General features: G+C 64.8%; 92 protein-coding genes, 1 rRNA gene and 3 pseudogenes (2 of these 96 cut by a window edge). 47 read left to right on the top strand and 49 right to left on the bottom strand.

Features of this window, described 5'->3' with window-relative positions:
• A protein-coding gene (locus tag QFZ91_RS33750; RefSeq protein ID WP_429569855.1) for a LysR family transcriptional regulator crosses the window boundary here: on the bottom strand, positions 1–166 show its 5' portion. 710 nt of this gene lie to the left of the window's left edge; only the first 166 of its 876 coding nucleotides appear in the window; the start codon lies at positions 164–166; the stop codon falls past the left edge of the window.
• 160 nt (positions 167–326) lie between these two features.
• Here QFZ91_RS33750 and QFZ91_RS33745 point away from each other — a divergent pair.
• From QFZ91_RS33745 to QFZ91_RS33720, 6 genes and pseudogenes are all read left to right on the top strand, one after another.
• Positions 327–763, top strand: a pseudogene (locus QFZ91_RS33745) (VOC family protein).
• A 411-nt stretch (positions 764–1,174) separates the two neighbouring features.
• Positions 1,175–4,453 (top strand): efflux RND transporter permease subunit, encoded by a 3,279-nt coding sequence (locus QFZ91_RS33740; RefSeq protein ID WP_429569854.1) that lies wholly within the window; start codon positions 1,175–1,177, stop codon positions 4,451–4,453.
• 23 nt (positions 4,454–4,476) lie between these two features.
• Complete coding sequence (locus QFZ91_RS33735; RefSeq protein WP_429569853.1) at positions 4,477–5,703, top strand: efflux RND transporter periplasmic adaptor subunit; 1,227 nt, start codon at positions 4,477–4,479, stop codon at positions 5,701–5,703.
• Positions 5,703–7,268 carry an efflux transporter outer membrane subunit gene (locus QFZ91_RS33730; RefSeq protein ID WP_429569852.1) on the top strand — a complete coding sequence of 522 codons (1,566 nt, stop codon included), beginning with the start codon at positions 5,703–5,705 and terminating at the stop codon, positions 7,266–7,268. Before QFZ91_RS33735 ends, QFZ91_RS33730 begins: the two co-directional genes overlap by 1 nt.
• Positions 7,269–7,370: 102 nt before the next feature.
• Complete coding sequence (locus QFZ91_RS33725) at positions 7,371–8,057, top strand: heavy metal response regulator transcription factor (protein WP_013091374.1); 687 nt, start codon at positions 7,371–7,373, stop codon at positions 8,055–8,057.
• Positions 8,054–9,544, top strand: coding sequence for a heavy metal sensor histidine kinase (locus QFZ91_RS33720; protein ID WP_368596719.1), 1,491 nt, complete (start codon positions 8,054–8,056; stop codon positions 9,542–9,544). The genes QFZ91_RS33725 and QFZ91_RS33720 overlap by 4 nt, the downstream gene beginning before the upstream one ends.
• Here QFZ91_RS33720 and dinB read toward each other — a convergent pair.
• Positions 9,511–10,677 (bottom strand): DNA polymerase IV, encoded by a 1,167-nt coding sequence (gene dinB, locus QFZ91_RS33715; protein WP_176366699.1) that lies wholly within the window; start codon positions 10,675–10,677, stop codon positions 9,511–9,513. The genes QFZ91_RS33720 and dinB overlap by 34 nt on opposite strands.
• Before the next feature lie 278 nt (positions 10,678–10,955).
• On the opposite strand from dinB, the gene QFZ91_RS33710 reads away from it, so the two are divergent.
• Positions 10,956–12,536, top strand: a complete 1,581-nt coding sequence (locus QFZ91_RS33710; protein ID WP_429569851.1) for an EAL domain-containing protein — start codon at positions 10,956–10,958, stop codon at positions 12,534–12,536.
• 31 nt (positions 12,537–12,567) lie between these two features.
• Here the strand turns inward: QFZ91_RS33710 and QFZ91_RS33705 are convergent, their stop codons facing one another.
• From QFZ91_RS33705 to QFZ91_RS33695, 3 genes are all read right to left on the bottom strand, one after another.
• A complete protein-coding gene (locus tag QFZ91_RS33705) occupies positions 12,568–13,149 on the bottom strand; it encodes a YceI family protein (RefSeq protein WP_176107812.1) in 582 nt (193 codons plus the stop codon).
• Between the two features lie 48 nt (positions 13,150–13,197).
• Entirely contained in the window at positions 13,198–13,773 is a 576-nt protein-coding gene (locus QFZ91_RS33700; protein WP_429569850.1) for a YceI family protein, read from the bottom strand.
• Between the two features lie 100 nt (positions 13,774–13,873).
• Positions 13,874–14,452 carry a cytochrome b gene (locus QFZ91_RS33695; RefSeq protein WP_429569849.1) on the bottom strand — a complete coding sequence of 193 codons (579 nt, stop codon included), beginning with the start codon at positions 14,450–14,452 and terminating at the stop codon, positions 13,874–13,876.
• Positions 14,453–14,714: 262 nt separating this feature from the next.
• Between QFZ91_RS33695 and QFZ91_RS33690 the strand changes: the two genes are divergently transcribed.
• Positions 14,715–15,965 carry an arsenic transporter gene (locus QFZ91_RS33690; protein ID WP_176380996.1) on the top strand — a complete coding sequence of 417 codons (1,251 nt, stop codon included), beginning with the start codon at positions 14,715–14,717 and terminating at the stop codon, positions 15,963–15,965.
• On the opposite strand, the gene QFZ91_RS33685 is transcribed toward QFZ91_RS33690, so the two are convergent.
• Together QFZ91_RS33685 and QFZ91_RS33680 are read right to left on the bottom strand one after the other, a co-directional pair.
• Positions 15,954–16,232, bottom strand: a complete 279-nt coding sequence (locus QFZ91_RS33685) for a hypothetical protein (RefSeq protein WP_176124858.1) — start codon at positions 16,230–16,232, stop codon at positions 15,954–15,956. The two genes, QFZ91_RS33690 and QFZ91_RS33685, sit on opposite strands and share 12 nt — an antisense overlap.
• Before the next feature lie 337 nt (positions 16,233–16,569).
• Entirely contained in the window at positions 16,570–16,908 is a 339-nt protein-coding gene (locus QFZ91_RS33680) for a hypothetical protein (RefSeq protein WP_429569848.1), read from the bottom strand.
• Between the two features lie 247 nt (positions 16,909–17,155).
• On the opposite strand from QFZ91_RS33680, the gene QFZ91_RS33675 reads away from it, so the two are divergent.
• From QFZ91_RS33675 to QFZ91_RS33665, 3 genes are read left to right on the top strand one after another with little or no spacing between them, the layout of a single operon-like run.
• Positions 17,156–17,449 (top strand): EF-hand domain-containing protein, encoded by a 294-nt coding sequence (locus QFZ91_RS33675; protein WP_176107818.1) that lies wholly within the window; start codon positions 17,156–17,158, stop codon positions 17,447–17,449.
• A 27-nt stretch (positions 17,450–17,476) separates the two neighbouring features.
• Positions 17,477–18,190 carry a response regulator gene (locus QFZ91_RS33670; RefSeq protein ID WP_176124814.1) on the top strand — a complete coding sequence of 238 codons (714 nt, stop codon included), beginning with the start codon at positions 17,477–17,479 and terminating at the stop codon, positions 18,188–18,190.
• The gene (locus tag QFZ91_RS33665) at positions 18,187–19,557 is read left to right on the top strand and encodes an ATP-binding protein (RefSeq protein WP_429569847.1); all 1,371 of its coding nucleotides are present in this window, start codon (positions 18,187–18,189) and stop codon (positions 19,555–19,557) included. Before QFZ91_RS33670 ends, QFZ91_RS33665 begins: the two co-directional genes overlap by 4 nt.
• Before the next feature lie 36 nt (positions 19,558–19,593).
• On the opposite strand, the gene QFZ91_RS33660 is transcribed toward QFZ91_RS33665, so the two are convergent.
• Positions 19,594–19,860, bottom strand: coding sequence for a hypothetical protein (locus QFZ91_RS33660; RefSeq protein WP_176124817.1), 267 nt, complete (start codon positions 19,858–19,860; stop codon positions 19,594–19,596).
• On the opposite strand from QFZ91_RS33660, the gene QFZ91_RS33655 reads away from it, so the two are divergent.
• On the top strand, positions 19,859–20,062 hold the full coding sequence (locus QFZ91_RS33655; protein ID WP_429569846.1) for a hypothetical protein: 204 nt from the start codon (positions 19,859–19,861) through the stop codon (positions 20,060–20,062). The two genes, QFZ91_RS33660 and QFZ91_RS33655, sit on opposite strands and share 2 nt — an antisense overlap.
• 63 nt (positions 20,063–20,125) lie before the next feature.
• On the opposite strand, the gene QFZ91_RS33650 is transcribed toward QFZ91_RS33655, so the two are convergent.
• From QFZ91_RS33650 to bcsD, 8 genes are all read right to left on the bottom strand, one after another.
• Entirely contained in the window at positions 20,126–22,786 is a 2,661-nt protein-coding gene (locus tag QFZ91_RS33650) for a response regulator (protein WP_429569845.1), read from the bottom strand.
• A gap of 320 nt (positions 22,787–23,106) precedes the next feature.
• The gene (locus tag QFZ91_RS33645; protein WP_429569844.1) at positions 23,107–27,762 is read right to left on the bottom strand and encodes a cellulose synthase subunit BcsC-related outer membrane protein; all 4,656 of its coding nucleotides are present in this window, start codon (positions 27,760–27,762) and stop codon (positions 23,107–23,109) included.
• Positions 27,753–28,940 carry a cellulose synthase complex periplasmic endoglucanase BcsZ gene (gene bcsZ, locus QFZ91_RS33640; protein WP_429570942.1) on the bottom strand — a complete coding sequence of 396 codons (1,188 nt, stop codon included), beginning with the start codon at positions 28,938–28,940 and terminating at the stop codon, positions 27,753–27,755. The genes QFZ91_RS33645 and bcsZ overlap by 10 nt, the downstream gene beginning before the upstream one ends.
• 20 nt (positions 28,941–28,960) lie before the next feature.
• Positions 28,961–31,489: a cellulose biosynthesis cyclic di-GMP-binding regulatory protein BcsB gene (gene bcsB / locus QFZ91_RS33635; protein WP_429569843.1), complete on the bottom strand. Its 2,529-nt coding sequence runs from the start codon at positions 31,487–31,489 to the stop codon at positions 28,961–28,963.
• Positions 31,490–31,504: 15 nt separating this feature from the next.
• On the bottom strand, positions 31,505–33,712 hold the full coding sequence (gene bcsA, locus QFZ91_RS33630; RefSeq protein ID WP_429569842.1) for a UDP-forming cellulose synthase catalytic subunit: 2,208 nt from the start codon (positions 33,710–33,712) through the stop codon (positions 31,505–31,507).
• A complete protein-coding gene (gene bcsQ, locus QFZ91_RS33625; RefSeq protein WP_176380988.1) occupies positions 33,709–34,497 on the bottom strand; it encodes a cellulose biosynthesis protein BcsQ in 789 nt (262 codons plus the stop codon). Before bcsQ ends, bcsA begins: the two co-directional genes overlap by 4 nt.
• A complete protein-coding gene (bcsP, locus tag QFZ91_RS33620) occupies positions 34,494–35,360 on the bottom strand; it encodes a cellulose biosynthesis protein BcsP (protein WP_429569841.1) in 867 nt (288 codons plus the stop codon). Before bcsP ends, bcsQ begins: the two co-directional genes overlap by 4 nt.
• A gap of 174 nt (positions 35,361–35,534) precedes the next feature.
• A complete protein-coding gene (gene bcsD / locus QFZ91_RS33615) occupies positions 35,535–35,990 on the bottom strand; it encodes a cellulose biosynthesis protein BcsD (protein WP_176366713.1) in 456 nt (151 codons plus the stop codon).
• A 498-nt stretch (positions 35,991–36,488) separates the two neighbouring features.
• Here bcsD and QFZ91_RS33610 point away from each other — a divergent pair, with 498 nt between their 5' ends.
• Positions 36,489–38,804, top strand: coding sequence for an EAL domain-containing protein (locus QFZ91_RS33610; protein WP_429569840.1), 2,316 nt, complete (start codon positions 36,489–36,491; stop codon positions 38,802–38,804).
• Between the two features lie 58 nt (positions 38,805–38,862).
• Here QFZ91_RS33610 and hpaI read toward each other — a convergent pair whose 3' ends face one another.
• The 7 genes from hpaI to QFZ91_RS33575 are packed head-to-tail and all read right to left on the bottom strand — an operon-like array spanning position 38,863 to position 44,826.
• On the bottom strand, positions 38,863–39,666 hold the full coding sequence (gene hpaI / locus QFZ91_RS33605) for a 4-hydroxy-2-oxoheptanedioate aldolase (RefSeq protein WP_429569839.1): 804 nt from the start codon (positions 39,664–39,666) through the stop codon (positions 38,863–38,865).
• 10 nt (positions 39,667–39,676) lie between these two features.
• Positions 39,677–40,480 (bottom strand): 2-oxo-hept-4-ene-1,7-dioate hydratase, encoded by an 804-nt coding sequence (gene hpaH / locus QFZ91_RS33600; protein WP_429569838.1) that lies wholly within the window; start codon positions 40,478–40,480, stop codon positions 39,677–39,679.
• Between the two features lie 6 nt (positions 40,481–40,486).
• Positions 40,487–40,885, bottom strand: coding sequence for a 5-carboxymethyl-2-hydroxymuconate Delta-isomerase (locus QFZ91_RS33595; RefSeq protein WP_176366717.1), 399 nt, complete (start codon positions 40,883–40,885; stop codon positions 40,487–40,489).
• A 19-nt stretch (positions 40,886–40,904) separates the two neighbouring features.
• Positions 40,905–41,768 (bottom strand): 3,4-dihydroxyphenylacetate 2,3-dioxygenase, encoded by an 864-nt coding sequence (gene hpaD / locus QFZ91_RS33590; RefSeq protein WP_013091402.1) that lies wholly within the window; start codon positions 41,766–41,768, stop codon positions 40,905–40,907.
• A gap of 31 nt (positions 41,769–41,799) precedes the next feature.
• Positions 41,800–43,257 carry a 5-carboxymethyl-2-hydroxymuconate semialdehyde dehydrogenase gene (gene hpaE / locus QFZ91_RS33585; protein ID WP_429569837.1) on the bottom strand — a complete coding sequence of 486 codons (1,458 nt, stop codon included), beginning with the start codon at positions 43,255–43,257 and terminating at the stop codon, positions 41,800–41,802.
• Between the two features lie 40 nt (positions 43,258–43,297).
• Positions 43,298–44,056 (bottom strand): fumarylacetoacetate hydrolase family protein, encoded by a 759-nt coding sequence (locus QFZ91_RS33580; protein ID WP_429569836.1) that lies wholly within the window; start codon positions 44,054–44,056, stop codon positions 43,298–43,300.
• Positions 44,053–44,826: a fumarylacetoacetate hydrolase family protein gene (locus QFZ91_RS33575; protein ID WP_429569835.1), complete on the bottom strand. Its 774-nt coding sequence runs from the start codon at positions 44,824–44,826 to the stop codon at positions 44,053–44,055. The genes QFZ91_RS33580 and QFZ91_RS33575 overlap by 4 nt, the downstream gene beginning before the upstream one ends.
• A 190-nt stretch (positions 44,827–45,016) precedes the next feature.
• Here QFZ91_RS33575 and hpaR point away from each other — a divergent pair, with 190 nt between their 5' ends.
• Positions 45,017–45,424 (top strand): homoprotocatechuate degradation operon regulator HpaR, encoded by a 408-nt coding sequence (hpaR, locus tag QFZ91_RS33570; protein WP_429569834.1) that lies wholly within the window; start codon positions 45,017–45,019, stop codon positions 45,422–45,424.
• A gap of 9 nt (positions 45,425–45,433) precedes the next feature.
• Here hpaR and QFZ91_RS33565 read toward each other — a convergent pair whose 3' ends face one another.
• The 3 genes from QFZ91_RS33565 to QFZ91_RS33555 all read right to left on the bottom strand — a co-directional run bounded on the left by QFZ91_RS33565 (position 45,434) and on the right by QFZ91_RS33555 (position 48,297).
• On the bottom strand, positions 45,434–46,582 hold the full coding sequence (locus QFZ91_RS33565) for a DSD1 family PLP-dependent enzyme (protein ID WP_429569833.1): 1,149 nt from the start codon (positions 46,580–46,582) through the stop codon (positions 45,434–45,436).
• Between the two features lie 34 nt (positions 46,583–46,616).
• Complete coding sequence (locus tag QFZ91_RS33560; RefSeq protein WP_429569832.1) at positions 46,617–47,291, bottom strand: HAD-IA family hydrolase; 675 nt, start codon at positions 47,289–47,291, stop codon at positions 46,617–46,619.
• A gap of 100 nt (positions 47,292–47,391) precedes the next feature.
• Positions 47,392–48,297, bottom strand: a complete 906-nt coding sequence (locus tag QFZ91_RS33555; RefSeq protein ID WP_429569831.1) for a LysR family transcriptional regulator — start codon at positions 48,295–48,297, stop codon at positions 47,392–47,394.
• A gap of 117 nt (positions 48,298–48,414) precedes the next feature.
• Between QFZ91_RS33555 and QFZ91_RS33550 the strand changes: the two genes are divergently transcribed.
• Positions 48,415–49,494: a hypothetical protein gene (locus QFZ91_RS33550; protein ID WP_429569830.1), complete on the top strand. Its 1,080-nt coding sequence runs from the start codon at positions 48,415–48,417 to the stop codon at positions 49,492–49,494.
• Here the strand turns inward: QFZ91_RS33550 and aroQ are convergent.
• Genes aroQ through QFZ91_RS33535 form a run of 3 tightly spaced genes read right to left on the bottom strand, consistent with a single transcriptional unit; the run spans position 49,491 to position 52,505 of the window.
• A complete protein-coding gene (aroQ, locus tag QFZ91_RS33545) occupies positions 49,491–49,928 on the bottom strand; it encodes a type II 3-dehydroquinate dehydratase (RefSeq protein ID WP_013091411.1) in 438 nt (145 codons plus the stop codon). The two genes, QFZ91_RS33550 and aroQ, sit on opposite strands and share 4 nt — an antisense overlap.
• 52 nt (positions 49,929–49,980) lie before the next feature.
• Complete coding sequence (locus QFZ91_RS33540; protein ID WP_429569829.1) at positions 49,981–51,051, bottom strand: Gfo/Idh/MocA family protein; 1,071 nt, start codon at positions 51,049–51,051, stop codon at positions 49,981–49,983.
• A 50-nt stretch (positions 51,052–51,101) separates the two neighbouring features.
• Positions 51,102–52,505, bottom strand: a complete 1,404-nt coding sequence (locus tag QFZ91_RS33535; protein WP_368622104.1) for an MFS transporter — start codon at positions 52,503–52,505, stop codon at positions 51,102–51,104.
• Positions 52,506–52,787: 282 nt separating this feature from the next.
• Here QFZ91_RS33535 and QFZ91_RS33530 point away from each other — a divergent pair, with 282 nt between their 5' ends.
• On the top strand, positions 52,788–53,744 hold the full coding sequence (locus tag QFZ91_RS33530; protein WP_429569828.1) for a LysR family transcriptional regulator: 957 nt from the start codon (positions 52,788–52,790) through the stop codon (positions 53,742–53,744).
• 39 nt (positions 53,745–53,783) lie between these two features.
• Here QFZ91_RS33530 and QFZ91_RS33525 read toward each other — a convergent pair whose 3' ends face one another.
• The 4 genes from QFZ91_RS33525 to QFZ91_RS33510 form a co-directional block, all read right to left on the bottom strand.
• Positions 53,784–55,133, bottom strand: coding sequence for an MFS transporter (locus QFZ91_RS33525; RefSeq protein WP_429569827.1), 1,350 nt, complete (start codon positions 55,131–55,133; stop codon positions 53,784–53,786).
• Positions 55,134–55,196: 63 nt separating this feature from the next.
• On the bottom strand, positions 55,197–55,763 hold the full coding sequence (locus tag QFZ91_RS33520) for an isochorismatase family protein (protein ID WP_429569826.1): 567 nt from the start codon (positions 55,761–55,763) through the stop codon (positions 55,197–55,199).
• Between the two features lie 23 nt (positions 55,764–55,786).
• A complete protein-coding gene (locus QFZ91_RS33515; protein ID WP_176380971.1) occupies positions 55,787–56,239 on the bottom strand; it encodes a MarR family winged helix-turn-helix transcriptional regulator in 453 nt (150 codons plus the stop codon).
• A gap of 120 nt (positions 56,240–56,359) precedes the next feature.
• Positions 56,360–57,007, bottom strand: coding sequence for a VTT domain-containing protein (locus tag QFZ91_RS33510; protein WP_429569825.1), 648 nt, complete (start codon positions 57,005–57,007; stop codon positions 56,360–56,362).
• A gap of 151 nt (positions 57,008–57,158) precedes the next feature.
• Here QFZ91_RS33510 and QFZ91_RS33505 point away from each other — a divergent pair, with 151 nt between their 5' ends.
• Positions 57,159–57,686 carry a GNAT family N-acetyltransferase gene (locus QFZ91_RS33505; protein ID WP_429569824.1) on the top strand — a complete coding sequence of 176 codons (528 nt, stop codon included), beginning with the start codon at positions 57,159–57,161 and terminating at the stop codon, positions 57,684–57,686.
• Positions 57,687–57,778: 92 nt separating this feature from the next.
• Here the strand turns inward: QFZ91_RS33505 and QFZ91_RS33500 are convergent, their stop codons facing one another.
• The gene (locus QFZ91_RS33500) at positions 57,779–58,837 is read right to left on the bottom strand and encodes an alkene reductase (RefSeq protein WP_429569823.1); all 1,059 of its coding nucleotides are present in this window, start codon (positions 58,835–58,837) and stop codon (positions 57,779–57,781) included.
• Between the two features lie 83 nt (positions 58,838–58,920).
• A complete protein-coding gene (locus tag QFZ91_RS33495) occupies positions 58,921–59,223 on the bottom strand; it encodes an ArsR/SmtB family transcription factor (protein ID WP_176107853.1) in 303 nt (100 codons plus the stop codon).
• 1,209 nt (positions 59,224–60,432) lie between these two features.
• Here QFZ91_RS33495 and QFZ91_RS33490 point away from each other — a divergent pair.
• From QFZ91_RS33490 to QFZ91_RS33475, 4 genes and pseudogenes are all read left to right on the top strand, one after another.
• A pseudogene (locus QFZ91_RS33490) lies at positions 60,433–61,290 on the top strand (ESPR-type extended signal peptide-containing protein); the annotation flags it as partial.
• A gap of 96 nt (positions 61,291–61,386) precedes the next feature.
• On the top strand, positions 61,387–67,956 hold the full coding sequence (locus QFZ91_RS33485) for a YadA-like family protein (protein ID WP_429570941.1): 6,570 nt from the start codon (positions 61,387–61,389) through the stop codon (positions 67,954–67,956).
• Between the two features lie 88 nt (positions 67,957–68,044).
• On the top strand, positions 68,045–68,797 hold the full coding sequence (locus tag QFZ91_RS33480; protein WP_429569822.1) for an OmpA family protein: 753 nt from the start codon (positions 68,045–68,047) through the stop codon (positions 68,795–68,797).
• Positions 68,798–69,045: 248 nt separating this feature from the next.
• A complete protein-coding gene (locus QFZ91_RS33475; protein WP_429569821.1) occupies positions 69,046–72,060 on the top strand; it encodes a response regulator in 3,015 nt (1,004 codons plus the stop codon).
• A 95-nt stretch (positions 72,061–72,155) separates the two neighbouring features.
• Here QFZ91_RS33475 and QFZ91_RS33470 read toward each other — a convergent pair whose 3' ends face one another.
• On the bottom strand, positions 72,156–72,944 hold the full coding sequence (locus QFZ91_RS33470; protein WP_429569820.1) for an IclR family transcriptional regulator: 789 nt from the start codon (positions 72,942–72,944) through the stop codon (positions 72,156–72,158).
• A gap of 141 nt (positions 72,945–73,085) precedes the next feature.
• Between QFZ91_RS33470 and QFZ91_RS33465 the strand changes: the two genes are divergently transcribed.
• The 5 genes from QFZ91_RS33465 (at position 73,086) to QFZ91_RS33445 (ending at position 78,674) form a co-directional block, all read left to right on the top strand.
• Positions 73,086–74,360: a Rieske 2Fe-2S domain-containing protein gene (locus tag QFZ91_RS33465; protein ID WP_429569819.1), complete on the top strand. Its 1,275-nt coding sequence runs from the start codon at positions 73,086–73,088 to the stop codon at positions 74,358–74,360.
• 105 nt (positions 74,361–74,465) lie between these two features.
• Positions 74,466–75,248 (top strand): SDR family NAD(P)-dependent oxidoreductase, encoded by a 783-nt coding sequence (locus QFZ91_RS33460; protein WP_429569818.1) that lies wholly within the window; start codon positions 74,466–74,468, stop codon positions 75,246–75,248.
• A 16-nt stretch (positions 75,249–75,264) separates the two neighbouring features.
• Positions 75,265–76,224, top strand: a complete 960-nt coding sequence (locus QFZ91_RS33455) for a PDR/VanB family oxidoreductase (protein ID WP_429569817.1) — start codon at positions 75,265–75,267, stop codon at positions 76,222–76,224.
• 99 nt (positions 76,225–76,323) lie between these two features.
• Positions 76,324–77,583: an MFS transporter gene (locus QFZ91_RS33450; RefSeq protein ID WP_429569816.1), complete on the top strand. Its 1,260-nt coding sequence runs from the start codon at positions 76,324–76,326 to the stop codon at positions 77,581–77,583.
• A 107-nt stretch (positions 77,584–77,690) separates the two neighbouring features.
• Positions 77,691–78,674, top strand: coding sequence for a porin (locus tag QFZ91_RS33445; protein ID WP_429569815.1), 984 nt, complete (start codon positions 77,691–77,693; stop codon positions 78,672–78,674).
• 36 nt (positions 78,675–78,710) lie between these two features.
• On the opposite strand, the gene QFZ91_RS33440 is transcribed toward QFZ91_RS33445, so the two are convergent.
• Positions 78,711–80,033 carry an IS5 family transposase gene (locus tag QFZ91_RS33440; RefSeq protein ID WP_429522490.1) on the bottom strand — a complete coding sequence of 441 codons (1,323 nt, stop codon included), beginning with the start codon at positions 80,031–80,033 and terminating at the stop codon, positions 78,711–78,713.
• 129 nt (positions 80,034–80,162) lie between these two features.
• On the opposite strand from QFZ91_RS33440, the gene QFZ91_RS33435 reads away from it, so the two are divergent.
• On the top strand, positions 80,163–80,285 hold the full coding sequence (locus QFZ91_RS33435; RefSeq protein WP_429569814.1) for a hypothetical protein: 123 nt from the start codon (positions 80,163–80,165) through the stop codon (positions 80,283–80,285).
• Positions 80,286–80,303: 18 nt separating this feature from the next.
• Here the strand turns inward: QFZ91_RS33435 and QFZ91_RS33430 are convergent, their stop codons facing one another.
• The 6 genes from QFZ91_RS33430 to QFZ91_RS33405 all read right to left on the bottom strand — a co-directional run bounded on the left by QFZ91_RS33430 (position 80,304) and on the right by QFZ91_RS33405 (position 89,342).
• On the bottom strand, positions 80,304–82,907 hold the full coding sequence (locus QFZ91_RS33430) for an ATP-binding response regulator (RefSeq protein WP_429569813.1): 2,604 nt from the start codon (positions 82,905–82,907) through the stop codon (positions 80,304–80,306).
• A 16-nt stretch (positions 82,908–82,923) separates the two neighbouring features.
• Positions 82,924–84,156 (bottom strand): hypothetical protein, encoded by a 1,233-nt coding sequence (locus QFZ91_RS33425; protein WP_429569812.1) that lies wholly within the window; start codon positions 84,154–84,156, stop codon positions 82,924–82,926.
• Between the two features lie 300 nt (positions 84,157–84,456).
• Positions 84,457–84,624: a hypothetical protein gene (locus QFZ91_RS33420; RefSeq protein WP_255209074.1), complete on the bottom strand. Its 168-nt coding sequence runs from the start codon at positions 84,622–84,624 to the stop codon at positions 84,457–84,459.
• Between the two features lie 34 nt (positions 84,625–84,658).
• Positions 84,659–86,188 (bottom strand): phospholipase A, encoded by a 1,530-nt coding sequence (locus QFZ91_RS33415; protein ID WP_429569811.1) that lies wholly within the window; start codon positions 86,186–86,188, stop codon positions 84,659–84,661.
• A gap of 298 nt (positions 86,189–86,486) precedes the next feature.
• Positions 86,487–87,278 carry a phytanoyl-CoA dioxygenase family protein gene (locus QFZ91_RS33410; protein ID WP_176385155.1) on the bottom strand — a complete coding sequence of 264 codons (792 nt, stop codon included), beginning with the start codon at positions 87,276–87,278 and terminating at the stop codon, positions 86,487–86,489.
• 60 nt (positions 87,279–87,338) lie between these two features.
• Positions 87,339–89,342 (bottom strand): VTT domain-containing protein, encoded by a 2,004-nt coding sequence (locus QFZ91_RS33405; RefSeq protein WP_429569810.1) that lies wholly within the window; start codon positions 89,340–89,342, stop codon positions 87,339–87,341.
• Between the two features lie 152 nt (positions 89,343–89,494).
• On the opposite strand from QFZ91_RS33405, the gene QFZ91_RS33400 reads away from it, so the two are divergent.
• On the top strand, positions 89,495–89,878 hold the full coding sequence (locus QFZ91_RS33400) for a hypothetical protein (protein WP_368718727.1): 384 nt from the start codon (positions 89,495–89,497) through the stop codon (positions 89,876–89,878).
• A gap of 45 nt (positions 89,879–89,923) precedes the next feature.
• Entirely contained in the window at positions 89,924–90,400 is a 477-nt protein-coding gene (locus QFZ91_RS33395; RefSeq protein ID WP_368599447.1) for an OsmC family protein, read from the top strand.
• A gap of 70 nt (positions 90,401–90,470) precedes the next feature.
• Here QFZ91_RS33395 and QFZ91_RS33390 read toward each other — a convergent pair whose 3' ends face one another.
• Complete coding sequence (locus tag QFZ91_RS33390; RefSeq protein ID WP_013091435.1) at positions 90,471–90,704, bottom strand: hypothetical protein; 234 nt, start codon at positions 90,702–90,704, stop codon at positions 90,471–90,473.
• 76 nt (positions 90,705–90,780) lie between these two features.
• The gene (locus QFZ91_RS33385; RefSeq protein WP_429569809.1) at positions 90,781–91,251 is read right to left on the bottom strand and encodes an Lrp/AsnC family transcriptional regulator; all 471 of its coding nucleotides are present in this window, start codon (positions 91,249–91,251) and stop codon (positions 90,781–90,783) included.
• Positions 91,252–91,407: 156 nt separating this feature from the next.
• Between QFZ91_RS33385 and QFZ91_RS33380 the strand changes: the two genes are divergently transcribed.
• Positions 91,408–92,088 (top strand): LysE family translocator, encoded by a 681-nt coding sequence (locus tag QFZ91_RS33380; protein WP_429569808.1) that lies wholly within the window; start codon positions 91,408–91,410, stop codon positions 92,086–92,088.
• Positions 92,089–92,320: 232 nt separating this feature from the next.
• Positions 92,321–92,647: a YnfA family protein gene (locus QFZ91_RS33375; protein ID WP_429569807.1), complete on the top strand. Its 327-nt coding sequence runs from the start codon at positions 92,321–92,323 to the stop codon at positions 92,645–92,647.
• Positions 92,648–92,682: 35 nt separating this feature from the next.
• Here QFZ91_RS33375 and QFZ91_RS33370 read toward each other — a convergent pair whose 3' ends face one another.
• Positions 92,683–93,195, bottom strand: a complete 513-nt coding sequence (locus tag QFZ91_RS33370; protein ID WP_176126064.1) for a DUF1993 domain-containing protein — start codon at positions 93,193–93,195, stop codon at positions 92,683–92,685.
• Positions 93,196–93,468: 273 nt separating this feature from the next.
• On the opposite strand from QFZ91_RS33370, the gene QFZ91_RS33365 reads away from it, so the two are divergent.
• From QFZ91_RS33365 to QFZ91_RS33345, 5 genes and pseudogenes are all read left to right on the top strand, one after another.
• Positions 93,469–95,028: a S53 family peptidase gene (locus QFZ91_RS33365; RefSeq protein WP_429569806.1), complete on the top strand. Its 1,560-nt coding sequence runs from the start codon at positions 93,469–93,471 to the stop codon at positions 95,026–95,028.
• A 78-nt stretch (positions 95,029–95,106) separates the two neighbouring features.
• Positions 95,107–96,771 (top strand): S10 family peptidase, encoded by a 1,665-nt coding sequence (locus QFZ91_RS33360; protein ID WP_429569805.1) that lies wholly within the window; start codon positions 95,107–95,109, stop codon positions 96,769–96,771.
• Positions 96,772–96,955: 184 nt separating this feature from the next.
• Positions 96,956–97,628 (top strand): annotated as a pseudogene (locus QFZ91_RS33355) (hypothetical protein).
• 72 nt (positions 97,629–97,700) lie between these two features.
• Complete coding sequence (locus tag QFZ91_RS33350; RefSeq protein WP_429569804.1) at positions 97,701–98,051, top strand: hypothetical protein; 351 nt, start codon at positions 97,701–97,703, stop codon at positions 98,049–98,051.
• 410 nt (positions 98,052–98,461) lie between these two features.
• The gene (locus QFZ91_RS33345) at positions 98,462–98,737 is read left to right on the top strand and encodes an RNA-binding protein (RefSeq protein WP_429569803.1); all 276 of its coding nucleotides are present in this window, start codon (positions 98,462–98,464) and stop codon (positions 98,735–98,737) included.
• A gap of 107 nt (positions 98,738–98,844) precedes the next feature.
• On the opposite strand, the gene nadE is transcribed toward QFZ91_RS33345, so the two are convergent.
• On the bottom strand, positions 98,845–99,705 hold the full coding sequence (gene nadE / locus QFZ91_RS33340; RefSeq protein ID WP_429569802.1) for an ammonia-dependent NAD(+) synthetase: 861 nt from the start codon (positions 99,703–99,705) through the stop codon (positions 98,845–98,847).
• A 419-nt stretch (positions 99,706–100,124) separates the two neighbouring features.
• Between nadE and QFZ91_RS33335 the strand changes: the two genes are divergently transcribed.
• Positions 100,125–101,072, top strand: a complete 948-nt coding sequence (locus QFZ91_RS33335) for a L,D-transpeptidase (RefSeq protein ID WP_429570940.1) — start codon at positions 100,125–100,127, stop codon at positions 101,070–101,072.
• Between the two features lie 42 nt (positions 101,073–101,114).
• Here QFZ91_RS33335 and QFZ91_RS33330 read toward each other — a convergent pair whose 3' ends face one another.
• Positions 101,115–101,984: a DMT family transporter gene (locus QFZ91_RS33330; protein WP_368718722.1), complete on the bottom strand. Its 870-nt coding sequence runs from the start codon at positions 101,982–101,984 to the stop codon at positions 101,115–101,117.
• Between the two features lie 86 nt (positions 101,985–102,070).
• Complete coding sequence (locus QFZ91_RS33325) at positions 102,071–103,627, bottom strand: ABC1 kinase family protein (protein WP_429569801.1); 1,557 nt, start codon at positions 103,625–103,627, stop codon at positions 102,071–102,073.
• Between the two features lie 267 nt (positions 103,628–103,894).
• On the opposite strand from QFZ91_RS33325, the gene QFZ91_RS33320 reads away from it, so the two are divergent.
• From QFZ91_RS33320 to QFZ91_RS33275, 10 genes are all read left to right on the top strand, one after another.
• On the top strand, positions 103,895–104,650 hold the full coding sequence (locus QFZ91_RS33320) for a DeoR/GlpR family DNA-binding transcription regulator (RefSeq protein WP_176126073.1): 756 nt from the start codon (positions 103,895–103,897) through the stop codon (positions 104,648–104,650).
• A 479-nt stretch (positions 104,651–105,129) separates the two neighbouring features.
• Complete coding sequence (gene phnS / locus QFZ91_RS33315) at positions 105,130–106,221, top strand: 2-aminoethylphosphonate ABC transporter substrate-binding protein (RefSeq protein WP_429569800.1); 1,092 nt, start codon at positions 105,130–105,132, stop codon at positions 106,219–106,221.
• A 101-nt stretch (positions 106,222–106,322) separates the two neighbouring features.
• The gene (gene phnT, locus QFZ91_RS33310) at positions 106,323–107,438 is read left to right on the top strand and encodes a 2-aminoethylphosphonate ABC transport system ATP-binding subunit PhnT (RefSeq protein WP_429559571.1); all 1,116 of its coding nucleotides are present in this window, start codon (positions 106,323–106,325) and stop codon (positions 107,436–107,438) included.
• Positions 107,416–108,378, top strand: a complete 963-nt coding sequence (locus QFZ91_RS33305; RefSeq protein WP_429486401.1) for a 2-aminoethylphosphonate ABC transporter permease subunit — start codon at positions 107,416–107,418, stop codon at positions 108,376–108,378. Before phnT ends, QFZ91_RS33305 begins: the two co-directional genes overlap by 23 nt.
• A complete protein-coding gene (phnV, locus tag QFZ91_RS33300) occupies positions 108,368–109,231 on the top strand; it encodes a 2-aminoethylphosphonate ABC transport system, membrane component PhnV (RefSeq protein WP_176126077.1) in 864 nt (287 codons plus the stop codon). The genes QFZ91_RS33305 and phnV overlap by 11 nt, the downstream gene beginning before the upstream one ends.
• A gap of 108 nt (positions 109,232–109,339) precedes the next feature.
• Complete coding sequence (locus QFZ91_RS33295; RefSeq protein ID WP_429569799.1) at positions 109,340–110,083, top strand: phosphonate utilization associated transcriptional regulator; 744 nt, start codon at positions 109,340–109,342, stop codon at positions 110,081–110,083.
• A gap of 25 nt (positions 110,084–110,108) precedes the next feature.
• Positions 110,109–111,389, top strand: coding sequence for a phosphonoacetate hydrolase (phnA, locus tag QFZ91_RS33290; RefSeq protein WP_429570939.1), 1,281 nt, complete (start codon positions 110,109–110,111; stop codon positions 111,387–111,389).
• Positions 111,386–112,837 (top strand): phosphonoacetaldehyde dehydrogenase, encoded by a 1,452-nt coding sequence (phnY, locus tag QFZ91_RS33285; RefSeq protein WP_429569798.1) that lies wholly within the window; start codon positions 111,386–111,388, stop codon positions 112,835–112,837. Before phnA ends, phnY begins: the two co-directional genes overlap by 4 nt.
• A gap of 3 nt (positions 112,838–112,840) precedes the next feature.
• Complete coding sequence (locus tag QFZ91_RS33280) at positions 112,841–113,401, top strand: phosphonate degradation HD-domain oxygenase (RefSeq protein ID WP_429569797.1); 561 nt, start codon at positions 112,841–112,843, stop codon at positions 113,399–113,401.
• Positions 113,402–113,914: 513 nt separating this feature from the next.
• Positions 113,915–115,343: ribosomal RNA gene (locus QFZ91_RS33275) — 16S ribosomal RNA — on the top strand; it runs 104 nt beyond the window's last position.

Genomic DNA, 115,343 nt, shown 5'->3' with positions numbered 1-115,343 from the left:
GCGTCGCCGAGCGGCCGGTGCGGTCGAACAGCGGGAAGCCGAGTTCCTGCTCGAGCCGCTGCATCTGCGCGCTGACCGCCGATTGCGTGAGACCGATGCGCGCGCCCGCACCGGAAAACGTGCCGTACTGGCTGACGGCGATGAAGGTTTTCAACTCGCTGAGCATGATCGATTAATCGATTTTGGTGATGGTCAGGTCAAATATATATCGTTTCTCAACATTTTTATTCATGGTTAGACTTGGCTTTATCTGAGCCGATTCCCTGCCGTGCGAGTCGTGCCAGTCGTAACCCAATCCTCACACCCACCCAGCGAGTCTTCCTATCATGAGCGTTGCCGAAACCGCTTTGCCGCCGTTCCATCTGGCGTTTCCTGTTCATAGCCTCGCCGCCGCGCGCGAGTTTTAAACGGCGAATTGCTCGGCTGCCCGGAAGGGCGCAGCTCGGACGCGTGGGTCGATTTCAATTTCTACGGCCATCAGATCGTCGCGCATCTGGCGCCGGATGAAGTCGGTCACCGTCATACCAGTGCCGTGGATGGCGACGCGGTGCCGGTGCGCCACTTCGGCGCGGTGCTGTCGATGGAGCAATGGCAGGCCGCCGCGGATAAACTGCAGAAGGCCGGCGTCGAATTCATCATCGAACCGCATGTGCGCTTCAAGGGCGAGGTCGGCGAGCAGGCGACGATGTTCTTCCTCGATCCGTCGGGCAATGCGCTCGAGTTCAAGGCGTTCGCCGATATGTCGTCACTGTTCGCCAAATAAGCGTCGCTGGCGTTGACGCCGGCACACGGATAGCTGCAAATGAGAAGGCCGGTCGACCATTCAGGTTGACCGGCCTTTTTCGTTGAAGGGGAATGACCGCGCGAAGCAAAATCGACTCGTGTCGCGAATAAAACTGAAAGCATGTTTCACAATATTTCGAACAACGGCCCTGTTGTGAATCAGCAAACGTTCCATTAACTGCGCGTAAATTTACTCAACAAACGTTTGCCTGGCCCCTAATTCGCTGCAAATCCGGCAATTGCTTTTCGCCTCCAAAAATGGCGCATTTGCTTTCAACAAGCTTCCTGACAATTTCGCCATTCTCGCGCCATGCAGGCGTTGGTGCTACCGATCTAGCATAAGCGGAGATTCAATCCCTCCCTCCACCCGCATTTTCTCTGGCCCGTTTCAATGTGGATCGTCAACGTAGCGCTTAAGCGGCCATACACGTTCATCGTGATGGCGATTCTGATCGTGCTGGCGACGCCCTTCGTGCTGTTCACCACGCCCGTCGACGTGCTGCCGGAAATCAACATTCCGGTCGTCAGCATCATCTGGACGTACACCGGGCTGTCGGCCGAGGACATGGCCACCCGCATCACGTCGGTCAACGAGCGCAGTCTGACCACGACGGTCAACGACATCGAACATATCGAATCGCAGTCGCTGCCAGGCATCGCGATCCTGAAGGTGTTTTTGCAGCCGAACGCGAACATCCAGACGGCCATCGCGCAGACGGTCGCCGTCGAGCAGGCGCAGTTGAAGCAGATGCCGCCGGGCGCCACCGCGCCGCTCGTCATCAGCTACTCGGCTTCCAGTATTCCGGTGATCCAACTCGGTCTGTCGAGTCCGAAGCTCTCGGAGCAGGACCTGAACGACACCGCGCTGAACTTCCTGCGTCCGCAACTCGTGACGATTCCGGGCGCGGCCGTGCCGTACCCGTATGGCGGCAAATCGCGGCTGATCTCGGTCGACCTCGATACGCGCGCGATGCTGGCCAAGGGCCTGACGCCGGCCGATGTGGTCAACGCGTTCAACGCGCAAAACCTGATTCTGCCCACCGGCACGGCCAAGATCGGGCCGAAGGAATACACGATCGACATGAACGGTTCGCCGCCGACGCTGGAAGGCCTCAACGATATTCCGGTGCGTACCGTCAACGGCGCGACGACCTATCTGCGTGAAGTCGCGCATGTGCGCGACGGCTACTCGCCGCAGACCAACATCGTGCGGCAGAACGGCCATCGCGGCGTGCTGATGTCGGTGCTGAAGAACGGCAACGCGTCGACGCTGTCGATCGTCGATACGTTGAAAGGCCTGTTACCGGCCGCGCGGGCCGCGCTGCCGCCGGATCTGCAGATCACCGCGCTGTTCGACCAGTCGGTGTTCGTGAAGGCGGCGGTGCAGGGCGTGGTGCGCGAGGCGCTGGTCGCGGCCGCGCTGACCGCCGCGATGATCCTGCTGTTCCTCGGCAATTGGCGCAGCACCTGCATCATCGCGATCTCGATTCCGCTGTCCATCCTGTCGTCGCTGATCGTGCTGCACGCGCTCGGGCAGACCATCAACATCATGACGCTGGGCGGCCTCGCGCTCGCGGTCGGTATCCTGGTGGACGACGCGACCGTGACGATCGAGAACATCGAGCGGCACCTGCACATGGGCACCAATCTGCACGACGCGATTCTCGATGGCGCCGGCGAAATCGCGGTGCCGGCGCTGGTGTCGACGCTGTGCATCTGTATCGTGTTCGTGCCGATGTTCTTCCTGACCGGCGTCGCACGCTATCTGTTCGTGCCGCTCGCGGAAGCGGTGGTGTTCGCGATGCTCGCGTCGTACATCCTGTCGCGTACGCTGGTGCCGACGCTCGCGATGCTGCTGATGGGCCACGCGCACAAGCCGAAGGCGGGCGCGAAGCCGGGTCTGTTCATGCGTCTGTATCACCGCTTCGACGCCGGCTTCGAGCGCATGCGCGCGGCCTACATCATGATCCTGAGCAGCCTGCTCGTGCGCCGCAGGATGTTCGGCACGCTGTTCCTCGGTTTCTGCGTGCTGTCGATGGGCCTGTTCTTTGCGCTCGGCGAAGACTTCTTCCCGAGCGTCGACGCGGGCGACATCCGTCTGCACATGCGCGCGCCGACCGGCACGCGGATCGAGGAAACCGCGCGGCTCGCCGACGAGGTCGAGAAGGTGATCCGCGAAGTCGTGCCGCAGAAGGAGTTGGGCACGATTCTCGACAACCTCGGCGTGCCGTATAGCGGCATCAACCTGTCGTATAGCAATGCGGGCACGATGGGTACGCTCGACGGCGAGATCCAGATCGCGCTGAACGAAGGCCACGAGCCGTCGCAGATCTACATGGACAAGCTGCGCACGATCCTGCCGCAGCGTTTCCCGGGCGTCGAGTTCTTTTTTCAGCCCGCCGATATCGTCACGCAGATCCTGAACTTCGGCCTGCCCGCCGCGGTTGACGTGCAGATTGCCGGCGCGAATCAGCAGGGCAACCTCGATGTCGCGCGCAAGCTGTTGAAGCAGGTGCGCCTGATTCCCGGCACCGTCGATACGCATATCCAGCAAAAGCTCGACGAACCGGTACTCGGTCTGAACATGGACCGTACCCGCCTGCAACAACTGAACCTGACCGCGAACGACGTCGCGCAGAACGTGCTCGTTTCGCTATCGGGCAGCTCGCAGACGTCGCCGGGCTTCTGGGTCAACAACAGGAACGGCGTCGAATACAGGGTCCAGGTGCAAACGCCGCAGTACCAGGTGTCGTCGATCGACGAACTGCTGCGCACCCCGGTGTCTGCCACGATGAACGGGCCGACGCAGCTGCTCGGCAACCTCGTGCAGGTGTCGCCGAAGAGCCAGTTCGCGGAAGTCACGCATTACAACATCCGGCCGGTGATCGATCTTTTTGTGAGCGTTGAAAAGCGCGATCTGGGCAGCGTGGCGAATCAGGTGGACAGGATCGTCAACGAGGTGCGCGGTACGCTGCCGCGCGGCAGCACGATCACCGTGCGCGGCCAGGTACAGACCATGCGCAGTTCGTTCTTTGGGCTCGGCATCGGCGTCGCGATGGCGATCGTGCTCGTGTATCTGCTGATCGTCGTGAACTTCCAGTCGTGGGTCGATCCGCTGATCATCGTCAGCGCGTTGCCGGCGGCGCTCGCGGGCATCATGTGGATGCTGTTCCTGACCGGCACCCACTTGAGCGTGCCGGCGCTGACCGGCGCGATCATGACGATGGGCGTCGCGACCGCGAACAGTATTCTGATGGTCGCGTTCGCGCGCCAGCGGCTGTCGGCCGGCGCGCCGCCGCTCACGGCCGCGCTCGAAGCCGGCGCGAGCCGGATCCGTCCGGTGCTGATGACCGCGTTCGCGATGATCATCGGCATGATTCCGATGGCGCTCGGTCTCGGCGAGGGCGCCGAGCAGAATGCGCCGCTCGGCCGCGCGGTGATCGGCGGCTTGCTGTTCGCGACCGTATCGACGCTGTTTTTCGTGCCGCTCGTGTTCGCTGGCATTCACTCGTGGCTTGCGCGCCGTCATCGCAACGGCGGCGGCGACAACGGCGGCGATGGCGGTGGAACAGGCGGCAATGGCGGTGGAACAGGCGGTGATGGCGGTCGAAGCAGCGGCCATAGCGACAGCCCCGCGCCGGAACACAGCAGTGCGGCGACGCCCGCGTAAAAGTTAAACGATGGTTGACTGAGATGACCGAAAAAACTCATGCATCGCTAGCGATCCCCACGCGGGAAACCGAACAGGGGGAACACCTGCTGCCGCCGCGCCAACGCGAATGGAAGCGCGCGAAGATCGCGATCCTGATCGTGTTCGTGCTGCTCGCGATCGGCACGCTGCGCACGGTGATCGCGAACGTGATGCAAAACCGCGAAGTCACGGCGACCTCTCAGCAAAACGCCACGCAGTACGTGAACGTCGTCACGCCACAGCAGACCGACGGCGGCGGCAACACGCTGCTGCCGGGCACGTTGCGCGGCTATGTCGAATCGCCGATCTATGCGCGCGCGACCGGCTATCTGCTGCACTGGTACGTCGATATCGGCGCCCGCGTGAAGCAGGGGCAATTGCTCGCCGAGCTCGATACGCCGGAAATCGACCAGGAACTCGCGCAGGCGCTGGCGCAGCGTCAGCAGATCAATTCGAGCCTCGCGCTCGCGAAGAGCTCGCTGGAGCGCTGGCAGCAGCTTCGTCAGCGCGATGCGGTGTCGCAACAGGAACTCGACGAACGGCAAAGCACCTACACGCAGGACCTCGCGAATCTCGCCGCTGCCGATGCGAACGTCAAGCGTCTGCAGCAGCTCGAATCGTTCAAGCGGATCGTCGCGCCGTTTGCCGGCGTGGTCACGCAGCGCAACGTCGACGTCGGCGATCTGATCGACGCGGGCAGCGGCACGAGCCGGGCCCTGTTTGCGCTCGCGCAGTCGGACCCGTTGCGCGTCTATGTGCAGTTGCCGCAGGCCTATGCGCAGAACGTCGCGGTCGGGCAGAAGGTCGTGGTCACGCAGGCCGAGCTGCCGGGCCAGCAGTTCAACGGCACGATCACGCATATGTCCGGCGCGATCGATGTGCCCACGCGCTCGTTGCAGATCGAAGTGACGCTGCCGAATCCCGACGCCAGGCTGCGCCCCGGCGCCTACGTGCAGGTCGAGGTGCCAGCCGCCGCGCACGAGCGCCTGACGGTACCGGGCAACGCATTGCTGTTTCGCGCGGAGGGTCCGCGCCTCGCGGTCGTCGATGTGAAGGGCAACGTGAGCCTGCACAAGGTCGTGATCGCGGTGGACCTCGGACAGCAGCTCGAAATCGAAAGCGGTATCTCGCCGACCGATCGCATCATCATCAATCCGAGCGACTCGATTGCCGACGGCGATCACGTTCAGGTGCAGCCGCTGCCGAAGAACGGCAAGGAGGCGTCTTGATGTTCGCGGCTTCCCGCCGGGCGCGCCTCCGCTGCACCGCGTTCACCGTGCTGGGCGCTTGCGCCGGCGCGGCCTTGCTCGCCGCCTGCACGGTGGGTCCCGACTATCAGCGTCCGCAGGCCGAGGTGCCGCCCGAATGGCACACCGATTCGTTCTGGCGCGTCGCCGCGCCGTCGCATGCGCCGATTGCGCCGGACTGGTGGACGGGCTTCGCCGACCCGACGCTCGCGACGCTCGAAACCCAGGCGCTCGCGCAGAACCAGACGCTCGCCGCGGCGAGCGCGCACTATGAGCAGGCCAAGGCGACACTCGCGAACACCAGCGCGCAGCGCGTGCCGGAAGTCAATTTCTCGGCCCAGGCCTCGCGCTTTCGCATTTCGCACGACCGGCCGCTGACCAACTACGCGACGCCGACTCAATCGACGGTACAGAACAACATCCAGCTCGGACCGACGCTCAGCTACGACACCGATCTGTTCGGCCGCATCCGTCGTGAGGTCGAGGGCGCGCAGGCGTCGGCCGAACAGTCGGCGGACGATCTCGCGAACGCACGCCTCGTGCTGACGACCGATCTCGCCACCGACTACTTCTCGCTGCGCGAGCTCGACAACGAGATCGACGTGCTGAACCAGTCGGTGAAGCTGCAGCAGAAGGCGCTCGATTATGTGAACACCGAGCACGACCTCGGTTCGGTATCGGGCCTCGACGTGCTGCAGCAGAAATCGCAACTCGATGCGACGCGCGTGCAGGCGCAACTGCTGCTGAATCAGCGCGCGCAATTCGAGCATGCGATCGCCGCGCTGGTCGGGGTGCCGGCGCCGCAGTTCGCGATCGAGCCGAAGGTGCTCGACATCAAGCCGCCGACGGTGCCGCTCGGCGTGCCGAGCGACGTGCTGCAGCGGCGGCCCGACGTCGCATCGGCGGAACGCGCGATGGCGGCCGCCAACGCGCAGATCGGCGTGGCCAAGGCCGCGTTCTTCCCGAGCCTGACGCTGACGCCGGGCATCGGCTGGGAGAGCACCGAGTTCGCCAATCTGCTGAGCGCGCCGACGCTGATGTGGACGCTCGGCGCGGCGGTCGGCCAGGTGATCTTCGACGGCGGGCGGCGCGCGGCCAACGTCAAGTTCGCGAGCGAGGGCTACAAGGCGACCGAGGCGAATTATCGGCAGACGGTGCTAAGCGCGTTCCAGCAGGTGCAGGACGGCATCACCGGACTGTCCGTGCTCGATGGCGCGGCGAAGCAGTCGCGCGAGGCGGTCGAGGATGCGCAGCGGCTGCTGTCGCTCGCGAACGATCGCTATTCGGGCGGGCTCGTGGCGTATCTGAACGTGATCGACGCGCAGGAGTCGCTGCTGACGAGCGAGCGCACGGATGTGCAGATTCATGGGCAGCAGTTGACGCTGTCGGTGGCGCTGGTGAAGGCGCTCGGCGGCGGTTGGGATGGCGGCGCGCAAGGCAGTGCGATGGCCGCGAATGACGCACGTACAAGCAACGCTGCGGCGATGCCGCAGCAGGCGCCCGCCGGCGACGCGCAGCAGAAAGACATGCCGGCTCCTGCACGCTGATCGCCGCGGCCGAGCTTCCATGCCGACGCAGTGGGATCGGCGCGAAGAATCGAGGGCGTTCGTATAATGCAAGGTTGACAGCCACTAGTGGCGGGGACACGGATGAAATTGCTGATTGTTGAAGACGAGCACAAGGTAGTGGACTACCTGCGCTCCGGTTTGACAGAGCAGGGCTGGGTCGTCGACGTCGCGCTCGACGGCGAAGAGGGCACGCATCTGGCCACCGAATTCGATTACGACGTGATCGTCCTCGACGTGATGCTGCCCAAGCGCGACGGCTTCAGCGTGCTGAAGGCGCTGCGCATGCGCAAGTCGACGCCGGTCATCATGCTGACTGCGCGCGACCACGTGAACGACCGCGTGCGCGGCCTTCGTGAAGGCGCCGACGACTACCTGACCAAACCGTTCTCGTTCCTCGAACTCGTCGAGCGTCTGCATGCGCTCGCGCGCCGCACGCGTTCGCAGGAGTCCACGCTGATTTCGGTCGGCGATCTGTTCGTCGATCTGATCGGCCGCCGCGCGACCCGCGACGGCGTGCGCCTCGACCTGACCGCGAAAGAGTTTCAACTGCTCAGCGTGCTCGCGCGCCGCCAGGGCGATATTCTGTCGAAGACCGCGATCACCGAGCTCGTATGGGACGTCAATTTCGACAGCCACACGAACGTCGTCGAAACCGCGATCAAGCGGCTGCGCGCGAAACTCGACGGCCCATTCCCGTCGAAGCTGCTGCACACGGTGCGTGGCATGGGCTACGTGCTCGAAGTGCGCGAAGAGGCCGAGTCATCATGAACCGCTCGATTGCCCGCCGCCTTGCGTCGATGTTCGCGCTGGTGGCGCTGTTCGTGTTTACGCTCGTCGGCAGCGGGCTCTTTCTGGTGCTGCGCTCGCAGCTCGAACATCATCTGCGCGAGTCGCTCGACGATCGCACGCAAATCGCGCGCATCATCGTCTCTCACGCGGTAACGCCAGAAAAATGGCGGATGGCCCGCGAAAAACTCACCGACATGACGCCGCACGACCGCAGCACTATGTACTCGGTGACGAGCGCGGAGCCGAACTTCCACTTCGGCACGCCGGTGCAGGGGACGGTTACGAAGAGCTGGCCCGGCGGCTACGCGCGCATCGCGCCGGAGGGCGGCGGCCCCGACATGCTGACCTCGACGGTCATCTTGCCGGCCAATGGCGCGCGGCCTGCGGTGCAGTTGCAGGTCGCGGCGAGCTATTCGCCGAACCTGCGCACGATGCGCGTGTTCGGCTCGGCACTCGCGGCGCTGTCCGCGCTCGGCAGTCTCGCGGTGCTGCTGCTCAGCTACTCGGTCACGCGCATCGGCCTCGCACCGCTCACCCGTCTGACGCGCGACGCATCCGCAGTCAGCCCGAACAACCGCTCGCAGCGGCTCAATACCGCGTCCTTGCCGCTCGAACTGAACGATCTCGCCAACTCGTTCAATGGTGCGCTCGAACGGCTCGACGGCGCCTACGGCCGCCTCGAATCGTTCAATGCGGACGTCGCGCATGAACTGCGCACGCCGGTCACGATCCTGATCGGCCAGACGGAGGTCGCGCTGACGCGCAACCGCTCGGTCGACGATCTGCGTCACACGCTGCAATCGAACCTCGAAGAATTCGAGCGGATGCGCGCGATCATCAACGACATGCTGTTCCTCGCGCGTGCCGACCAGGGCGAACGCGCGACGGGGTTGATCGAGGTGTCGCTCGCGGCCGAAGTCGCGCATACGCTGGAATTTCTGGAGATTCCGCTCGAAGAGGCGCGCGTGCATGCGAAGTTGCAGGGCGATGCGTTCGCGCGCGTGAACCGCTCGCTGTTCGGCCGCGCGTGCACGAACCTGCTGATGAACGCGATCCAGCACTGCGAGCCGGGCGCGACGATCAGCGTGACGATCGCGCGCGGGGAAGGTGCGATGCGCGACCAGGTGCGCGTCGCGGTGGCGAATCCGGGCGAGCCGATCGCGCCGGACGTCCTCGAACATCTGTTCGACCGTTTCTATCGCGCGGAAGTCTCGCGTACCAATAGCCGCGAAAACCACGGGCTCGGACTCGCGATCGTGAAGGCGATCGCCGAGATGCATCGTGGCACCGTATCCGCGCACAGTGCGAACGGCATCAACACGTTTTCGTTTTCGATGGCGGCGTCGGTGATGTCCACTTCGGGCGATATACCGGCCGCGCGTGCGAGCGCGAATGCCAACGCGAATGCGGCCGGCGTCGCCGCCGATACATCCTATTCGTCGCTCGCGAAAGGCAAGTCGGCCTGAACCGGCAGGCGCGGCTTCAGCGCTTGTTCGCTGGCCGAGCTCAGCGTGCTGATGCGCACGCCCAATAGCCGCAGCTTGCGGTTCAACTGCACGCGTCGCAAACATTCGGTCGCCGCGCGGCGGATTTCGGTCGCGTCGGCGGTCGGTTCGTCGAGCGTCAGATCGCGCGTGACGGTCCGGAAATCGTCGTAACGCAGCTTGATGCCGATCGTGCGGCCCACGTAGCCTTTGCGCACGAGATCGTCGGCGACTCGCACGCACAGCCCCGTAAACGCGCTAGATAACGCCGGCCGATCGTGACGCGGATGCAGATCGCGTTCGAACGTGGTCTCGCGGCTGATCGATTTCGGCTCCGATTCGACCACCACCGGCCGCTCGTCGTGACCCTGCGCAACTTCCATCAGCCACGCGGAATAACTGCGCCCGAAATTGTCCTGCAACAGCCCGGCGTCGGCGGCGGCCAGATCGCCGACCGTCGCGAGGCCGAGCGCGCTCAGCTTCTCCGCCGCCTTCGGGCCGATGCCGTTGACCTTGCGCACCGGCAGCGGCCACACGCGCAGCGGTATGTCGGCTGGCGTGAGGATCGTCAGGCCGTCGGGCTTGTCGAGTTCGGAGCCGATCTTCGCGAGCAGCTTGTTCGGCGCGACGCAGATCGAACACGTGAGACCGGTGGCCTGATGAACGGCATCCTTGATGCGCCGCCCGATATCGGCCGGTTCGCCCGGCAGCTCGGTCAGGTCGATATAGATCTCGTCGATGCCGCGATCCTCGATGCGGTCCGTGAACGTCCTGACGGCCGCCTTGAAGAGGCGCGAGTAGTGGCGATACGAATCGAAGTCGGTCGGCAGCAGGATCGCGTCGGGCGCGAGCGCGGCGGCCTTCATCATGCCCATCGCCGAAAACACGCCGAGCGCGCGCGCCTCGTACGTCGAGGTGGTGACGACGCCGCGGCCCGCGTAATCGCGCAGCTTCGCGAAGCGCTTGCTGCCGTCTTCGAGCAGTTGCGGCGCGCTGTTGCGGCCGCCGCCGATCACCACCGCGCGGCCGCGCAGTTCCGGATAGCGCAGCAGTTCGACGGACGCGTAAAACGCGTCCATATCGAGGTGCGCGATGCGGCGGGATGGCGAATTCATGGAAATTGAAGCGGGCGATGGGAATGAACGAAAGCGGTGACGGCGCGCGTCGCGACGCCGGTAGGCCGTAATGGTACCTTGCCGGGCGCGCCACCGGTCAGGGTCGCCGCGGCTGGCCGCATGCGTGGCATTCAACGCAATGTTGAAAAAGCGGCTCCAGTAACTATTCTTCACACTGAAAATCCGCAGGTTGCGTGGCGGGTCCAGGCGGGGCCGCAACCGCTGCAGCCGAATTCGCCGCGACCGTCCACCACCGGGCTCGACAGATGATCAAGCGCATGTCGCTGATTTCGGCGTATATCGCACTCGGCTGCGCCGCAACGGTGCTGCCGGTCCTGATCAGCATCTATATCGCGAACGAAGACGTCGCCCGTCGCGAGCAGCGAGATCTGAGCCTTTACGCGGAGAAGGCCATGATGCGCACGGAACTGGTCACATATCAGGGCTTTGCCGCGATCGCGGACCTGCAGGCCGAGCACGCCGAGCCGTGCTCGCCGGAATACCTGAAACGGGCTGCCCACGTGATCTTCAACTACCGCTACGTGCGGGACGCGGGCGCGTACGGCGACGGGCGCTATCTTTGCTCGCCGCTTCTGGGCGACGTTCGGACCCAGGATGTCGAACTGCCGCCGCCGCGCTGGCGCAGCAACGACGGCTACCTGGTCTGGTTTCAGCAAAAGAATCCGCTCAGCGACTTGCGCGAGGATATCCAGATCGGGCGCAACGGCGAATACGTGTCGATCGATCCCCAGTCATATGTCGATGTGATGGATCCAGCGGGAAGGGCGATCGCTACGATCGACACGGAGATCAATTCGATCGTTGCACTGTCGTCCGGCGCGGACCCCGACGAGATGCTCCATGCATGGAAGCAGGCGGGGCGCGTCGATAGCGATGAATGGAACTACGCGGTGGCACGCTCGGAGACGCGCGCCCTCGGTGTCGTCGTCAAAGGCCGGCGCACCAGCCTGCTCAGGGACTGGCCCGGGCTGCTGGCGACGTGGCTATCGTTCGGCGTCGCGATGGGCGCCGCGTTCGGCTGGTTCGCGTTCAAACGGATCTCGCGGCAGGTGTCGTTCCAGGCCTCGCTCGAATGGGCGATCTCCCACAAAACCATCGACGTCGTCTATCAACCGATCGTGAATCTCGCGACCAGCGAATGCGTCGGCGTCGAAGCGCTGGCCAGATGGAATCTGAACGGACGCGATATCTCGCCGAATATCTTCATCGCATTGGCCGAGCAGCATGGCCTGATCCAGTCGTTGACCGACCTCGTGTTCGATGAAGCGCTGCAAGATCTGGCAGAGCTATTGCGTTCGCGGCCGTCGTTCTACGTGTCGGTCAACGTCAGCGGCGAGGATTTGCGCACGCCGCGCTTTCTGAACCTGATCAACGCGAGGCTCGCCGGAACCGGCCTGCGTCCCGCGCAGATCAGGATCGAAGCGACGGAGCGCAGTTTTCTGAACGCCGATGTGACCCGGCAGACGATCGCGGCCTTCAGAAGCGCCGGCCACCCGGTCTATATCGACGATTTCGGCACCGGCTATTCGAGCCTCGCCTATTTGCAAACCTTCATGATCGACGTGCTGAAGATCGACAAATCGTTCGTGGACACGATCGCCCAGGACGCGGCGTCGAGCATCGTCGCGCCGCATATCATCGAGATGGCGCACGAATTGGGGGTGGAAATCGTCGCGGAGGGGATCGAGCGCAGCGAGCAGGTCGAGTATCTGGTGCGCCGGGGTGTTCAGTACGGGCAGGGGTGGCTGTTCGCGAAGGCGATGCGGCGCGAGGAACTGCTCGCGTGGCTCGAGGCGCGCCGCGCGTCGCATGCGCCGGCGCAGCCCGCGATCCAGTAGTTCAGCGCCCGGCCGGCCGGGCGCGATGCGCTTACTGCTTGATGCCTTCGGCCTGGATATGCAGCGTGGTCTTCATGTTGAAGCCGTACGCCTTGCCGAAGTCGATGCCGAAATCGTCGCGATTGAACGTCGCGACCGATTCCGTGCCGCACACTTCGCGCTTGAGCATCGGGTGCTGGATGCACTTGAACGATTCGATCTTCAGGTTGACCGGCTTGGTCACGCCGTGCAGCGTCAGCGTGCCGATCACTTCGACCGGCTTGTCGCCGTCGAAGCGGATCTGCGTGCCCTTGTAGGTCGCGGTCGGGAACTTCGCGGTGTCGAAGAACTTGTCGCCGACCAGTTCCTCGTTGAGCTTGTCGTTGCCGATGCCGACCGAGCTCAGATCGATCGTCGCCTCGACCGTGCCGGTCTTCGCCGCGCGATCGAGCACGACGGTGCCGTTGGCTTTCTGGAACTTGCCGCGCCAGATCGACAGGCCGCCGAAGTGGTCGGTCTCGAAGCTCGGCGATGTGTGCGTCGGATCGAGCAGATAGGTCTCGGCGGCAGCCATCGCGTTGAACGAGCATGCGGCGGCGAGCGCGCCGGCGGCGAGCAGGAAGGATTTCTTCAAGTTGGACTCCAGGGGTCTAAAGGTAATGCAGTGCTGCTGTGTTGAACGTTATTTGTTTGCCGCGACCAGATGAAATTTGATGATGACTTCGTCGGCGACCACCGACGTGTCTTTCCATTCGCCGGTGCCGACGTCGAACTGCGTGCGCTTGATCGGCAGCGAGCCGTCGAAGGTTTGCGTGGCGCCCTGGCTCGCGATCACGACCGGCACGACGACCGTTTGCGATTTGCCCTTGATCGTCAGCTTGCCGGTCACCTTGTACTGGTTGCCGCCGGCCGGCGCGATCGAGCTCGACACGAAGGTCGCGCTCGGGAAGGCGCCGCTGTCGAACCATTCCTTGCCTTGCGCCTGCTTGTTGTAGTCGTCCGCGCCGAGGTCGTAGCTCGCGGTGTCGATCGACACGTTCGCGCTGCCCGCGGCCGGCTTCGCCGGATCGAAGTTCAGCTGCGCGGAGAACTTCCTGAACTTGCCGTCGACGGGCACGTTCATCTGTTTGGTCGTCGCGATCACGCTGCTTTTCGCGAGGTCGACGTCGGCGTGCGCGAGGTTCGCGCCGATGAGCGCTAGCGCCGCGAAAGAAGCGAGCGCCGCGCGATGAGCGGAGAGATAAAAGGGTGTCTTCATGATGGTACGCATCCTATCCGAGCTTCGCGGCGTGATTGCACACCGCGAGGAATTTGATTGCCAACCAGTCGTAACCAATCGACAGGCGTTGTGCTTTTCTTCAAGCTGTCATGTCGTTATGCTGGGTCTTCAGAAACGGCACCATGCGCGCGAGCAGGCCGTCACGATCGACGAACTGATGCTTGAGCGCCGCGAGCACGTGCATCAGCACCAGTGCGAGCAGCGTGTAATTGAGCAGCACGTGCACAGTGCGCAGCGTGGCCTTCAGCGCCTGATCTGGACCGATGATGGTCGGCAGCGGCACGACGCCCAGATACACGACCTGAATGCCGGCCGCCGAGCTGTAGAAGTAACCGGACAGCGGAATCGCGAGCATCAGCAGATACAGCAGGCCGTGCACCAGATGCGCGGCGGCCTTCTGCCATGCGGGCGTTGCGGCATCGAGCGCGGGCGCGCGGTGCGTCGCGCGCCACAGCACGCGCAGCAGCGCGAGCGCGAACACGGTCACGCCGATCCATTTGTGCCACGAGAAGTATTTGAGCTTCGTCGGCGTGAAGCCTGGGATATCGGTCATGATCCAGCCGATGTAGAAGCCGCCGATCATTAGCGCGGCGATCAGCCAGTGCAGCGCGATTGCGGCGCCGTGGTAGCGCGTGGGAGCGTGAGCGTGGGTTCGCATCGGGTTTTATCTGTTGCTCGCGAGTAGCCGTGTGGGAATGCGGATGGTAGGGAGGTCAATAGAAACTGAATAGGGGGTGCGCGGGAACAGATTGTTTCCTCGTTGATGTTAATTGTGTTGAAAGACATGCGCGTGGCAACGCATGCCGGGTGCCGTGGAACGGTTGCTGCGACAACCGCTGTGGTAACTTGTTGCGCCGAAATAACGAGGTTGCGCGCGCTTTGCGCGGCCATCGACCTAACCCATTGTCCGGGCTCAAGCTGTGAATCCTGTTTTTCTTTCCTGGGGCATCGCCGCGCTCGCGACCGCCGGTGTGATCACCCGGCCGTTCAAATGGCCCGAAGCCGTGTGGGCCGTCGCCGGCGCGGTGCTGCTCGTCGTGCTCGGCCTGTTGCCCTTGCACCTGGCGATCGAAGCGATCGGCAAGGGCACCGACGTCTATCTGTTCCTGATCGGCATGATGCTGCTATCCGAAGTCGGCCGCCGCGAAGGGCTGTTCGACTGGGTCGCGGTGCTCGCGGTCAATCATGCGCGCAGTTCACCGCGCAAGCTGTTCGTGCTCGTGTATCTGTTCGGCGTGGTGATCACCGCGTTTCTTTCCAACGACGCCACCGCCGTCGTGCTGACGCCCGCCGTGTTCGCGGCGGCGAAGAAAGCGAAGACGCCGCCGCTGCCGCTGCTGTTCGTCTGCGCGTTCGTCGCCAATGCGGCGAGCTTCGTGCTGCCGATTTCGAATCCGGCCAACATCGTGCTGTACGGCAATCACACGCCGCCGCTGGGACCGTGGATGCTGCGCTTCGCGCTGCCGTCGGTGCTGTCGATCGGCGCGACCTTCGTGATGCTGCGCTGGACGCAACGCGACGCGCTGGCTGGCGTCTGCGAGGCGAATCTCGACGCGGTCGAGCTGTCGGCAAGCGGCAAGGTGGCACTCGCGGGCATCGCGGTTACGGCCGGCGCGCTGCTGACGGTCTCCGCGTACGACATCCAGCTCGGCATGCCGACCGCGATCCTCGGCGCGCTGACCGCGCTCGTCGTGCTGATCAAGGAACGCAAATCACCGCTGCCGATGATCCGCGAAATTTCGTGGAATGTATTGCCGCTCGTCGCCGGGCTGTTCGTGCTGGTCGAGATGCTCGATCACACCGGCGTGATCAGCACGTTCGCGGGTGCGCTGCGGCGCGCGACCGAGCACAACGAAATGGAAGCGGCCGCGTGGGCCGGCACGAGCATCGCGGCGCTCAGCAATCTGATCAACAACCTGCCGTCCGGACTGATCGCGAGTTCGACCGTGATGCAGGCGCAGAGCCCCGAGCGCGTGATCGACGCGTTCCTGATCGGCGTCGACCTGGGGCCGAACCTGTCGATCAGCGGCTCCCTCGCGACCATCCTTTGGCTCAACGCGATTCGCCGCGAGGGTGAAGACGTCGGCTTCATGAAATTCCTGAAGGTCGGTGTGCTGGTGATGGTGCCCGCGCTCGTGCTGGCGCTTGGGGCACGGATTCTAACGGGCTGAACGGACGGCTGACCGGTCCTTCCTCCGCGGGCTTGCGCGGGACCCGCGACGTGCGGCGCCGGCGAGCTGGTCCAGTTGCGCGCCGACCGAGCGCAGCCTCGCTTCGAGGTGAGCGACGCGCTGACGTTGCGCGGGCACCATCGACGACCGGTTCAACGCATGCAGCCGGCGATGCCAGTACGACAGCGGAAAACGGTCGCGCGCTGAAAGTGCATTGAAAACGACTTCGAGGTGGGCAATTTCCCTGTCGATATCTTGGTAACTCATCACAAAAGTCCAGGAAAGATGTGGGGATAGGGGCGCGCGAACCTGAAAGGGACAGCAAGCTCCGTTCCATCCCGCCTTTATGTAGTCAAAATCAGCCGTGACGGCGCAAAGCGCCAAATGGGAGCGCGCCTGGCGCGCTGCGCGATGGTAAGAAGCGGCAAGTCCATGCAAGCTTTACTGGCGGCGCCCCCGCGCGCCGCGGCGGCGCTCCACCTTTCAACCAGACAACGGGAATTCACCAGGCGTGCGCGCCAGGCGCGTGTCCTATGCTGAGTCAACGGCGTGGCCCGGCCGTGTGCGATCGAAAGCCGCCCGCTCGAGGGTCCGGAACGCGCTTTCAATGCGGCACGGTCACCAGCGGTTGCGCATAGCTGACGGTCGGCGCGGGCACCACCGCATAGTTGGGCGCGGGCGGCGCGACCGCGGCGGCGGTGGCGGAAGAGTTCGCCGGCTGTACGGGCGGCGCCGCGACGATGGTCGCGGCCGCCACTGGAACGGCGACAGGCGGCGCCGACACGTACACGGGATCGACCGGCACCGGGTAGTAGACCGGCCGTGGCGGCGGCGCGTAGACCACGGCGGCGGGCAGATACACGACGACTCTCGCGTAGGCAGCGGAAGAACAGGCGAGACCGATGACGGTGAAAGTCGAAGCACAGGCGAGACGGATACTCATTTGGGACTCCTGATGCGTGAAAGCCGACAGACGGCAGACGGAACGATACGCAGCAGGTCCGCGAAGCGAAACCGCAAACTCATTTCATTCGATGTCACGCAGCACCGGGGACTGGGCGCCGTGACATGATTCGACATGATTCTTGAATTGCGGTCGCGCGGCGTCTGACCAAGAATTCGGCCTGTCATCGAAACGGATCGCGGCACCCAGCCAGGCGACGGTCGATGTTCAACCGAAGGAGTCAGTCATGAAGAAGTTGCTCGCCACCGTGCTGCTGTGCTGCGCGTCCACCGTCACGTTCGCTCAGGCCGCCGCGCCGCAAGGTATCAGCCAGCAGCGCATGGAGCGCATGGAGCAGCAGTTGCAGACGCGCTTTTCAACCGCGAACACCACGCACGACGGCAAGCTGACCCGTGACCAGGCGGCGGCCGGCATGCCGATGCTCGCGCGTCATTTCGATGAGATCGACACGCAGAAGGCCGGCTACATCACGCTGCCGCAGATCGAGGCGTTCATGCAGGAACGCGGCGCCGCACACTGAGCGGCTCGGACATCGAGGAGCTTTCGGATGGAACGCCCCGCCAGGATCATCGTGCTCGACGACGAAGCCGAGTTGCGCAACATGCTGCTGCGCTTCCTGCGCGGCCACGGTTTCGACGTGCGCGCGGCCGAGGACGGCAAGCGTTTGAACCGCTACCTGGAGCGCGAGCCGTTCGATCTGCTGATACTCGATCTGATGATCGGCGAAGAGGACGGCCTCGAGATTTGCGCGAAGCTGCGCGCGCAGGGGCAGACCTTGCCGATCCTGATGCTGACCGCGAAGGGCGATCCGCTCGATCGGGTGACCGGCCTCGAAACCGGCGCCGACGACTACCTCGCGAAGCCGTTCCTGCCGCGCGAGCTGGTGGCGCGAATCAATGCGCTGCTGCGCCGCCAGAAGATGGCCGCCGGCGACGTCACGGTGACGTCGCAGCGCGTGCGTTTCGGCAACTTCACGCTCGACGTCGGCAAGCAGGAACTGTCGCGCGCGGGCGAGCCGCTCGAGATTCATTCCGCGCAGATGCTGCTGCTGGTCGCGCTTGCGTCGTCGCCGAATCGCGCGGTGAGCCGCGACAACCTGCTCGCGCGTGCGCGAGGGCGCGATCATGATGCGCTCGATCGCAGCATCGACGTGCAGGTGCTGCGGCTGCGGCAGATCGTCGAGGACGACCCGTCGAAGCCGCGTTTCATTCGTACCGTCTGGGGCGTCGGCTATATGCTCGTCGCCGATGTCGAATCATGATGCGCTCGCTGTCACGCAGGCTGCTGCCGCGCACGCTGCTCGCGCGCAACATCGCGCTATTGATCGCGCTCGTGATGCTGAGCCAGATCTGCTCGATCGTCGTGCTGCTGCATTACGTGCAGCGGCCACGGGTCGAGCGCGCGGCGGCCGTGTTCGCGACCTACGTGACGACGCTCGACAACCTGCTCGCCGCCACTCCGCCCGCCTCGCGCGCGGCGCTGACCGCACGACTCGACGCGCGCGAGCAATTGCCCCCCGAAGCGACCGACACGCCGCCGCACGATCTGTTGCACGCGTATCGCACCTATCAGCGCGGCGTGTTCATCGACAGCCTGCAAAAGCATTTGCCCGCCGATATGCCCGCGCGCTGGCAGACCGAGGGCGCACAGCGGCTGTGGATTCGCATGCATGGGTCGCTTGCTGGCGCCGGCAACGCGGCGGGCCTGGCGAGCGCGCCATACTGGATTGCGCTGCCGGTTCCCGAGGACGCGCAGGGCAGCGGCCTCGAAGTGGCGATCTTCCTGTCGTTGGGTCTCGGCGTGCTTGCCGCGCTCGCCGGCTACGCGATCCAGCTGCATCTGAACGAACCCTTGCACGAGCTCACGCAAGCGGCGCGCCGCGTAAGCGCCGGCGATCTGCCCGCGCCGCTGCCGACCGACGGCCCCGCCGAAATCGCCGCCGTGGGCAGCGCATTCAATCAGATGACGCGCGCGTTACAGGACGCCGAAGCGACGCGTGCGTTGATGCTCGCGGGCATCTCGCACGACATCCGCACGCCGTTGACGAAGCTGCGCCTGTCGATGGCGATGGCGATACCGCAGGGGGCCGACAGCAGCTTCGTGATCGCCGCCGAATCGTATCTGGACCAGATCGAGACGATCCTGCAGCAGTTCATGGACTACGCGGGCAGCGGCGAGCGCGAGGAAGCGCAGCCCGGCGATCTGAATGCGCTGATCGAACGGCTCGCGGGCGACTTCGCCGGGCTCGGGCATGAGTTCGAACTTTCGTTGGGCAATTTGCCGGCCGTTTCATATCGGCCGATCAGCATGATGCGGCTGCTGATGAACCTGATGCAGAACGCGATCGTCTACGGCGGCAGCGGGCTTGCGGTGCGCACGTGGGCGACGCAGGAAGCGGTGACGGTCGCGGTCTGCGATCGCGGCAAAGGTTTGACGGCGCAGGAGCTGGAAAAGCTGAAGGCGCCGTTCCAGCGTGGCCGCAATGCGCGTGCGCACAGCGGCGGCACGGGGCTGGGTCTGTCGATCGTCGAGCGGATCGCACGGCTGCACGGCGGCGGCCTGCAGTTTCATCCGCGCGAAGGGGGCGGCCTCGAAGTGTGGGTCGTATTGCCGTTCAAGGCGGCATAACCGCGCAACGGGAGCAGCGCGCGGTGTTGTTGCCGCTCACTCGCGATCGAGCCACGCGTCGAGCCCGACTCGAAACGCGACGCCCGCGATCACCGGCACGGTCAGCATCAGGATGATGCCGAAGTTCGGGATCTCGTCGCCGTACATGATCGGGTTGTACAGCACGACGCCCGACACGATCGCGAACATCACCACGCCAATGGCGACCATCAGGAGATTGCGCACGGACAGGGACAGCGTCCTGCGCTTCGGCTTGTCGTTCGTGTCGTGAGCGCCGGGTGCTTCGTCGTGTTGGGCAGGCATGATGGTTCTCGTGGCAAAAGACGCGGCATCGGAAGCGGCCGCGGTGGATACCGCGCCCGGCATCATACCCGCGCGTGCACGGTTGATGCAGTTGTCCGCGCCGGTGCAGGTACTCATCCTCACCAACAATATATGCCATTCCAGTCTGCGATTTCAGGCGTCGGCTTGCGACCTCGCGGGAAGCGCCATTGCAGCCACCTGATGTAGCACGTCTGAAGCATCATGAAGACACCTACGCCACGGCGGCAGAGGTTCGGTGTTTGGACTAGGACGCCGCTTCAGTGTGATCGAGCCATTGCGCGAACTCGTGCCGCAACTGCGCGATATCGAGCGGCTTGCCGAGGAGCCGCGCACCCGGAATCGCCGCCCCGATCTCCGCCCTGCGACCGTAGCCCGACACCAGCAGCACGCGGATTGCGGGCTGCACTTGCCGCACGGCGCGCGCGAGTTCATCGCCGGACATACCGGGCAGCGTGAGATCGGTCAACAGCACGTCGTAGTGTTGCGTGTTCGCGAGCGGCAGCGCTGCTTCCGCGCTCGCGACCGCGGTGCACGCGAGACCTAGCGCGCCGAGCAGTTCGCCAAGCGCCTCGCGCGATTCGGTGTCGTCCTCGACGAACAGCACGCGTGCGGCTTCCTGGGCCGCGCGCGGCCGGGCCGCCTTTTGCGGCCTTTTCTTCGGCTCTTTTTTCGACGTTTTCTGCTGCGCCTTCGTCGCGCCATACGTGTCGACGGTTTCGTACGCCGCGGGCGGAACGCATGCGGCGATACGCGTTTCTCGCATCTCGGCCGCGCGGTCCGCGCGGGCGGCGCCCGCACGTAGAACGTGACGCACCAGACGGGCGAGGTCGTCGCGCCGGTACGGCTTCGACAGCAGCGTGATGCCCGCGTCGAGCTTGCCGTGGTGGACGATTTCGTCGCGCGTATAGCCCGATGTGAACAGCGTGGGCAGCGGCGGCGTGCGCGCGGCCGCGCGTTGCGCGAGTTCGACGCTCTTCAGCTTGCCGGGCATCACGACGTCGGTGAACATCAGATCGATCGGCACGTCGCTGTCGATGAACTCGAGCGCCGCGTCGCCATTCGACGCGGTCAGCACCTTGTAGCCGAGCTGCGCGAGCATTTCGACCGCGGTCAGCCGCACGTCGGCATCGTCCTCGACGACGAGTATCGTTTCGCCGCCGCCGACCGATGCCGCGGTGCCGTCGACGGTTTCCGGCGTCTCCGCCTCGCAGCAGCGCGGAAAGAACAGCGACACGGTCGTGCCGCGTCCGACTTCGCTTTCGATCGACACCTGTCCGCCGCTTTGTCGCGCGAAGCCGAACACCATGGACAGGCCAAGGCCGGTGCCGTGGCCGTCGGGCTTGGTCGTGAAGAACGGTTCGAACACGTGTTGCAGGACTTCGGGCGGCATCCCCGAACCGGTGTCGGCAACCGAGAACTCTACGTATTCGCCCGGCGACAGGTCGGGTTTGCCGCGGCAGAACGCGGCGTCGAGCGTGCGGTTGGTCGCGCGCACGGTGAGCACGCCGTCGCTGCGCATCGCGTCGCGTGCATTGATCGCGAGATTGAGCAGCGCGTTTTCGAGCTGATTGCGATCGACCTGCACGTTCCACAGATCGTCGCTGAGCACCGTGTCGATCCGCACCGTTTCGCCGAGCGCGCGGTGCAGCATCTCGCTCATGCCGGTCAGCAGGCGGCGCGGATTCAGCACGGTCGGCGACAGCGGCTGACGCCGCGCGAACGCGAGCAGATGCGCGGCGAGCTTCGCGCCGCGTCTGACGGCATCGGTCGCGGCGGATAGACGCCGCTGTGTGACGGGGTTGTCGTCGGCGTCGGCGGCGAGCATCTGCAGATTGCCGTTGATCACCTGCAGCACGTTGTTGAAGTCGTGCGCGACGCCGCCCGTCAGGCCGCCGATCGCTTCCATCTTCTGCGCCTGGCGCAGCTGCTCCTCGGCGAGCGCGCGCGCCGCGATCGAATCGGCGACGCGCTGTTCAAGTGTTTCGGTCAGCTGAAGAAGCTGCTGTTCGGCGATCTTGCGCTCGTGAATGTCGATCAGCACGCCCGGAAAGCGCGTTGGTTCGCCGTGTTCGTCGAACTCGCAGCGGCCGTTCGCCTGCACCCACATATAGCCGCCGCCGGGACGCCGGATCCGGTACTCGGCGCGAAACGGCTCGCCGCTGCGGATCGCTTCGGCGGTCAGGCGGTCGTTGAGCTCCTGGTCGTCGGGATGGATGATCTGCGTGGCCGCATCGCGCGCGACGCCTTTCGACGCTGTATCGCGCCCAAATGAAAAGGTGCGCGCGAAGCGTTCGTCGCCGGTAACCTCGCCCGTGCGCACGTCGAGCACCCAGGTGCCGAGCACCGCGCCGGTGTTCAGTGCGAGCTGCAGGCGTTCGTTGGTCTCGTGCAGTTCGGTTTCGGCTTGCTGGCGCAGGCGCTCGGTGAGCACGCGCCCGGTGGTTTCGACGACCATCGAGAGCACACCGGCCGGCGCACCGCTATCGCCCGCGACCGGGCTGTAGTACAGGTCCATCCACACGTCTTCCGGCTTGCCGTCGCGCAGCAGCACGAGCGCCTTGTCGCGATACGACAGCGTGCCGCCGGCGAGACAGGTGGCCATGACGTGACGATTGAAGTCGGCGACTTCGGGCCAGCCGTCTTCGACCGGACGGCCGAGCAGATACGGATGCCGGCCGCCCGCGAAGACCGCATAGGCGTCGTTGTAGATCATGTAGCCGGGCTCGTCCCACAACAGCACGAGCGGCATCGGCGACGCGAGCATCGTCAGGACCGTCGAGGTCAGACTGCGCTGCCAGTTTTCGATCGCGCCGAGGCTGGTCGCGCGCCAGTCGAATTCGCTGATGCGTCGCGCCATCTCGCCGCGCCAGCCGGCGCAGCCGTAGTCTTGTGCCGGAAAAGGCATGCAGCGCTCCACCTGAATTCACGTCGAAAATGATCGGCTCGGGACCGAAGCTTCGCAGGCTTCGCGCAGCCTCGCGAGCTGCAATTATTGTATGGCACATCGCCATACCGTTGATGCTTCGCGGACGCTATTCGGGGTTTTGCCGGGTAAGCAGCCATGTCCGAAAACGTACCGATTCGGCACGTCGTTCGATGCACGGGCAACATTTACCGCGAAGTGCGTTTGCTGCACAGCGAAAGCGGAAGAAGCGCCCGCATTTCCGGCGTGGATCGATACGCGCCGTACGCGCAATGCGAGGGGATGCGAATGAAACTGGGGCGTCAGTTGGACAACGACAGATACTGCGAAGTCAACGGCACTGGCGGGAAAGGCTGCAAACCGGTCTGCTTGTTGAAGCTATAGCGAACGTACACGGCCGCAAGCCACTCGCGATACTCATAAGCGTTGCCGAACGACGCGGTTGCGCCGACCGCGAGCTGCGGCGCGAGCTGATATTCGCCGACGCCGCTGATCGAATACGACACACCGGTCTTGCTCTGCCCCGGGTAGACGGCGGTCAGACCGTTGCCGAGGGATTGCGCGGCGGCGGCCGCGTCGCCTTGGCGCGACGAGCCGTCGTTCAGCGGGAAGTAGTTCGACGCGTCCTCGCGGTAATGCTGCACGCCGATCGAGCCTTTCACGTCGTACGTAAACAGGCCTGCGCGGCCCGACCATTCGACCGGCAGATTCAGGATCACGTACTGCTGCGGACTGAAGTAGCCGCCCTGGCCGTACGTGAAGAACGACAGATTGCGGTTGTAGCCCATGATCGTCGTGTTCACGCCGACCGTCAGCGTCTGGTCGGCGTCTTTCAGCAGACGCGTGTAGACGCCGCCGCCGCCCTTGACCGCGTTGTTGCTCGGCACATTGGTGCCCATGTAGTGCTGATACGACGCGTTCACGTACAGGCCGCTCGTGTCGTCGTCCCACGTGAGGCTGGCGCGCGCGCCGGTCGATGTGACGCCGCCCCATTCGAGGCCGGCGGCCGCATCGCGCGCGCCCGCGTACGACAGCAGGCTGTCCGTCACCGCGCGCCGCGCGACCGCGATCGAGTACGACACCTTGTCGGTGATGCCGCCGTTGTATTGCGCGCCGCCGACGATGTTGGTCTCGCGGAAGCCGATCGGCGTCACGCCGATATCGCCGCTGATGCTGCGGCTGTCGTAGCCGACCGACAGGCCCACACCGCTCGCGGTCTGGCTGCCGTAGTTGTTGGTGCCGTTTTGCGCGGCGTTCTTTGATGAGTCGGTCGAAAGCCCCGCGCCGAAGCGCGCAAGCGTCGAAGTGCTGTTCGACGCGGTGCCGGCGTCGAGCGTGACCGGGGTCGCGCTCACGATCACGTGGCCGTTGCCCGCCTTGATGCGCCCCTGGATCGGCGCCTCGATGTCGGTGAGCGAAGACAGGCCGTCCTCGCCGACGCGATTGCGGAAGATCAGGCCGCCCGACACGGTGCTCGACTGCTCGCGATTGATCTGCGCGAGCTCTTCGGCGACGCCGAGCGTCTGCGCGTTCGCGGGGTTCGTCTGCGGGTTGTTCTGTGTGTTGCCGCCGGGCGGGTAGTACGGCTGCGCGTAGCCGGCCGGCGGTTGCGGAATGTACGGCTGCTGCGCGTAGTAGCCCTGATTCGGGTATGGCGGCTGCGGTTGATAGGGCTGCTGCTGTGGGTACGGCTGGTACGGCTGATATGGCTGATACTGCTGCGCGTAGCCCTGCTGCTGCGGATACGGCGGCGGTTGCTGCGCGTAGACCGGCGCGGGTTGGCTCGTTTTCGCGGTGCTCTTCTTCGTGTTGTTCTTTGCGCTGGTGCGTGTCGATCCGTACGGCAGCGGCGTCGCCGACGCGGCGTTGGCCTGCGCTTCGCGCGCGGCCGGCGACATCGGCCAAGGTGTGGCCGCATAGCCGTCCTGCGCGCCGTAGGGCTGCTGCGGATACGCCTGCGGCTGCGCATAAGGCCGCGGCTGCGGATAACCCGCGTTGTACTGCTGCTGCGGCATCGGCTGCATGGGCGCTGGGCCTTGCCCCGGATAAGGCTGCAACGGCGCGCCCGACTGGCTCGAGCCGTAGGATTCCTGGCCGTAGCCGCCGACTTCGGCGGCGGAGCGGGGCGCTCCATACGGGGCAGCAACGGGTGCGGGCGGCGCGGCAGGCGCGTTATAAGGCGCCGCGGCGGGCGCCGTATAAGGCGCGACATACGGCGCGGGCGGAGGGGGCGGCGGATAGTTCGGCACGGTCTGCGTCGGCGAGGAAGACTGCGTATTCAGGAGCGGAGGCGCGGGACGCGCGGCATGGTCGGCGTCGCTCGAAGTCGCGATCGCCGTCTTGCCTTCGAAGGGATTGGTGCCCGGCAGCGGCGTCGCGCCGATCTGGCTCATCGCCGCTTCCCAGCCGCGCGGCACGTTGCCGCCTGCGGTACGGGGCGCGTTCGCGACCAGCGGCGTATTGGCCGCGACCAGCGAGCGTTGCAGATAGGTCGACGCGAGCGACAGCTTGCCCTGGGCGCGATACATGCGGCCCACGGTCGCGAGCACGCCCGGATCGTTCGGTGCGAGGGCAAGCGCCTGGTTCGCGAGCGTTTCGGCGTAGCTGAACTGCTTCGAGCCGGCCGCGGCCGAGATCGCCGCCTGCAGCAGGCTCAGGTCGTCGGGGCGGCGTTGCAGCGCGACGCGGAAGCTCGTGAGCGCGTTGCGGTCGTCGCCCGCGCTCGCGTACATGCGGCCGAGCGCGGCCTGCAGGTCGGGGTTGTCGGGCATCGCGGCGAGCCACGGCGCGATCACCTCGTAGGCGCTCGCGAGATCGCCGCGCAGACGTACTGCGTCAGCCTGCCGGATGACGATGCCGAGATTCAGGTTGTCGAAGTCGGTGCGCTGCTGCGGCGTCAGTTGCATGCTCTGCAACTGGCGCATCACGTTGCCGAGCTCGGCCTGCTGGTTGGCCGCGGACAGAATGCCCGCGTATTGCAGCAGCAGATCGGTGTTGCCCGGCGCCGCGCTCATCGCGGCGCGCACGAGACTCAGCGCGCGGCTCGGATCGCCGGCCTGCTGGTACGCGCCGGCGATCACGCCGATCAGCTCAGGGTTGTTGCCGGCCACCGGCTCGGCGGCGCGCAAGGTCGCGATGGCCTGCTGCGTCTGGCCGTTCTTCGCCATGCGCGTCGCGAGGTCGGCCTGCTGATGCACCCACAGCCGATGCTGCAACGTCGTCATCGCGTCGGTGCGCTGCGCGGGCGCAATGCGGTCGAGCTGCGCGAGACCGGTCGACCAGTCCTGGGTTTCCGCCGACAGCAGCGCGCTCGCGTACAGCGCATCGGTCATGTCCGGATGGGTGGCGAGCAGGCCGTCCATCATGCTGCGCGCATTCGCGACCGCGCCCTGGCGCACGTAGATGCGCGCGAGGTCGAGCCGCAGCCACGGATCGTCGGGCTTGTTCAGCAGCGCGTCCTCGAACAGGCTGCGCGCGGTGCCGAGATCGCCGCGCGCTTCGGCCGCGCGCGCCTGCGCCGCCTGCGCGTCGCCGCGCAAACGGTCGATGCCGCCGACCTTCGCCTGTTGCTCCGCGTTCAGCTGATTGGCGAACTGCAGCGCCTCGTCGGCGCGGCCCTGCGCGGCGAGCGCGCCGACGAGGCCGCGAATCGCGTCCGGGTTGTCGGCCTGGCGGCGCAGCGCCATCCGGTACGCCTGCTCGGCGCCGGCCGGGTCGCCGGTCTGAAGCAGCATTTCGCCGAGTTGCACCTGCGCGGTCACGTCGGACGGATTCAGCGCGATCGCGCGCTCGAACAGCGCCTTCGCCTTCGCGAACTCGCCGTTGCTGCGCGCGCCGATCGCTTCGCTCGTGTAGGTCCAGTAGGTCGCGCTGTCGAGCGCGGTTTTCCAGCGCGCCGGATTGGGGCCGCGCGAGGCGCGCTCCAGGTAGTTGCGCGCGTCGGCGAAATGCTCCTGCTTCAGCGCTGCGATGCCCATGCCGCCTAGCGCGTCGGTATCGTTAGGACTGTTTGCGAGCACCGACGAGAACCTGGCGCGCGCGGTCACGATGTCGTCGCGGTCGAGTGCGGCGAAGCCCTCGGCGATCACGCGTCCGCGCGCGTCGGCGGCGGCGTTTTGCTGCGCGCGGGCGCGCGCCGCGCTGTCCTGCTGCACCATCGAGTCGAAGCGCGCCTTCACCGCGGCGTCTTCCCCGGCGGTCTGGAAAAACGACTCGTACAGCGCGGCGTCGGAGGGCCGGGCATCGAGCCACAGCAGCGCCTGGCGCCAGCTTTTTTTCGCCGCCGCGCCGACCGAGGTGTCGCCCGCGAGCTTCTGCAGCCGCGCGATACCGTCGCGCCGCGTGACGTCGCGATAGGTCAGATGCTGCGCGTACGCGAATGCGAAGCGCGGGTCGTTCGGGTTGTCGTGCGCGAGCTGTTCGAGGCCCCGGCGCGCTTCGTCCCAGCCCTGCGGCGTCGCCGACAGCGCCTGGTAGTACTCGAGTTGCAACTGCGGCGTGGCGGGCTTGCCGGTCAGCGCGCGCTGATACTCCTGCACCGCGCTCGCGCTCTGACCGGCTTGCGCGAGCCGGCGCGCTTCGTTGATCGTCTGATCGCGCGGGCTGGTCTGGCCCAGCCGGCGGCCGAGCTCATCGAGATTCGGATAGTTCGGCGCGGCCGCCTTCAGCCGCGCGAGGTACTGCTGCGCGCCGGCGCCGTCCTTGCGGTCGGCCAGCACCATGCCCATGCCGAACAGCGCGTCGGGCTGCTTCGGATCGATGCTGAGCACCTTCTGCCAGGCCTGCTCGGCGAGATCGCCGCGCTGATGCGACTGCCAGTACTTGCCCTGATCGATCAGCACGGCGAGCGGATCCTGGGTCGCCTGCGCGAGCGCATCGGGCGCGGCCGCGGCCGCGCAGAGCACCGCGCCGACGGACAGCGCGATGCGCAGCGACGCGGCCAGAGCGTTCAATCGCATGCGGCCCTCCACGCGGGCACGAGGCTGCCGGCTTCATCGAAGCGGAAGCGGCCATCGATGAACCCCGTGCCGAACAGACCCAGCACACGATCGTAGTAGACCGGTTCGCGGCCCGGCACGCTCGCGTCGAGCGCGGCGAGCCGCGTGCGCGCGAGGCCGAGGCCGTGCTCGTCGCCCAGCGTCTTGAAGTACGGCGCGAGCGCGCCCCAGTAGCTGAGCGGGCCTTCGCCGCTCGACGCGCCAGTGGTTGACGACACCTTCTCCGGCGGGAAGCCGTTCTGCGCGACCTTCGCGCGCATGCCGCCGAGCGCGGCGAGCCACGGCTTCGCGAGCGGATCGGCGGGCGACGCGAGGCCGGCCCACAGATAGACGCGGATCGCGTCGTAACTGCCGACGTCGCCATTCTTCGGATCGACGACGAACCGGCCGTTCTGCCACGCCGCCCAGTCGGGCGCGAAGCCTTGCGGCGACACGGTTTTGACGAACTGGTAGGCGTTGTCGGCGAGCTTGGCCCACGGGCCGTCCGGCACCTCGTGCGCGAGCGCGCGCAGCACCGGCAGCGGCAGATAGCTCGGGTTCAGACGCGTGACGCTGCCGTTCCTGAAACCCTGCGCGCCCGGCAGCAGCATCGGCCCGAGGCCGGACAGATTCGCGACTTCGTCGTGCGCGATGCGCTCGGCCAGCGCCTGACCGAGCTGCGTGTAGGCGGGGTTGTGCCACAGACGGCCCGCCTGCAACAGATCGTAGGCGATCCAGAGGTCGGAATCCGATGCCGAATTCGGATCGAGCACACCGTACGAGCCGTCCGGCTTTTTGCCCCATTGCCACGCGGGCAGCCGCAGATTCTGCGGGTCGAACTGGTCGCCCGCGAGATTCGCGCGGGTCCAGCCGAGCAGCTTGTCGAAGGTCGCGCGGTCGTTGGCGACCAGCGCGAAAAAGAGCGCGTAGGACTGGCCTTCCGAGGTGGTCTGCTGGGTCGACGTCGAGTAGTCGATCACGCGGCCGTCGGCCTGCACGAAGCGTTGCACGAAGGTTCGCCAGGCGCTCCAGTCGCCGCAGGCGGCGCCGTTCTGCGCGGCCTGAGCGGGGCCGCTCGGAGCCGCAAGACTCGCCGACGCCGCGATGCCGATCCCGAGCGCCAGCGCAAAAGAGCTTCTTCTGTCGATCCAAAACCGCATACGAGCCATATCCGTTTCCATCAGTCCTTCAGTCGACGCGCGGCAAGCGCGCGCAGCGTCCGGTAGCACAGGCCCGCGATGATCAGCGCGGCGAGCACGCCGCCGAACAACAGCAACAGCGGATGCGACGACAGCGCCCAGCGCAGATACTCCTGCGGCGACAAATGGCCGACATAGTATGCGGAGCCGTTCGACGTGATGGTGACGTCGCGGCCATGAATCACGGCCATCGCGCCTTGAATCTTCGGCAGCACGTCGGCGTCGAGCAGCGCGGCGGACAGGTCGGCGTCCGACGGACCAGCCGCGCTGATCAGCGCAACCGCGCTGCGGCCGCTCTGCAGCGGCGACTCGAAGCCGGTCAAGAGCGCCGCGCCGTTCGAGCTGACCATCGTCAGATCGGCGCGCGCGGGTGTGCGCTCGACGCCGCGCTCGCCGTGCCACCAGTCCCGCAGCTTGAACACGAGGTCGGTGAGCTGGAACGTGTGCGCGTCGCCGTTACTGGAGAACGGCATCGACTTCGACCAGCGCTGCAGCAGCGGCTGCTTGCCGGGCGCGCCGAACACCAGCAGGTCCTTGTCGGCGAAGTGGTCGACCTCGGCCGCATGGGTGACGGTCACACCGGCGACCGGAAAGCCGGTCGATTCGCCCATCCGGCCCATCGTCAGCAGATACAGGCTGTAGTCGCTCGCGTCCGGGTCGTCCGGCAGCACGACGGCGGTTTCGGAGAGATCCGCCATCCGCGTGAACGGGAAGCCGCTGTTGGCGAACGCGGCCAGGTCGGGCAGTGCCATGTAGTGCGGGAACGACGACAGATCGATCGTCGAGTTCGGATCGATCGCGCCGACCACGTTCTGCAGCAGGCGGCCCGTGCATTCGCCGGTGTTCGGGATGTCGTAGTAGAAGTGCAGGCGCAGCTGTGTGCGCGGCGTCATCAAGAGCGGCGGGATGCGGATGTTGCGGCGCGCGTCGGCGGTGCCGTCGGGCATGATCAGGTTGAAGTAGCGGCTCAGCTCGAACACCGACGTAGAGCGCGCCGGAATCGGCAGCGCCTGCACGAAGCCGTTGTTCACGCTGATGTTCAGCGACGAGCGGTCGCGCCTCGGTCGCACCGTGTAGCGGTAGCGCAGAGCGATCGGCGCGCCGCGCGTGTGCCACATGAACAGATCGGGCGCCACACGCATGTTGATGCGCACCGCGTCGGCGTCGTAGCCGAACACGGTCAGGTCCTTCGGATCGGCGAGTTCGCCGAAGCGCACCGCGCGGTCGGTCGCCAGCCAGTTCGGCGCGTCGTACGGCACGCGCGGCGTGATCGCGTTCAGCGACGTGATCGTCGCGCTCGCGCCGGACAGCGTGCTATGGCCGATGCCGAGCGACTTCGCGGCGGTCTTCAGCTCGGCCTCGTCGCGGCCGAGCACGAGCAGCAGCTTGCCGCGTGCGTTCGCATCGCGCTCGACCACCGCGATGGTCGGCCCGGTGATCTCGGGAATCGTCACGCCGGCCGGATGCTGGTCGCTGGTCGCGAACACGACCGCGTTGCCTGACAGCGGCGGGTTGTCGAGCTGGGTCGGAAACAGCGCGCCGCGATAGCCGGCGAGCGAGCCGAACCATGACGCGACGATGCCGGCCGCTTCGAGCGTGCCGTTGCCGGGTTTCTGCGCGAACACGAACGGCAGTTCGAGGCGGCGCACGTCGCGGCGGTCGAAGAACGGCTGCGGCAGCGCGGCCAGTTCAGCCTTCGTCGCGAGCGACGAGTAGGTCAGGTCGAGCGAGCTCGCGTTGCTGATCGTCGCCCACAGCGACGAGTTCGCGGGGTCTTCGCAGGCGGTCGTGTAATGGCCGATCAGTTGCAGGTTCAGGTGGTTGAACTCGGTGATGAAGCGCGGATCGATCGTGATGTCGCGCGCGACCAGCATGCCGGCCTGCTCATGCGGCAGCGGCAGTGTCGCGGCGACTTCACCGTTGATCAGCACCTTCAGTTGCGACAGGTTCGCCAGCAGCGCGGGCGAGTAGCTGTAGATCAGATGCAGCGTCGCGCCGGTCACGACCTCGTCGCCGCGCACCGAGAACGCGATGCCGTTCTGGCCGTCGACGCCGCGCAGTTGCAGCGGGTCGAGCGCGCCGAAGTCGGCGAACGTTAGCGTTTGACGACGGCCTCCGGGCACCAGCGTGCCGGGCTCGGCGGTAGTCGGCGTACGCATGCCGAGCGCCTTCACCGACGACGCCGCGAGCGCGGGCGTCGGCGCGGCGAGCTGGTCCTGAGCGATGGCGTTCGGATCGAACGGTACCGCCGCGCTCGGCGCGGGCACGTTGCCGACACCGGTCGCGACTTGCGGGGTTTGCGCCGCGGCGGCGGTTGCCGGCGCAGCAGCCGGAGCAGCCGCTTCAGCGAGCGGCACGAACGACGTCAGCGCGGTCTGCAGCGCAAGCCAGCAGGCGACGCCGCTCATGATTCGCCGCGAGTGTCGCGAGCCGTGGAGGGCGAACAGACGCGCTTGGGGTTCCGTGCTGTTGCGCCCGTGAGCCGGGTGTTCGATCTTGTCGTTCGGCATCCGGTAGCCTATAGATCAGTCTTTCGTTTTTAGCTTCTTGACGTCCGCGGGACGGCTTTTGATCGAACTGCGCAAGTCGTCGTGCAGATGCTCGAACAGACCCGCGATGCCGCGCACGCCGACCCTCAGCACATGCGACAGGCCGCGCAGCGGCGTGTCCGTCTCGCGTCCCTCGGCCCAGCCGGTCCACGCGTCCGCGCGGGCGAAGGTGGTCTTCACGAACTCGTACTCCTGTTCGGGCGACAACGACGAAAAGCGCAGGCCCACGCGGCCCGGCCCGGTAAAACTGACGGTGGCGGGAAACGCGTACTCTTCGTCGCCGCGGAATAGCGACACGGTCACGGGCTCCTGCATCGGCACTTCGATCATGCTGGGCAGCGCGACACCGACACCGCCTTCCGAGTAGTCGATCGTTTCGCATGCGAGCGTGCGGCCGGTCGAGAACTTCAGCATCACCGGCATCTTCATCGCGACGCGGGGCACCGCGCGGATCTGGCGACGCTCGCTCGCGGCGGCCACGCTCGCGCCGAGGATCAGCATGTTGTAGCTGGTCCACGCGAGATTGAGCAGCGTGGTCTCGACGATGCTGCGCACGTGCCAGTTCAGATAGATGTGCACGAGACCCGCGAGGAAGCCGAGCAGGTTCAGCAGCAGCAGGAACAGATACGGCCGCGAGATCGACCAGTCGAAGTAGCTCTTCTCGATCACGCCGCCCTTGGCCGTCACGTTGAACTTGCCGAGCTTCGGATTGATCAGCGCGAGCAGCGTCGGCGCGGTGATGTACGACGCGAGCACCGACTCGTACACCTCGGCCCAGAACGAATGGCGGAACATCCGCTGCATCCGCGAGTTCGTGATGCTCGCGTGCATCATGTGCGGCAGCGCGTAGATCGCGATCGTGCCGGCCGCCGCTTCGATCACATGCGCGCCGAAGAACAGGTACGACAGCGGCGCGGTCAGGAACACGAGACGCGGCACGCCGTAGAAGAAGTGCATCATCGCGTTCAGATAACAGAGCCGCTGGCCGATCTTCAGCCCCTTGCCGGTGAGCGGATTGTCGATCCGGAAGATCTGCGTCATGCCGCGCGCCCAGCGGATGCGCTGGCCGATGTGACCCGACAGGCTTTCGGTCGCGAGGCCGGCGGCCTGCGGAATCGCCAGATACGCGGTGGTGTAGCCGAGGCGGTGCAGCTTCAGTGCGGTGTGCGCGTCTTCGGTCACGGTTTCCACCGCGATGCCGCCGATCTCTTCGACCATGCTCCGGCGCAGGAGCGCGCACGAGCCGCAGAAGAACGTCGCGTTCCACAGATCGTTGCCGTCCTGCACGAGGCCGTAGAACAGCTCGCCTTCGTTCGGCACCTTGCGGAAGGTGCCGAGGTTGCGCTCGAACGGGTCGGGGGAGAAGAAGTGGTGCGGCGTTTGCAGCATCGACAGCAGCTTGTCGCGCAGGAACCAGCCGAGGCCGATCTGCAGGAACGAGCGGGTCGGGATGTGATCGCAGTCGAAGATCGCGAGGTACTCGCCGCTCGTGATCTTCATCGCCTCGTTGATGTTGCCGGCCTTCGCGTGACGATTGTGCGTGCGGATCGTCCAGTTCACGCCGACTTCCTCGCAGAATGCCTTGAACTCGGGGCGGCGGCCGTCGTCGAGCACGTGGATCGACATCTTGTCGGCCGGGTAGTCGAGCGCGAGCGCCGCGTAGACGGTCGGCTTCACGACGGCGAGCGGCTCGTTGTAGGTCGGGATGAACACGTCGACGGTCGGCCATTCGTCGCGATTGGCGGGCAGCGGCATCGGCTTGCGCTTGAGCGGCCACGCGGTCTGGAAGTAGCCGAGCATCAGCACGAGCGTCGCGTAAACCTCGGCGGAGACGAGCAGCAAACCCCAGGCGGCGTCGAGCGGCTGCTCCCAGCCGGTCGTTTCGGTCAGACGCCAGTACATGTAGCGGCCCGACGCGACGATCGACAGCATGATCATCACCATCGTCGCGTAGCGGCCGGGCAGACGCCGAAACATCAGCGCGAGCACGAAGCACAGCGTCGCGAAGGTCAGCTGCTGATAGAACTCGAGCGGCACCGTGAACACGAAGTACAGCATGTACAGCGCGAGCAGCGTGACGAGCCCGGTGACGATGCGGCTGTTCCAGAAGTTCGCTTCGATGAAGCGTTCGAACCGCGAAGGCTCGCCGCCCTCGGGTTCGCGGGAGGAGGCTGGTCTGCTCATGCGACGTTCCTCGGCTGGGCGGCGATCGCGTCGAGCGCCGCCATGAGCCACGCGCCGCACGCGCGCAAATCGGCGGCGGCCTGGCTCAGTGGATCGTAGTGGATCAGCGTCGTGTCGCAGGCGAGCGCTTCGCTGACGCCTTCATCGAGATGAATCACGCCGGGGAACACCTTGCCGGCGAGCATCTGGCGCAACACCTTCAGCACGTCCTTGGTCAGCTGGCGCGACTGGTCGATCTGGTTGACCACGTAGCCGACGCCGCCGAAGTCCGCGCGCGGCGCCGCGTAGGTTTCGATCAGCCGCTCCATGTGCGGGATCGCCGCGTACGACGCGGCGTCGGCGAGCACGATGTTCAGCGCGAAGGTGGCCGCGCTCAACGCGGTTCGCACGTAGACCGACGAGCCGGGCGGCGTGTCGATGATGACGATGTCGGACGCATCGAGCCGCAGGTTCTGCAGCGACTGCGCGAGCCATTGCGGATGCTGATCGATATGCGCCTCGAGGCGGCGGCGATCATCTTCCAGCAGCGCGCCATAGGGCAGCACCGTCACGCCGTCGATGCCGTCGAACATCACCGTTTGCCACGGGTTGCCGGAGAGCGTTGCGCGCGACACGCCGTCGATGCTGTCGAGCGGCACGCCGAAGTGCAGACGCAAGGCGTTCTGCGGATCGAGATCGAGCGCGATCACGCGCCGGCCGCTGTTGGCGAGCACGGAGGCGAGATTGGCGGCGAGGGTGGTCTTGCCGACCCCGCCTTTGGCCGATACCACGGCAATGACTTTCATGGCCGACGCGAACCGTTGGTGAGCCAGGACGGGAAGCCGCCGCGCGCGGGACCGCCGGATGGCTGGGCGACTTGCACGGGCGTGCCGCGCAGACGGTCGAAGAGCGAGTTCAGCGACGTGGTTTGGGGTGCGGGCACCGCAGCTTGCGGCGGCGCGGATGGGTTCTGCGCGGCAAACATCTTGCCGAGGATCGACGGTGGCTGGGCCGGTTGCGCGGGCGGGACAGCGTAGGTAGGTTGCGTGGCCTGTAACGGTTGCATCGGCGCTGCCGGTGCGGCGCTGACGCTGGGTGCGACCCATGCGGGCGCGGTCGGCGGAACCGAAGCTTGCGACGCTGCCGGAGCCGGTGCCGAGATCGGCGGGATCGGCGCGATCGGCGCGATAGGCGCGATAGGCGCGGGTGGGGCAGCAGCCGGCACGCCCGGCGCGGCAGCGATGCCCGATGGCGCGACGCCGGCCGCCGCGCGCGCGGCGGCCTCGTCGGGTTCATCAGCGGTTCTGAAGCGCGACGCGCCGCTCGGCGCCGCAGGCTGCGCGGGAGTCGCCGGCACCGGTGGAATGTCACGCCGGTGAGGGCGCGTGAACAGCGGCGCCTTCGCGCGCGTCACCGATGCCACGTCCTTCGGTGTCGTGTCCTCATGGACGGCGACGGGCCGTGGCGCCACGCTCGCCGGCGGCTGCTGTTTCGGGTCGCGAAGCTGGCCGATCGCCGGAATGGCCGGCTGCGTCAGTTCGAGCGTGACGAGCAGCGGCCAACGGGTGCGCGCGGCGCGCGCGTCGTTTTCGCGACCGATCTCCTGGTACGCATTGGCGTCGCCGCCGAATTGCTCGAACAGTTTTTCGATGTCGCTCGATGAACTCATGATGCCGTCGTCTGGTACATACCGTGCATTGCCCCGAGCCGATGTCTCGGAGCGCTGTTTTATTTGAACTGCCTTTCCTGCTTCCACGCGTCGGCTGTATCGACGTCGCACATTTTTTGCATTACTACCGCACTGTCTTGAACCTGGTATGTCGTTCTGCAGAGCCGCTGATGCTCAGGCGGGATGACGGCCGAGGCGGAATTCGAGCGAGCTGTCCTCGCCGAATGCGCTCGTCTGCACGACCGACAAACCCTGCGCGCCCAACGCGCTCAACCACGTCTGATAGGCGCCTTCGAGAAACGCCGGCGTCCAGGCGAGCGCCGAATCGCCGAAGGCCGGCAGCGGCGCGCAATAGTGAATGATGCGCAGCGACTCCGCCTCATCGGCGAGTGCGACATAACCCCAATCCATCTGATCCCAGTGAGCGTTCAGCACCTGCTCGAGCTCGGCCGTCGATGAGCAGGCGGGCAGTGGATGCGCGAGCGCGAAACGATTGCCGACGCGATGCATCAGCTGACGCAATTCGTCGCGGCCGATTTGCGCTTCGAACTCGCTCGCCAGTGCGCTCAGCATGCCGCGCCACTGCGGTGAGATCTGGCGTTCGAGCAGATATTCCAGGATTGGGACCATGTTTTTCGGAAGTGGTCGCTGCCCGTTGCGCATTCGCAAACGTTTGCCCAATTGAGCAGCGGAGTCGTTCGGCAATCGCACGGCGCGCCATTTACGTCATTTCTACCGGAATGTCTAGCGTGTCCGGCACACTCGTCAGAAGTCTACTTAAGACAGTGACTTTTAGCCAATTTCCATTGATGCGCACTCGAGACACATGAATTACGTAATTTTTGCTGATTCAAAACTAAATTGAAACGTTTGCCTTCGCTTCATGCAAAAAGGCTTGCGCAACATAGAAACCATGCATTCGGCGAGTGGTAATTCTCGCGAATCGAATTGCGGAATTGCCTGAAACCGTAGTGAAAGTTATCGTCGCTTGCCGGCAATGGCCGAGACCGATCTCCGATTCAAAACGATTCGTAATGGGTACGCGGCGAACGTTAGCCATAAATGTTTATCCAACGTTTGCCGATAACCATTGGCGGAGTGACCGGAAACCCAGCCTGATCAGCCTTTATGTCTGCCATCCCAACGCAGCACCTGTCCGAGCCGAGTATGCGTGAGCGCTTTCACCGGCGCTCGCTCGAGCATCAGCGGCCGCTTGCCCTCGTGAAGCTGGGCTTCACGGTGCTTGCGTTCCTGTCGATGGTGGCGGCGCGCGAACTGGTCGGCGCACCGGCCGCGCCGCTCGGGTACCGGCTACTGTGCGCGTTCGTGCTTGCGCTGCTGGTACTGGCGATCCCATCCACGAAATCGACGGCGCTGTTCGGCGCAATCTGTGTCGCGTACGAGCTGGTGCTGATCGGCGGGCTCGTACTGAATGCGCAAGGCCTGGCACAGCCGTTGCCGTGGCTCTTGCCGGCGTTCGTCGTGATACCGATCTGCGCGGCGCCGATATGGCTCACGCCCGTGCATTTCGCCACCGGCAGCGCGCTGTTCTACGCGGTGGCCATCGCGCTGCTGCGGTGCAAAACTCGTGCGCCCGAGGTCGACGTGGCCGTGTGGACGTGGGTCATCGCGATCGGCGCGCCGACGACGGCGGTGTTCCATTTCGCCTTCTACCATTTCCGGCGCAATCACTTTCTGCTCGAAAGCCAGCTCGCCCAGCTCGCCGCAACCGATTCGCTGACCGGCCTGCAAAACCGCCGCTCCTTCGTCAAGCACGCGGAGGGACGACTCGAGACGCTGGCACCGGGCGCGCAGATCAGCGCGATCTTCCTCGACATCGACAGCTTCAAGTCGCTCAACGACCGCTTCGGCCATGCGGTCGGCGACCATGCGCTGTTTCAGGTCGCGCAGGTGCTGAAGGACGCGGTCGCGCTTTACCACAGTGTGAGCCGCATCGGCGGTGAAGAGTTCGCGCTGCTGATCGACGACGACCTCACCGGCGCGCTGCAATTCGCCGAGCGGCTGCGCCTCGACATCTCCGAGATCGAACGGCCGGACGGCCATCTGACCGCGAGCTTCGGCGTGGCCGAGCACCGGCGCGGCGAAAGCTTCATGGTGCTGCTCGATCGCGCGGACGAAGCGTTGCTGCGGGCGAAGCAGACGGGCCGCAACCGTGTCTGCGCGGAGCGCGCGCTACCGTTCGACGCGCTGCAGCCGCCGTTCGACGACGTGCTTGCACCGCGTTACCGCTGGGAAGACTTCTATCTGATCTCGCACTTCCAGCCGCTTTACAGCCTGTCGCATCAGAAGCAGGTCGGTTTCGAGGCGCTGCTGCGCGGCGAGCACGACGACGGCACGCTGGTGCCACCGGTCGTGATGTTCGCGCCGAAGCCGTCGAGCGACGAAGGCGCGCTCGACCGCGTGAGCCACGCGGTGCATCTGGGCAACGCGCGCCGCGCGCTGCCGAGCGATGCGTGGCTTTTCCTGAACATCCTGCCGTCCACTTTCGTCGCCGACGGCTATGCCGACCAGTTGACGAAGATCGTGCGCGCCGCGGGGCTCGAACCCGAGCGCGTGATTCTGGAGATCCTCGAATCGCATGGCGGCAGCGTCGACGAGATGTCGCGCGCGGCGGCGCGCTATCGCCAGCACGGCTTCCTGATCGCCGTCGACGACTTCGGCGCGGGCCAGTCGAACCTCGACCGGCTGCTGCGGATTCGGCCGGACATCGTGAAGCTCGACGGCGAGCTGATTCGCGCGACCACGCACGGCACGCAGCAGCCGATCCTGCCGAAGCTCGTGTCGCTGCTGCATCAGGCGGGGATGCTGGTGGTCGTCGAAGGTGTCGAGACGACCGACGAGCTGATTCTCGCGGTCGAGTCGAATGTCGATTTCGCGCAGGGCTATCTGCTCGGGCGGCCCGCTGTCGAGATCGCGCCGCCCGAGTCGGTGCATCGCCAGATCGACGACGCATTCGACGTGATCGCGCAGGGCCGCGCGCATCAGTATGCGTTGTTCGAATCCGAGCTGGAGCCGTACCGGGTCGAACTGCGGCGCGCGGCCGACGGCTTGCGCGCCGGCGTCACGATGGACGACGCGTTCGCGCTGCTCGCGACCTTCAAGCGTTGCATCAGCTGCTTCCTTCTCGACGATACCGGCCGCCAGATCGGTCACGAGGTGCGCGGGCGGGCATGGTGCAAGGACGCCGCGTCGCTGCAGCCGGTCGCGAATCCGCGCGATGCGCGCTGGGATCATCGGCCGTACTTCCGCAATGCGGTGCTGCTGCCCGGCGAGGCGATCACCAGTAATCCGTATCTGTCGCTCGCGAGCGGGCGGCCGTGCATCGCGGTGACACTCGCCGTGCAATCAGCGAGCGGGCGCTGTGTGATGGGGGTCGAGCTGGATTGGTCGGCGCGAGGCTTGCCCTGGCCGGCGGGGGAGTAGGGGAAGGCCGCGTCCGCGGATTGGGGGGCGGCCCGCGGCTTTTGCGTCCGGTTTTGCGCTAATACCCGCCTTTGACCTGCGGTGCCGTCGCCGCCGTGTTTTTGTACGACGCGGCGAGGTCCGCGGCTGCGCGACTCAGCAAGCCGGTGTCCGTGCCGACCGCGACGAAGCTCGCGCCCGCTGCCAGATATTCGGCCGCCAGCGCGGGATCGGGTGCGAGCACGCCCGCGGCCTTGCCAGCGCCGCGCACGGTATCGATGCCGCGGCGAATCGCGTCGCGCACGCGCGCATCGCCCGGTTTGCCGAGCAATCCCATCGACGCGCTCAGATCCGACGGCCCGAAAAACACGCCATCGACGCCATCCACACGCGCGATCTCCGCGAGACTGTCGAGGCTCTGCACGGTTTCCGCCTGCACGATCACGCACAGTTCGTCGGCGGCGGTGTTCAGATAGTCGGGCACACGATTCCAGCGCGACGCGCGCGCGAGCGCGCTGCCGACGCCGCGAATGCCCAGCGGCGGATAGCGCGTGGCCGCGACCGCATCGAGCGCCTGCGCGGCCGTGTCGATCATCGGCAGCAGCAGCGTTTGCGCGCCGATGTCGAGCAACTGCTTGATCAGCGCGGCGTCGCTCTTCACCGGCCGCACGACCGGGTGCGACGGATACGCGGCGACCGCCTGCAACTGCGACAGCGTGCTGCGTACGTCGTTCGGCGCGTGCTCGTTGTCGATCAGCAGCCAGTCGAAACCGGCGGTGGCGAGCAGTTCGGTCACATAGGCGTCGGCGAGCGCGGCCCACAAGCCGAACTGCGGCTTGCCGTCAGCGAGTGCGCGTTTGAAGGGGTTGGTCGGCAAGGACATGACGTTGCTCTCAGATGAAATTCAAACCGATGCCGCCCAGCGGGCCATAGTCGACGTGGAACGTGTCGCCCGCGCGGGCCGGAATCGGGCTCGTGAATGAGCCGCTCAGGATGACGTCGCCCGCGTTCAATGATTCGTCGTACGGAGCAATCTTGTTGGCGAGCCACGCGACGCCGGTGGCCGGATGGTTGAGCACCGCCGCCGCGAGCCCGCTTTCCTCGACCGCGCCGTTCTTGTACAGCAGCGCGCCGACCCAGCGCAGGTCTACGTCGAGCGGACGCACGGGCCTGCCGCCGAGCACGACGCCCGCGTTCGCGGCGAAGTCGGAGATCGTGTCGTACACCTTGCGCGGCGCGCGCGTTTCGCGATCGAACTGCTCGATGCGGGCGTCGATGATTTCGATGGCCGGCGTTACATAGGCGGTCGCGTCGAGCACATCGAACAGCGTGACGGCTGGCCCCTTCAACCGTTTGTTCAGCACGAACGCGAGTTCCACTTCGACGCGCGGCGCGATGAAACGATCCGCGCGAATGTCCTGGCCGCTGTCGATGAACATGCTGTCGAGCAGCGGCGCGTAGTCGGGTTCGTCGATCTGCGACGAGCGCTGCATCGCGCGCGACGTCAGGCCGATCTTCCTGCCCTTGATGACATGGCCTTCGGCGAGTTTCAGCTTGACCCACTCGCGTTGAATCGAGTAGCCGTCCTGTACGGTCATCTGCGGATACTGCGCGGAAAAATGGCGCAGCTGCGTGCGGGTCTTTTCCGCGTGATCGAGTTGTGCGGCGAGGTCGCGGATGGTTTGTTCGTCTAGCATGATGTGTCAGCCCTTGAGCCTCGCATGCAGATTGTTGTGCTTCCAGGTGCCAGCTTCGCTGAACTCGTTGATTTCGAGCGACAACGCGAGCCCCTGCCTTTCGAACTCAGCGGCGAAGCACTGCTTGATCAGCGCGAACAGCGCGTCGCCGGTCGCCTTCTTGACGGCCTCCGAGCGACCTGCGCCGATCTTCAGGTTCGCGTGCAGGAACGCGGCGTCGGGACGCCCATCGGCGATGCAGTACTGTTCGCAGCGCAGCGCGCGCACGCGAATGCCACCGAGCGGATAGACGCGCTCGCCGTTGTCGCGCTGCGCGTCGAGGCACTGCGCGAGGTCTTTGCAGAGTTCGCTGAGCCGTTGAGCATCCGCGAGGTTGGCGCTGTATTCGAGTGTCAAGTGAGGCATGGCGATTTCCTCGCGAGAGTCAGACGGGTAGCGGTGTGACCGGGAAAATCGCGTTGATCTGACCGGTGCCCGAACTGCCGAAATAAGGCGTGATGACTTCGACCTTGCCGTCGTAACGATCCCAGCCGAGCGCACCGAGCAGCATCGCGGTATCGTGCATGCCGCCTTCGCCCCAGCATTTCTCGTTGTAGAGCGGCAGCATGTCGCAGAAGGTCTTCCAGTCGCCGGCTTCCCACATGCGCACCACGCTGCGATCCATCTGTTCGAGGAACGGGCTCCAGACTTTGTGCAAGAACTGATCGGCGGTGCCGTTGTTCGCGAAGTGATGCGACAGCGAGCCGCTCGCGAGAATGGCCACGGTACCGTCGTAGCGTTCTTCGATGGCCTTGCGCACCGCGAGGCCAAAGCGCGCGCTGGTTGCGAGGTCGTGCCACATGCACCAGCCCGCCACCGACACCGTCTTGAAGTGCTGATCGCCGTTCATATAGCGCATCGGCACCAGCGTGCCGTATTCGAGTTCGAGCGTGGTCTCGCTGTGCGCGCGGCTTTTCACGCCCATTTCGTTGGCGACTTCCGCGATCAGCTCACCGAGCCCGACATTGCCCGGGTACGCGTACGGCATGTTCCTGATGAAATGCGGCAGCTCGTTGCTCGTGTACACGCCTTCGAATTTCGGCGCGCAATTGATGTGGTATTCGCTATTCACGAGCCAGTGCACGTCGAACACGACGATCGTATCGACGCCGAGTTCGCGACAGCGTCGGCCGATTTCGTGGTGTCCGTCGATCGCGGCCTGACGGCAACCCTTGTGCGGACCGTCGAGCTCGGATAAATACAACGACGGCACGTGTGTGACTTTTGCTGCCAGCGCGAGCTTGCCCATCGCGGTCTCCCAGGTTTTTTCGAGGTCGCGGTTAGACGCCCCAGCGCGGAATATGATGCGAGCCAAGCGAAACGCAGACGTTCTTCGGTTCGAGGAATACCTCATAGCTCCATGTGCCGCCTTCGCGGCCCACGCCCGACGCTTTCGTGCCGCCGAACGGCTGACGCAGATCGCGCACGTTCTGGCTGTTTACGAAGCACATGCCCGCTTCGACGGCTGCCGCCACACGCAACGCGCGGCCCGTGTTCTCGGTCCAGATATAGCTCGACAGACCATACGAAATATCGTTGGCGAGACGGATCGCCTCGGCTTCATCGTCGAACGGAATCAGGCATGCGACCGGTCCGAAGATCTCTTCCTGCGCGATGCGCATGCGGTTGTCGACGTCGACGAACACGGTCGGCGTGACGAAGTTGCCGTGACGCAAGGCGTCGGGCAACTCGGGGGTATCGAGGCCGCCGCACGCGAGCGTCGCGCCTTCCTTCGGGCCGAGTTCGATATAGCTGCGTACCTTCGCGAGATGCCCCTGGCTGATCATCGGGCCGACGATCGTGCCGTCCGCGAGCGGGTCGCCCACCGTCAGACGCTTGGCGCGCTCGATGAAGCGCTCCGCGAAGTGCGCGTAGATGGAGCGCTGCACGAGAATGCGCGAGCCTGCGGTGCAGCGCTCGCCGTTGTTCGAGAAGATCATGAACACCGCGGCATCGAGCGCGCGTTCGAAGTCGGCATCGTCGAAGATCACGAACGGCGACTTGCCGCCAAGCTCCATCGAGAACTTCTTCAGGCCCGCGGCTTGCACGATGCGATTGCCGGTCGCGGTCGATCCGGTGAACGACACCGCGTGCACGTCGCGATGCGCGACGAGCGGTTCGCCCGCTTCCTTGCCGTAGCCGTGCACGACGTTCAGCACGCCCGCCGGAATGCCCGCTTCGAGCGCGAGCTTGCCGAGCATCGACGCGGTCAGCGGCGACAGCTCGCTCATCTTCAGCACGGCGGTGTTGCCGAACGCGAGGCAGGGCGCGACCTTCCAGGTTGCCGTCATGAACGGCACGTTCCACGGCGAGATCAGCGCGCACACCCCGACCGGATGAAACAGCGTGTAGTTCAGATGCGAGTCGGTCGGGTACGTGTGGCCGTCGACGCGCGTGCACATCTCGGCGAAATAGCTGAAGTTGTCGGCCGCGCGCGGCACCAGTTGCTTGCGCGTCTGCGAGATCGTCTGACCGGTGTCCTTCGTTTCGGTCTCCGAGATTTCCGGTACGTGCTTCGTGATCAGCTCGCCGAGTCTGCGGATCAGCTTTGCGCGTTCCGCAGCGGGCTTCGCGGCCCAGGCGGGGAACGCGCCTCTGGCCGCTTGCACGGCCGCATCGACTTCTTTCGCCCCGCCGCGCGCGACTTCGGCGAGCACTTCCTGCGTGGCTGGATTGACGGTTTCGAAGTAGTCACTCGAGGTGCACATCTCGCCGTTGATCAGATGGTCGATCGGCATTGCGTTGTCCTTTTGCTGTTCGCTGGGTTTTTGCTGTCCATCAGGCGCGGCCGAAGTCCGCGTCCGATGCGATCGTGTTGACCAGGCGGCCGAGGCCGTCGATCTCGCAGACGACTTCATCGCCCGCGTTGACGTTGACGATGCCTTCGGGCGTGCCGGTGAGGATAACGTCGCCTGGAGCAAGCGTCATGAAACCGCTCAGGTATTCGATTAGCGCGGGAATGTCGGTGACGAGATCGCGCGTATTGCCGCACTGCTGACGCGTGCCGTTGACGAACGTGCGCAACTCGAGCTGCGTGACGTCGGCGATGTCGGCGGCGTCGACGAACCAGGGGCCGAGCACCGTGCCGCCGTCGCGATTCTTCACGCGCAGATTCGGGCGATAGTAGTTTTCGAGGTAGTCGCGAATCGCGTAGTCGTTCGCGATCATGTAGCCGGCCACGTGCTGCATCGCGTCTTTACGCGCGACGTTTTGCGCGGTTCGCCCGATCACGACCGCGAGCTCGCACTCGTAGTGCATGAATGTGACGTCGGCGGGGCGGCGCGTAACGCCGCGATGGCCGAGTACCGTGCCCGGTCCCTTCAGAAATACCAGCGGCTCTTCCTGCTTGCTGAACTGCAACTCCTTCGCGTGCTCCGCGTAGTTCAGGCCGAGCGCGAAGATGGTGCCGACTTCGATCGGCGCGAGCCAGACCACTTCGTCCTCGCGACACACGCGGCCGTCGGCGAGACTGACACCCTGCGCGTGCGGATACGCTTCGTGAATCGCTCCCGCATAGGCAACGCGGCCGAGCATCATGATTGTTCTCCGTGGTGTTGAGCGACGTCCACGAACGAGACGGTCAAGGGCGGCAGCGTACCGATCGACAGCGTGGCGGTATCGCCGACATGCGCGACCGGCGAGCCGTGCCGCACGCCGAGCGTGAGCACGTCGCCCGCGTTCAGCGTCATGAAGTCGGTGACGTCGGCGAGCAATTGCGCGACGTTGCGCACCGATGATGCGGTGCTCGCCATAAACGGTTCGCCACCGTTCAGCGATACGGCGATGTCGAGCCGATCCGGCGCGGCGACATGGCGTGCGGCGACGAGCGCGGGTCCGATCACGCAGAAGCCGTCGCGTGCGCGCAGGCGTACGTTCGGGCGGTACATGTTGGTATGCGGCACGCTCAGATCCCCGACCAGCGTATAGCCAGCGATATAGTCCGCCGCGCATTCGACGCCGACACGCGTCGCAGTGCGGCCGACCACGATGCCGAGCGATGCGCCGACCTCGACGCCGAGCGCGTCATCCGGCACGACCACGCGCGCCCGATGCCCGGCCAGCGTATTGCGCGGCTTCAGATACAGAATCGGCGCCTTCGGCGGCGCCTTGTACGGGGCCGCATGCACTGCGTCGCCCAGCGCGTTCAAGGCGGCGCGATCGTTAAGCAGGACTCCATACACCGCGCCGCTGACCGGCGCGCGACACGCGACGCCCCGGGCGAGCAACGCGGCCGAGGTGTGCGCGTCCACGTCGCGAGGCAGCGCGTCGCCTTCGGGATGCAATAGATGATCGGCAAGGGCAAACATAAGTGCGCGGCCTCGTGTCGAAAATTCGGCGAAAACACTAAGATGTTAGTAGTATCCTGCTTGATATGATTGACGGTCAATAGGCTGTCAGTTGATCGCGGGTTTTCCCGTAAGCTTCGACGGCTTTTCTTTCCGATTCCTTGCCAACATGTCCGCTGCGTCCACCCGGGTTTTGCACCGCAATTTGCCGATGCTGTTGTTACGCGCTCGCGAAAAAATGATGGAGCGCTTTCGTCCGTTGATCACCGCGCACGGACTCACCGAGCAGCAATGGCGAGTGATTCGCGCGCTCAACGAGCACGGTCCGATGGAGCCGCGCCAGATCTCCGACATCTGCACGATTTCGAGCCCGAGCATGACCGGCGTGCTCGCGCGCATGGAGAGCATGGAGCTCGTGACGAAGGAACGTTTCGCGGAGGATCAGCGACGCGTACTCGTGTCGCTGACCGATACTAGCGTCGAACTGGTGCGGGTGATTTCGAAGGATCTCGAGGCGCACTATCGCGAACTCGAGCGCAAGGTGGGACCGGAGATCGTCGAGCGCGTGTATCGCGCGGTCGACGATTTGCTGGCGGGGTTGTCGGAAGAGGATGAGTGACGCGGCGGCTTACCAGCCGTAAAACCTCTGCCACGCGACGCTGCTGCCGTCCGGTGCGACCGCCTGATATTCGGGAAACTGTGCGCCGGTCGCGCACGCGTGGTTCGGCAGGATGCGCAGTTTCATACCGATCGGAAAGCGCTGCGCGATGTCGTCGCTCTGTGCATCGGCGTGCGGATCGGCTTGAGCCGCCGCGAGAATCCCGTGCTCCTGGTTGGCGCCGCTCACGACATAGCCCGGCAGCAACGTGCCATTGAGCAAACACGGCTGCCCATAGCCGAAATCGTGCGACTGCCGCGAGGTGCCGCGATCGCGGCTTAGCGCCATCCAGCCCGCGTCGAGAATCGCCCAGCCTTTGTCTTCCTGATGACCGATCACGGTCGTGAGTACGCTCAGCGCGATGTCATCGAGCGTGCAAACGCCCACGTTGTGCATGACCAGATCGAACAGCACGTAGACGCCGGCCCGCACCTCGGTGACGCCTTCGAGATTGCGTGCGGCGAGCGCGGTCGGCGTCGAACCGACGCTGACGGCCGGACACGCGATGCCCGCTTCGCGCAGCCGCTCGGCGGCGCGCACGCAGCCGGCGCGTTCCTGCTCCGCGAGCGCGGCGAGCGCTTCAGGCGTATTCAACTCATAGCTCGAACCCGCATGGGTCATCACTCCGCCGACTTTCACACCGTTCTCGTGCAGAATCCGCCCGACGTCGAGCAGCGTCTGCTGTTCAGGCTGGATTCCGGAGCGATGGCCGTCCGTATCGACCTCGATCCAGACTTCGAACGTTTCGCCGTGCTGGTCGCCGAACCCGGCAATCGCCGCGGCGGCGGTCGGGTTGTCGACCACCAGCTTCAGATCGCAGCCCTGACGACGCAGCGCGCGCGCGCGCGGCAACTTCGACGGAACCATGCTGACGGCGTACAGGATGTCGTCGACGCCGGCCGCGAAGAACGCTTCCGCTTCCTTCAGCGTCGATACCGTGATGCCGCGCGCGCCGGCGGCGATCTGCGCGCGCACGACGTCGATGCATTTGGTGGTCTTCACATGCGGCCGGAACGCGACGCCGAGCGCATTCATCCGCCCTTGCATCCGCGCGATGTTCTTTTGCATCCGCGCGACGTCGATCAACGCGGCCGGAGTTTCGATCTGTTCGAGTTTCATGTTTGCACCTGAGGAACGAGGTGAGGTTCCAGGGTCAATGACGACGATCGCGGCCAAAGCTTGCGAGCCACGGCGCGAGCCCGTCGAGCGATGCCGCTTCGACCTCGGGCGCTTGCGCACCCGCAACGAGCGGCAGGCCGACCTGGTTGTGCCAGTAGGTCCGCAGACCCACGGCCGCGGTGCCGAACATGTCGTAGCTCGACCCGGCGACGAAGGCGGCGCGCCGCGGCTCGACGCCGAGCTTGTCGAGCGCGAGGCGGTACGGGAGCGGGTCCGGCTTGTAGACGCCGGCTTCCTCGGCGGTCACGATCGCGTCCCACCGCACAGGCAACAGCGCGGCCGCCTGCAAGCCGAGCCGCGTCGAGCAGTTGGTGACGACCGCGAGCTTGCAGTGCGGCGCGAGCGCGCGCAATGCATCGAGCGCGCCAGGCCACGGCTTCAGGTTCAGCCAGTCCGCTTCGAGCGCGTTCGCGGCCGCCTCGGACAAACCGACTTGCGAGGCGGCCTCCCGTATCAGTTGTTCGTAGGGAACGTAGCGACCGCAGCCGTACGTCAGCCGCAGATAGGCGGCACGCCATGCGCGGCCCGCTTCGTCGGAGCCTGCCGCGCGGTTCCACGAGGTCCACGAGTCGAGCAGGGCGGTGAGCAGGTCGAACAGCACCGCGTCGGGGTAGGCGCGGGTGTCGGTGGCGTGGGCGGCAGCAGTCATGATTGCATGTGGGCCGGCTGTTGAGGATGAGTCGATTATAGGTTTTTCGACAAGTCGTCAGCGTTCAGATGGGATGAGTCTTAGATTCAGACCAACTGAATCATCGTCGCCAGGGTGGCAGCGGCCTGAAGCGGCTTTGCAGATACTGCATGAAATGGCGCGTGCGCGCCGGCAGCCCCGTGCGCTGATGCGTGAGGGCGATCACGTTCGCATCCGGCGCTTTCCAGCCCGGCAGCAGACGCACGAGTTTGCCCTTCGCAAGGTCGTCTGCGACGTCCCATTCGGAGCGCAGAATCACGCCGCGTCCCTCGCAGGCCCATTGGCGGATCACGTCACCGTCGTTGCAGCTCAGATGCGCGGACACGCGCACGCTGCGGCGCGTGCGGCCCTTGCTGAACTGCCACAGCGACACGTCCTCGTGGTTTTCACGCAGCACGATGCAGGGCAGCCGGCTCAACGCTTCCGGCGATTCGGCTTGGCCGATTCGCTTGACGAGCGCGGGCGCCGCGCAGACGAAACGCGCGTTCGGCGCGATCGTATAGCCGATCAGGTTCGACAGCGGCAGTTCGCCGATATGCACGACGATATCGAAGCGATCGAGCGTTTCGGTCAACGGCCGGTCGGACAGCGTCAGCGCGACGTCGATATCGGGGTTCTGGTGCTGGAACTCGCCGATCAGCGGCGCCAGATGGCGTCGTCCGAAACCGAGCGGCGCATTGATCTTCAGCGTGCCGACGAGGCCGCCGCGGCGAGTTTGCAGATCGTCGAACAACGCGTCGAACTGCGCGATCAGCTCGGCGCCGCGCTCGCACAGCAGCAGGCCTTCGTCGGTGAATTGCAGGCGGCGCGCGCTGCGGGTCACGAGCTGCGTGCCGAGCTTCTTTTCGAGTTGCTGCAGACGCTGCGTGACCGCCGACGGCGACAGCGCGAGCCGCCGCGCGGCGGCGATCAGGCTGCCGCTCGCGCGCAGTGTGAGCAGGAAGCGGATATCGGCCGAATCGTTCATCAGGGGAGGTGGGTGCAATGGCGGAGCGTGGAATCTCGCAGCATAATGCGTCCCGATCGATCACAGGGTAAAGTGGCGCTTCCGGTCTATCGATTCAATCATTGGAAGAGAAGTCCCATGTCGTTGCCTCATGAGTCGTCCGCGAACGGCGCAGCGCCCAATATTTCGCTGAAACAGGCGGTTTTTCTGCATACCGGCTGGCGCAGCGCGGGCACGTGGGTGTGGTCGCGGCTGCGCGAGCTCCAAGGCGCGGCCGGTTTCTACGAGCCGCTCAGCAACGTGCTCGCCGATCTCAAGCTCGCCGACGTGCCCGCCTCGCGGCCGACCTTGACCTCGGGGCACCCGCCGCTCGCCGCGCCATACTTCGACGAATACCGGCCGTTTTTGCGCGAAGACGCGCGCGGCGTCGCGGGTTACGACCGGCGCTTCAGCATCGATCGCTTTACGCGCGAGCCCGATGCGACATTCGCGTCACTGCAGGCCTATTTGCGCGCGCTGAGCGCACACACGATCGAGCGGGGCCGCGTGCCCGTGTTCAAGTTTTGCCGCACGGGCGGTCGTCTGCCGTGGCTGAAGCGCGCGTTTGCCGAGGCGCTGCACGTGGGTGTGCTGCGCAATCCCGCGTCTCAGTTCGCGTCGGGTTGGCTGCTGCGGCAGCAATGGAGCAATGCGTTTTTTGTCGCCGCGCCGTTTCGCGTGCTCGGTCTGAACCAGATCGACCCGCTGGTGAGCGAGGCGATCGGCGTGTGCGGCGTGCGCCTGCCGCCACTGCCGCCGATGCCCGATGACGCATATGCGCTCGCGTGCGAGCAGTTCGCGCGCACGGTGGACAGCGACAACGCGTATCGCGCGTTCATTGCGTTGTGGATTCTCTGCGCGCTGCGCATGGGCGAGGGCGTCGATCTGCTGATCGATATGGAGCGGCTCGGCGAGTCGCGCGACTACGCGACCGGTCTGAGCGCCGCGTTCGACGCGCAATGCGGCTTGGCACCCGACTTCACGAGCGCGCGCGATCTGGTGGTTGAAACGCGGCGCAGCGCGGCGCGCATGACGGGCATCGACGGTGGCGCGTTGCGCGCCGTGCACTCCGCCGCGCTGAAATTCCTGAAGGCGCAGGCCGGCATCGACCCGGCCTTCGTCGAGGTGGTCCGCCACAAAATGGTGCTGGCCAACGAGCTGACCGAAACGTGGCGCTAGCCCGCCGCCGACACCGCCGCGCGCAGCCCGAGCAGATAGCTGTCCACGCCGAAGCCGCAAATCTGCCCTTTGACGATCTCCGCGAACACCGACTGATGCCGGAAGGCTTCGCGCGCGTGAATGTTCGACATGTGGATCTCGACCACCGGGACGGTCAGGATCGCGAGCGCATCGCGAATGCCGTAGCTGTAGTGCGTCCATGCGCCGGCATTGATCAGCACGCCGTCGGCGTTGTCGGTGAACGCCTGGTGAATGCGCTCGCACATCGCCGCTTCGCTATTGGTCTGAAAGCTGTCGACCCGCACGCCGAGCTCGTCGCCGAGCGCGCGCAGCCGTGCGTCGATTTCTTCGAGCGTGATGGTGCCGTATTGCGCGGGATCGCGCTTGCCGAACATGTTGTGGTTGATGCCGTGCAGCATCACGAATGTTTTCATAGAGCCATCCTGAGTAATCAACTGTGAAATATCGGCGCCAATTCGGCTTGTTTTAGTGCACCGCCGCCGCGACGGCGCGGGTCGTATCGACGACCGCGCCGGTCCTCGCCGCTTCGACGATCGCCTCGGTGATACGCAGATTCTGCAAACCGTCCTGCGCGCTGACGAGCGGCGGCTCCTTGCCGTGAATCACGCGCACGAAATGCTCGAGCTGCAGCTTTAGCGGATCGTCGCGCGTCATGTCGGCGACGCTGACGTCGAACGGCTTCCACCACGAGCGGTCCGCGGCTTTGGCGTAGGTCTTCAGACGCATCGTCGGTACCGCGAGCGAGCCGAAGGTGCCCGCGATCACGTAGCAATCTTCGTCCGGATACGACGGATAGGCCTTGTTCTCTTGCGACGTCTGCTCCCAGCTGCGCGCGCTCGCGGCGGTATCGGACAGCATGAAGCTGCCGAGCGCGCCGTTCGCGAAGCGCAGGTTGATCGCGACCGTATCCTCGACCGCAAAGCCGCGCGTGGCATGCGACGAGAAGGCCTGCACGGCGACGATGTCGCCGCACAGCATGCGCAGGTTGTGCACCTCGTGAATCATGTTCAGCAGGATCGGACCGCCGCCGGGCTGGCGCCGCCAGTCGGCGTCGGCGAAGTACTCGTCGGGTTTGAAGAACACCGCGCTGCCCATCACCGCGACGAGCTTGCCGAGCCGTCCCTCGTCGATCAGCTGCCGCGCGCGCGCCATGATCGGACTGTGCGCGCGATGATGACCGATCAGCAGCGGAACGCCGCTGCGCTCGGCGTCGGCGGCGAGCGTTTCCGCTTCGTCGACGCTCGGCGCGATCGGCTTTTCGAGCAGCGTCGGCACGCGCGCCGCTAGGCAACGCGACGCGTGTTCGACGTGCAGCTGGTTCGGCGTTGCGAGAATCACGCCGTCGGGGCGATCGCGTTCGAGCAGCTCGTCGAGCGTGCGGAACAGCGGCACGCCCGCCTCGGCCGCGAGCGCGGCGGCCGCGGGCGACGGATCGACGATCGCCGACAGCGTGCACGCGTCGCTTTGCTGCGCGACCGCCATATGAGCGCGGCCGATGTAGCCCGCGCCGGCGACGGCGATCCGGGTGCTGGTCATGAGCGGGTTCCCTGAAAGTACTGATTAGACGCGCTAACCGGCAAGCGGGCTCAAGCAACGGCCTTTTTCCCGGCGGCCATGCTTTGCGCGCGCAGCGCGTCGTAGCTGAGCTTGTCCATCGGCACGACGTTCTTTTCGCCGAGGTCGCTAAGCCGCACACGGAAGTTCTCGCGCGCGCTCCATGCGGAAATCGCGCAGACGATCGTGATGCCGAACGTGATCGCGCCGATCGTCAGCGGCACGTTGTGCGATCCCGGCGGCGCGACGTAGGCGAACAGGGCCGGCAGCAGAGCGGTGATCGTCGTGCCGATGTTCTGGCCGATCGCCATCGCGGAGACGCGTGAACGCGTCGGGAACAGTTCCGGGTAGAAGCTCGGGAAGATCGCGTTATAGCCTTGATAGATGACGCCCCACATCAGGATCGACATCACCATCGCGAGCGGCACGTTGTGGATGCTGATCGCGTACAGATACGCGAAAGAAAGCAGCCCGGCGCCGAGCGCGCCGACGATGATCGGCAGACGCCGCCCGATCCGGTCGGACAGATTGCCCACATACGGAATCACCAGCACCGCGACGATATTGCCGATCACCGGAATCCACAGATACAGGCTCTTCGAAAAGCCGATTCCATACGACGGCTGCACCGCGTACGCCGCGCCGAAAATCGTCGCGACGACCGGGATCACGTTCATCAGCGAGCACAGCACGACGCGCAGCATGTCGCGCCAGTTGTACTTGAACGCTTCGATGATCGGCGAGCGCGGCACGCCGCCGCTCGCGCCTTCCTTCTCGAACGCGGGCGTTTCGTGGACTTCGCGGCGGATGATGTAGCCGGCGATCAGCACGATCGCGCTGAGCAGGAACGGAATGCGCCAGCCCCACGAGTTGAACGAGGCGTCGTCCATGTAATACGCGAGCGGCAGGAATACCGCGGCGGCGAGAATCTGCCCGGCCTGCACGCCTTGCAGCGTGAAGCTCGCGTAGTAGCCGCGTCGTCCGAATGGCGCGTGCTCGAGGATCATCGAGCTGGCGCCCGAGATTTCACCGGCGACCGCGAAGCCCTGGATCAGCCGCAGCACGACGAGCAGCACCGGTGCAAGAAAGCCGATCTGGTGATAGGTCGGCAGCAAACCCACCGCCATCGTCGACAGACCCATCAGGAACATGCAGAGCAGCAGTACGTTCTTGCGGCCGTGTGTATCGCCCCAGTGCCCGAGCACGATTGCGCCGATCGGCCGCGCGACGTAGCCGACGCCGTAGGTTGCGAGCGATGCGACGATCGCGATCTTGGGGTTGCCGGAAGGGAAGAACAGTTGAGGAAAGATGAGCGCGGCGGCCTGCGCATAGATGAAGAAGTCGTAGTACTCGAGTGCCGAGCCGATCCAGCCGCTGGCGGTTGCCTTGCGCGCCTGCGAGCTATGTCCGCTACTTGCCGATGCGTTCGTTTGCATGTCGTCTCCTGAATGGGAAATGTTTTTGTCAGCTTCTACGGCTGAATCATTGGCGCTTTTAAACGGGCACCGCGCAAGCCAGGATTTTCCTGATCTCGTTGCTGCGGTGCAGCACAACGACATGGTCGACGCATGTCATGCGCCGCCGCGGCGCACTGCGGGTTAACCATGTCTCAGTGCGCGGGGCATTGCATTCAGACCGGCATTCAAACGACCGGCCCTTGCCCAACCAATCCGTTGGAGCTAGGGTAATAGCGTTATGCGCCGACACAATGCGTCCAGATGCAAAATCAGAATGCGCTCACAGCCACGAATGAATCCTTCCTGCGCGATCTGCAGCTGTTCTGTCATATCGCGCGGCGCGGCAGTTTTGTCGCGGCCTCGACGGAGATGGGGCTGTCGCCGTCGCATGTGAGCAAGCGCATCGCAATGCTCGAAGCCGGTCTGGGCGTGAAACTGTTTCAGCGCACCACGCGCCGCGTCAGCGTAACGAGCGACGGCGAAGCCGCGCTGCAATGGGCGCAAAAAATTCTCGATGACGTGCAGGGCATGGCCGACGCGTTCGCCGATCGCCGCACCGAGCTGAGCGGCCTGTTGCGCATCAGCACGAGTTTGCGCCTCGGCCGCAAGCACGTGTCGCCGATTCTCGCGATGCTGCGCGAGCGTCACCCGAACCTCGAAGTCTGGCTCGAACTGCTGGATCGGCGCGCGGATGTGGTCGGCGAGAACTTCGATATCGACGTGCGCGTGGGCGAGGTGCAGGAGCCGCATCTGATCGCGCACAAGATGGTGGAGAGCGCGCGCATTCTGTGCGCGTCACCGGCTTATCTCGAGCAGCACGGTGCGCCGGTCGAACTCAACGATCTGACCGGCCACGATTGCCTGCTGTTTCGCGGCCGCGACGACCGCTTCGGGGTCTGGCGTCTCAGTGGGCCGAACGGCGAAAGGAGCGTGAAGGTGACGGGCACGGTCGCGTCGAACCTGAGCGACATCGTCGTGCAGTGGGCGAAGCAGGGCTACGGGATCGTGATGGTGTCGGTCTGGGACGTGGCCGAGAGCCTGCGCGCGGGCGAACTGGTGCGCGTGCTGCCCGACTATCAGCAATCCGCCGATGTGTGGGCGGTGACGGCCGAGCGCTTGTCGTCGTCGGCGCGGATTCAGGTGTGCATCGAGTTTCTCAGGGAGCAGTTGACACGCGGACCGTATGCACTGGTGACGCGCGGCGTGGGCGGACTCTGAACAGCGCCTGCGTGGGTCCGGCGCTCACCGCTTGCGTGTTTACACGCTCGAAGCCGTATCCTCTTCCGCCGCGTCGAGCTCGCTGCGCTGAAGCGTCGTGACGGAGTCGGGAAACACCGTCGCGGCCGTGACGGGCCGCGGGTCTTCGATGCTGTAACGCAGGCGCCAGCCTTCACGATAGAAGCGCAACTGCCGGTAGCGCATCAGATAGACAAGACCGACAAGCGCCGCGCCGAAGCCCGATGCCGCGCCGACGCCGAGCGCCCAGCGCGGGCCGAAACGGTCGGCGACCCAGCCGACCACCGGCGCGCCGAGCGGTGTGGTGCCGAGCGCGATTGCGAGCAGGATCGCGATGACGCGGCCGCGCATCGCGGGCTCGGTGGTCAGTTGCACGAGGCTATTGGTCGAGGTGGTGAAGGTCTGTGTCGACACGCCGATCACGACCAGCACGATGCCGAACAGCACATAGTTGGGCATCAGCGCGGCTGTGGTGCAGCCGATGCCGAATATCGCGCCCGCGCCGAGCAGTAGCCCGATCGTGGGCCGCGCGCGGCGCGCGGCGAGCAGTGCGCCGGTGACCGAGCCGATCGCCATCGTCGAACTGAGCAGGCCGTACTCGCTGGCGCCGGCACGGAATGCGGTGACGGACATCGTCGAGATGAAAATCGGGAAGTTCAGGCCGAAGGTGCCGATCAGGAACAGCATCAGGAGCGCCGCCTTCAGATCGGGACGCGTCCACACATATTTGAAGCCTTCGACGAAGCTGCCGCGCGAGCGCACATTGCGCGGCTTGATATGCAACTGGTCGAGCCGCAGCATGCGCAGCGCGCCGAGCACCGCGACGAACGACAGCGCATTGATCAGAAACACCCAGCCGCTGCCCACCGACGCGATCAGCAGACCCGCGACCGCCGGGCCGAGCATACGCGCGGCGTTGAACGACGTGGAGTTCAGCCCGACCGCGTTGGCGAGATCGCGTTCGCGGACGAGGTCGGATACGAAGGTCTGGCGCGCGGGGGAATCGAACGCGGTCACGCAGCCGAGTAGCCCAGCGAACACGTAGACCTGCCATAGCTGCACGAGCCCCGTGACCGTGAGCAGACCGAGCGCAAGCGCCAGCGTACCCATCGCCGTCTGCGTCGCGAACAGCAGCTTGCGGCGATCGAAGTGATCGGCCGCGTAGCCGGTGAGCGGCAGCAACAGCATCTGCGGGCCGAATTGCAGCGACATCACGATGCCCACCGCCGTCGCGTTGTGATGCGTAAGCTCGGTGAGCACGAGCCAGTCCTGCGCCGTGCGCTGCATCCACGTGCCGATGTTCGAGACGAGCGCGCCGCTCGCCCAGACACGATAGTTGAATATGCGCAGCGAACGGAACGTGGTGCTCACGGCAGGGGTGTCCTCAACGCGGGGTGGGCTGCATGCGGGTAGTGACTCGCTTCAATTCGGGCTTTAGGCACGCGAGCGTTCGAGCAGATCGAGCACTTCCTGCGTCGTGCCGGTTTCGCCGAGGCGCGGGAAGATGCGCGTGATGCTGTTGGTGTGCGCGTCGGGGTTCAGATCGGTCATCGCGTCGACGACGAGCGTGACGTTCAGGCCTGCCTCGCTCGCGAAACGCGCGGTCGATTCGACGCCGATGCTGGTCGCGATACCGACGAGCACCACTTGCGTGACGCCTTGTTGTTGCAGATACGAGGCCAGATCGGTGTTGGTGAAGGCGCCCCACGTGCGCTTGGTGACCAGATGGTCCGACGGCTGCTGCTTCAGTTCGGGCAGCAGATCGGCGAAACCGGCCGGGAAGTCGGCGGAGCGGCGACCCTGCTCGGTGCGGCCCGGTGCGCCGGCGGTGACGTTCACGAGCACCACCGGCAGGCCGTGGCGGCGGAACGCGTCGACCAGCGTAACCGTGCGTTCGACGATGTCGCCGGCCGGATGGGGCGCGGTGGGCAACGCGACGACGCCGCGCTGCAGATCGACGACGACCAGTGCGGTTTTGGCATCGAGAGTAGTGAGTGCCATGAGGTGCTCCTGCGATTGACGAGTTACAGATCGACGAGGCGTTTCAGCAGATCGACGCCCGTCGCGAGCTGTTGCTGTTCGGCTTGCGTGAAGCGCGTTTGAATCGTGCGATACAGCCAGTCTTCGCGCGCCGCGCGGCTCGCCTTGACCTTCTTGCGAAAGGATGGAGTCAGCGATAGGACCGTCTGCCGTCCATCGTTGGGATCGGGCGCGCCGTTGACGAGCCCCGCGGCTTTCAATGCCGCGAGCGTTTCTCCCATCGACTGCGGACGCATGCCGTGCGCGCGCGCGAGCGCGGTGACCGTGGCCGGTCCTTCGCGTTCCAGCAAATTCAGCACCTGCACCTGCGACGGCGTGAAGTCGCCGACATGCGACTCCTCGCGCAGACGCCGGCGTAGCTTGCCCACCAGCACGCGCAGGTCTTCGGCCAGCGTATGGAGTTCTTCCGGCGTAACGGGGAGAGGGGATTTGCTCATGCGATGAGCTCGCGCGATGACATGATGTGAAGGTATCCTGCTAAGGCTACCTTCTTATTTCGCTCGGGTCAAGATTTGATGTGACGGGACGCCGTACGCGAGGGCGGCGCGACGAACCGCTCAACGCGCCCGCATCCTCCGGTTGAAAAAGCGCCATGCCGCGGCGCCGGCCAGCATCGCACCGCCGAGCGCGAGGCCCAGCAACACCAGCGAACTCAGATGCTCGCGCACCATCGGCACGTTGCCGAACAGATAGCCGGCCGCGATCAGCGACACGATCCACAGCGCCGCCCCGGCGGTGACGAACGTGACGAAGCGCGAGAACATCATTTGCGACACGCCCGCGGCGAACGGCGCGAACGTGCGCACCACGGCGATATAGGGTGAAAGCAGAAAGGTCAGGCGGCCGCGCGCCTCGCTGAACGCGTGGGCGCGGCTCAGCGCATTGCGGTTCAGCCAGTAGTAGTTGCGGGTGTAGACCTTGTCGCCGACCGCGTGGCCGATCGCATACCCGACGATGCTGCCGGCCACCGTCGCGACGAACAGCACGGGCGCGATGATCCACACGTTCAATGCACCGGTGGCCGCGAGCGCGCCGCAGATGAATATCAGTGGATCGCCGGGCAGAAAGAACAGCGGCAGAAAGCCGTATTCGACGAACACGACAACGAACAGCAGTGCGTAGATTGCCGTGCCGAATTGCACGATCAGTGCACTCAGGTGCTGGTCGAGGTGCAGCGCGATCTGCAGCACATTCATCAGGTTCATGTTGGCATGAGCCTCAGGTGGCGTTCGGATCTGATGAGTGTAGTCCCGCGAGCGTAGGTGCAGGGCGCTTACGCGAGTTTATGTCGTTTGCCGCTTGTCGGTATTGCCGCACCGATGTCAAACTCGGGTGATCTTCATCAGATGCAACGCCATGTCGCACGACCCCGCCATCACCTTCCGTTATGCCGCGCCGCACGAAGCGGAAACGATTCGCGCCATCGAATTCGAAGCGGGCCTGCGTTTCGTCGGCGTCGGCATGACCGGAATCGCCGACGCACCGCCGATGGCGCGCGAGGTCGTCGAGCGCAAGATCGAAGCGCGCGAGATCATCGTCGCGCTAGATCAGCAGGAGATTTGCGTGGGCTTCGTGATGTTCGAGCCGCAGTCGACGCGCATCTACGTTCAGGAGCTCGATGTACTGACCTCGCACGCGGGCAGACGCATCGGCGCGGCATTGATCGAAGAGGTCGCGCGAATCGCGCGCGCGCGGAAATTGACGCAACTCGTGCTGTCGACGTATCGCGACGTGCCGTGGAACGCGCCGTACTACCGGCGGCTCGGCTTTCGCGACCTCACCACAGCTGAACTCGACGCGTCGTTGCTCGCGCGGCGCGACGCGCATATCGCACGCGGGCTCGATGAGTCGAAACGGGTTTTCATGCAGCGCGATCTGGTCTAGCGCGCAAAAAAGCGGCGGCCGTGGCTGAAATTCAGTCACGCCCGCCGCTTTGCCATTTCATACAGCGGACATCAGCCCGCTGTCACTGCCGATTACACCGCTTCCAGCGCCGGATAATCGGTGTAGCCGATTTCACCGCGCGCATAGAACGTCGCCGGAACCGGCTTGTTCAGCGGCGCATCTTCAGCGAAGCGGCGCACCAGATCCGGATTCGCGATGTACAGCTGACCCCAGGCCACCGCATCCGCTTCACCGGCGTCGAGCACCTGCTGCGCGGTTTCCTTCGTGAATTTTTCGTTCACGATGTACGGGCCGCCGAACGCTTCCTTCAGCTGCGGGCCGAGGCGGTCGTCGCCGAGCGCTTCACGCGCCGCGATAAACGCGATCTTGCGCTTGCCGAGTTCGCGCGCGACATAGCCGAACGTTGCTGCCGGATCGGAGTCGCCCATCGTATGCGCGTCGCGGCGCGGCGCGAGATGCACGCCGACGCGGTGTGCGCCCCACACGCTGATGCAGGCGTCGGTGACTTCGAGCAGCAGACGCGCGCGGTTCTCGATCGGGCCGCCGTAGGCATCGGTGCGCTTGTTGGTGCTGTCCTGCAGGAACTGGTCGAGCAGATAGCCGTTCGCGCCGTGCACTTCGACGCCGTCGAAGCCTGCTGCCTTGGCGTTTTCCGCGCCCTTGCGGAATGCTTCGACGACACCGGCGATTTCATCGAGCTCGAGCGCGCGCGGCGTCACGAACGGACGCTCGGGACGCACGAGGCTCACATGACCGCCGGCCGCGATCGCGCTCGGCGCCACCGGTAGCTCGCCGTTCAGGAACACCGGGTCCGAAATACGGCCGACGTGCCACAACTGCAGGAAGATCTTGCCGCCCGCGTCGTGCACGGCCTGCGTGACGAGCTTCCAGCCTTCGACCTGCTCCTGCGACCAGATGCCCGGCGTGTCCGCGTAGCCGACGCCCTGCGGCGTGACCGACGTCGCTTCGCTGAGGATCAGGCCGGCGCTCGCGCGTTCGGCGTAGTAGCGCGCCATCAGCGCGTTCGGCACGCGGATTTCCTCGGCGCGCTGACGCGTGAGCGGCGCCATGATGATGCGGTTCGGCAATGTGATATCGCCAATTTGCAGCGGATCGAAAAGAGTCGGCATGAGAGTTCACCTTTGGCGGCGGGCAGGGCCCGAGCCTCATAAAACTGCGTGAAAAAGGAAACGCGGCGATGCGAGTGCGGTGCTCAGAGCGTGGTGTTCATGTATTCGAGGAACGCCTGAATGACGGGCTCGTTGCGTTTGAAAAACACCCATTGACCGACCCGTTTCGACGTGACGAGCCCCGCGCGCTGCAACGCGGCGAGATGCGCCGACACGGTGGACTGCGACAGGCCGCAGCGCGCGTCGATCTTGCCCGCGCACACGCCGTGGTCGAGCGGCAGCTCCTGATCGGCGAAATGCGCTTGCGGCTCGCGCAGCCAGCCGAGAATCTCCCGGCGGACCGGGTTGGCCAGCGCTTTGTGGATCGCGTCGAAATCGGGCGTCATGTGGATGGTTTCAGGGGATTCGACAAGCGGCACGCTGGTTGGCGTGCGCGCATTGCATCGCTACAGTACGAATCATATATCGCAATTTAGCGATATGGGTGAAGGCACTACTGCGAATGGGGCGATAGGTATCGACATGAAGTTTTGTTCGCGCTGAGTGGCGGTGCGCGGCGATTGACGAGCAACTACGAGTTGCAGCCTCGCCGTGCCGGCGCGATGAGTGCGTCACTGGCGCTGCCATGTTGGATTCTTGCGGGCGTACAGGGGCTTAACGATCCCGCAGGCCCGCGAAGTCGAACAGGAACAGGCGCACTTCGCGCCATCATCGATCCGTTTTGCTCCCTGGCACTGATGGGGCATACAGCTCGACCTCGCGACCCTAACAGGCGGGGTCTGCAGCGAAACCCGCCAAGCCACGCGTACAGTCGAACTTGCCCCAATAGCGCTTCTTTCGAGGCGTCGATTCAAGGTCCGGCCGACCGTTGCGCGCAGCAATTTCAGATGAAACGGTAGGTCGCTCGATAGAGCACCGGCAGCGACGAACTCATCTGCTGCACCCAGTCGCCGTTGCCTCCTCTTTTGCGAGATCTGGTTCCGGTGCAGATTTAAACGGCGGCATCAGTTCGGCTCGCATCTGCTCGCTCTTGATCGTTCCGTCTTGAACGCCGCGAGCGGGTCCGTCGGGCTCACTTCGCCATCTTCCCGGTCCAGTTGCCTACGTTGTCGCATTCACACTTGGCGAATTCTATTTCTACAGTCATCCAATTTTTTTGCCCTATTTGTTGTTTTTCCTCCTTTTCCTTTTCATCGCGAAAAGATCCAAAAATCGATGGCAAAGCATTTGTCGATAAAGCCGAGCCTGCGGCTTTGTCCTATGTATTGTGTGGAGACTTTAGGACGAGGCTGATTATCTTGCTTATCCAAAAAAAATAAGATTATCCGGAACTTTAGTCGTGAGCAAGTCGTTTCGATTTTTGTGTTCATAGGCAATTCTTTAATGCCTCAAATGCAAATTCTTTCATTCACACCCCCATCGGGCGGGGTGGCCGTGAATGATGCGCGGTATTGAGAAACGATTTGTAGGTAAGTGAAAGATTTCAGAGGAAAAGAAAAATTAACGTCTCTTTCGCGGCGGCCAAGGGCGACGACGAATAACGCGGACGTCGCAATCTCTGATGCCAAATTTTAGTTTTGAGAAAGGATTGGATTATGAATAAGTCGTATAAAAGTGTCTGGAATGAATCCCGTGGCACCTGGGTCGCAACTTCAGAGTTGACGACGTCTCGTGGTAAGCGAAGCAAGTCATCGGCGATTGCAAGCGTAGCTGCGGCCTTGTTTGTAGTGGGTCAAGGGCTTGTCGGCAGCGCGCAGGCTGAGACGGCGCATTATGCGGCCGGCGAAGGCGCGGTTGCCGGCAAACCTGGTGTGTGGGCGCACCCCTGCCAAGTCGGCGAGTGCGCAAACCCTTGGGAATTTGCCAATCCGAATTATCCTGCTCCGCCGAACGTCAGCAGTACTGCTGTCGGATCTAGCGCTGCTGCGCAGCTAGGTGGCGTCGCGCTCGGGGACCATGCGGCAGCCGAAGCTGGGTTCGGCGTGGCATTGGGCGCCTATTCGTTGGCGTCAGGTTCCTTCGCGACGGCGGTCGGTACGAGCGCTGTCGCCAGCGGAAGAGATACGACTGCAGTTGGACTCAATGCGTTGGCATCTGCTGATAGGTCGATAGTGCTCGGAAGCTGGGGTGTGGCATCTGGCGTCGACTCCATGGCACTTGGCTACAAGACCACTGCGACAGGAACTGACTCGGTGGCGCTTGGTGGTGAGGCTACTTCCTCGGGCCCGGAGGCAATTGCAGCTGGTTATCAGGCTGCTTCGACGGCAGATCTTGCTACGTCGCTCGGTTCGCGAGCTACGTCGTCAGCGTATGGCGCCACGGCACTTGGAGCTTCTGCTGCTGCGAATGGCGGTGCGGCCACCGCGGTTGGTGTGTACGCCGAGGCGTCAGGGGTTGCCTCGGTGGCGCTCGGTGCTGGCGCCGTTGCAACGTCGGACAATTCGGTGGCGCTCGGTGCGAACTCGAGGACGGCATCCGCGGTGGGCACGGCGGGTACAACCATCCGTGGGACGGAGTATACGTTTGCAGGTGCGAACCCGACGAGCACGGTGAGCGTGGGCAGCGTGGGTAACGAGCGGACGATCACGAACGTGGCCGCCGGGCGCCTGAGCGCGACGAGCACCGATGCGGTCAATGGTTCGCAACTGTATGCAACGAACCAGGCAATTGAGCAGATCAGCCAGGCGAGCAACGCAGGCTGGAACGTGAGCGCGCAGGGCGCGAACGCGACGAACGTGGCGCCGGGCGGCACGGTCGACCTGAAGAACACCGATGGCAACCTCGCGGTGAGCAAGGGCACGGCCGGCAACGACGTGAACTTCGATCTGGCACGCGACCTGAAGGTCGACAGCGTGACGATGGGTGACACGGTGGTGAACAACGACGGCCTGACCATCAAGAACGGCCCGAGCATCACCACGGGTGGCATCGACGCGGGCGGCAGCAAGATCATCAACGTGGCGGCGGGGGTCGACGCTGGCGACGCGGTGAACAAGGAGCAGCTCGACGAGGTCGGCAAGACGGCCAGCGCAGGCTGGAACGTGAGCGCGCAGGGCGCGAACGCGACGAACGTGGCGCCGGGCGGCACGGTCGACCTGAAGAACACCGATGGCAACCTCGCGGTGAGCAAGGGCACGGCCGGCAACGACGTGAACTTCGATCTGGCACGCGACCTGAAGGTCGACAGCGTGACGATGGGTGACACGGTGGTGAACAACGACGGCCTGACCATCAAGAACGGCCCGAGCATCACCACGGGTGGCATCGACGCGGGCGGCAGCAAGATCATCAACGTGGCGGCGGGTGTCGACGCTGGCGACGCGGTGAACAAGGAGCAGCTCGACGAGGTCGGCAAGACGGCCAGCGCAGGCTGGAACGTGAGCGCGCAGGGCGCGAACGCGACGAACGTGGCGCCGGGCGGCACGGTCGACCTGAAGAACACCGATGGCAACCTCGCGGTGAGCAAGGGCACGGCCGGCAACGACGTGAACTTCGATCTGGCACGCGACCTGAAGGTCGACAGCGTGACGATGGGTGACACGGTGGTGAACAACGACGGCCTGACCATCAAGAACGGCCCGAGCATCACCACGGGTGGCATCGACGCGGGCGGCAGCAAGATCATCAACGTGGCGGCGGGGGTCGACGCTGGCGACGCGGTGAACAAGGAGCAGCTCGACGAGGTCGGCAAGACGGCCAGCGCAGGCTGGAACGTGAGCGCGCAGGGCGCGAATGCGACGAACGTGGCGCCGGGCGGCACGGTCGACCTGAAGAACACCGATGGCAACCTCGCGGTGAGCAAGGGCACGACCGGCAACGACGTGAACTTCGATCTGGCACGCGACCTGAAGGTCGACAGCGTGACGATGGGTGACACGGTGGTGAACAACGACGGCCTGACCATCAAGAACGGCCCGAGCATCACCACGGGTGGCATCGACGCGGGCGGCAGCAAGATCATCAACGTGGCGGCGGGGGTCGACGCTGGCGACGCGGTGAACAAGGAGCAGCTCGACGAGGTCGGCAAGACGGCCAGCGCAGGCTGGAACGTGAGCGCGCAGGGCGCGAACGCGACGAACGTGGCGCCGGGCGGCACGGTCGACCTGAAGAACACCGATGGCAACCTCGCGGTGAGCAAGGGCACGACCGGCAACGACGTGAACTTCGATCTGGCACGCGACCTGAAGGTCGACAGCGTGACGATGGGTGACACGGTGGTGAACAACGACGGCCTGACCATCAAGAACGGCCCGAGCATCACCACGGGTGGCATCGACGCGGGCGGCAGCAAGATCATCAACGTGGCGGCGGGGGTCGACGCTGGCGACGCGGTGAACAAGGAGCAGCTCGACGAGGTCGGCAAGACGGCCAGCGCAGGCTGGAACGTGAGCGCGCAGGGCGCGAACGCGACGAACGTGGCGCCGGGCGGCACGGTCGACCTGAAGAACACCGATGGCAACCTCGCGGTGAGCAAGGGCACGGCCGGCAACGACGTGAACTTCGATCTGGCACGCGACCTGAAGGTCGACAGCGTGACGATGGGTGACACGGTGGTGAACAACGACGGCCTGACCATCAAGAACGGCCCGAGCATCACCACGGGTGGCATCGACGCGGGCGGCAGCAAGATCATCAACGTGGCGGCGGGGGTCGACGCTGGCGACGCGGTGAACAAGGAGCAGCTCGACGAGGTCGGCAAGACGGCCAGCGCAGGCTGGAACGTGAGCGCGCAGGGCGCGAACGCGACGAACGTGGCGCCGGGCGGCACGGTCGACCTGAAGAACACCGATGGCAACCTCGCGGTGAGCAAGGGCACGGCCGGCAACGACGTGAACTTCGATCTGGCACGCGACCTGAAGGTCGACAGCGTGACGATGGGTGACACGGTGGTGAACAACGACGGCCTGACCATCAAGAACGGCCCGAGCATCACCACGGGTGGCATCGACGCGGGCGGCAGCAAGATCATCAACGTGGCGGCGGGGGTCGACGCTGGCGACGCGGTGAACAAGGAGCAGCTCGACGAGGTCGGCAAGACGGCCAGCGCAGGCTGGAACGTGAGCGCGCAGGGCGCGAATGCGACGAACGTGGCGCCGGGCGGCACGGTCGACCTGAAGAACACCGATGGCAACCTCGCGGTGAGCAAGGGCACGACCGGCAACGACGTGAACTTCGATCTGGCACGCGACCTGAAGGTCGACAGCGTGACGATGGGTGACACGGTGGTGAACAACGACGGCCTGACCATCAAGAACGGCCCGAGCATCACCACGGGTGGCATCGACGCGGGCGGCAGCAAGATCATCAACGTGGCGGCGGGGGTCGACGCTGGCGACGCGGTGAACAAGGAGCAGCTCGACGAGGTCGGCAAGACGGCCAGCGCAGGCTGGAACGTGAGCGCGCAGGGCGCGAACGCGACGAACGTGGCGCCGGGCGGCACGGTCGACCTGAAGAACACCGATGGCAACCTCGCGGTGAGCAAGGGCACGGCCGGCAACGACGTGAACTTCGATCTGGCACGCGACCTGAAGGTCGACAGCGTGACGATGGGTGACACGGTGGTGAACAACGACGGCCTGACCATCAAGAACGGCCCGAGCATCACCACGGGTGGCATCGACGCGGGCGGCAGCAAGATCATCAACGTGGCGGCGGGGGTCGACGCTGGCGACGCGGTGAACAAGGAGCAGCTCGACGAGGTCGGCAAGACGGCCAGCGCAGGCTGGAACGTGAGCGCGCAGGGCGCGAACGCGACGAACGTGGCGCCGGGCGGCACGGTCGACCTGAAGAACACCGATGGCAACCTCGCGGTGAGCAAGGGCACGGCCGGCAACGACGTGAACTTCGATCTGGCACGCGACCTGAAGGTCGACAGCGTGACGATGGGTGACACGGTGGTGAACAACGACGGCCTGACCATCAAGAACGGCCCGAGCATCACCACGGGTGGCATCGACGCGGGCGGCAGCAAGATCATCAACGTGGCGGCGGGGGTCGACGCTGGCGACGCGGTGAACAAGGAGCAGCTCGACGAGGTCGGCAAGACGGCCAGCGCAGGCTGGAACGTGAGCGCGCAGGGCGCGAACGCGACGAACGTGGCGCCGGGCGGCACGGTCGACCTGAAGAACACCGATGGCAACCTCGCGGTGAGCAAGGGCACGGCCGGCAACGACGTGAACTTCGATCTGGCACGCGACCTGAAGGTCGACAGCGTGACGATGGGTGACACGGTGGTGAACAACGACGGCCTGACCATCAAGAACGGCCCGAGCATCACCACGGGTGGCATCGACGCGGGCGGCAGCAAGATCATCAACGTGGCGGCGGGGGTCGACGCTGGCGACGCGGTGAACAAGGAGCAGCTCGACGAGGTCGGCAAGACGGCCAGCGCAGGCTGGAACGTGAGCGCGCAGGGCGCGAACGCGACGAACGTGGCGCCGGGCGGCACGGTCGACCTGAAGAACACCGATGGCAACCTCGCGGTGAGCAAGGGCACGGCCGGCAACGACGTGAACTTCGATCTGGCACGCGACCTGAAGGTCGACAGCGTGACGATGGGTGACACGGTGGTGAACAACGACGGCCTGACCATCAAGAACGGCCCGAGCATCACCACGGGTGGCATCGACGCGGGCGGCAGCAAGATCATCAACGTGGCGGCGGGGGTCGACGCTGGCGACGCGGTGAACAAGGAGCAGCTCGACGAGGTCGGCAAGACGGCCAGCGCAGGCTGGAACGTGAGCGCGCAGGGCGCGAATGCGACGAACGTGGCGCCGGGCGGCACGGTCGACCTGAAGAACACCGATGGCAACCTCGCGGTGAGCAAGGGCACGACCGGCAACGACGTGAACTTCGATCTGGCACGCGACCTGAAGGTCGACAGCGTGACGATGGGTGACACGGTGGTGAACAACGACGGCCTGACCATCAAGAACGGCCCGAGCATCACCACGGGTGGCATCGACGCGGGCGGCAAGACCATCACGAACGTGGCGGAAGGTGTGAACCCGGGCGATGCGGTCAACATGGCGCAGCTGACCGAGACCAACACGAACGTGACAAACCTGGGCGACCAGGTGACGACCATCGGCGACCAGGTGACGAGCATCGGCGAGCAGGTGACGAACGTGTACGAGAAGGGCACGAAGTACTTCCATGCGAACTCGACGGGTGCAGATTCGTCGGCGCTGGGTGAGGACTCGGTGGCAATCGGTATGGGTGCGGTGTCGAACAACGCGAATGATGTGGCGCTGGGCGCAGGCTCGACGACGGCAGCGGCGGTGGGTACGGCTGGAGCGACCATCGGCGGGACGGCGTATGCGTTCGCCGGTGCCAACCCGACGAGCACGGTGAGCGTGGGCAGCATGGGTAACGAGCGCACGATCACGAACGTGGCCGCCGGTCGCCTGAGCGCGACGAGCACGGACGCGGTGAACGGCTCTCAGCTGTACGCGACGAACCAGCAGGTAGACCAACTGAGCGAGGACATCAGGAATGGTGCGGGCAGCGGGACGGATCCGCTGGCGGTGCATTACGACGACTCGTCGAAGGGCGCGATCACGCTGGGCGACGGCATCCATGGCACGAAGGTCACGAACGTGGCCGAAGGCGAGCTGTCGTCGACGAGCACGGACGCGGTGAACGGCTCGCAGCTGTACGCCACGAACCAGCAGGTGGACCAGAACACGAAGTCGATCACCAACCTGGGTGACCAGGTGACGAACGTGTACGAGAACGGTACGAAGTACTTCCATGCGAACTCGACGGGTGCAGATTCGTCTGCGCTGGGTGAGGATTCGGTGGCAATCGGTATGGGTGCGGTGTCGAACAACGCAAATGATGTGGCGCTGGGCGCAGGCTCGACGACGTCTGCCGCGGTGGGCACGAGCGGCGCGACCATTGGCGGGACGGAGCATGCGTTCGCCGGTGCCAACCCGACGAGCACGGTGAGCGTGGGCAGCGACGGTAGCGAACGCACGATCACGAACGTGGCCGCCGGTCGCCTGAGCGCGACGAGCACGGACGCGGTGAACGGCTCGCAGTTGTATGCAACGAATCAGGCACTGGACCAGATCGGTAGCAATATGACCAACCTGGATCTAGGCGTGGTCAAGTACGACATCAACACCGATGGCACGGTGAACTACAACAGCGTGACGCTGGGTGGCGGCCGGTCGTCTGGTCCAGTGGTGTTGACCAACGTTGCCGCAGGATCGTCAACTTATGACGCTGTGAACTACGGTCAGCTGCAAGCGCTGCAGAACGAGGTGACCAATGTCAACAGCCGAGTCACCAACATTGAGAACAACGGTGGCTCGGGAGGCAACGGTGGATCGGGCAGCAATCCGTACTTCAACGCAACGGATACCTCGTCGGATGATAGTGCCGTTGTCAACGCTGCGGCGCCGGGTACGGGTGCGGGCAGCACCACGGCTGGTTCCGGTGCGGTGGCTACGAGTGACAACGGTACAGCAGTCGGTTCGAACGCCAACGCCTCGGACAGTGCAGTGGCAATAGGCTCAGGCGCCGCGGCATCCTCTGGTGCGGTTGCAGTGGGTCAGGGTGCGCAAGCCACGGCCTCCAGCTCGGTTGCCTTGGGTCAGGATTCGGTTGCTGATCGGGAGAACACTGTCTCTGTGGGCTCCGCTGGGAGACAGCGTCAGGTCACCAACGTCGCGGCTGGCTCACAGGCAACCGATGCCGTCAACGTCTCGCAGCTGACGACCGTGGTTGATGGTCTGGGCGGCGGCGCCAGCATCGATCCGACGACCGGTGCGGTGACCGGACCGTCGTATCAGCTCTCAGGTGGCACATACTCAAACGTGGGTGATGCCCTGTCGGGCCTCGACGACCGCATGAACGCTGCAGACCAGGCGATCAACGATGTGGCTAGGGGCGCTTACTCGGGTATTGCGGCGGCCACTGCGCTGACGATGATTCCGGACGTCGATAAGGACAAGACGCTGTCGATCGGTATTGGTGGCGGGACCTATAAGGGCTATCAGGCTGTCGCGATCGGTGGTACGGCGCGCATCACGCAAAACATCAAGATGAAAGCGGGTGTTGGCTTGTCCAGCGGTGGAACGACTGTCGGGGTGGGCGCCTCGTACCAGTGGTAAGCGTTTAGTAAGAGGGGGTGCGCCCCCTCTCTCTCCCCTTCGAATCAAACAATTTTTTCTTCTTTCGCTTCAAGCGAATCTACAAAACATGAAAAAGCACTTTTCAGTTTATCCACGCCTGGCATTGCTGGGCTCAGTATTGGGGCTTGTGGCGGCATGTACGACGCAATCGGGCCCGACCTACAACGCACATGCAATCGTTGCTCCGGACCAGAAAGCGCCGACTTATCGCGTCGAGTGCGGTGGTCTGCTCGAAAGTTCGCAAACCTGTTTCATGGTGGCGGCCGAGATCTGCAAGGACAAGCCTGTCACGCTGGTGCAGGCCGTTGATGGAGTCAGGTCCGGTGTCAATACGAAAGATCCGCGCGAGGTTACCTTCATGTGCGGAAAACCGGTTGAGGCGCAAGCTGTCCCCGCCCCGGTTGCCCAACCTCCATCTCAACCGAAACCCGAACCTCGACCTCAATCCCAGTCTCAAGAGCGCCGCCAGGTCCTGCTGCAGGGCGACGCGAATTTCGCCACGGACAGCGCCGTATTGAGTAGTGCGGCAAAGGCGAGTCTCGATAATTTCATGCGCGTGAATGAGGGCATCAACTTCCGACGTGTGACGATAATTGGTTACACGGATTCGACCGGCACACGAGCCCACAACCAGAAATTGTCGGAAGCGCGTGCCCAGTCGGTCCTGCAATACCTGCGTAACCGCGGGTTGTTGGCCCAGAGTTTCGTCGCCGAGGGCGCGGCTGCGGATGATCCGGTCGCCTCGAATGCGACGGCTGAAGGGCGCGCGCACAATCGCCGCGTGGAAGTGCGCGTCGTAGCGTCTGGAGTCATCTCCTGATCGTCCCGTTCAGTTGATACTCCGCCGTCGCCGTAATGCCGTTCAGCGAAGTAACTGAACGGCATTTATTTTTTCCATGAGACTTCTCGTGCGGACCTGTGCTCGTCGGCCCCTGCCTGAACGCGGCTCGAATGACTTCAAACGCGCAACGCCTCAGATTGGCCGTATGATGTTGAAATCATCTCCAAGGTCCCGGATCCGGGTCCGCCATGCCATCAAAGAGCACAGATTCCACTGGACATGAGCGTGTGACTTACGCACCCAATGGCGATGCACACATTGATGAGCCGAGCAGGCTAAACCGATATCAGCGGGCGCTGGTCATGGGGGCGGGCATCGCCATCTCGTTTGTGCTGGTGCTGTTGACCGGCGTTGTGCTGCACTCGGCAATCGCGGAATACATAGAGGATCGCTACAGAGACTTCTCTCTACGCCAAACTCGCCTGCAACTGGAGTTCCTCGAGCGCGAAAGAACCTTGCGAGCCGCGATCCTGCATGAAGAATCGGGGTGGGGCACGCGACCACTTCCACCCGCGGCCCTCATCGACGAATTTGCCGCGCAGCATGGACAAGTCATTCTGCAGAGACACGCGAATTTTGACCCGGTGATGATGCTCGGCGATGTTGGTCCGTCGCACCACGCATCGGATTTTGCACCGTATCTCGCGCTCGGCGTCGATTTCCATTATCGTGTTGGACCTTGGGCCAAGGTGCAGACCAATGCGGTGTCAGGCTATTTCTATTCGCCGGACCGGCGCTTCGTCGGAATTCTTCCTGCACCGGCATCGGGCAACCCGGTCAAGCAAAGCGGCATGAAAGACGTTCACGAGCTTCTCGATCGCATTGCACCGGACCTCGGCGATCTGACAGACCCAACGGTGATCTCGCGGTTGCGAGAGGGCGAGGGTGCGATCTGGTTTCCGCCAGTCACAGATCCATTCGGCGACCAACCCGCAATCCGGTTCGTCATGCCGGCTTTTAGCGAGGGCAAGATTTTCCTCGTGGCTGTCCGAAAGATTTACTTGAGTTCCATAATCGAAATACTTGCCGGCGGGCGCTACGATGAAGAATCGCTGCTGCTGGATTCCGCCGGCAACGTGATCCTCAGTACAGCCACGCCGGGTACCGACGGTACGCTGACGCAACGGATTCTCGAGTCTCGTTCGCAAGCGGCGGAGCGAACCGGGGAAAGCCGTCGCTATCGCAATCGACTTTTCACGGCCAGTGCGGAAGTAACGAATTCTGGTTGGACCATCGTTTACGCGTTCACGTGGCGCACGATTCTGCGCGACTTGGGGCCGCGCCTCGCTGCGTACATTGCAGTGATGCTGCTGGTCCTGGGATTCATGTGGCTGCTTCTGTTGATGCTCGATCACAAGCTGTTCAAGCCCGACTACGAACGTTCGCAACGAGTATTCGAAAGTGAAGCCTTGAATCGCGCGATGGTTGCCGCCGCGCCGTCCGGGTTCGCGCTGCTGTCTTTTGAACAGGGCGAAATTCTGTTGCAGAGCAACCTGATGCGTAGCTACGAACTGAACACACATCCGGACGAACCACGCTTGCACGAGCGTTTGCTCGCTCTCTATGACCACAGCCCCGGCGCTCCCGCGTGGCAGTCCGATCTGGAGATGCCGCTCAGGCTGACCGATGGCCGGGTGGACGACCTGCTGGTGAGCATGGTGCGCACCAAATATCGCGGGAAAGACGTGTTGCTATGCAGTTTTTCCGACATCACGACGCTGAAGAACACCGAGCGCAAGCTGGACGAGGCGCGTGCCGCGGCGGACGCCGCCAACGAGGCGAAGTCGGCGTTCCTCGCGATGATGAGCCACGAAATACGCACGCCGCTCAATGCCATCCTCGGCAACCTCGAACTGCTCGGACGCTCGCCGCTGTCGCCATTGCAGGAACAGCGCGTAGGGGTTGTCACGTCGTCGTCCACTGCGCTGCTCGGCATCATCAACGACATCCTCGATTTTTCAAAGGTAGAGTCGGGGCAGATGACGCTCGAGTCGATCAGCTTCGATCTCGGTCAGGTGATTCGTGAGGTGGCCGCGATGTTCGAACCCGTCGCGCAGGCGAAGGGACTCGAGTTCGACTGCGTGATAGACGATGCGCTCGCGCCGCACTATCTCGGTGACCCGACGAGAATCCGGCAGATCGCGATCAACCTGGTCAGCAACGCGATCAAATTCACCGCCACGGGCGATGTCCTACTGGAGGTCTACCTCAAGGACGACACGGCCGACGATTCTCCGATCGTGATCGGTGTCAGCGACACCGGCATCGGCATGACTCCGCAGCAGCAGGAGACGCTATTTCATGCTTTTACACAGGCCGATTCGTCGATTGCGAGGCGCTACGGCGGAACAGGCCTCGGACTCGCGCTCTGTCTGCGCCTGACTGAATTGATGCATGGCACGATTCGGGTGAAGAGCGAGTTGAATGCCGGAAGCACCTTTGTCGTGACCTTGCCCATTCCGGTGAGTGCAGCCACCCCGGTCAGCGCCCCAGGGCATACCAAAGCCGAACCGAAATCCACCGAGATCGACACACACGCCATTCAAATCCTCGTCGTCGACGATCAACTCGCCAACCGGGAGTTGCTCGTCGCTCAACTTGCCACTCTGGGATACGAGGCCGATATGGCCGAAAGTGGCGGGGCGGCATTGCGGCGCTTCAACGAGCGCCACTACGATCTGGTAATGACCGACATCAATATGCCGGGGATGGACGGGTACGCGCTCGCGCGCTGCCTTCGTGCCCAAAGCGCGCCGGTGCCGATCATCGCGATTACTGCGCACGTCGCGGCAGAAGTGCGCGCGCAATGCACGCAAGCGGGAATCGACGAGGTCCTCCTCAAACCTGTCCTGCTCGACACGATGGAAGCGACGGTGCGGCGGTTGGTCAACGAGGCAGCCAGGCGTCCCGCGAACGACACCGTGGCGAGGCGCGATATCTCGCAAGGGCCATTGCCCGAGCACATCCACGCCGCGATGACTCAGGCGCTGAAGGATTCGCTTCGGGAATTGCATGCCGCCATTGAGCTTGGGGATATGAAAACGGTGCTCGCCCAGCTTCATGCGGTACGCGGATCTTTCGCGATGATTCAGGAAACCGAAGTAGCGACTGCTTGCGCACAGATGGAGCAGCAAGCCAGAAATAACGACATCGCTGCCGTCAAGGATGGGCTCGAACGTTTCGAGCCACTTGCATATTCGGCGCTCGCGCGGCGCGTCATTGGCGTGCAGTCCGACGCATGAGTTTCGGCGTCAGCGCTGAGTCAGCCGGCGGCTGAACAGAGCGTCGACTTCTCCGCCGCCACTCCCGACGTCGGCCAGCATCTTCGATGCCGATTTCACCGACGCACCACACTCGGCACCCGTCCCGTTTCCCCTTGATGCCCCAGCGCGCGCGACAGATTGCCCACCTCTCGCTTGAGCAGCGTCGCGAAGTGCGCGACGCGCTCGTCGGTTACGCGCACGCTCGGCCCGAAGATGCACACCGAACCCGCCACCTGGTTCGCACCGTTGAAGAACGGCGCGGCCACTGCGACTGCGCCGGCGATCAGTTCGTGATGGCTGGTGCCGAAGCCCTTCGCGCGGACGGCATCGAGATCGGCGGCGAGCGCCGCGACGTCCTGATTCGGATCGGTCAGATAGCGCCGCAGATCGTCCTCTGACAGCGGCATCTGCGAAAGAATCGTGCGGCCGCTCGCGCCGAGCACGAGCTTCTCGCGATAGCCGACTCCGCGCCGGAAACTGAGCGGCTGCGGACTTTCCAGTTCGGCAACGCAAATCCGGTAGGTCCCCTCCGGCACGAACAACGCGACCGTCTCCGAGGTCGCTTCCCAAAGCTCGCGCAGCATCGGCTGTGCGAGCTGCGCAATCGTATTGTTCGCCATCCACGCGTGCGCGACTTGCGCGACAGAACTGCCGAGCCTGAAGCGCTGCGGCTCGCCCGACGACGCGAGAAAGCCGTTCTGTTCGAGCGTATTCAGCAGTCGGTACAGCGTCGGTCGGCTCAGGTCCACGCGGGTCAGCAACTCCGCGACGGTCAATTCCTTGTCCCCGGGTCGGAACGCCAGAAGAATTTCTAGCGCTCGTTCGACTGCGCGCACATTTTCGTGCGGCTTTTTTTCTTCCATTTGAAATTTCCTTTCCGCGACGGTCCGCGTCGATTGCACATTGTAGTGAAAGTCCCTATCGGCACGAACTTGACTCACATCAATCTGTCCGTACAATGAGACCACATTCTCATACAACGGACAACCGGATTCGGAGGAATTATGGACAAGAACATGTCGGAGACGCTGGTTCGCACTGGCCCGGGCACGGCGATGGGCAATCTGATGCGCCGCTACTGGGTGCCGGTGCTGCTCGCGAGCGAAATCGCGGAGCCCGATTGCCCGCCGGTGCGCGTGCAGATCCTCGGCGAAAAGCTGCTGGCCTTTCGCGATTCCGAAGGCCAGCCCGCGCTGATCGACGAGTTCTGCTCGCACCGCGGCGTGTCGCTCTACTTCGGCCGCAATGAAGAGAACGGCATCCGCTGCTCGTATCACGGCCTCAAATTCGACCGCAACGGCAACTGCGTCGAAGTGCCGTCCGCACCGCAGGCGTGCAAGCACATGGGCATCACGGCGTATCCGTGCATCGAACGCGCGGGCATCGTGTGGGCGTACATGGGGCCGAAGGACCGCCAGCCGGCGCCGCCGGATCTCGAGTGGTGCAACCTGCCGGAGAGCCACGTGTTCGTGTCGAAGCGGCTGCAGGAATCGAACTACCTGCAGGCGATGGAAGGCGGCATCGACACGAGTCACGTGTCGTATGTGCACCGCTACGAAGTCGACGATGACCCGATGCACCAGGGCACGAAGGCGCTCGACTACATCAAGGCGGACGGCAACGTGATCTTCGAGATCGAGAAGCAGCCGTTCGGCCTCACGCTGTTCGGCCGCCGCAACGGCGAGCCGGATTCGTACTACTGGCGCGTCACGCAGTGGCTGTTCCCGTGGTACACGCTGATCCCGCCGTTCGGCGACCACTCGCTCGCGGGCCACGTGTGGGTGCCGATCGACGATCACAACTGCTGGGCATGGAGCATCAACTTCCGTCCGGACCGTCCGCTCGACGAGCAGGAACTGGCCGACCTGAACGCCGGCAAGGGCATTCACTGCGAGTACGAGGAGGGTGGCTCGTTCCGTCCGAAGGCGAACAAGGACAACGACTACCTGATCGACCGCAAGGCGCAGAAGGAAAAGCGCGCGTACTCGGGCGTGTTCGGCTTCGCGATGCAGGACGCGTCGCTGCAGGAAAGCATGGGTCCGATCCAGGACCACAGCAAGGAAAAGCTGTTGCCGACCGACCGCGCGATCGTGATGGCGCGCCGCATGATGTACGAGGCGGCCACGGCGCTGGTGCCCGACACCGATCCGCCCGCGATCGACGCCGACCAGCAGCGCGTGCGCGCTGCCGGCGTCTTGCTGCCGCGCGATCAGAAGCCACAGGAATGGGCGGTGATCCATCTGCACGACGGCAAGGACCAACCGATCTACACGATCTGATGCACGGCGGGGCCGGGCTTCTCTCCGCCCCCGCGTGTCGTCGTCCGGTCCGACTGGACCTTCTGCCCATTCCGCAAAAGGAGGCCGGCTGCGCGCCGGCAAGCAATGCAGCAACGTAAAAGACTCGAAGACAAGGTCGCGCTGATCACTGGCGGCGGAGGCGGCATCGGCGCCGCGACCGCGCGCGTGTTCTGCGCCCAGGGCGCTGCGGTTGTGCTCGTCGATGCGAATCAGGAGGCGCTCGCGCGCGTCGCTGAAGAACTGAAGGAGGCCGACACGTCGGCGCGTGTCGAGACGTTCCCGGCCGACGTGTCGGATGACGCCGATGCGGTGCGCGCGGTGCAGTTCGCCACCGCTTCGTTCGGCCGGCTCGACGTGCTGGTGAACAACGCGGCGATGCGCAACTACAGCGCGCTCGCCGACGCGACGCCGGCCGAGTGGCAGGCGATGGTGTCGGTCAATCTGGTCGGCACGTCGAACTATTGCAGGGCGGCGCTGCCGTTCCTGCGTCGCGCGGGCCGCGCGAGTATCGTCAACGTATCGTCGTGCTATGCGGTGACCGGCCGCAAGGGCATGGGCCTGTACGACGCGACCAAGGCCGGCATGCTGGCGATGACCCGCACGCTCGCGTTCGAGGAGACCGCGAACGGCGTGCGCGTGAACGCGATATGCCCCGGTTCGACGCTGACCGGATTCCACGTGAACCGCGCCATTGCAGCGGGCAAGAGCGTCGAAGTGCTGAAGACGCAGCGCCAGGACACGTCGCTGATCGGCCGCTGGGCGTCGCCCGAAGAGATCGCGTGGCCGATCCTGTGGTTCGCGAGCGACGAGGCGTCGTACATCACCGGCACCACGCTGATGGTCGACGGCGGCCTGTCGGCGATGTGAGCGGAGGAGAGGTGGCATGAACATGACCGATTCCACGCTGATGGTGCGGGTCGCCGCACGGCGCGACGAAGCCGACGGGATCGCCGGCTTCGAGTTCGTCGATGTCGACGGCCGCGAGCTGCCGCCGTTCGAGGCGGGCGCGCACATCGACGTCTACGTGCCCGGCGGGCCGGTGCGGCAGTACTCGCTGTGCAACGCGCCTCACGAGCGTCACCGGTATCAGATCGCGGTGTTGCGCGACGCCGATTCGCGCGGCGGCTCGCTGCGCATGCACGACGCGGTGAACGAAGGCGACGCGATCCGCATCGGCGTGCCGCGCAATCATTTCCCGCTTGCCCGCCATGACGCGAAGCCGCTATTGCTCGCGGGCGGCATCGGCGTCACGCCGATTCTCTGCATGGCGGAGCAGCTGGCAGCGATGGGCGCGGCGTTCGACATGCATTACTGCGCGCGCTCGAAGAGCCGTGCGGCGTTCGTCGAGCGAATCGCCGCGTCGTCGTGGGCGGACAACGCGCAGTACCACTTCGACGACGAGCACGGCATGCTCGATCTGAACGCACTGCTGACGGGCGGCGCGGACCGGCATCTGTACGTGTGTGGTCCGCAGGGCTTCATGAACGCGGTGCTCGATACGGCGCGCTCGCTCGGCTGGAGCGACGATCGTCTGCATTACGAATACTTCGCGGCGGCGCAGCCTGCCGGCGACGGCGGCTCGTTCGACGTGCGGCTCGCGCGCTCGGGCCGCGTCGTGTCGATTTCGGCTGATTGCACGGTCACGCAGGCGCTCGCGGCGGCGGGCGTCGACGTGCCGGTGTCGTGCGAGCAGGGCATCTGCGGCACCTGCATCACGCGGGTGCTCGAAGGCGAACCCGACCACCGGGATCTGTACCTGTCGCCTGAGGAGCAGGCCCGCAACGATCAGTTCCTGCCGTGCTGTTCACGTGCGAAATCAAGGGTGCTGGTGCTCGATCTGTAACGGCATTCGCCGGCGCCGGTCACAGCAGGCGGCCGGCGCCCTATCCATCAGAAAGAAAGAAAACGGGCGGCCGCTGGCACGCCCGGCATTGGAGGAGTCATGGAGAAGAATCTGGCGTCGTCGGAGGGCATGTCCGCGAACGTCTGGGCCACGAACGGCGCACGGGAGGCGAGCAGCGCCGACACGAACCCGTATCGCTGGGTCGCGCTGTTCATCGTCTGGGCCGCGTTTCTGCTCAGCTATGTGGTCCGCGTGGCGTGGAGCACGGTGGCCGCGCCGGTCGGCGCGTCGCTCGGCATCAGCGTGTCGATGCTCGGTGCGTTCGTGACCGCGTTCTACGCGGGCTATGTGCTTGCGAACGTGGTCGGCGGCATGCTGACCGATCTGCTCGGCGGTCGCGCGATGCTCACGCTCGCGCTGCTGCCGCTCGGCGTGCTCACCTTCACGTTCGGCTATACGCATTCGCTCGCCTTCGGCATCGTGATTCAGGCGGCGATGGGTTTCGCGGCGGGCGCCGACTACTCGGCCGGCATGAAGATCATTCCCGCATGGTTCACGCGCGACCGGGGCCGCGCAATGGGCCTCTACACGACCGCGACGTCGCTCGCCGTCGTGATCGCGAACGCGGTCGTGCCGTCGTTCTCAGCGCGGCACGGCTGGTCGAACGCATTTCATATGCTCGGCATCGTCACGTTCGCGTGGGGCATCGTTACGTTGCTGCTGCTGAAGAACCGGCCGTCGAACGAAGCGAAGCCCGCGCGCAACAGCCTGCAGGACATGCTCGGCCTGTTGCGCAACCGGAACCTGATCGCGCTGTCGATCGCGGGCTGCGGCGGCTTGTGGGCGACCGTCGGCTTCGCTGCATGGGGCAACGCGCTGATGACGCGCCAATACGGCATTGCGCCGATCGTCGCCGGATCGATCGTCGCGTCGTTCGGCATCGGCGCGGTGATCGCGAAGCCGACGCTCGGCTGGATCTCCGATCTGCCTGGCGTGTCGCGGCGGATGATGTCGATCGGCTGCCTGATCGCGTTCACGATCGCGCTGCTGGTGTTCGGCTGCTGCTCGACCGCGCATCAGTTCTATCTGGTCGCGCCGATCCTCGGGGCGTTCTCGTTCGGCTATCTGCCGGTGCTGATGGCACAGGTGAGCGACGCATCCGGCAAGCGCCTCGCCGGCGCGAGCGCCGGCTGGACCAATGCGATCTGGCAGTCCGGCAGCGCGGTGTCGCCGATGGTGGTCGGCTCGCTGTATGGCGCGAGTCATTCATTCATGCTCGCGCTCATCACGCTCGCGATCGGACCCGCTATCGCGGTCGTCGCAATGTTCTTCGTCAATCCGCACATCGCACGCGAATGACCGACTCTCTCCGGTAGCCGCCGCGGCCACGCGCCGGCTACCGCGACCACAGAAATAATCATCACGCTTTCGCAGCACAAAACAACTCAATTTCCAGCAGGAGACACATGGTGAAGCACAAGCCTCTCGCTAGGCCCTCGAAGGTCCTTTTTGCATGTGGCATTGGTATCGGCATCAGCGGCGCGGCGCACGCGCAGTCGTCGGTCACGCTGTACGGCATCGTCGACTCGGGGGTGACCTACGTGACTCACGCTGTCACGCCGCAGGGATCGTCTGGCACCCAGGTCGCGCTCGGCACCGGCAACCGGCAGAATTCGCGTTGGGGTTTTACCGGCAAGGAAGATCTCGGCAACGGACTGCGGGCGATTTTCACGCTCGAATCGGGCATGGCGATGAACACCGGCGCGCTGCAGCAAGGCGGGCGGCTGTTCGGCCGGCAAGCGTACGTCGGACTCGAATCGGACCGCTACGGCGCGATGATGCTCGGCCGGCAGATGACGCCGATGTACCGCTACTTCCTCGCGCTCGACCCGCTCGGTTATTCCAGTTACGGCCTTTCCGCGCAGGACGCGCAGTTCGTCGGTCGCGCGGATAACGCGGTGTCGTATCTCGGCCATGTGGGACCGTTCGAGCTGAACGCGCTCTACAGCTTCGGCTATGACGCAGTCGCGTCCAACGTGCCGGTGGCGGGCTCGTTCCGCGTCGGCAAGCAGTACGACATCGGTGGACGCTACGTGCAGGGGCCGCTGAATCTGACGTTCGTGTACGAGCAGCGCCAAGGCTCGGTGATCGCGACATCGGGCGATAGCGAGCGGCGCTACGTGGCCGGCGGTTCGTATGCGATCGGCAAGGCGACGCTGTACGGCGGCTACGAATTGCTGCTGAACGATGTCCCGTCGACGCTCACCGCATCGCCGCCGCAGTCGATGGCGTTCGCGGGCGTGCGCTACAAGGCGACGCCGGCGCTGGACCTCGCAGCCGCGACTTACTACCACGCGTATCGCCAAGTCGACGCGCACGCATTGAGCACCGGCGTCAACGCGGACTACTGGCTGTCGAAGCGCACGGCGCTGTACACCGACATTACCTAGTCCGTCCTGAACAATTCGTTTTGCCGAGCACCGTAGTTACGGGGATTGAAGCCGAGCAAGTCGGTGGTTGAACAAGGCGGTCAGAATGAAGGCGCAAAGAAGCCGCAGCTTCCTGAGGATCATCCGTAGATTGTGTCCTGCGCCGCACATCACCGCGTGCATCGCGTCGCCGAGCGCACCCTTGAGCCAGTTGCGATCGAGTTTTCCGTCTGTCTTCATGTGACCGATTGCTGGCTCGATTGCGCTGCGCCGTCTGATCATCGCGCGTAGTCCGCGTGTAATGCCCCGCCGCAAGCCCGGGTGGTAGATCTTCACACCATCGACGGCGACACCCTTGTAGCCACGGTCGACGATGGCGACCTCCGGCGTGGCGTCGCACAGGATTGCCGCCTGCTCCAGCGCTTCAGCCAGGGTGTGCCCGTCGTACGGATTGCCTGGCATCGAGCGCATGCCAACCACCAGTCCTTCCTTGTGGGTCGTCGCGATCGAAACTTTCACCCCGAACTCGTACGGCTTGCGCGCCTTGCCCTTGGCCAGGCACTCGACTTCCGGTGCATGCAGCGCATAAAGCTTGTTCTTGTCCTTCGGCTTCTGCGCCAGAATGCGTCTCGTGCGGGCGATCAGTTCCGTTAATTCAGCGCAGCCTAGGTCGGCCACCTGGTTGACCTGCCGCTCCACATCGCGCATCACCCGTCCAACGCGCGAGCGCAGCGTGCGCAGCGCTTTCCTCATGCGTTTGTACTGTTTCGCGTGAGCGTAGCGGCCAATCTGCAGCGCCAGATGCGGCGCCTCGCGGTTGTAGTTCTGCCTCAGTTTCAGACCGTGCCGTGCCGCGGCTTTCACCAGATGTTCGCGACACCGTTCGAGCAGGCGCGAATCGGTTGGGTGGGCGATCGCCTTCTCCATGACGGTCGTATCAACAATCACGCGCTTGACGCTCGAAGCCTTGATCACGCCAGCGCGTTTTGCTGCTTCGATCGTTTCGGCCAGCAACTCTTCAACGCCGGCTTCGCCCATTCGCTTGCGCCAACGCGTCAGGCTCGATGGGTCGATCGGAGGTTCGGTCTGCAAGTAGGTCTCGCCGGTGAACACCTGCCAGTACGGGTTCTCTACCCATTGCCAGACGACCTCTTCGTCGGACAGGTCGAACGCGTGCTGCAAATACAGCAACCCGGCGATCAGCCTCGGCGATGTCGCCGGTCGTCCCTTGCGCGATACAAAGCTTTCGCTCATTGATGCGCCCAGTCGCTCCCAGTTGATCAGGTCGGCCAAACGTATCAACGGATGCTTCAGGTTGATCTGTTCGCGCAGCGGCTGGCGGAAAAAATCTCCCTCCGTCACAGGCGTCTTCGGACCCATTCGCACCTCGTCGAAAAATGCAGGATTCTCACGTTAATGTGCCAGGATCCTGCAAATCTCACAACACCAATTCGGCCTCAAAGCTCTGCCACGCAAGGCTCTCCGAATTGATCAGGCTCGACTACCTATGTGATCAACAGCTCGAAGGCCGCGCTGAGTGCGACCGGATGGGCGACTTCGGTCGCGACGACGACCGTGAAGACCGGCGCGAACCAGTTGGCGGTTGCGATCGGCGTGCTGCACAAGTTCTGACGGCGGCGGTGCGCGCGCTCAATCGCTCAGTGCATCGCGATGATCGCGCGGGCCTTTCGCCGACGCGTAATATCGCTGCAACGCGTCGGTCGAGCGCGCGCCCAGCGTGCGGATCTGGACGAGCCAGTCGGTTTCCACCGGCCACTCACCGCCGATCACGCGTGGATAGATCTGTCGTGCGAAGCGATGCAGTGCCTTCGCGCCGATGTTGCCGCTGACGCCAAGCAGCGCATGCAAGCTCGCGTGCGTCGCCTTGATATCGACAGCCGCGCTGTTTGCCGCGAGCCGCGCGACGAGCGAGCGGATCTGTTCGATGCCGTTCAGGAACGATTCGTCGAGCAGATCGAGCGAGACCAGTTCTTCGAGGTGCGGTTCGTCGAGCAGGCTTTCTTCGGAGATCGGGGTGGCCGCGTGCCCGCTCGCAGTTTGGGCCAATGCCACCGGCGTCGCCGCAAAATCCGTTTGCGCGCTTTCGCCCGCGGTTTTCGTGATTCGTTGTGAAGACGGAGCGTCCGCAATCGGCGCGCCGCGTGTGCCGAACTGCCGTGCGAGACATGCGTACAGCGAGCCGGCTTGCACCGGCTTGATCAGCACCTCGTTCATCCCGGCGGCAAGGCAGGCCTGCACCGCTGCGGGATCGGTGTGACTGGTCAGCGCGATGACAGGCAGCGTCGCGTAGGCATCGGTGCGCGCGCGAATCGATTTCGTCGTCTCGATGCCGTTCATGCCAGGCATGTTCACGTCCATCAGGATCGCGTCGATGAAGCCGTCTTCGTGCAGGTTGGTCAGCACCGCCTGACCGTGATCGGCCTCGATGACGCTCGCGCCGCAGCGCTCCAGATAAGCCTTTGCGACGAGCCGGCTGTAGGTGTCGTCGTCGGCGATCACGAAGGTTCTGCCGGCGAAGCCGTCGGGCAGCTCGCCCGGCTGATGCCGCACGCCGTTGTCGAACAGGGCCTGCACCGCGGTGATCAGCTCCTGCACACTCGACGTCTTGCCGATGATCTCGTCCATGCCGGCGCGCCGCGCGCGCAGCCGCACCGCGTTGCCCGGTTCGGCGGTATAGGCGGCGATCAGCACGTTGCGGTTCGGGCAGTCCCGGTCGGCCCGGATGCGCTCGGTCGTCGCATAGCCGTCAAGATCGGGCATGCTGATGTCCATCAGCACGAGGTCGTAGAGCGGCGCGCGCCGCAGCGTGGCGAGCGCAAGCTCGCCGCCCGACGCCTCGCTGACATAGGCGCCCGCCTTCGTCAACACGCGGCGGGTGCGGGCGCGCAGCGTAGCGTCGTCGTCGACGACGAGCACGCGCTTGCCCTTGAACGCCGGCATCGCGCGTTCGAACAGGCGCCGCTCGTGCTCGGCGACCTCGTCGGCCGCCACCGGCGGAAAGCGCAGCGTGAATGCGGTGAACTTGCCGAGTTCCGATTCGCAGTCGATGCTGCCGCCGAACGCGCGCATCGCACGCTGGCAGTACGCGAGCCCGAGCCCGGTGCCGCCCGAGTTGCCGGCCGTGCGAAACGGCTCGAACAGATGCTGCAGGATCTCCGCCGCGATGCCGGGGCCGGTGTCGCGCACGATCACCGAGTCGCTATCGACGGTCAATGTCAGCGTCGCCTGCGGATACGCGACGATGTGATGCAGCGCGTTCTTGATCAGGTTGAACAGCGTGAACAGATAGACCGTCTCGTCGACCTTGAACACGAAGTCGCGGTTGACGACGACGCTCACCTTCGCGCGTTCCTTGTCGTTGTCGAAGCCGTATTCGGCGAGCGCCTTGCGCGTGGTCGCGCCGGCATGCAGGTAGCTGAGACTATCCGGGCGGATCGATTTCGCGGCGACTTCGTCGAGCGTCATCGCGATGATGCGCAGGCCGCGCTCGATCGACAATTGGCCCTGCGCGAGATGGTTGTACATCAGCGAGGCCGTGCCGTCGGTGAGCGTCGGCGCCGCGCCCGCCTTGTTCGCCGAGGGCAACGCTTCCTCGACGCGGTCGAGCACGTGCCGCAGCTGGCTCAGCGGATTGCGCATCTCGTGCGCGATGGAACCCGCGAGCGCCTGCAACGCGCGGTTCTTTTCGACGAAGATGCGTCCCTTGCTGATCGCGTGGCTGAACGCCATGCTGCACAGCACGACCACCGGCAGCAGCGCGAGGTTGGACTTGTCCTCGGCGCTGAGAACGACCGGCGTCGGCGAGCTCAACACGCCGGCAAGGCCGCCGGAAAACACGCCGATACCGATGCACGTTATCAGCAGCAGCGGGTTGTCGATACACAGCGCCAGAATGAAGATCATCATGACCTCGGTCATCATCCACATCGTGGAGAAGCCGTTTCTGACGGTCAGGAACGTGCAGACGAACGGCAGCACGTAAATCAGGCAGCAATGCCAGTAGATCAGCAGAGCGGGGTTGTAGCGCCTGGGCCAGCGCGCCTGGAACAGCAGCGGAACGCAGACGGCCGCCGCGCTGAGCCGCAGCAGCAGGTTGTCGTAAGGCTGCGGAAGGATGTAGGTCCAGACGATGTAATAGATGGGGTGACACAGGAGGCCGAGTGCGCCTCCCCATCGAATCGCGAACCTGCTTCTTTCCAGCATATCCCGCATGCTTTCGCGCGGTCTCGCCATCAGGCCTCCGAGTTCATCAGGAACCCATCATTTCATGCGTATTGAATTGCTGTGCTTCCACGCCTTCGGCGAGCGAATCGCCGTTCTTGCCGTGAAACGGTCCGACCGAAAAGCCGTACTTCTTCAGAAGACCATGAGTATAAGAGACCGACCACACGGGCGGGCTACCGATGATGAAATCGGATGCGATGCCTTCTTGCCACGCGGAATAACCTTCGGCAAAGCAGGTATAGCAGTCGCGGGTGGACGGCAGCCTGAACGGGAAAGCGGTGTCGAGTTCAGCGGGCCCACGCGCGAAACATTCAATATAGAGCGTATGACCGCGAGAAGCGAGTTCCGCTTCGACGCTGGCCGCGCGCGGATGCGAATCGTCGATCCAGAATTGCGCGCGTTTGAGATCGGCGGCGCTCAGGTAGGGCACGCTCGTGCTGCTCGCGAGGATCGCGCCGTCGAAGTCTGGGAGCGGCGTGTCCGGGCTGAACGTATGCACCGAGACTTTCGATTTGCCGAGCAGGTCCGACGCGAGCAGCTCATTCGCCTGATCGGTCAGCAGGTTGATCTTGTCCGGCAGATCGATCAGCACCAGTTCCTTCGGCGCATCCTTGTACAGCAGATATTTCGCGACCGTCGTGCCGAGCCGGCCGGCCGCGCCGAACAGCGCGAGCTTCGTGTTGCCGAATTCGAGGCTGAGCTGTTCGCAGCAATGCATCGCCCAGTCCTTCAGCATCGCCGCGGTCGCCGCGTGGCCGGTCGTGATGTGAGGCGGCTTGACAGGCCGGGGCAGCGCCCCGTAGTTGCACGCGTACGGCGTCGACGCGCCCATCGCGACCATGTTCAAGCCCGCCCTTCTGGCGAGCTCCAGCGCCGGAAAGAATTGCGTCGCCCGAAAGCGCTTGATGCCGCGCGGGCTGCCGAGCCACATTTCGAGCGGCACCGGGCAGGCGATATTCGCGCCGATCACCTGCGAGCCCGAATAGATCGGCGATGCGATGAAAGGCTTGGTCTTCCACAACTCTTCTTCGAACGACTCGCTGCGTTCGCGAACGTTGTGAAAAGAAAATGAAAGGGTCTCCCAATCGGTCGCGTGAAACAGAAAGCCGACTCCCCCCTGACGGGCCGGCAGGCTATCGCGGATCTGTTCCGGGTGAATTTCGTGCTTGAGCGCAAGCGGTGCACTATTCCGATGCAAAAGAAGTCCGGTTGGCTCGTTTGAAACGGTCGACAGGTCTTTAAGGAGAGCGGTCTTCATTGGTTTTTCCTTGGTTTTGATTAGACGCTGGAAAAGTCAGCGCGCGGCGTGGCCAGCCGGTTGGACCGGCGACCCTTCAACTCTAGAGAAATCCGCACCGATATGCCCGTCTGTTCGTGCACACAGCATTCACGAGCGGGTTCAAGACGGGTTGCCCGCCGGGTGGGAATCGGCTCTGGGCAATCTTTTGAAAGAATTGCGGCAGGACTTTCGATGTATTACGGCACGTCGTGCGCCGTCCTCGAATAGGCAAAAGGGCCGCTCGGCGGCCCTTTGCTTGCATCTCCGGCGAATACCGGATTAGCGTGTGATGCTATAGCCGATTCGCGCAATCCAGCGATGCTGGTTGTAGTCGAGAATGTTCTCGCCATAACCGCTAAAGAAGCCGAGCCATACGTAACCGCTGTCCTCGCGGTAAAAGAACAGTGCCGGCATGTAGCTCGTGTCGCGCGAAGGCGCCGAGTACATCTGGCCCGGCGCCTACAGACGACAACGTCATGCGTCAGCGCGACACGGCGAAGCCAATGCGCGCGGCCCAGCGGTGCTGGTTGTAAGAGAGAAGATCTTCCGCGTAGCCGTTGAAATAGTTTAGAAACAGATACCCGCCCCATGCACTGCCAAACATCTTGGCAAGCGGGTAGGTAAATTGTACGTCGACGCTTCCATAGGTCGATTTCGTGCCCTTTCTCAACGTGGTCGCGAGCTGCCAGCCATCCGGGCTACCGTATTTGACGAGCAGGTCGACATAGCCGCGATAGTTGGCGATATCCGAATTCGTGTCCTGTTTGTGCGTGTAGGCGTAGATTTTCGGCTCGATGGTCAGGTGGTTGGCGTTGAGGTCGCCAAAATCCCAGATCGGCTTGATGTAGACATAGTCGATGCCACGCGACCCCGGGCCGGCGGTCCCGTTCGACTCGTGCTCGTAGCCCGACTCGATGCCCATCCGGGTGAACCAGCTGGTCCTCCACCCGGTGTCCTCCAGGTAGTAGAAAAGAGCGGGCATGTAGCTCGTATCGTAGAACGGGTTCATATGCCCGCGGATATCCCATAGAGAAGTCTGCGTGTAGGCGAAGTAAAGGTTGTCGAGAAAACCGCGTGAACGCGGATCATCGGGCAGTACGAAGCGGAATTTGAAGCTGACCTGGAATTTGGCGAGACCGTTTTCCGACGAGTCCCAGCCGTCGGCGAAGTAGGTGGGCTGGTAGAACGAAAATCGCCCTACGAGAAAGGTGCCGAGGTCCGGCACCAAAGAATTCGAGGGCTTCACGGTCGAAGGCGGCACTTGCGCGGCGATCGACTCGTTGCCGGCCATCGGCCCTTCGGCTGGCGCGATCACGACCGGTGCGGATGCGGACGCAACCGCCGCCGCAGACGCGGGCGCCGCTGTTGCGGCGTTGGCCGTCGCCGCGTTGCGAGGCATGCGCGTGAGCAGGACCACCGAAGGTGATACGTCGACGCCAGGCACGTCGATGCGAAGCGCACCGCGCGCCCAATCGGGCCATGGCGCACTATAGCTGACCGCCTTCATCTCGCCGGCCGCTAGCCGGACATGCTCGGGTGCGCCGGATGCGCGGGTGAGCAGTACGGCCCTTGGCAGGGCCTCGCCGTTGGTCAGCGTGACGCTCAAGGTGCGAGGCACGTCGACCGACGTGCCGGAGGGTGCGTCGCCGGTGTAGACGATCGTAACGACAAGCGGTTCGTCGGACCTCGCTTCGCGCGGCGGACGCAATATGGAAACCCCGGCGACGCTATACGCAGAGTAGCTGCCGAGCACCAGCGCACTGATGCAAACCGATAGGCTGGGGAGCAGTTTGGAAAATGAGCCGGAAAGCGGACTCGACGACAATCGGAAAACGCGCGAGCGATGGCTGCGAACGCCAGACTGGCGGTTTTTCTTCACGCGAGACATCAATCGATTCCGCACACGGAGCTCCTGGTGGTCTACGAGTTCAGGTCGCAATGAGACGATAGCGTCAAAGCATGCAGTTGGATAGAAAATCAGGGTCCGCGTTTTGATTGCGGAAACCGCCATCCACGTCGGTTCCCGCTATCCGTTTTTCCGCTCATTCTGCCAGTGCTATTAGGAATTGCGCGAGTGGAAAAAAGACCTGCCGCGCTATCGATGCGAATAGCGATGGGAACAGCGTCGTAATAGCGTCGTGTCGTTGCATTTGCGCAACGGAGCTTTAAATGTTAAATCGCGGGTGATTCGCGCGTTGATATATCCGTTGGGCGGGGCGCATTTTTCGCTTATGACCATTGCATGGCGATTCGCGATTCGATTGCCCGGCAAATCGTTGCCCAATCAATGCGACAGTTGAAAGCCCGCTTCAATAGGCGAATTTCCGGTATTGCTCCGGCGCGCCCGCCTTGTCGAGTTCGCTCACGCGCGGCATATGGCGCAGTAGTCGCTTCGCGCGTGACGTCAATTGCGCATAGACGGCTTCGGGTACGTCGATGTGGACTTCCGGTCGGAAATACCAGCTGCGGCTATAGCCGATCACGACCATCGGACGCGGCAGGTCAGTCCGGTTCGGCGTGCCGCGATGGAGCGCGCGCACGTCGCGAATCATCACGTCGCCGAGTTCCATCGTGATCGCATGCAACGGCAGGCGGCCGTCGCGCCACGCGTTCAGCGCGTCGTCGGAGCGCATCCGATGCGTGCCGAGCGTCGTTTCGAATGGGCCGTTCTCGAGCGTGACGTCACATAAGGGAAAGTTGACCGCGAGCTGAAACGACGGGGTTTCCGCTTCGCCGTCGAACAGCGCGGGTGTGTCGCGATGAATCTCCTGATACGTCGAGCCGTTCAACGGCGTGTCGGTGGCCAGCTGGCACATCACGGGATCGTCGCCGGCCACGCGCTCGACGATGCCGAGCACGTCCGGATCACAGAAGATCGACTGATCGGCGAAGACCCCCGTGAACGGCAGCGTGACGTAGTGCCGGTTTTCGCCGCGCACGGCGGTCGCCCGCGCGGCAATCTGCTGTTGCAGCAATGGCGCGAACGCGTCGCGCCATGCGAGCAGCGTCGCCTTCGGGAAGTGCTGGCGCAGAACGACCATGCCGTCGCGTTCGAACGTCGCTGCGCAATCATCGAGTTGTTCGGTCGAAAAGCGGCCCACGGTTGTCTCCTTTATCGAGTCGTTGAGTCGGGGCTTGCCTAAGTAGCCTGCATGTGACGCTCATTCCATCGGCGAGACCAGCAGCGACACCGGCACGCCGTGACAATCGACTTCCGCGAGGACCGTCGCGCCGAGTTCTTCGCCCAGGCTGGTGCGCGCGTCGATCGGAGTTCCATTGCGGTCGATGCGCAGAATGTTCAGCGGCCACGACGGCCGCGTCAGCCTCTCGTGCGCAAACGCGCCGACCCACAGCGGTGCCGCGGCGGTGCCGTTGCCGACCGCGTAGGCGCTCGGCCAGAAACGAAGCACGTAACGTTCCTCGCGCGATTCGCCCGGCCGCATGAAGACCATCGACGACGGCACGCCATTGTTCAGCTTCGGCAGCACCGGCAGCGACACCGCCGCGACGTCGGGCGAAGCGAGCGACAGCAGGCTGTGCGCGGACACGTCGGTGCCCTCGACCCAGCCTCGCGCGCGCAGTAGCTCGCGGATCGAAGCGGGTTCGGAGACCCATTGCAGCGTCAGCGGCTCCTTGCGATCGCCGCCCATGTCGGAGCGATAGCACGGAAGCCGCTGCCACTCGGAGTGTTTCCACTGTGCCTGCGTGAACTGCACGGGTGGTGGTTGCGGCGCGCTGTTCGGCGGCGCCGGCATGGCGACGCCGAGCTGCAGGCCGACGCTGAGCACGACCACCGCGAGCACCACGAGCGGCATGAAACGGCGCGGCGGCGGCGGCCGCGGATGCCGCCAGATCGCCGTCAGCGCAATCAGCGCGACCCACACATAGGCGAGCGCCGCGCCGCCGATCGCGTCGGACACCCAGTAGCGGCCGAAGTACACGCCCGCGAGCGCGACCACGATCACGACGATGATGCTCGCTCCGGCAACCAGCACGCCTTCGAGCTTGTCGACCCGACGCGCGAGCAGAAACGCGAGAAAGCCGTAGACGATCACCGTCGCGGCGACGTGATTGCTCGGAAACACGAAGTGGCCTGTCATCAACTCATTGGGCGGCTCGCGGCGCATCGCGAGTTGCAGGCCGAGAATCAGCAGCTGCGAAAACACGACCGCGGCGAGCCAGTAGGTGATCGTGCGCCAGCGCCGCTCCCATACCATCCACAGCGCAACCGTGACGACCAGCGCGAGCAGCGTGATGCCGCTGCCGAGCGTCCCGAGCGCCGCGAGTACCGTGTCGCTCCACGGCGTGCGCACTGATTGCAGGAAGTGATAGACGGACAGATCGATGGTGGTCAACGGATCGCCGCTGACGACGTCTTCAAGGACCCCGAAGAAAAGCGCGCCGGCCACCAGCACGATCAGCGACGTCGCTAGCAGATGGGTCGCATCGGGCGTGTCGGGGTCGAGCATGCGGCGCGCGATGCGGCCGAGCGGACCCGGATGTCGGCATGCCCAGCTGCCGAGATGACGGCCCGCCGCGCTCGACCACGCATTCGCGTGCGATACGAGGAAGCCCGCGCCGCGAAAGCTGAGCCACACGATGCACACCAGCATCGCGATGATCACGACGAGCCGGAACGACACCGCGCCCGCGAGCAGCACCGATGCGCCGAACACGACACCGGGCAGGATGTGCGCGGGCGCCCACAACAGCGCGGACAGCACGTTGATCGCGAGGAAGCGCAGCGGCCGCATGCCCATCATGCCCGCCACGACCGGCACGATCGCCCGCAATGGGCCGATGAAGCGGGCGAGCACGACGCTCTTCGCGCCATGCTTCAGAAAGAAGCGCTGGCCCGCGTCGAGTACGCCGGGGTGTGCGCGGAACGGCCACAGCGTGACGATGCGCTCCTTGTAGCGATCGCCGAGCCAGAAGCTGGCGCCGTCGCCGGCAACCGCGCCGACGATCGCCCACACAAAGACCCAGGCAAGACTCAGCGAGCCGGTGCCGGTCAGCGCGCCGGCGAGGAACATCGCGGTGCTGCCGGGAACGAAGGTGCCGATGACCGCGATGGATTCGAAAAATGCGGCGAGAAACACGACCGCGAGCATCCACGTAGAGTGGCCGGCGAGCAGATGCAAAAGGTGGCTGTAGGCGTGCTCCATCGTGCGCGATCGGCGGTTCTCGGGCGTGACGATCGATCATAACGCGCACGGGCAAACGGTGGGCGCGGGCGGGGGCGGCGCTTCTGCAGCGGTCGGGCGATCGGCTCACAATAGATATCGTGGCTCGGCGGATCGATGCGCCAGGGGGAGCTATGAAGACAGCAACAGGTGGGATCGTGTGGTCGGCGTTGCTCGTGACGCTGTTGACAGTGGGGGGCGCGGGGACGGTCGAGGCTCAGCAACTGGGCAATCCTGGCGGCAGCCAGGCCGGAACTCGTGCGGGCACCGGCGCGGGCACCAGCGCGGACAGCGGCAATGCGGCTGCCGGCGGCGCAATGGGCATCGGTACCGGCGTCAGTCCGAGTGCGATGCCGGGGCCGGGCATCTCGGCGGGTGGCTCGTATGGGCTCGGCGCCGGTGGCGCGACCGGCTCGGGCGGCGCGCTCAACAACATGCGCGCGAACGGCACGGCGCTCTACATGAGTCCCGATCCGCGCGCGCCGAACGTGACCGGCCGCGCGGCGCCGCCGCGCTAGGGCGGCGGATAGAATGCAGATCCGATCCGACCACAGGGGAAGGGAATGGCACACGGCGAGCACAAGTACCGCGTATCGGTGCAATGGACCGGCAACCGCGGCAGCGGCACCTCCGGCTACCGCGACTACGGCCGCGACCACGTGATTTCTTCCAGCGGCAAGCCCGACATTCCGGGCTCGTCGGACCCGGCGTTTCTCGGCGACGCGACGCGCTGGAATCCCGAGGACCTGCTGGTCGCGTCGGCGAGCGCGTGTCACAAGCTGTGGTACCTGCATCTGTGCTCGGACGCGGGCATCGTGGTGCTCGACTATCGCGACGACGCCGAAGGCACGATGCTCGATTCCGGTCACGAAGGCCGCTTTTCGCAGATCGTGCTGCGCCCGCGCGTGACGATCCGCGCGGGCGGCGACGTCGAGCAGGCCATGCATCTGCATCACGTCGCGCATCAGAAGTGCTACATCGCGAACTCGATCAACTTTCCGATTCTCTGCGAGGCGGTCGTGGAGACGGATGCGCGTTGAGACGCGGGCGGCGGCGCCAGGCATGCGAGCCGGCGGGCGGGCGGGGCGCCGGCCAGCCGCTCGCTAACACTCAACGATTGCCGTCGAGCAGATCGCCGAGCAGTTCGTCGAACGCGGCTTGCGCGTCTTCGAGTTCCTGCAGCGCGGCGTCGAAAGTCTGCAACGCAAATTGCGAGGGTTTGCCGCTGCCTGCGGGCGGGAATTGTGATTGCAGCGACGCGAACGCCGTCTGCACACGCTTGGTGGCGGTCAACACGCGTTCCATTGCGGCGGTTTCTTCGGCTCGCGCCTTGTCGTGATCCATGAGAACTCCGGGGTCGTCGGGGCGGCTCGCGCTGCTCCTAAAGGGGACTAAAGGGGTGACTATGCCACGTTCGCGTTCAGGACAGCGGCAGACCGCCAAACGCTTTCACTTCGCGCAACGACAAGGCCGATTCCACCGACGTCACGCCCGGCAGGCTGCGCAGTTCATCGCGCATGAAGGTGCCATAGTCGTCGAGGTCGCGCGCGACGATCTGCAGGATGTAGTCGGCGCTGCCCGACACGTTGTGGCACGACAGGATACGCGGGATCGCCTGCACCTCACGCTCGAAGCGCGTCGACACCACGCGGTCGTGCACCGCGAAGCGCACCAGCACGAACGCGACCACGCCCAGACCGAGCCCGGCGCGCGACAGCACCGCGCGATAACGGTCGATGTAACCATCGTTCTCCAGACGTTTCAGACGCCGCGCGCACGGCGTTTCGCTGAGGCCGACCATGTCGGCGAGACGCGCGATCGACATGCGGCCGTCGTTTTGCAGCGCGGCGAGAATCGCGCGGTCGGTTTTGTCGAGATCGTCGACGGACATAATCGGAAGGTGCTTGCTGCGGGTTGGCGGAAGACGCCATTAGATTCTGAAATCTTAGCGTATTCCGCTAGTTTCGGATTGGTCTGGGCGGAAAATCGCCAACAAACGCTCCGCTTCCGATAGCAAGATGGAGCCTCGAACAACAAGGAGGCTCCGATGATTTCCGCTCACCTGCTGGCCGTCTACGTGGCGGCATTGATCGTCGTTTATGCGGTGCCCGGGCCGGACATGGCGCTGATCCTGCAAACCAGCATCGCGCGCGGCGTGCGCAGCGGCTTCGCTGCCGCCGCGGGGCTCGGCGTGTCGCGCGCGACGCACGTGACGCTATCGGCGTGCGGCATGGCGGCGCTGCTGCGCAACGCGCCGTGGCTGTACGACGCGGTGCGTTATGCCGGCGCGGTCTATCTCGCGTGGATCGGGATTCAGATTTTCCGCTCGCCCGGGTTCGCATTGCCCGCCGGTGCAGGCGACAGGCAAGCGGCCGGCGCGTCGCGAGTGGAATCCACTCCTTCGAGCGATGCGGATAGAGGCGCGCGGCCGTTGCGGACCGCGTTCGTCAAAGGTCTGCTGACGAATCTGCTCAACCCGAAGGCGCTACTGTTCTGCTCGGTGCTGTTGCCGCAATTCGTGCGGCCACAAGCGGGGCCGGTGGCGTGGCAGATGATCGAACTCGGTGTCGTGCTGCTCGCGATCGGCGCATGCTTCGACGCGTTGTATGCGATCGGCGCCGCCCGCATCGCCAACTGGATGCGCGCCCATCCTTTGGCGCAAACGCTGCAACGTTGGACGTTTTCGGCTGCGTTGATCGGCTTCGCGGTGCGACTTTCGCTGGATTGAGACTCGAGGCCGGCGTGAGACTGCGTGAGCGGCCGACCGGCGACGCCCGCCGCTCACTTCTTCAGCTTGCGCTCGCGCCGCGGCCGGTCCTCGATAATTTTCTTGCGATGCTCAGATATCGACACAGGGTGACGCAATGCTCATGACCGGTGGCCGTTGGAGTTGAAGTAGCGCGACTGTCGCACGTGCAGCGCGCACGCGCGGCGACACAACCACCTTCTCACGTGCGTCGATGAAAACTTTCCTGCTGTATGTCGTGACCGCTATTGCCGAGATCCTCGGCTGTTACCTGCCTTGGCATTGGCTAAAGGAGGGCGGCTCGGCGTGGCTGTTGCTGCCGGGCGCGGCAAGCCTCGCGCTGTTCGCCTGGCTACTGACGCTGCATCGCACCGCCGCGGGCCGAGTGTATGCGGACTATGGCGGCGTGTACGTGGCGGTGGCGATTGCATGGCTGTGGGTCGTGGACGAGGTGCGGCCCACGCTGTGGGACGCCACAGGCGCCGCGCTGACGCTGGCCGGCATGGCGGTGATCGCATTCCAGCCGCGCCTGCACGTGTGAACGGGGCGCCGCTTTCGACGACCCGCCCGCTCCCATTACTGCTGCATCCCGCCCAGATAGTCGAGCTTACCGAGCTCGACACCGTTATGACGCAGGATGTCGTACGCGGTCGTCACGTGGAAAAAGAAGTTCGGCAGCACGAAACCGAACAGATACGACGCTCCCGTGAATTCGATCGGCCCCGGCCGCAATTTCAGCGTGATCGTGCGGCTCTCCGAGCCGTCGATCTGCGCCTCGTTGAATTCCTTCAGGTAATCGATCGTCTTCTGGATACGGGCCCGCAGTTCATCGAAAGTCTGCTCGACGTCCTCGAACTTCGGCGGCTCGACGCCGGCGAGGCGCGCCGCGCAACCCTTGGCGGTATCGCTCGCGATATACACCTGGCGCACGAGCGGCAGCATGTCCGGCGCGAGCCGGGCATTGGTGAACACCGACGGTTCGATCTGCTTCGCGGCGGCATGCGCCTCGGCCTTGCCGAGGATGGCCTGCAGGTTGGTGAGGCCGCGAATCAGCACAGGCAGTGATGCTTGATACATCGAAATTGACATGGGTTCCTCTGATTTCTCGATCGTGCGCGCGGGCGGCGCGCGCGGCACTGAAACGGCGGGAATGCCGCTCCAGCATCATAGCGTGTCGCATCCGCGCCGCGCATTAGCCATTCGGACGACTGCCGCACGCGTCGGAACTGTGTTCGAATGCCTTGGTCGGACGCTTGGACGAAGTTCTTGAACAACCCCCGCCGCGTATCGCGCAAACGATGCGCTTCGTGCAGGCGCGTGGCTGACCGTCTGCGAAGCCACGCTAACAGGAGAGTCGAAACCATGGTCACCAAGCATCCATTGCCAGGCAGCGAGCGTAAGGTCGCGCAGGGCACCACGGTCATCGGGCAATGCGATCCCGCCGAGCGGATCGAGGTCTTCGTGATGCTGCGCCGCCAGCAGCAGGCGCAGTTCGACGCGTTGATGAAACGCATCGCAGCCGGCGACGCGAGCGTGAAGCCGCTGTCGCGCGAGGCGCTCGCCCAGGACTACGGCGCCGCGCCCGATGACATCGCGAAGGTCCGCGCGTTTGCGGCCGCGCATGGGCTCGCCGTCGTACGCGAGGACCCGGCGGCGCGCTCGGTGCTGCTGAGCGGCACGATCGCGCAATTCCAGAGCGCGTTCGAGGTGAAGCTCGAACGCTACCAGCACCACACGGCTGGCCAGTTCCGTGGCCGCACCGGCACGATCAGCGTGCCGGACGATCTGCGCGGCGTCGTCGAGGCGGTGCTAGGGCTCGACAACCGGCCGCAGGCGCGACCGCACTTCCGTATCCGGCCGCCGTTCGTCGCGGCGCGCGCGCAGCAGGAGTCGTTCACGCCGCCGCAGCTCGCGTCGCTCTACCAGTTTCCGCAGGGCGACGGCGGCGGCCAGTGCGTCGGCATCATCGAGCTCGGCGGCGGCTACAACACGTCGGACCTGAAGACCTATTTCTCGAGCCTCGGCGTCAGCGAGCCGACCGTGACCGCGGTCGGTGTCGATCAGGCCGGCAACAACCCGAGCGGCGACCCGAACGGGCCGGACGGCGAGGTTACGCTCGACATCGAGATCGTCGGTGCGCTCGTGCCGCGCGCGACCATCGCCGTGTACTTCACGCAGAACAGCGACGCCGGCTTCATCGACGCGGTGAGCCGCGCGGTGCACGACACGACCCACAAGCCGTCGGTCATTTCGATCAGCTGGGGCGCGCCGGAGTCGGTCTGGACCGGCCAGTCGATGAATGCGCTCAACAGCGTGCTGCAATCGGCGGCGGCGCTCGGCGTGACGATCTGCGCGGCTTCCGGGGACAGCGGGTCGAGCGACGGCTCGGGCGGCGGCGACCAGGTCGACTTCCCGGCGTCGAGCCCGTACGTGCTCGCCTGCGGCGGCACGCAACTGAGCGCGTCCGGTTCGGCGATCACGCGCGAGGTCGTCTGGAACGACGGTGAACTGGGCGGTGCGAGCGGCGGCGGCGTCAGCACCGCGTTTGAGTTGCCGGCGTGGCAGCAGGGTTTGTCGGCCACGATGACGGCCGGCGGCAGCCAGCCGCTCAGCGGGCGCGGCGTGCCGGACGTCGCGGGCGATGCCTCGCCGTTGACCGGCTACGACGTGCTAGTCGACGGAACCCAAACGGTGGTGGGAGGCACCAGCGCGGTCGCGCCGCTGTGGGCCGGGCTGATCGCGCGCATCAACGCGGCGAAGGGACAGCCGGTCGGCTTCGTCAACGCGAAACTGTACAAGGCGACGGGCGTGTGCAACGACATCACCGAGGGCAACAACGGCAGTTTTGCGGCGTCGAAGGGGTGGGACGCCTGCACGGGCCTGGGCAGTCCCAATGGCGGGAAGGTGGCGGGCACACTATAGTCTGCAACACAGCGCATCACACAACAACAAGACGTAAGAACGAGGACGCACGGCAATAAAACAACCCTTGGAGCGATCATGACGAATACAGAATCAGCTTCCGGTAGCCAGCATTCGCCGCACAACACGCACGCCACGGCCTCGGCCGGCGCGTCCACCGCCACGAGCACCCCGCACAAAGCCGGCGACCAGCCGTTCTTCGACCCGGTCGCCTACGGCAACGGCCCGGACGATTCGGTTACCGATACGGTCGAGACGGCCGCGATCACGCATCATTCGGTGACCATCGGCGGGCACAACATCAACTACACGGCGACCGCGGGCCACCTGGTGATCGTCGATCCGAGCAGCTCGCAGCCGTCTGCGAGGATGTTCTACGTCGCTTTCACACAGGACAACCAGAAGGAAGAGACGCGGCCGGTCACGTTCTTCTATAACGGCGGGCCCGGATCGTCGTCGGTATTCGTGCTGCTCGGCTCGTTCGCGCCGCGCCGCATCAAGACGTCGATGCCGGGCTTCACGCCGCCGGCGCCATATTCGCTCGAAGACAATCCGGACAGCCTGCTCGACAAAAGCGACCTCGTATTCATCAACCCGGTCGGCACCGGCTATTCGGCGGCGATCGCGCCGAAGAAGAATCGCGATTTCTGGGGCGTCGATCAGGACGCGGACTCGATCAAGCAGTTCATCAAGCGGTTTCTGACCAAAAACAACCGCTGGAATTCGCCGAAGTATCTGTTCGGCGAGTCCTACGGCACGGCGCGCAGCTGCGTGCTCGCGTACCGGCTGCACGAGGATGGCGTCGATCTGAACGGGGTGACGCTGCAGTCTTCGATTCTCGATTACACGCAGTCGGGCAACCCGGTCGGCGTGCTGCCCACGGCGGCCGCGGACGCGTGGTATCACAAGAAACTCGGCGTCGCGCCGCGGCCCACCGATCTCGGCACGTTCGCCGAGGAGGTCGCGCAGTTCGCGCGCACCGACTATCTGGCCGCGCTGCGCAAGTTCCCGACCACCGACACCGCGACCGTCGAAAAACTCAGCGAATACACCGGCATCGACAAAACGACACTGCTCGCGTGGAGCCTCGACATCGCCGGCTACGACAGCCGCGGCAATTCGCTGTTCCTGACCACCTTGCTGAAGTCGCAAGGCCTCGCGCTCGGCGCTTACGACGGCCGCGTGACCGCGATCGACACCGGCATCGCCGGCAAGATCGACCCGAACTCCGGCGGCAACGATCCGACGATGACCGCGGTCACCGGCGTCTACACGACGATGTGGAACGTGTATCTGAACGAGCAGTTGAAGTACACGTCGAACTCGTCGTTCACCGACCTCAACGATCAGGCCTTCAAGTACTGGGACTTCAGCCATATCGATCCCACCGGCGCGCAGAAGGGCGTCGACTCGACAGGCAACATCATTCTGTACACGGCCGGCGACCTTGCGGCCGTGATGGCACTCAATCCCGACCTGAAGGTGTTGTCGGCGAACGGGTTCTTCGATTTCGTCACGCCGTTCTATCAAACCGTGCTCGACCTGCAGCAGATGCCGCTGGTCAGTCAGCAGGTGCGGCAGAACCTGTCGGCGCGGTTCTATCCATCGGGGCATATGGTGTATCTCGACGGCGGTTCGCGTACCGCGCTGAAAGCCGACCTCGCAAAGATGTACGAAGAGACGGTGTCGGACGCGCAGGCGCTCGGGCGGATCCGCGCATTGCAGGCGCGGGTGGCGAAGTAGCGGCGGTGGCGGGGCGTCGCGACACATCGCGACGTCGTGTCGTGCCGGTCTGCTCTGGCTCGCGGCGGTCGCCGCGAGCCGGCAAACGGTGCGCTGCCATGTCGGGCTTTTGTACTCATCCAGATTGAATGTGTTTTAATTGCCTTGCGAATTGAACTACCGCGTGCCGCCGGCGCGCAGACGAATGAACGCAGGCATCGCGGACACGCATCGGCGGGGTCTTCCCCACGACATCACCAGCAGCAATGAGGCGGCCAACGCGCCGCGGCTCGGGCGCAAGAGCGTGGTTCGACCGCGCGCGCACATCACACATCGTGCGCTGTTCGTAACCGTCGGCGCACTGATCGCGCTGCGCATCGGGGACGCCGCCGCGCAGGCGAGCGACCCTCGACGACCGCGTCACCCAGCAATCGATCGGCCGGACGATTTGCCGCCCCGGTTATGCGGAAACCGTCGCGCCGCCGTTCGACGAACTGATGGCGCACAAGGACCGCATGCTTGCCGCGCGTGGCATCGATGTGGATGACAGCGCCGCATTTGCGCTCGACCGGCACGTGCCGATCATGCTCGGCGGATCGCCCGATGCGCCGGCCAATCTCGATCTATTGCCGTGGGCCGGCCCGCGGGGCGAGCGCCGCAAGGCACGCGCGGCGGCGATGCTCAAGCGCTGCGTCTGCGAAGGCAAGCTGAGTCTCGCGCAGGCGCAAGCGGCGATCGTCGGCAACTGGTCGGCAGTGAATGCGGGCTTTGGCCAGGCGTCGTGCGACGTGAGCCGGCTAGACGTCCCGACTGGCGACGACGACGGCGTCGACAGCGAAGACAACGGGCGTGGCGACGCGCATGAGCGCGAGCGTTGAGCGCATCCGCGCGCTGCCGCAGTCGTCGCGGAACCACGGTTCGCGGCCCCTCATTTTTTTCGGAGAAACACGATGACCCAATCCCGCCTCGCCGCCGTTGCGCTGACGATCGGCTGCCTGAGCGGCAGCGCAGCCGCGGTTGCCGCCGCGCCCGCGCATTGCGCGCGCGCCAATGAGCTGGAGATTCGCGGCGAAGTGCCCGCGGCGCTCAGCTTCGACGTGTATCGGCAACTGCGCCCGCTGGATGCGCGGCGAATCGCGCTGTTCGAGGCCGCCGGCGAAGTGGAGCGTCTGCCCGACGGCCTGCCGGTTTGCCAGATCGCCGACGACGGCGTCGACGATCCTTCCGCGGTGCTGGTCCGCCTGCCGCACGGTAAGAATGCGTGGTGGGTGAGCGCGGCGAACGTGCAAGCGGCCAACTGATCGGCGCGATCAGCCAGCCTTGCTCACATCCTCCGCAGGATGCCTTTGACGATGCGTCTGCGTGCCAGGCATGCAAGGTCCTGAAGCAGCCGAAGTTTTCCAGGATTGGCGCGACTGATTCAGGTACAGTGCATCGACGGGGGTGTTTCGCCGTTGCCTACGACACTGCGTCACAGTGTGTTCGCTGTCGAAGCGGGCTATCCTGAGAACAGGATGAAATTTGCACAGGAGATTGGAACGATGGCCTTCTTTTTGTCATTGCTCGCTTTCGGATTGGCCGGCGCGACCGGAGTCGTCGCACTTCGCGCACTGGCCGTGGCTCAGACGAAGCAGCGTGTCGCGCTGCGACCGGTGCGTGTCTCCAGCTCTGACCGACTGACTGAGCGCCGGGCACGGCGAGGGTAGTCCGCATGAACCTGACCGTGCGCAATATCGCCGAATCGTGCAGCGAGCAGGACGTGCGGGATTTCTTGAAGCGCGAACTCGGCCACTACGCTAAACACGTCGAGGTGGTGGACGCCGGCAAGCCCAACGCCTACGCGACGGTGGAACTCGACGCGAGCGTGCCGTATGTCGGCGACGTGATCGCGCGGCAGATTCACGGCAAGCATCTGGGTGGCGAGCCGCTCGAAGCGAGCGCCGATCTGTTCAGCGACGAACCGCCGCCGGAGCAGCGAGCGCCGTAGGTGTAGGCGGCTCAGTAACGTCGATTCCTTTCGAAGGCGGTGGACATGCGCGGCGTCGCGCGCAGGGCCACCGCCTTTATTCGTTTGAGCGCCGCTTCGCTGCCTCGTCATTGCCCATCAGGTGACGCCTGCCAGTCGAACGGGGTGTACGGCAGCGCCCGCTTGTGACGCGTCGCGTTGTAAAACTGCAGCACCACGTCACGCACGGTATCGCTGACCGGCTTGCCTTCGAGAAAATCGTCGATCGCGTCGTACGGGATGCCGTACGCGTCTTCGTCGGGGCGAAGCGGCCGCAGCATCTCGAGGTCGGCGGTCGGCACCTTGTGCGCCAACGCGTCGGGCGCGCCGAGCATATGCGCGAGCGCGCGCACGCGGCGCTTGCTGAGCCCGGCGAGCGGCAGCACGTCGGCGCCGCCGTCGCCGAACTTCGTAAAGAAGCCCATCACCGATTCAGCCGCGTGGTCCGTGCCGATCACGACACCGGAGCGCGCACCCGCCACCGCGTATTGCGCGATCATCCGCTGGCGCGCCTTGATATTGCCGTGCACGAAATCCCGCTGTAATTCGTCCTTGAACGACACACCGCTTTTATCGAGCGATTCGAGCATTGCATCGGCGGCGGGTTTGATATCGATAGTCAGATTTTCGTCGGCGAAAATGAAACGTAATGCCTCCAGTGCATCCGCTTCATCGCGCTGTTTTCCGTAAGGCAGACGCACGGCGACGAAACGCGCGTCGTAATGGTTAGTCCACAAACGCTCGACCGCGAGTTGGGCGAGACGCCCGGCCGTCGTCGAATCGACGCCGCCGCTAATGCCGAGCACATAAGTTCTCAGGTGGCTGTTGCGCAGATAGTTCGCCAGAAAATCCACCCGGCGCTCGATTTCGCGGCTTGCATCGAATTTAGCGGTGACGTGCATTTCGGCCGCGATGCGGGCCTGGCGGGCGGCGGGATCGGATGGAGCCATGATCGTTGTTGTCCTCGCGAGAGAAAAAGCGCTTGAAAGGGCTCGAGTATCGGGATGTGCCGCCGTATTCGGGCAATCTTTCGTCGAATGAAATCGTCCTTCGCTTTTGTGGCCTGATTTTCCGATGACCAGCTTAATTGCGAATTAATTGCATTTCAGTGATATGTCGATTGCGGGGAAATAGTCAATCGTTTTTGAAGAGGTCGTAAGTTAGAGGGTATATTCATCGACACGCGTCAATTCGCTGCGTAACATCGCTCGTAGCGAACGCCACCGGGATCCGGCGTGTCAATCAATAATAATCATGTTTGTTTCAGGACGCGATGAGATACCCAGATCGGCGTGGCCAGCCTGGATTGAACCGCCTGAGGATTTGCGCGTGGATGTGCGCAATCGTCATATCGGCAGGTGCGGGCGCGATGGCGGCGCAGGTTCATGCAGCGGTGCCCGGTACCGCTCAGTCGCCTGCATCCGCAATATCGGCGGCCCATACGGTGAATCCGACCACTTCGGCCAAAGCGTGGAATGGCGCGAGCCAATCATTGGGCACGATCGACGCCGCCACCGTCGCCGCGCCCGACGCGGCCGGCGTCGTCGATCCGCGCCGTGCGTTTCTGCTGCGCGACGTATTCGCGCAGGACGTGACGCGCCGGCTCAGACTGCCCGTCGCGGAGCAGCGTGCGTACGCCGACCGTCTGGAGACGGCGCTCGACGGGAACGAGCTTGGCAATCTGTCGGGCGAGTATGTGGTGCTCGTCGATCGCAATGCGAACGTGCAGGCGCTCCTGATTTACTTCCGCCCAGCGCCCGCCGACAACTGGCAGATGATCGGCGCATCGCCGGTATCCACCGGACGGCCTGGCGAGTACGACCACTTCATCACGCCGCTCGGCGTGTTTGAACATACGCCCGACAATATGGATTTCCGCTCCGAGGGCACGGAGAACGAAAACCACATTCGCGGTTATGGCCGTCGCGATATGCGTATCTTCGACCTCGGCTGGGCGCAGGGCGAACGCGGCTGGGGCAAGGGCGGCATGTCGCAGATGCGTTTCCAGATGCACGCGACCGACCCCGATCGGCTAGAACCGCTGCTCGGTATTCGCCATTCGAAGGGCTGCGTGCGGATTCCCGCGTCGCTGAACACGTTTCTCGATCACTACGGGATTCTCGACGCGGAATATCAGCAGCTCGTCGATTCCGGCCAGTCTATGTGGGTGCTGAAAAGCGATCGGCAGATCATGCCGTGGGCGGGGCGTTTTATCGTCGTCGTCGATTCGCAGCGCAAGAGCCGGCCAGCTTGGTCGCCAGTGCCCGGTGCGGTCGCGCGCGCAAAAATGCCCGCGCACGCGGATACGGCCGACTGACGGACGCCGACGTCTTGTCGCAATACCAGCGCGGGGCGCCCCTCACGACCTCGCCAACAACACGCCAGCCAGGGCGACCGCAAACCCGGCAATCTGCACGGGCAGCAGCGTCTCGCCGAACCCCAGATAGCCTTCGAGCGCGGCGAGCGGCGGCGCGAGAAACAACAGCGCGGTCGCGCGCGAAGCATCCCCGCGCCGGACCATCCAGACGAGCAACGTGACGCTGATGCCGGACAGCATCACGATGCCCCACGCGAGCGATGCCCACAGCGTTGGCGACGCGATCCAGCGATGCTCGCCGAGCGCGAGCGCCAGCACCCCCGCGACGACAGCCGCGCCGACGTTCTGCACCGCGCTCGCGCTGCGAATATCGGCCTTGGCGAGCGAGGTCTTCTGGAACAGCGTGCCCGCCGTGATCGCCCCCACCGCGACGATCGATATCAGCACGACCAGCCACGCCGGCGCGTTGCCGTGCGTGGGCGGCGTCGCGGCCGCGAGCTTCGGCGCGAGCACCAGCACGACGCCGGCGAGGCCGACCGCCATGCCGCTCCAGCCGCGCCGCGACAAGCGCTCGCCGAACAGCGGCGCGGCAACGGCGGCCGTCGCGAGCGGCTGCAGCGCGCCGAGCAAAGCCATCACGCCCGCGCTGAGACCTTGCGCGACGGCCCAGTAGCCGGCGCCGAGATAGACCCCTTGCAGCAGTGCGCCGGCGCTCAGGTGCTTGCCCAGGTTGCGTCCGGTCGGCCAGGCCGAGCGCGCGACGAGCGCGGCCAGCGCGAAGATCAGCGCGGTGCCGCCGAAACGGGCCAGCAGAAACAGATTGGGATCGGCGTAAGGCGTGATCGCGCGGGCGACCACGAAACCGGTCGACCACAGCACGACGAACACGGCGGCAGCAAAGGTGGCGAGCATCGGGGCGGAGGGTGTGAAAAAGCCGCCATGTTGACCGCACGGGCGGCGCGCGTCTTGTTCAAAGCTGCACAATGCGCGCGGGACCGTCACCACGCGAGCAGCGTCATCCCCGCTCCGAGCGCGCCGCCACAGACCACGCACGCCCACAATAGCCAACGCGTGCGCCGGTACTCGCGCGCGAGATCCGCGAGCAGTTGCGCGTTCTGCTGCGGCGTACCCGCGCGATCGTGCTGCTGCAGATAGCGCACCGCCAGTTGCGGCACGCGCGGCAGCATATGCGCGAGATGCGGCAGTTCGTGTGACAGCCGCTTGAGCCAGCCGCGATGATCGAGATCGCGTCGCGCGATATCGGCAAGCACGCCGCGTGCGATGTTCCATGTATCGACGCCCGGATGCAGCGTCCGCGCGAGCATCTCCGCCTGCTGGAACGAGCGCTGCGCGGTCGCGAGCTGGCCCGACACCTGACCGTCGAACGGTTGCACGCCGTGCAGCAGATGATGAAACAGCGAACCCGCCGAGCGATCCTCGGGCGCCGCCGCGAAGTGCGCTTCAGCGCGCGTGCGCAGTTCGGCTTCGAGCATCTCGGGGCGTGTGTCGTCCGGCACGTGGCCGGCCTCGCGATGCATGTCGGCGAGCCGCGCGTAGTCCTGGTCGAACAACGCGGTCGCGCCGTGCACGAAGAACTCGCGCTCGCCGCTCGACAGCGTCGCCATGATCGAGAACTCGGCGAGCACGAGGCGCCCGAGTGTATCCGGCTCGATGCTGACGCGCACGCGGCGCGCATCGAGCGTCGCGTGGAAGAAGCCATGCTCGAATGCCTGCTCGGTGACCACCTCGACGATATGCGCGGCGAGCGGCGCCAGCTTGATGCCGTGCGCGTGCAGGCCGGGCAGGTCGCTCGCGGGCAGCGTATTGATGCGCTGCATCGTCAGCGTGTGGTCGGTGCACAGCTCCCAGATCACGTCCGGCACGACGATGCGCTTGTCGCCGTCGAAATGGTGGCCGGTCTGGCTCAGGTTCGCGGCTTCGGCGCGCAGGTCGAAGCGGCGCAGGATGTCGTCGGTGAAAGTTTGCGCGAGCGAGCGCAACTTCAGCCGGCGCGCGACGCGCGACAGCTTTTCGAGCCAGCGCGCGACCCAGCGCAACAGCGCGAGCTCATCGCCAATCTGTTGCAACTGCTGCGCGCGCACGAGCTTGACGGCGACCTCGTGGTGACCTTTGAGCGGCACCGCGAGCCGCGCGAAATGGGTCTGCTCGGCGAAGCCGCTGCGCACCGGCACGAGGTCGACCGCGCTGAACAGCTCGCCGAGCGGCCGGCCGAACGCGCGCGTCAAAGCCAGCGCGGAGTCGTCCGGCGACAGCGGTGCTTCCATGTGATCGATGGCGTCCAGCGCGTCATGCAGCGTGCCGCTCGCGAGCTCTGGGCGAGCGGCCAGCGTCTGTGCGAAGCGGCTCGCGAGCGGACCGAGCGCCGGCAGCAGGCCATGCAACTGCGCGCCGCTGCGCTCGGACGCATGCACGCGGCCGATCAGCTCGATCATCCAATGCAGCTTGTGATCGGGCGGAGCGGCGAGCCAGATCAGGCGCGCGCCGTAACGCAGCGCATGGAACAGCAGCAGTAGACGGCGAAACAGTGGCGGCATCGGCGGTTCGGTTGACGGGCGAGGCGTTGTGCGGGACTCGGCCGGGCGGCGGCGTGGCGTTCGCCGCATGGCCCGAAGAGTCCAGCCGTCAAGGTTAGCAGGTCGGCGCGGTGGCGGGCGGGTTCGCGCGCAAGGGGCGGCTCGTAGCAACCTTAGCGCGCGATGAGCGCGCGATGAACTCGCCATGAGCGCAAACTGCGCGCCCGCGCCAACAACGCGCAATACGCGTAATACAATACGGCGGCCTTCCTCAACCACGGCGCACAGATGCTCGCAGAACAACGTCATCAATACATCCTCGCGCAAGTCGCAAAGAACGGCGCGCTGTCGGTCGCTGAACTGGTGCGCGAACTGAACGTATCGCGCGAAACGATCCGCCGCGACCTCAACGCACTGGCCGGCCGCGGCCTGCTCGTGACGACCCACGGCGGCGCGCTGTCGAGCGATCGGCGCGAGCCAGATCTCGATACGCGCGAAGCCGAGAATGCGGGCGCGAAGCGTGCGATCGGCGAGCGCGCGGCCGAGTTCGTGCCGGACGGCGCGTCGCTGATCATCGATTCGGGCAGTACCACGCAGGCCGTCGCGCGCGCGCTGCTCGACCGGCATCGGCTGACGGTCTACACGAACGACTGGCGCATCGCGCTGCTGCTCGGCCGACGCAACGACAATCGCGTGACGCTGCTCGGCGGCGAGCTGTCCGATATCGAGGACGCGACCTTCGGACTCGACACGGTCCACCAGATCGCGCAGTACCACGCCGATTTCGCGTTCATCGGCGCGGGCGGGATCTCCCCGGACGGCTATCTGACCGACTACAGCCGCATGGCGGCCGAAGTGCGCAGCCGCATGATCGCCGCGGCCGACCTGGTGGTGGTCGTCGCCGATCATTCGAAGTTCGGACGGGTGACGCCGGTGCGCATCAACGGTATCGAGTCGGCGCGGTATCTGGTCACCGAACTGGCGCCCGAGCGCGCGCTGGGCAAGGCGATCACCGCGCATGGTCCGGAGATTCTGATCGCGTGAGACGGCTCATTCGCCGAACGTCATTCCGCACCCGCCAAAATCCAACTAAAAAAAGCCGCGGGTTTCGCTCCAGATATTGGAACGGCCGGGGACAATACGCGCCGTCATTTTTGCCATGTACGATCCACACGGGATCGGCGCGCGGAGTTCCATTTTTGGGCGGCGCGACGAATTCCATCGGTTGGCTTGAATTGGCAATTTGTGTCTTTTTTTGGAATTCGGCAAAATCGTCACGGCCGTGTCATCGAAACCTGTGATTCTTCCCGTGCCCGCTCAGGCGCGGCAGGCAGCGCGGGTGTCGGAGGCGGGCTGTCAGTCAGGCTGGGCGAGAAGCGGCAAAGTTGTCGGCAATCTGCAATCCACGATAGACCGGCGCGGCAACCGCAGCAGGCAACGCCAAGCGGCGCGTGCCGCCGTTCAATCACTACAGGTATGGGTTATCCCGACCGTCTGGTTTTTAGCCTTTCGGAGAGAGCGACATGAAAAAGACGAATTCCCTTCACGCCGCGGCCGGTCTCGCGCGCAAACTGCTGCCGGTGCTGGTCGCCGCCGCAGCGTTCGGCGGTGCCGCGATGCAGGCTCATGCGGCCGACGCCGTCGTGCTGTACACGGCCGACGGCCTCGAAAATCTGTACAAGGATGTGCTGCCGGCCTTCGAAAAGAAGGAAGGCGTGAAGGTCAATATCGTCACGGCGGGCAGCGGCGAAGTCGTGAACCGCGCGACCATCGAGAAGGACCAGCCGAAGGCCGACGTGCTCGTCACGCTGCCGCCGTTCATCCAGCAGGCCGACCAGAACGGTCTGCTGCAGGCGTACCAGAGCGCCAACTACAAGAACGTGCCGGCCATCGCGAAGGCGCCGAACGGCGCATGGGCGACCTTCGTGAACAACTACTTCTCGTTCGCGATCAACCCCGAAGTCACGAAAAATCAGCCGAAGACGTTCGCGGACCTGCTGCACCCGGACTTCACCGGCAAGGTCGCCTATTCCAATCCGGCGACCGCCGGCGACGGCATGGCGGTGATCATCCTGACCTCGTCGCTGATGGGCGAAGACCAGGCGTTCGACTATCTGAAGAAGCTCGAGCAGAGCGCCAAGTTCCACACCAAGGGCACGGGCTATCTCGACGTGCTGCTATCGCGTAACGAGATCGCGGTCGCCAACGGCGATCTGCAGATGGATCTCGACGACGCGGCCAACGGCGGCCTGTCTCTGAAGCCGGTGTTCCTCGCCGCTACGCCCGGCGGTCAGCCGACCACGTTCCAGCTGCCGTACGCGATCGGGCTGATCAAGAACGGTCCGAACCAGGCCGAAGGCAAGAAGCTGATCGACTATCTGATGTCGACGGACGTGCAGTCGAAGGTGCCGGACATCTTCGGCATTCCGGGTCGCAGCGACGTGCCGCTCGCCGGCAAGAACGGCGAAACGGTCAAGCAGGCGATCAGCGGCGTCAAGCTGATTCCGGTCGACTGGAATCACGTGATGGCGAAGAAGGCCGACTGGACCGCGCGCTGGAAGAGCGACGTGATCGGTTCGTCGGGCAAAGAGACCGAAGTGGTCAAGCCGAAGTAAGTGACTCAGATAAGCAACGTTTGACGTTGTCGATTCAGGCGGCGCTTCGCAGGTACTGCGCGGCGCCGCATCAGCATTAATTCTGTTGGAGGAAGACCCCGGTGAATACGGCCAGTCTCGCTCACCCCACCGCGCCTGGCGCGCCGCTGGATGCGCTCGACGCCGCGCGATTGGACGCGCCGGGCGCCGCCGCGCCGGGCGGCGTGCAGATCGATCACCTGACGGTGCGCTTCGGCGCGCGCACGGTGCTCGACGATCTGTCGTTGACCATCCAGCGCGGCGAGTTGCTCACCGTGCTCGGCCGCAGCGGCTGCGGCAAGACGACCTTGCTGCGCTTCATCGCGGGCTTCATCGAGGCCGACGGTCTGGCCGGCACGCTGACAGTGGCCGGCCGCGATCTGACGCATGTGCCGCCGCACAAGCGCAACCTCGGACTGCTGTTCCAGAGCTACGCGCTGTTTCCGCATCTGACGGTATTCGAGAACGTCGCGTTCGGTTTGCGCGCACGGCGCATTCCGGCGCGCGACGTCGCGCGCCGCGTCGCCGAGGCGCTGAAGCTTGTGCAGCTCGGCGACGCCGGTCACGTGATGCCCGCGCAACTGTCGGGCGGCATGCAGCAGCGCGTGGCGCTCGCCCGCGCGCTCGTGATCGAACCCGACGTGCTGCTGCTCGACGAACCGCTGTCCGCGCTCGACGCCAATCTGCGCGCGTCGGTGCGTTCCGAACTGAAGGCGCTGCATGAGCGCCTGCCGAATCTCACGATCGTCTGCGTGACGCACGATCAGGACGACGCGCTCGTGCTGTCCGACCGCACGCTGCTGATGCGCGATGGCCACATCGCGCAGCTCGGCACGCCGCAGCAGCTGTACGACACGCCGGTCGACGGCTTCGTCGCGCGCTACCTCGGCGCGGCTAATCTGCTGCCGCCGCAGGTCGCGTTCGCCATGGACGACGCGCGCCACAACGAGCGCGAACGTGTCGCGTGTCTGCGTCCGGAGGCGCTGCGCATCGTGCCGCTCGGCGAGGGGCAGTTGCATGGCGCGATCGCGTCGGTCGAGTGGTATGGCGCGGCCTTGTCGGTATCGGTCGTGCTCGATGCGCTGCCGAACGATCCCGTGCTCGTCACGATGCAGCGCAGCCTCGGCATGACGCCGGAGAAGGGCGCGCGTGTTTCCCTGCGCTACGAGGCTGGCGATGTCGTCCTTATCAAGCCCTGATACGTCCAATCCGCTCGACCTTGCCGCGCAAGCCGAGCTCGAAGCCGCCGCCGCGCGCCGTCTGGCGAGCGCCGCGGCGCATGCGGCCGCGGTGAAGCGGCGCGAGCGTCTCGCGCAATGGCATCTGCTGTTCATTGCGGTCGTGGTGCTCGGACCGCTCGTCATCTATCCGCTGGTGCGGCTCGTGATGCTGAGTCTGACCGGCGCGCACGGCCTGTCGGGCCACGCGTACGTGACGTTCTTCGGCAACCCCGAAACGCGCGGCGTGATCGGCACCACGCTCGGCATCCTGTTCGCGAGCGCGAGCCTGGCGTCGCTGCTCGGCGTGGCGCTCGCGTCGCTGCTGTTCTTCAAGCCGTTTCCGGGCGCGCGAATGGTCACGCGCTTCCTCGAGCTGTTCGTCGCGTTCCCGTCGTTTCTGGTCGCCTTCACGCTGATCTTTCTGTACGGCTCGCAGGGCTCGGTCAGCATCGGGCTGCAGCGGCTGTTCAATCTGCAGGCGCCGCCGCTCGACTTTCTGTTCGGCATCGGCGGCGTGATTCTCGCGGAAGTGGTGTTCTATACGCCGTTCGTCGTGCGTCCGACGCTGGCATCGTTCGCGCTGCTCGACCGGCGGCTGATCGAAGCCGCGCGCAGCCTCGGCGCGAACGGTCTGATGGTCGCGTTCAAGGTGATCCTGCCGCTCGCGTGGCCGGGCATCGCGGCGGGCACGATTCTGTGTTTTCTGCTGACGTTGAACGAGTTCGGCATTCTGCTGGTGCTCGGCAGCGCCCATCTGATCACGCTGCCGGTCGCGATCTATAGCGCCGCGACCGTCGATCTCGATCTGCCGACCGCCGCCGCCGGCGCGGTCGTGATGCTGCTGATGTCGTTGTCGCTGTACGCGTTGTACCGGCGCGTCAATAGTCGCAAGGTGAAAGGAGCCGGTCATGGCCGTTGAACTCGATCCGACCGTGCTGCCGGTCATGCACAAGAAGGGCCGGCCCGTGCGGCACAGCCTCGTCGTGCGACTGCTCGGCGGTCTCTTTCTGGGTTTCGCCGCGCTGCTGTGCTTCTGGCTGTTCGTGCTGCCGGTGCTGGTCGTCGCGCTATCGAGCGTCGCGTCGCACTGGTCCGGCACGATCCTGCCCGACGGCTTCAGCACGCGCTGGTTCGAGCGCCTCGGTTCGAGCGACTTCGACGCGCTGACCACCAGCCTCGAAGTCGGCATGGGCGTCGCGGTGCTCGGCACGATCCTCGGTTTGTGGCTCGCGCTCGCGCTCGAAGGGCGCGACCGGCGCGGCCTCGGCGCTATCGTCGACACGATCGCGATGATGCCCAACGGCGTGCCGAGTGTGGTGCTCGGCCTCGCGGTGCTGATCGCGTATCACAAACGGCCGCTGGATCTGTCGAGCTCGGCGGCGATCGTCGTGTTCGTGCAGCTCGCGCTGGTGCTGCCGTTCTGCTATCGCTGCGCGGCCGCCGCGCTGCGCCCGGAGCTGACCGTGCTGCGCGAAGCGGCCGCGAGCCTCGGAGCGCCGCCGTCGATGGTGCTGCGCCGTGTCGTGTTGCCGCAACTGGTGCCGGCGATCCGCGCGAGTCTAGCGCTCGGTTTTGCGCTGTCGCTCGGCGAACTCGGTGCGACACTGACCGTGTATCCGCCGGGCTTCGCGACGGTGCCGATCGTCGTCGTCGGGCAGGTGGAGCGCGGCTATTACCTGCCGGCTTCCGCGCTGTCGCTGATTCTGCTGCTGGTCTCGCTGGTCGCGCTGCTGCTGATCGCGGCGCGGGCTCCGCGTCGCCGGATCGACTGACCGGGCTGACCCGGCTGATCGGCGGGCGGTTTCCTGGATCTGAAGCGCGCACGCCCAACGGCGGACATCCGATGCGATGTGGCGAAATTTGTCAAAGTGACCGAATATATGCACTCTGCTTCCGTCGATCCGATCGAGGTCGTGCGCCGCCATTCGCTGACGACGCTGGTGCGCGACGAAATCGAGCGGCATATCGTCGACGGCACACTGGCGCCGGGCGATAAGCTCAACGAAGCCGATTGGGCGGCGCGCTTGCAGGTGTCGCGCGGGCCGGTGCGCGAGGCGTTTCGCGCGCTGGAGCAGGCGGGGCTGGTGCGGACCGAGAAGAATCGCGGCGTGTTCGTGCGGACGGTGTCGCTCGCGGAAGCGGACGAGATTTACGCGGTGCGCGCGGTGCTCGAAGAGGCGGCGTGCCGGATGCTCGCGGCCAGCATCGATGCGGGCAAGCTCGCGGTGCTGCGCGATTGCGTCGATGCGATGCGCGCCGCGCTCGCATCGCACGATCCCGATGCGTATGCGCGCGCGAACGTCGCGTTTCACGATGGGCTGGTCGCGGCGGCGGGTAACACGAAGTTGTACGACACGTATCGCAGGCTCGTCAGCGAGTTGAGCCTGTTTCGGCGAGCCGCGCTGGTCGTAGAAGGCGATGCGATGGCGCGCTCGCTCGCCGAGCACCGCGCAATTCTGACCGCGCTCGCATCGCGCGATGCGGAGCAGGCCGCGCAATTGATGCGCGCGCATGTGCAGGGCGGCTTGCAGCGCGCCCATGCGGCGTGCGACGCGGCGGGTGATGCGGGGCACGAGCGGCGCATCCCGGCAACCGCGGGCGCGGCCGGCTCGCGCGGGCGATGAGGCCTTGGCAATGACAACCCCTGTAATGGAAGACCACGCGATGACACACGCCGAGCAACGCACGATCGAAGTCAACGGCCGGAGCTATCGGCTGCCTTCGCAACCGACGGTCGTCGTTTGTGTCGACGGCTGCGAGTTCGAGTATCTGGAAGCGGCGGTCGCGGCCGGTGTCACGCCTTTCATCGGCTCGATGCTCGAGGGCGGCGCGGCGTTTCGCGGCGACTGCGTGATCCCGTCGTTCACGAACCCAAACAACCTGTCGATCGTGACCGGCGTGCTGCCGTCCGTGCACGGCATCTGCGGCAACTACTTCTGGGACACCGACGCGAACAACGGCGCGGGCGCGGCCGTGATGATGAACGACCCCGCCTACCTGCGCGCGCCCACGCTGCTCGCGGCCGCCGCCGACGCGGGCGCCGCGGTCGCCGTCGTCACTGCGAAGGACAAACTGCGCGGACTGCTCGGCTGGCAGTTGAAGGGCATCTGCTTTTCGGCGGAGAAAGCCGACAAGGTGTCGGTCGAGGAAAACGGCATCGACGGTGTGCTCGGTCTGGTCGGTCTGCCGTTGCCGGACGTGTATAGCGCGGGATTGTCGGAATTCGTGTTCGCGGCCGGCGTGCGGCTCGCGCAGACGCGCAAGCTCGACCTGATGTATCTGTCGACGACCGACTATATCCAGCACAAATGGGCGCCCGGCACCGAAGGCGCGAACGCGTTCTACGCGATGATGGACGGCTATCTCGCGAAGCTCGACGCGCTCGGCTGGGTGATCGGCCTCACCGCCGACCACGGCATGAACGCGAAGCACGATCCGCGAACCGGCGAGCCGAACGTGATCTATCTGCAGGACTTGCTCGACGACTGGCTCGGCGCATCGACGACGCGCGTGATTCTGCCGATCACCGATCCGTACGTCGTGCATCACGGCGCGCTGGGTTCGTTCGCGACCGTCTATCTGCCGCGCGAGCTCGATGCCGCGTCGGTGATTGCGCGGATCGGCCGCCTGCCGGGAATCGAAGTCGTGCTCGACCGCAACGCAGCGTGCGCGCGCTTCGGGTTGCCCGAGGATCGCATCGGCGATCTGGTCGTGATCGGCACGAAGCATGTCGTGCTCGGCACGCGGCGCGACGAGCACGACCTGTCCGGCCTCACCGTGCCGCTGCGCTCGCATGGCGGGATTTCCGAGCAGGAAGTGCCGCTGCTGTTCAACCGGCGCGTTCAGCCAACGGCCAGTGGCAACGAAGGCAAGCGGCTGCGCAACTTCGATATCTTCGACGTCGCGCTCAATCGCGTGTCGACATCATGAACCCGGTGCTGCGGGACCATCCGGCGTTCCGCGTAGAAGCGCTGCGGCTGCGCGGCGAGCGCGCGACGCGCGCCCGCACGCTCGACGTATTCGATCCCTATACCGGCATGCGTGTCGGCACCGTGCCGCTCGCCAGCATCGACGACGTGCGCGCCGCGCTCGACTATGCGCTCGCGTATCGGCCGACGCTGTCGCGCTACGAGCGTTCGCAGATTCTGGAGCGCACGGCGGTGCTGCTGCGCGAGCGCATCGAACAGGCGTCGGATCTGATCTCGCTGGAGTCGGGGCTGTCGAAGCAGGATTCGCGCTACGAGATCGGCCGCGTTGCCGACGTGTTCCGCTTTGCGTCATTCGAGGCATTGCGCGACGACGCTCAGAGCTTCTCGTGCGATCTGACGCCGCATGGCAAGAAGCGTCGGGTGTTCTCGCAGCGCGAACCGCTCGCGGGCGTGATCGTCGCGATCACGCCGTTCAATCATCCGATGAACCAGGTCGCGCACAAGGTCGCGCCGGCCATCGCGACGAATAATCGCGTGGTGGTGAAGCCGTCTGAGAAGGTGCCGCTGTCGGCGCTTTATCTGGCCGATCTGCTGTATGAGGCGGGGCTGCCCGCGCCGATGCTGCAGGTGCTGACCGGCGATCCGCGCGAAATCGCCGAGGAGTTGATTACGCACGCGTCGGTCGAACTCGTTACGTTTACCGGCGGTGTCGCGATCGGCAAATACATCGCGGCGAAGGCCGGGTATCGGCGCGTCGTGCTGGAGCTGGGCGGCAACGACCCGCTGATCGTGCTCGACGACGCCGATCTCGAGCGTGCGGCGACGCTCGCGGTGCAAGGCTCGTACAAGAATTCGGGGCAGCGCTGCACGGCGGTCAAGCGGATGCTCGTGCAACAGCGCGTCGCGGCGGAGTTCACGGAGCGGGTCGTCGAGAAGACGCGCGCGTGGACGTTCGGTGATCCGTTCGATGCGTCGAAGCAGATGGGCACCGTGATCGACGTCGCCGCCGCACAGCTGTTCGAGGCACGCGTGAACGAGGCGGTGGCCGCGGGCGCGCGCCTGCGCATTGGCAACGAGCGCAGCGGCGCCCTGTATGCGCCGACCGTGCTCGACAACGTCGATCCGTCGATGACGCTCGTGCGCGAGGAAACCTTCGGGCCGGTGTCGCCGATCATCGCGTTCGACACGCTCGACGACGCGATCCGCATCAGCAACGGGACGCCGTTCGGGCTGTCGTCGGGCGTGTGTACGAACCGGCAGGACGCGATCACGCGTTTCATTAACGAGCTGCGCGTGGGGACCGTCAACGTATGGGAAGTGCCGGGCTACCGGATCGAGCTGACGCCATTCGGCGGCATCAAGGATTCCGGGCTTGGTTACAAGGAAGGCGTTCAGGAAGCGATGAAAAGCTTTACCAATCTGAAGACGTTTTCATTACCTTGGGAGTGACCCGTGGCATTGAGTCTCGACGATATCCGTGTGCTTTTCGAGCGGCACGGCAGCCTCGCGTATAGTGGCGAGCCGGTGACGCAGCTCGAGCACGCGTTGCAGAGCGGCGCGCTAGCCGAGGCGGAAGGCGCGAGCGACGAACTGGTCGCCGCGGCGTTTTTGCACGACCTCGGACATCTGCTGAACCTGCAAGGGGAGACGCCGACGGAACGGGGTGTCGACGATCTGCATCAGTATTTCGCCTTGCCGTTTTTGCGACCGGTGTTGTCGGACGCGGTGCTGGAGCCGATTCGTCTGCACGTCGACGCAAAGCGCTGCCTGTGCGCGATCGAGGCCACGTATTTCGGCCAGCTTTCCGCCGATTCGGTGCGAAGCTTGCAGTTGCAGGGCGGGATCTTTAGCAGGGAAGAGGCGCAGGCATTTACGCAGAAGCCGTACGCGGAAGACGCGATGCGTTTGCGCCGATGGGACGATCGCGCGAAAGAGAGGGATCGCGCGACGCCGGGGATCGACCACTATTTGGCCGTCGTCGAACGGGCGATGCGCGCGCATGCAACTGCGTGAGTCGAGGTGTTTTTGGGGCGCGGCAGGTTGCACTTGGAGCGTCAAAATATCGCTTGCAAGTCGCAATGGCGGCGACTAGAATTCCGCTCTTTCGTGCTCCGGACGCCGGAGCGCGGAGAGGCGGGAAGCCTTTGTTGGCGAGGGCTTGAGCGGCGTGGGCAGGTTAAGCAAGTGATAAAAACCTGTTGACGATCCGGTGAAAGTTCTCCATAATCTCGCTTCTCTGCTGCAGACGCAGCGACGCAAACGAAGCAGTGCCGGGTGGTGGTAGTTCCGGCGTTGCGGGTTGGGCGGATCGATCTTTAAAAACTAACAGCCGATAAGTGTGGGCGCTTGATGCGGAATGCGGCGGCGGATCCGTATGGATCTGCTGCAAGGCAAAAGTATCAGAAGCCTCACACAGTATTAGAGGAAGGTTTATCTGTCGAAAGACGGATGGATCATCGTCAGTACGTTGAGTGAGCGACCGGTTCGTCAGCAGGAAACTGCGGAACCGAAAACAGTAACAGGTTTGAACTGAAGAGTTTGATCCTGGCTCAGATTGAACGCTGGCGGCATGCCTTACACATGCAAGTCGAACGGCAGCACGGACTTCGGTCTGGTGGCGAGTGGCGAACGGGTGAGTAATACATCGGAACGTGTCCTGGAGTGGGGGATAGCCCGGCGAAAGCCGGATTAATACCGCATACGCTCTGTGGAGGAAAGCGGGGGATCTTTCGGGACCTCGCGCTCAAGGGGCGGCCGATGGCAGATTAGGTAGTTGGTGGGGTAAAGGCCTACCAAGCCGACGATCTGTAGCTGGTCTGAGAGGACGACCAGCCACACTGGGACTGAGACACGGCCCAGACTCCTACGGGAGGCAGCAGTGGGGAATTTTGGACAATGGGCGCAAGCCTGATCCAGCAATGCCGCGTGTGTGAAGAAGGCCTTCGGGTTGTAAAGCACTTTTGTCCGGAAAGAAAACCTCGTGGCTAATATCCGTGAGGGATGACGGTACCGGAAGAATAAGCACCGGCTAACTACGTGCCAGCAGCCGCGGTAATACGTAGGGTGCGAGCGTTAATCGGAATTACTGGGCGTAAAGCGTGCGCAGGCGGTGCTGTAAGACCGATGTGAAATCCCCGGGCTTAACCTGGGAACTGCATTGGTGACTGCAGCGCTGGAGTATGGCAGAGGGGGGTGGAATTCCACGTGTAGCAGTGAAATGCGTAGAGATGTGGAGGAACACCGATGGCGAAGGCAGCCCCCTGGGCCAATACTGACGCTCATGCACGAAAGCGTGGGGAGCAAACAGGATTAGATACCCTGGTAGTCCACGCCCTAAACGATGTCAACTGGTTGTCGGGCCTTCATTGGCTTGGTAACGTAGCTAACGCGTGAAGTTGACCGCCTGGGGAGTACGGTCGCAAGATTAAAACTCAAAGGAATTGACGGGGACCCGCACAAGCGGTGGATGATGTGGATTAATTCGATGCAACGCGAAAAACCTTACCTACCCTTGACATGGATGGAATCCTGGTGAGAGCCGGGAGTGCCCGAAAGGGAGCCATCACACAGGTGCTGCATGGCTGTCGTCAGCTCGTGTCGTGAGATGTTGGGTTAAGTCCCGCAACGAGCGCAACCCTTGTCCCTAGTTGCTACGCAAGAGCACTCCAGGGAGACTGCCGGTGACAAACCGGAGGAAGGTGGGGATGACGTCAAGTCCTCATGGCCCTTATGGGTAGGGCTTCACACGTCATACAATGGTCGGAACAGAGGGTTGCCAAGCCGCGAGGTGGAGCCAATCCCAGAAAACCGATCGTAGTCCGGATCGCACTCTGCAACTCGAGTGCGTGAAGCTGGAATCGCTAGTAATCGCGGATCAGCATGCCGCGGTGAATACGTTCCCGGGTCTTGTACACACCGCCCGTCACACCATGGGAGTGGGTTTTACCAGAAGTGG

The sequence above is a fragment of the Paraburkholderia sp. JPY419 genome (assembly GCF_050435705.1).
In the GTDB taxonomy this organism is placed as follows: Bacteria; Pseudomonadota; Gammaproteobacteria; order Burkholderiales; family Burkholderiaceae; genus Paraburkholderia; species Paraburkholderia youngii.
The sequence above is the reverse complement of the archived record's forward strand: the minus strand, read 5'-3'. Positions and strand labels throughout refer to the sequence as shown.

Bases quoted from the DNA above. Each gene is read 5' to 3' on its own strand.
- hpaR (WP_429569834.1), top strand. From the start codon at position 45,017: ATGCTGTTGTTACGCGCTCGCGAAAAAATGATGGAGCGCTTTCGTCCG.
- bcsQ (WP_176380988.1), bottom strand. From the start codon at position 34,497: ATGAAAGTCATTGCCGTGGTATCGGCCAAAGGCGGGGTCGGCAAGACC.
- QFZ91_RS33505 (WP_429569824.1), top strand. From the start codon at position 57,159: ATGTCGCACGACCCCGCCATCACCTTCCGTTATGCCGCGCCGCACGAA.
- bcsA (WP_429569842.1), bottom strand. From the start codon at position 33,712: ATGAGCAGACCAGCCTCCTCCCGCGAACCCGAGGGCGGCGAGCCTTCG.
- QFZ91_RS33335 (WP_429570940.1), top strand. From the start codon at position 100,125: ATGGCGGCGCAGGTTCATGCAGCGGTGCCCGGTACCGCTCAGTCGCCT.
- QFZ91_RS33480 (WP_429569822.1), top strand. From the start codon at position 68,045: ATGAAAAAGCACTTTTCAGTTTATCCACGCCTGGCATTGCTGGGCTCA.
- QFZ91_RS33655 (WP_429569846.1), top strand. From the start codon at position 19,859: ATGATGGTTCTCGTGGCAAAAGACGCGGCATCGGAAGCGGCCGCGGTG.
- QFZ91_RS33550 (WP_429569830.1), top strand. From the start codon at position 48,415: ATGTCGTTGCCTCATGAGTCGTCCGCGAACGGCGCAGCGCCCAATATT.
- QFZ91_RS33425 (WP_429569812.1), bottom strand. From the start codon at position 84,156: ATGAAGACCGCTCTCCTTAAAGACCTGTCGACCGTTTCAAACGAGCCA.
- QFZ91_RS33325 (WP_429569801.1), bottom strand. From the start codon at position 103,627: ATGCCGCCACTGTTTCGCCGTCTACTGCTGCTGTTCCATGCGCTGCGT.
- QFZ91_RS33735 (WP_429569853.1), top strand. From the start codon at position 4,477: ATGACCGAAAAAACTCATGCATCGCTAGCGATCCCCACGCGGGAAACC.
- QFZ91_RS33500 (WP_429569823.1), bottom strand. From the start codon at position 58,837: ATGCCGACTCTTTTCGATCCGCTGCAAATTGGCGATATCACATTGCCG.
- QFZ91_RS33725 (WP_013091374.1), top strand. From the start codon at position 7,371: ATGAAATTGCTGATTGTTGAAGACGAGCACAAGGTAGTGGACTACCTG.
- QFZ91_RS33700 (WP_429569850.1), bottom strand. From the start codon at position 13,773: ATGAAGACACCCTTTTATCTCTCCGCTCATCGCGCGGCGCTCGCTTCT.
- QFZ91_RS33710 (WP_429569851.1), top strand. From the start codon at position 10,956: ATGTCGCTGATTTCGGCGTATATCGCACTCGGCTGCGCCGCAACGGTG.
- QFZ91_RS33610 (WP_429569840.1), top strand. From the start codon at position 36,489: ATGTCTGCCATCCCAACGCAGCACCTGTCCGAGCCGAGTATGCGTGAG.
- nadE (WP_429569802.1), bottom strand. From the start codon at position 99,705: ATGGCTCCATCCGATCCCGCCGCCCGCCAGGCCCGCATCGCGGCCGAA.
- QFZ91_RS33740 (WP_429569854.1), top strand. From the start codon at position 1,175: ATGTGGATCGTCAACGTAGCGCTTAAGCGGCCATACACGTTCATCGTG.
- QFZ91_RS33720 (WP_368596719.1), top strand. From the start codon at position 8,054: ATGAACCGCTCGATTGCCCGCCGCCTTGCGTCGATGTTCGCGCTGGTG.
- QFZ91_RS33370 (WP_176126064.1), bottom strand. From the start codon at position 93,195: ATGTCAATTTCGATGTATCAAGCATCACTGCCTGTGCTGATTCGCGGC.
- QFZ91_RS33665 (WP_429569847.1), top strand. From the start codon at position 18,187: ATGATGCGCTCGCTGTCACGCAGGCTGCTGCCGCGCACGCTGCTCGCG.
- QFZ91_RS33395 (WP_368599447.1), top strand. From the start codon at position 89,924: ATGGCACACGGCGAGCACAAGTACCGCGTATCGGTGCAATGGACCGGC.
- QFZ91_RS33595 (WP_176366717.1), bottom strand. From the start codon at position 40,885: ATGCCTCACTTGACACTCGAATACAGCGCCAACCTCGCGGATGCTCAA.
- dinB (WP_176366699.1), bottom strand. From the start codon at position 10,677: ATGAATTCGCCATCCCGCCGCATCGCGCACCTCGATATGGACGCGTTT.
- QFZ91_RS33400 (WP_368718727.1), top strand. From the start codon at position 89,495: ATGAAGACAGCAACAGGTGGGATCGTGTGGTCGGCGTTGCTCGTGACG.
- QFZ91_RS33405 (WP_429569810.1), bottom strand. From the start codon at position 89,342: ATGGAGCACGCCTACAGCCACCTTTTGCATCTGCTCGCCGGCCACTCT.
- QFZ91_RS33470 (WP_429569820.1), bottom strand. From the start codon at position 72,944: ATGGAAGAAAAAAAGCCGCACGAAAATGTGCGCGCAGTCGAACGAGCG.
- QFZ91_RS33295 (WP_429569799.1), top strand. From the start codon at position 109,340: ATGCACTCTGCTTCCGTCGATCCGATCGAGGTCGTGCGCCGCCATTCG.
- QFZ91_RS33365 (WP_429569806.1), top strand. From the start codon at position 93,469: ATGGTCACCAAGCATCCATTGCCAGGCAGCGAGCGTAAGGTCGCGCAG.
- phnV (WP_176126077.1), top strand. From the start codon at position 108,368: ATGGCCGTTGAACTCGATCCGACCGTGCTGCCGGTCATGCACAAGAAG.
- phnA (WP_429570939.1), top strand. From the start codon at position 110,109: ATGGAAGACCACGCGATGACACACGCCGAGCAACGCACGATCGAAGTC.
- QFZ91_RS33535 (WP_368622104.1), bottom strand. From the start codon at position 52,505: ATGCAAACGAACGCATCGGCAAGTAGCGGACATAGCTCGCAGGCGCGC.
- QFZ91_RS33320 (WP_176126073.1), top strand. From the start codon at position 103,895: ATGCTCGCAGAACAACGTCATCAATACATCCTCGCGCAAGTCGCAAAG.
- QFZ91_RS33685 (WP_176124858.1), bottom strand. From the start codon at position 16,232: ATGAGTTACCAAGATATCGACAGGGAAATTGCCCACCTCGAAGTCGTT.
- QFZ91_RS33555 (WP_429569831.1), bottom strand. From the start codon at position 48,297: ATGAACGATTCGGCCGATATCCGCTTCCTGCTCACACTGCGCGCGAGC.
- QFZ91_RS33680 (WP_429569848.1), bottom strand. From the start codon at position 16,908: ATGAGTATCCGTCTCGCCTGTGCTTCGACTTTCACCGTCATCGGTCTC.
- QFZ91_RS33385 (WP_429569809.1), bottom strand. From the start codon at position 91,251: ATGTCCGTCGACGATCTCGACAAAACCGACCGCGCGATTCTCGCCGCG.
- QFZ91_RS33580 (WP_429569836.1), bottom strand. From the start codon at position 44,056: ATGATGCTCGGCCGCGTTGCCTATGCGGGAGCGATTCACGAAGCGTAT.
- QFZ91_RS33540 (WP_429569829.1), bottom strand. From the start codon at position 51,051: ATGACCAGCACCCGGATCGCCGTCGCCGGCGCGGGCTACATCGGCCGC.
- QFZ91_RS33495 (WP_176107853.1), bottom strand. From the start codon at position 59,223: ATGACGCCCGATTTCGACGCGATCCACAAAGCGCTGGCCAACCCGGTC.
- QFZ91_RS33305 (WP_429486401.1), top strand. From the start codon at position 107,416: ATGTCGTCCTTATCAAGCCCTGATACGTCCAATCCGCTCGACCTTGCC.
- hpaD (WP_013091402.1), bottom strand. From the start codon at position 41,768: ATGGGCAAGCTCGCGCTGGCAGCAAAAGTCACACACGTGCCGTCGTTG.
- QFZ91_RS33430 (WP_429569813.1), bottom strand. From the start codon at position 82,907: ATGGCGAGACCGCGCGAAAGCATGCGGGATATGCTGGAAAGAAGCAGG.
- bcsB (WP_429569843.1), bottom strand. From the start codon at position 31,489: ATGCCGAACGACAAGATCGAACACCCGGCTCACGGGCGCAACAGCACG.
- QFZ91_RS33670 (WP_176124814.1), top strand. From the start codon at position 17,477: ATGGAACGCCCCGCCAGGATCATCGTGCTCGACGACGAAGCCGAGTTG.
- QFZ91_RS33560 (WP_429569832.1), bottom strand. From the start codon at position 47,291: ATGACTGCTGCCGCCCACGCCACCGACACCCGCGCCTACCCCGACGCG.
- bcsP (WP_429569841.1), bottom strand. From the start codon at position 35,360: ATGAGTTCATCGAGCGACATCGAAAAACTGTTCGAGCAATTCGGCGGC.
- QFZ91_RS33695 (WP_429569849.1), bottom strand. From the start codon at position 14,452: ATGCGAACCCACGCTCACGCTCCCACGCGCTACCACGGCGCCGCAATC.
- QFZ91_RS33390 (WP_013091435.1), bottom strand. From the start codon at position 90,704: ATGGATCACGACAAGGCGCGAGCCGAAGAAACCGCCGCAATGGAACGC.
- QFZ91_RS33360 (WP_429569805.1), top strand. From the start codon at position 95,107: ATGACGAATACAGAATCAGCTTCCGGTAGCCAGCATTCGCCGCACAAC.
- hpaH (WP_429569838.1), bottom strand. From the start codon at position 40,480: ATGCTAGACGAACAAACCATCCGCGACCTCGCCGCACAACTCGATCAC.
- QFZ91_RS33530 (WP_429569828.1), top strand. From the start codon at position 52,788: ATGCAAAATCAGAATGCGCTCACAGCCACGAATGAATCCTTCCTGCGC.
- QFZ91_RS33675 (WP_176107818.1), top strand. From the start codon at position 17,156: ATGAAGAAGTTGCTCGCCACCGTGCTGCTGTGCTGCGCGTCCACCGTC.
- phnS (WP_429569800.1), top strand. From the start codon at position 105,130: ATGAAAAAGACGAATTCCCTTCACGCCGCGGCCGGTCTCGCGCGCAAA.
- QFZ91_RS33415 (WP_429569811.1), bottom strand. From the start codon at position 86,188: ATGGCGGTTTCCGCAATCAAAACGCGGACCCTGATTTTCTATCCAACT.
- bcsD (WP_176366713.1), bottom strand. From the start codon at position 35,990: ATGGTCCCAATCCTGGAATATCTGCTCGAACGCCAGATCTCACCGCAG.
- QFZ91_RS33515 (WP_176380971.1), bottom strand. From the start codon at position 56,239: ATGAGCAAATCCCCTCTCCCCGTTACGCCGGAAGAACTCCATACGCTG.
- QFZ91_RS33450 (WP_429569816.1), top strand. From the start codon at position 76,324: ATGGAGAAGAATCTGGCGTCGTCGGAGGGCATGTCCGCGAACGTCTGG.
- QFZ91_RS33350 (WP_429569804.1), top strand. From the start codon at position 97,701: ATGACCCAATCCCGCCTCGCCGCCGTTGCGCTGACGATCGGCTGCCTG.
- QFZ91_RS33650 (WP_429569845.1), bottom strand. From the start codon at position 22,786: ATGCCTTTTCCGGCACAAGACTACGGCTGCGCCGGCTGGCGCGGCGAG.
- QFZ91_RS33465 (WP_429569819.1), top strand. From the start codon at position 73,086: ATGGACAAGAACATGTCGGAGACGCTGGTTCGCACTGGCCCGGGCACG.
- QFZ91_RS33565 (WP_429569833.1), bottom strand. From the start codon at position 46,582: ATGAAACTCGAACAGATCGAAACTCCGGCCGCGTTGATCGACGTCGCG.
- bcsZ (WP_429570942.1), bottom strand. From the start codon at position 28,940: ATGCGGTTTTGGATCGACAGAAGAAGCTCTTTTGCGCTGGCGCTCGGG.
- QFZ91_RS33440 (WP_429522490.1), bottom strand. From the start codon at position 80,033: ATGGGTCCGAAGACGCCTGTGACGGAGGGAGATTTTTTCCGCCAGCCG.
- phnY (WP_429569798.1), top strand. From the start codon at position 111,386: ATGAACCCGGTGCTGCGGGACCATCCGGCGTTCCGCGTAGAAGCGCTG.
- QFZ91_RS33455 (WP_429569817.1), top strand. From the start codon at position 75,265: ATGAACATGACCGATTCCACGCTGATGGTGCGGGTCGCCGCACGGCGC.
- QFZ91_RS33445 (WP_429569815.1), top strand. From the start codon at position 77,691: ATGGTGAAGCACAAGCCTCTCGCTAGGCCCTCGAAGGTCCTTTTTGCA.
- QFZ91_RS33660 (WP_176124817.1), bottom strand. From the start codon at position 19,860: ATGCCTGCCCAACACGACGAAGCACCCGGCGCTCACGACACGAACGAC.
- QFZ91_RS33575 (WP_429569835.1), bottom strand. From the start codon at position 44,826: ATGTTTGCCCTTGCCGATCATCTATTGCATCCCGAAGGCGACGCGCTG.
- QFZ91_RS33520 (WP_429569826.1), bottom strand. From the start codon at position 55,763: ATGGCACTCACTACTCTCGATGCCAAAACCGCACTGGTCGTCGTCGAT.
- QFZ91_RS33330 (WP_368718722.1), bottom strand. From the start codon at position 101,984: ATGCTCGCCACCTTTGCTGCCGCCGTGTTCGTCGTGCTGTGGTCGACC.
- hpaE (WP_429569837.1), bottom strand. From the start codon at position 43,257: ATGCCGATCGACCATCTGATCAACGGCGAGATGTGCACCTCGAGTGAC.
- hpaI (WP_429569839.1), bottom strand. From the start codon at position 39,666: ATGTCCTTGCCGACCAACCCCTTCAAACGCGCACTCGCTGACGGCAAG.
- QFZ91_RS33510 (WP_429569825.1), bottom strand. From the start codon at position 57,007: ATGAACCTGATGAATGTGCTGCAGATCGCGCTGCACCTCGACCAGCAC.
- QFZ91_RS33375 (WP_429569807.1), top strand. From the start codon at position 92,321: ATGAAAACTTTCCTGCTGTATGTCGTGACCGCTATTGCCGAGATCCTC.
- QFZ91_RS33380 (WP_429569808.1), top strand. From the start codon at position 91,408: ATGATTTCCGCTCACCTGCTGGCCGTCTACGTGGCGGCATTGATCGTC.
- QFZ91_RS33420 (WP_255209074.1), bottom strand. From the start codon at position 84,624: ATGTACTCGGCGCCTTCGCGCGACACGAGCTACATGCCGGCACTGTTC.
- QFZ91_RS33645 (WP_429569844.1), bottom strand. From the start codon at position 27,762: ATGCGATTGAACGCTCTGGCCGCGTCGCTGCGCATCGCGCTGTCCGTC.
- QFZ91_RS33730 (WP_429569852.1), top strand. From the start codon at position 5,703: ATGTTCGCGGCTTCCCGCCGGGCGCGCCTCCGCTGCACCGCGTTCACC.
- QFZ91_RS33345 (WP_429569803.1), top strand. From the start codon at position 98,462: ATGAACCTGACCGTGCGCAATATCGCCGAATCGTGCAGCGAGCAGGAC.
- QFZ91_RS33460 (WP_429569818.1), top strand. From the start codon at position 74,466: ATGCAGCAACGTAAAAGACTCGAAGACAAGGTCGCGCTGATCACTGGC.
- aroQ (WP_013091411.1), bottom strand. From the start codon at position 49,928: ATGAAAACATTCGTGATGCTGCACGGCATCAACCACAACATGTTCGGC.